We start from the raw sequence: 115,343 nt of genomic DNA, 5'->3' as shown, positions 1-115,343 counted from the left end.
TTCGATAAGACTGTCAATACTGAAGAAGTAAGAGAGGCGGTTGAGAAGGCTTTCGGTGGAGCAGCAGTCGAGGTAAAAACTTTCGGTGGGTTCGACAAAGTAAAAGTAACTTCTGCTTATAAAATCGAAAATACCGACAATGAAGTTGAAAGAGAAATCGAGTCTGATCTGACTAAAGTGGTTTCTGATGTAAAAGGTAACAAAGGTAAGATCGTAGGTCAGTCTAAAGTAGGCCCTACCATTGCCAATGACACCATCTGGTCGGCATTAAAGGCTATTTTCTATTCATTGGTGATCACCTTTATCTATATCTACATCCGTTTCAAGAGCGTTGCTTTTGGTTTCGGTTCGGTGATCTCATTGTTCCATGACGTATTGATCATCCTGGCCATCTACTCTATCTTTAACGGTATCCTGCCGTTCTCTTTAGATATCGACCAGGCTTTTGTAGGTGCGGTACTGACGTTGATGGGTTACTCAATGAATGACACGGTCGTTATCTTTGACCGTATCCGTGAGTACTTGTCAGATAAGAAAAATGCGAAAGAAAGCCTTGCAACGGTTATCAATAACGCTTTGAACAGTACATTGAGCCGTACGGCCGTAACAGGTATCACTACTTTGATCGTGTTATTCATCCTGTTGATCTTTGGTGGTGAAACCATCAGAGGGTTTATCTTCGCGATGTTTATCGGTGTCATTATCGGTACTTATTCGTCATTGTTTATTGCTGCTCCGATTGTGGTTGACTCTATGCAGAGAAGACTTCAGAAAGAAGGAGACTCAATGTTGCAGGCAGCTAATGCCACCACTGAGCCAGGTAAAAAATAAGGAATTCAGATATTCAAAAAAGCCCCGTGGTCTTCGACTGCGGGGCTTTTTTTTGATTTAGTGAGTGGCGATTTGCGTGGCTGCAACTATGATTTGTGTGTCGGCAAGTATGATTTGCCTGTTGGCAAGTATGATTTGCCTGTTGGCAACTATGATTTGTGTGTTGGCAACTATGATTTGTGTGTTGGCAAGTATGATTTGTCTGTTGGCGAGTATGATTTGTGTGTTGGCAAGTATGATTTGTCTGTTGGCAAGTATGATTTGTGTGTTGGCAAGTATGATTTGTCTGTTGGCGAGTATGATTTGTCTGTTGGCAAGTATGATTTGCCTGTTGGCAAGTATGATTTGTGTGTTGGCAAGTATGATTTGTGTGTTGGCGAGTATGATTTGTGTGTTGGCAAGTATGATTTGTCTGTTGGCAAGTATGATTTGTCTCGTTGCAAGTATGATTTGCCTCGCTGCAAGTATGATTTGTGTGGCTGCAAGTATGATTTGTGTGGCTGCAAGTATGATTTGTGTGGCTGCAAGTATGATTTGTCTCGTTGCAAGTATGATTCGTCTCGTTGCAAGTATGATTTGTCTCGTTGCAAGTATGATTTGCCTCATTGCACGGAGGAACATACCGGCACGAGTGGCATCAGATGAACTCACGAGGCAATACCCCGGGGGCAGCCGTTGGGATTGAACGGAGCGATGGAGAGAGCAGCCCTTCCGTATCTCTGCAGACGGTAAATTAAACCGCGTCAGGTAAAATTATTGGGGTCGGAACCGGCCGGGATTTATATCTGAGGCAATTGTGGAGTATCCTTACAGCCCCAGCTCATCCATTTTTTGTTTTTCATACCTGCTGTCTTCGGCGGGATAGCGTAAGGTGTTTTCGAATTTGCCGGATTGCTTTGCCAGGGCCCATACGAGGCTTTCTCCGGCTGGTATATTGGCCGGTTGTTGGTTATAGATATCATCCAGGTAAGCCTTATCTGCATCCAGTACTTCCCAGCCCGTAGATTTGAAATGTTGAACGAGCTCATCTAAAAAGAGGGAGGCTGCTAAATTGTGATGCAATAAAAGCACATGATTGATTTGCCTGCCTTTAAGCTGAACAGCCAGTGAATCATAGTAAAGGGCCCTGTCGTACAAATGTTGAATGTAATACTTTTTAAAGCCTGAAATATCTGCTTTGGGGTTTTCTTTCAGGCGTTTTACCAGCCTGCTACTAATATACCAGTCTGAAGCATCTATCGAAACATGTCCGTTTTTATAACCTTTTTCTGCCAGGAACTGCCGTATCCCATCAACCTTTTCTTTTGTATTTCCTTCTTTTAAATAAGGAAATCTGACATAGGGCAGATAGTTTGAATATGTTTTTATGAGGGCATCATTTTTCAGAATTTCAGCTTTGAAGGAGTCCAGCGTAACGTCTTTGCTGTTAAAATTGGGATGCGAAAAAGTGTGGTTGGCGATTTTGTGTCCCGCATCATTCCAGGAAGATAAAACATACTTGCCCTCTTTGCTTACTTTGTTATGTCCCATAGAAAACAGGATTGATTTTAATCCGTGCTTTTTCAGATTTTCCAGAAGAAGGGTATTCCAGGCCTCAAGGCTGTAACCGGCCTGTGCGTCTGTATTGCCATCATCAAAAGTAAAAGATATTCTGGGTTTGTCTTTTGCTTTGACGGTTGCTGCAGGATGGTCACTTCTGAATTGGAAGGCAGTAAGACCGGTTACTATGGCAAGGATAGCTATTACAGATTTCATGAAGTTTCTGAAACGGTTTATTTTGATATTTATATGCAGGAATGCGTACGAAAACCTTTTGTAAGTACTTGAAGCGTACAAAACTATATTGAATAAGCTAAAGTCATTAAAATCCTTCCTTCTCTGCCTCTTTCTTCGTTTCTTTTTTCACGCCGGGTTTGGGTACTTCCACCAGTTTGGTCGGGTCGCTTTGTTTTTTGGCGAGTTGGGTTTCTTTGATGCCCAGGTAAGTCTGAAGAAATCTCTTCCTGAATTTGACGGCTTCGTCGGCTTCCACAAGGACTACATCAGACTTTTTATCTTTTTTGGTATCGGAGTTCAGCATCTGGTTAACGGCGTCGTCAGAACTCATGATACCGAGTTCTCCGTTTTTAACCCCGAAGTAATACCATTTTTCAGGAGAGATTTCAAGAAAGACATAGACTTCATCTCCTGTAAGCGGGCTTTTGATGACTTCCACATAACCATCCACCATGGCATTGATGTCCGTTTCCCCAATGTTGGAAATCCCGATTTTACCATAACTGTAGAAGGAGTTCATGACCGGGTTCCATTTCAGATTCAGGTCTGAAAACAGGATCGAAGAATAAAACTTAGGTGAATATTTGAAAAGAGGCAGGTGTTCTTTCATGGTTTTGTTCCTGTAATCTTCGGCTCCTTTCTGTCCGACATACTGAGCCAGCTTGGACATAAAATACGGAGAGTCTGCTACAATGGCACTTTCACTGTTGCCCACTTCCAGGTTGGCTTTAACAATGTTTTCCCCGATTTTGAGTGTTACTGGCATAGGAATCGGGAAATTGAACCTCATCATGGTAGAGAAGTTGTACTTCATCGAATCAAGGGCCAGGTTGGCAATCCCTACGGTTTCCAGGTATTTGTTCTGCTCACCTCCGAGCAGGTTAAACTTGCCTTCCATGGCTATCACCCCTTCATCATCAAATAATTCATAGCGGTTGACAATGTCGGTTTCCAGCTTGATATTTTGCGGGGTAACGACAAATTTCTTATTGGGTTCATCCCTTTTCAGCACTCCGGACGCCAGGAATATATCATGATCATCCTCAAATTTCTTGGCTGAGAGGAAGGTCGGGTACATCGCGTTGGTTTGCACTGCCACTCCCATATGTAGTCCGACAAACAATGGTTTGCCACCGTCTTTCAGGGTATTGTCAATATTGATGCTGATTTCCTCTGATTTATTGCCGCTGTAGTTGACCCAGTTACCGCCCAGCATCGGGTATTTTTTCAGGTCGGGCATAATGGCTCCTTCCAGGTTCAGGTTTTTGAACGGGGCCATCATCGTGATTTCGCCGCGATACAGCATTTTAGGAGAGAGGTAAACTTTGTCTTTTTCAGTTACCCTTGCCCTGGCAATGGTCGAGAGCTTGCCTGAGGTTTTGTTTTCAAGGATGTTGCCGTCTTTTGAGATTTCTGCAAATTCGAAATTGCCCAGTTTGATATTAAAGGTATCGGCACTTACATTGACAAACTGGTAATCGGCACTTCCTGAAAACGAAAGCCTGGAATTGATTTTGACATTGGCGTTCGTCAGCACATGGTAGCCGTTCAGTGTATCGGCTATGATCTTGGCTTTGGTAAACGGCTCCAGCATACCGTCTTTTTTGACAGAAACTTTCCCGTCTCCCGGGATCACCGACGCATCTACGGAGTTGATGGAAGGCACACCGCCGATGTTAAGGCTCATGGCCACAATATCGTACATGGCTGTTGATCCGTTAAATTTCAGACCGTACTGGTTAGGATTGGTGGCGGTAAAGAGGGAGTTCTCCACGTTTCCGGCCATGCTTATTTTCTTGCCCTTGATATCCCAGGTGGCTTTGTCGATGGTGGTCTTGTAAGAAGCAAACGGGAACTCCAGTTCTGATTTGACTACCTCGTTAAAGTCGGCATTCTGAGGGGATATTTTGGCTATGGAGCCGGTGATGTTAAAGTCGATAGAGACATTTTTTCCGGTCAGCACCGGTCGTGATTCTTTCTCGCCGGATTTGATTTTGAAACCTGCGTTTTCAGCCAGGAAGCCTGTTTTGTTAAATTTGAAGCTTTCAGATGATGCTTCCGAATCAGTCCTGTCGAGATTACCGCTTCCGAATAGTCCGCCGGACCTGACGATCAAAGCACCATTCAGCACAGTAGTGCCGGCATAAAAGTTAAACCCTTTCTTAGAGCTTATTTTCATGCTGTCTGCTTTGGGAATCCAGCCGAGGTTAAATTCGGTAATGGCCACATTGGGAAAGTAAGCGGCAGCTCCGGTGGTTTCTGTGATTTTGCCGGTTTCTCCTTTGGCATACAATGAATCCGTCCAGAAATTGATCTCTGTGGCTTTTAATTTACTGGCCAGGTGCGTGATTTCTCCGGAGGTTTTAAGTCCTCTTTTGGTGAGCACCAGGGCTGAGTCCAGTTTCACGGTGGAGTTTCCTCCATATAATTTGTAAGGCACTGTGGCTTTGTGCCTGATCCCCATACTGGTATCGGGCATCAGCCTCAGGGTTTCATTGATCGGGTTAAATATACCGGCAGAATAGAATGTTCCTTTCAGTTCAAGGTCTTTGGTATTTAAACTGTCGATGTCGATGGACGGTACTTTGAAGTACACTTCATTTTCAAATTTCTGCCTTCTGCCCGGTTCGTTAAAGTGAACGAGGGCCCCTTCTTTGATTTCAAGTTTCGGAAAATGAGCCAGTTTCTTTCTGCCCGATTTGTTGTCGGGACTGTTGAGATACAAAAGACCGGTAGTGCCGTATTTGATGTTCCCGCCGATTTCTTTTTTGCCGCCTTTTTTGAATATGGCCAGCGGGATGTAACTGATGGAGTCAATTCTCTTCAGTTTGACGAGGAATTTCTCATAATCTACTTCAAAATCCCCTACAAAGCGGTAGTTTTTAACAATGATCTGCCCGTTAAAAGTGAATACCTTATTGCCGATGATCTGCATCGACTGGTCTTTCGGCTGGAACTGTATCCCGAGTGAATCACTGAGTTTAAATTCCTGTGTACCTTTAATGTCGAGTGATTTGGACGTAAGATCAATGGAAGCATTGCCCTGGTCTGTGGCATTTTTATTCAAAGAAGAAAGCACTAAGTCGTCATAGTCTGTCTGTCCCTGGGAGGACTTAAAGTAATGAAATCCTTTTCTGCTGATAGAGTAGGTGTTGAGATGGGGATTATAATCAAAGAATCCCATCTGGTGGCCGATCAGCATACCATTGCTCACAATGCTCCTTTCCTTTTTGGTGATGGCCTGCATTTCATCAATGGTGAGCGAGTTTACTTTTTTCCTGTTCACCACATTACCGGCCAGGATCAGCGGGTTGTATCCGGAAGCCGTACTCAGATACCTGAGCCTGTCAGGATTATAATAGTTGAAAGATTCAAAATTGGCAGGAATTTCACTTTTTCCCGAGACAATGTAAAAGTCCATTTTCCCGCTGGTCAGGTCCCATGACATGGCGTCACATTTGATGTCGACCTGGTGGAAAGTATCTGAGTAAAAGCTGTTTCTGTATCCGCCTTTCTCTATTTTATTGAGTTTTAATTTCTTGTTGATAAAATCGTACCGCATTCTTACCGCCGGATGGGATATCGAGTCTTTGTCGATCAGGGTTACAAAACTGACCCTGTCTGAAGTAACAAGTGTGTCACCGAATTCGAATCTGCGTCCTTCCACAGTAAAAGCGTGCGGGATGTTTTTATTGGTGGTTATCCTGGAATAATCGTCATAAACAGAGGTGGAAAACATCCGGGTACCGACGAGTGAGAATCCTCCTTTGTAATCGAAATATTCATTATAAACACTCAGAACAGCGTCATTATGGAATGACTTAAACCGTGGAAACGTAGAAACCTGGCCTTTGGGCCGCTTTTCAAGCTTGATTTCAATGACGCCTTTGACCGGAGCTTTCAGTTTATCGGGGTATTCAAAAGTGACGTCTTCAGCTACAATTCTGGGGGTGGGTGTCTTGAAACTATATTTGTCAAAGGTAGCTTTGGCTGTGGGGATGCTCACATTGGCCCAGTCAGTTACCCCTTTTTCTCCCACAAAAAGCTGTCCCGACCAATCCAAAGCACCTGAAGTCTGTTGAATGACGACAGAATCGGAAGGTGTCACAAAAATCAGGTCGACCTGTGAAAAAACAGTGACAATCCCGCTGATGGAGGGCAGGCTGACCGTGCGGACACCACCCGACTGCAGGGGTTTAACTTCCAGGCTGGCGTCGTTCCACGGATCGTATTCTTCTTCTTTCTTGTTCAGATCTTCAGACCAGCCATAATCCTCTTCTTTTTCTTCGGTAGCGGGTTTTTGCGTTTCCTGCGGTGTCTCTTTATTAAAGAAATCCTGTTTTTTATCGAGGTACCTGAACTCATATTTGGCGTTCAGGGCATATAGTTTATTGAAAGGCGAATTGTATATCAGGCGGTTGCTGAAGAAGTCGTTCAGTGCAGCCACCAGTTCAATGTTCTTTTTCGGGATATTGGCTTCGGCACTTTTCCTGAGGAAAACGGTAAACGAGGAGAGTTGTTCGTTGCTGAAGTTTTCTTTGGTGATCAGCGTGCCGTAAAGCCTGAGCAGGTTGACGAATTCAGGTCCCTTGAAACCTTTTTTTGACAACATCTGGGCCAGTGTGATAAACTCTTTCTGGGCTTCCGGGCCGACAGAACCGCTGAATCCTGACTCAAAACCTTTGATCTGTGCATTGAGGGCCGGGTTGGGCTGATTGCCCACCACTTTCATGAGGTCTTTTAAAAACTGGACAGGCTCGGACGAGAGATTAATACCCTGAGCATGTCCTGCAAAGGGTAAAAGGCCAAAAAGTAAAATAACGAGCCGGACTCTGATACTCATTCTGCTGATCTACATGATTATTGTTTTATGAAAACGACAGCCGCCCAATTATTCTTACTTAGATGAGTAAGTTTTTTTAATCCTGATTTTTCGGCAACCTCCTGAATATCAGCAATGTCATTTTCATAAAAACCACTGATGATCAAAGTGGCTTTTTCTTTCATAAAATTCACATAAAGAGGTATTTCTCTCAGGAGAATATTGCGGTTGATATTAGCCAGTACAATGTCATATACTTTGGCAGGCTCGTCTTCGATGGTGCCCAGCCTCGTGGTGATATGCTTGCAATCATTTAATCCGATGTTTTCTATCGTATTTTCTACCGACCACTCATCAATATCAAAAGCGGAGATTTCGACAGCACCCAGTTTTTCAGCCAGGATGGCCAGGATTCCTGTGCCTGTTCCTACATCCAGCACGGTTTTGTTTTGGTGGTCTATCCCCAACTGCAACTCCATGACTTGGGAGGTGGTTTCATGGTGACCCGTGCCAAACGACATTTTAGGGGTGATCACGATTTCCAGAGGGAATGCCGGGTCAGGTTCATGGAAAGTGGCTCTCACATAAATCTGGTCGGTGACCGTAATGGGCGAGAAGTTCTTCTCCCATTCTTCATTCCAGTTTTCTTTGGCAATTTTTTTAAGTGAATAGGAAAGAACGGTCTTGCCCGCGTATTCTTCCAGCAACCATTTCAGCTCCTGGTCTTTGTATTCTTCTTCAACAATATATGCTTGCAGACCGTCTTCAATATCAACGAATGAATCGAAGCCGATTTCGGCCAGTTCGGCCACAAGGATTTCGGCAAAATCCGAATCCACCTGGATAGTAAGTTCTAAATAGTTCATGGCTGCGAAGTTCGGAAATCAAATCAAATAGTTGGCGTTTTTTTTGATTTTTTAGGGATATCGTCTTCGTTCGCAGCCGATCTTATGGTTGACATCAGCAATTTCTGAACTGACAGCCCTCGCTCACGGTTTCCAGCTGCAGTGTTGGATGATGTACTTTGTTGGCGAGCAGGATGTCTTCCGCTTTATTCTGAATTTCCTGAAGCCTGGTAATGGCCGTGTCTTCTATAACAATATGCAGTGTCAATACATTGTAATTGCCGTCCAGTGTCCAGGCATGCAGATCGTGCAGGCTGCTGATGCCTTTGATCTTCATGATTTCTTCTCTGATGAATGGGATATTCAGATGTTCGGGCACAGACTGCAGGAATATTTTAAGGGTATTGACCAGGTTCGGCACTGCCCTTGAAATGATAAAACCTGCGATGAGAATAGAAAGCAAAGGGTCAATCCAGTACCATTTTGTAAAATAAATGACGATGGCACCGATCAGTACCGCTACCCAGCCCAGCACGTCTTCGAGCAGGTGCAACATAATGGCCTTGCTGTTGTGACTGTGATCATGGTCATGTGGACCGTGATGATGGTGGTGGTGATGGCCGTTTTTGATTTTGAGAAATGCCAGTCCGTTGGCCGCGATGCCAAGAATTGCAAGCCAGAGCATACCGACACTGTTTACCTCCTGAGCCTGGAACAGTTTGGAGAAAGACTCTATTAACATTACCAATGAACCGCCCAGAAGGAAAACAGAAAGAATGAGGGCTGATAGGAGAGAAAACCTTTTATATCCGTAGGAATAGGTTTCGGTTCTTTTCCTGCCGGAGATTTTTTCAAACCAGATGCCGAGACCGATAGCCAGTGTATCACCGAAATCATGTACGGCGTCTGTCAGGATAGCGGTTGAGTTGGTGAAAATCCCACCGGCGAGTTCGATGATGGTAAACCCGGCATTAAGCCAGAATGCTGTATTTAAACCTTTTTGATGTTCCATAATAGTAAGATAATGATATCACAAAGGTAAAAATCCGCGGCGTGCAATGCCATTGCAATGTTCAGGCAGAACACTTCTCACACAGGCCCCTCGCAATAAGGCTGAGTTCCTGCATTTTAAAACTGCCTGGCAATTTGATTTCCGGCGTCTTTATTCTCGGCAGGCAGAAGGTTTCCTTACAAGACGTACAATAGAAATGAAGGTGTGAGTCTGCATGGTGGTTTTCTGTGCAATGGTCCTCGCACATGGCATACTTGGTGACCGTACCGTCATTGATGCTGTGTATCAGTCCTTTTTTCTCGAAAGTTTTCAGGGTCCGGTAAAGTGTGATCCGGTCTGATCTTTCAAATTCATTTTCCAGCCCGGTGATGCTGATGGCAGATTGTTGCTTCAGCATATGGTCCAGCACCATCAGCCTCATGTTAGTAGGGCTGATTTGTTTGGTGATCAATATGTCTTCAAGACGATGCGTATTCATGAGTTTTCGGGATACCAGCTAATCACCGGTATCCTTTAAATAACGAATTTCTGCAGGTTAAAATTCAAATCCGGGTGTGGGGATCAACCGGCCAGGTAAATGGCTATGATGGCCAGTGTAGCTGGGACGGTCTGAACAAACAGGATGGTTTTTTGGGCCGTAACGGCTCCGTAAATACCAGCTACCGCCACACATCCCAGGAAAAAATAAGAAACGTTATTGCTCCAGACCGGGTCAGTGATGATGAGCGACCAGATCAGTCCGGCAGCCAGAAAACCATTGTAAAGCCCCTGGTTGGCGGCCAGTGCTTTGGTCGGTGGAAAAAGACTCGCCGGAATTGATCTGAATACTTTCGGGCCACGGGTGGTCCAGGCAAACATTTCCAACCATACAATATAGAGGTGAATCAAAGTCACAAGTCCGATCAGTATGTCAGCGATTAATTTCATGGGTGATTGGTTTTTAGTTAAGGTTCAAAAATAAACTAAAATCCTGAATTTATTCAATGGTTTTCACAATGTTGAGTAAACGTGTCAGTTGGTCTATAAAAGCCAAGGAAAATTCGCTGGTGGGGTCGAGTTCCGGATCCAGGATTGTGATGTTGATTCCGGCAGCTTTTTTATCTGATAATAGCAGCAAAAACAGCTCAGAGAGTTCTTCATAAGTCAATCCGTCGGGCTGCGGGCTATCTACGGCAGGCATGATGTTGTGGTTTAACACGTCTACATCCATATGAATCCAGAAACCGTCCAGTTTACGTGATTTCACCATATTAAGAAATTCTGCGGTTGTCTTTCCGATGCCGTTTTCCCTGAGCTGATACAGGTCGGAATAATGAATGGAGGTTTCTTTGACGGCATTTACATAATCTTCTTCATCGAGATACCGGTTACCGATGCACCAAACCTGCTCCTCTTTTACATAGGGTTTAAGTTTATCGATATTGGTCAGTTTTTGAGGCCCGTAACCTGTGATTATGGCGAGGTCCATTCCTGCCGCTCCGCCCGTTTGCGACATATCCGGCGTGACAAAGTCGGTATGCCCGTCGAGATAGAATAAGGCGTAATTTCCCATCTTCTTCAATGCGAGCATATTGCCGATGAGGACGCTGCAGTCGCCACCCAGAACGACCGTAAAAGTGTTATTACCGATCACTTTCTGTAACATGTCAGATTGTTTTCCGGCATACTCCGCTATGGCGTCGGCATTCCTGACTCCTGTGGTTTTGTCGAGATTCATGGTGTAAGGCGGTGGTTCAAGCCTGTATTCAGCAACCGGGCCAAGCAATGAATGGAATTGATGCTTTCTCAGCCATTCAGGCAATTTCCTCACACCGGGTTCGTGTCCGGGCTTCAGTTCTTTCAGCCCGAGATTTGACGGAAATTCAACGATAGCAATGCTTTTCATGCCCGGGATTCTTTGTTGTTTTCCGTTTTCTTGATCTGGTCAAGGATTTGCAGAATGAGGGCATTCTGGTTTTCGAGATGCATCAGTATGGTCTCAATCTCGGTTTCGGCTTTCCGGTTGATCTCGAAATCGGCTTCTGCCCTGAGTTCGGCGTGACCGGATTGCAGGTTTTGTCCCACCATGATGAGCGGCATCAGGAAAATCTGGATCATATTGGATATGAATAACCAAAGCACAAAGGCAGGAAACGGGTCAAATTTAAGATGGTCCGGTGCGAGGCTGTTCCACCCGAGCCACAGGGCTGTCCAGGTAAAAATGATCATAAAAAAGCCCATGCTGCCCACTTTTTCTGTGATGACGAGGGCCAGTTTATCCAGCCTGCTCAGGTTTTGTTTGTGCTCAGCATTAACATTTCTGACAGGTTGATGATCACGTTTGATCTCTTCGATGGTTTTGAGATGCTGATGTTTCATATGAGTTTGAGATTTAATCCGGGTCTTATTTTTTTTCAAGTCTGGCACTTAATTCCTGCAATATAGTCAGCTGATTGGCCTGGGATTCAAACAGGGTTTTGATCTGATCTTCCAGTAGCAAATCCATTTTCTGATGCAAACTGCGGATCTGCATTTCAGCTTTCAGATTGATCAGGTAATCGTTTTCGCTTTGCATCCTGTCTTTTTCTTCCTGCCTGTTCTGACTCATCATGATGATCGGGGCCTGCAAGGCAGCCACGCAGGAAAGGATAAGGTTCATCAGGATAAACGGGTACGGATCGAAATTGATGCCTGAAACCGAGTTGAAAATAATCCAGACAAATAAGATAACCGCAAACATGATGATAAATTTCCAGCTGCCGCCGAAACGGGCTACTTTGTCTGATATTTTTTGTCCCTGGGTCAGGGTTTCGCCCGGAGGGTTAAGGAGGTTATGTATGATCAGTTTTTCTTCTTTGATAGATTCTTCTACAATCTGATGCAGTTTTTTCAGGTGATTGTTTTCTTCACTGAGTAAGCGGGAGATATCCTTGTTTTCCATACGGCTGTTAAAATTATTTTCTGAAAGTTATTGAATTTTTCCGGCAATAAAGACAAAAACCCTGGTAGAGTTTATTCTGTCAGGGTTGTGTTTTTTACAGAGGTTGTCCGCTCCGGAAATTACCGGCATGCTCTTATCAGGCTTACTTTTTCAATGGGGTGATAAACCAGCGGTATCAGTTCTTTTTCCACATCGCTTTTGTCAAGTCCGAAGGCTTCCTGGTCGCTTTGTCCGAGTCTTTTGAGGAAGAAATAAGAGTTAAGAAGCAGACCTTCCCTTAGGGCAAACTCATTTTCCACCGACAGGAATTTCTCAATGACCACAAATTTGAAGTCCGGGTTCGGATTGTATTTCGTCGAGCCGTCAGGTCTGATGTGCAGATTAAGCTCCTTATTGATGACCAGGTCCCGGACGATCTGTTTGAAATACAATTCTGTGCGGGGCTGAATCCTGAAGCCGATATTGATGTTGATTTTGATGACTTTGTCGTCAATCAGTTCTGAAACATCATAACTGAGGGTATAGGGGTTTTCGGTCCTGTCGATATGCAAAAACCAGTAGACATCTGCTCTTTTCGGCTTTTTAGAAAATATCGACTTGATGATTTTATCTTCTATTTCATTTCTTCTGTTGGCTTTGGTCAGGTAAATCAGGTGGGTGGAAAATTTCGGTATGTTGTCATCCTTGCTTAATTCGGAAATCATGGTGGTGTATTTTCCCAAATCCACGAATTTCGTCAGGCGGTTGTTGACCTTCCGGGCATAGTACCACACATACATGACCATGAAAATAAACAGTTCGAAGAATAAAAACATCCATCTCTCCTTGATCTTGGCCACGTTGGCGATGAAAAACGAGATTTCGATCGTTGAAAACAACAGGAGAATGGCCACTACCCACACCATTTTCCATTTGAGCTTATAAACCATAAAATAGCTCAGTAATACGGTGGTCATCATCATGGTGATCGTGATGGAGAAGCCATAGGCGGCTTCCATGTGGGTGGACGATTTGAAGTAAACGATCATCATCACACATCCGATCCAAAGTAAATTGTTGACACTCGGAATATAAATCTGTCCTTTGGTTTCGGAGGGCTGTCTGACGGCTACCCTGGGCCAGAAATTCAGGTTCATGGCTTCGCTGATCAGGGTGTATGATCCGCTGATCAGGGCCTGGGAAGCAATAATGGCCGCGAAAGTAGCAATACAGATGCCGGGAATCAGAAACCAGTGAGGCATCATTTCAAAGAACGGATTCCTGTTACCTAAATCGGGATTGCCCTGGTGCATGAGCCATGCGGCCTGACCGAGGTAATTGCTGATGAGGCATATTTTGACAAACACCCAGGTTATCCTGATGTTTTTGCGGCCACAGTGCCCAAGGTCAGAATACAGGGCCTCAGCCCCGGTGGTGGCCAGGAATACTGCTCCGAGCAACCAGAAACCATGGGGATATCTGGCCAGGAGTTCGTAAGCATAATAAGGATTAAGGGCTTTTACTACAGAAGGATAATGGATGATCTGGGACAAACCGATAACAAGAAGCATCGTAAACCAGACGGCCATGGCCGGTCCGAAAAGTATTCCGACTTTTTGCGTCCCGAATCTCTGGAAGAAAAACAGGAGTGATAAAATGACGATAACTACCGGAACGGTCGGTAAATGTTCAAATCCTCTGACGATGGTAAAGCCCTCGACAGCTGAGGCCACTGAAATGGGCGGGGTGATGATGCCGTCAGCCAGCAGTGTGGTAGCTCCTAAAATGGTAGGAATGACCAGCTTTTTGCCATATCTTCTGACCAGGGCATACAGAGAGAATATTCCTCCTTCGCCCTCGTTATCGGCCTGGAGGGTCAGCCAGATGTATTTAACGGAAGTTTGAAAGACCAGGGTCCAGAAAATACATGAAACGCCTCCGAAAACGAGGATTTCGTCAATTGGCCGTGAGCCTACGACGGCTTTCAACACATAAAGGGGGCTTGTTCCGATATCTCCGTAAATAATTCCCAGTGCAACGAGCAGCGACGCCGCGGTCACTTTTGATGAAACTCCTGTTTTTGAATGACCCACTTTCTTACAAAATTAATGATGCCGCAAAATTGGCTCATTAGGTATAAGTAAAGTGTAAAAGAGAATAAGGCAGATATAAAGATTTTATAAAGATCAGTTAAAACGGTATCCTACGCCGCTTTCTGTGACGATATGCAGGGGTTGATTGGGATTGTCTTCGATTTTTTTGCGGATCTGGGCCACAAAAACCCTCAGATATTGTGTCTCTTCCTGGTAGCCCACACCCCAGATCTGCTTGAGGATATAGCGGTGGGTGAGTACTTTGCCGGCATTTTTTGAGAACAAAGCCAGCAGGTTAAACTCTGTAGAGGTCAGTTTTAATATTTCATCATTCTTTTTGACGATTCTGTTGATCAGGTCGATCTGCAGATTGTCAAAATCAAGAACACTTTCTATACTGCCGGTCTGGTTCCGCCTGATGACCGACCTGATCCGGGCCAAAAGCTCACCCGTTCTGAAGGGTTTGGTGAGATAGTCAGCCGCACCGAGGTCCAGGGCTTGTATGATGCTTTCTTCGTCGTCCTGTACAGATAAAATAATGACGGCTTTGGAATACCAGGTTTTGATTTCTTTCAGTACTTCGAGCCCGCTTTTATCAGGAAGGCCGATGTCGAGGAGGATAAGGTCCGGAGGGTGGCTGGCGGCGAGAATGATGCCTTCCCGGGCTGTTTCGGCCTGGGTGATCTTGTAATCATTGCTTTCAAGGATGATCTCGAGCAATTTCCGGATCTGGGGTTCGTCATCTATGACCAGTATTTCCTGCTTATTCATTTTTCAGATTGTTTAGATAGGATGCATCGGCTGGGATATTAATGGTAAACCTGGCACCTCCTGAAGGTATATTTTCAAGGAGGATTGTGCCGCTGTGTGCCTCAATATACCCTTTGGCAATAGAAAGCCCCAGGCCGGTTCCCCCCGTCTTTGAATCGGGTAAACGGTAGAATTTCTCAAACACTGATTCGATTTCATTTTCAGGAAACCCGCCTCCGTTATCTGAAATGATGATGATGCAATTCTGATCATCGCCTTTTACTTCGATGTTAATTTTGCTTCCGTCAGGGGTATACTGAATGGCATTGTGCAATATGTTATGAAGGACCTGCTCCAGTAATCCTCCGTCGAGTTTGTACAAAGGAAGGGTTTCGTCAGGTTCAAAAATAAACCGGTGCGTTGTGACAGGAAATCCCCCGATGATACCGAAGACGATTTCATTGACATCACTCCAGTCGAGGTGCAGGGTCATGATGCCTGACTCCAGCCTGCTCATATTCAGCAGGTTTTTGACCTGCCTGTTTAATCTGACGCTGGCAATGTCTATTTCTTCAAGCAAAGCCCCTTTGTTTTTGTCTGATAATTTATGGTTGCTGTCTTTCAAAGTGTCCACGGCCCCCAGAATTGTAGCGATGGGTGTCCTGAGTTCATGTGACAAAGAGCTCAGCAAGGTATTGTAAAGTTTGATCGTTTTTTCTTTCTCTTCTTTTTCCACCGCTTTCTTTTCCACTTTCCTGATTTTGATGGTCAATACGGCATTGACGCAGGCAATAACAAAATACATCATGAAAATCAGGATGTCTTCGGTGTCACCGATATGAAACGTAAACAGCGGAGGAATGAAAAGGAAATTCCATGCCAGGGCACTGAGTAAAGCCGCCAGCAGCACAGGGAAAATATCAAAAAGCATAGCCAGAAGCGATACTACCATCAGGAGGAGCAGGGCCACGATCTTGTAGTTGATCAGATCAATGAATAAATAGCAGCCAATAGCAGCCATCAGGACAGTGATCAGGCTGATGACGTATTGAAAGGCGGCATTGTATTTTCTGGAGATCAAAATATTCCTGTTTTATGCAAAAGTAAGATTTATTGATTGAAAATTTGATGGAGTTTCTGTTGTAATATCTTTTTGTCAGGTAACAGGGTTTTGTATTCCTTTATTGGCTATTGATCTCAATACTTTCAGATATCCGATTTTTAAACGGTTTCTTCTGCTATCAAACCACTATAAATTCCTAATTTTGGAGCAGGAACCGGAGAAGAATGCTATCAGGTGTATTCCGGAATTAATTTATCATGATATGAATCGTATTGTAGAAACATTTAACAACAAAACCGGGAAAGTACTTAATATTTATTTTACGGCTGGTTTTCCTCAACTGGAATCAACAAGGGAAATCCTTTCGGCCATTGAGGCCGGCGGAGCGGATATTGCCGAGATCGGCATGCCTTATTCTGACCCTGTGGCTGACGGTGAAACCATCCAGGCTTCCAACCAGGTGGCCTTAGATAACGGGATGTCCCTGAAAGTGCTTTTCTCGCAGCTGGAGGGCATGAGAGACAGTATCAGGATTCCGGTGATCCTGATGGGTTATCTTAATCCGGTTTATCAGTACGGTATTGAAGAGTTCTGTAAGAGATGTAAGGAAGTGGGCGTCGACGGGCTGATCATTCCTGACCTGCCGATTGATGAATATTATGAAGAATATAAGCCGGTTTTTGACCAATATGGCCTGTTAAATATCTTTTTGATTACCCCTCAAACTTCTGAGGAAAGGATCAAAAGGATCGACGAGATTTCTGAAGGGTTTATCTATATGGTTTCTTCTGCCAGTGTGACCGGGGCTACTTCCGGCATTTCTGAGGGGATGGAGACTTATTTTAACCGTGTCAATGCCTTGAATCTGAAAAACCCAAGACTGATCGGTTTTGGAATAAAAGACAATGAAAGCTTCAATAAAGCATCGGAATACGCCGCAGGAGCCATTATCGGAAGCCAGTTCATCAGGGTAATTGAATCAGCTGAGCATCTGAAAGAGGATATTGTTGAGTACCTGGAAGGCGTGAGAGGGTGAGATTTCCGGAAGAAGGAAAAAGGTAGGAAGGGAAAAGGAGAAGGCAGGGGAAAATAAAATTTTTCATCTCATACCCGTGCCTTCAGGCCGGAGAAAATGGATAGAAGATAAAATAAAAAGACCGCCGGGGCCCGGCGGTCTTTTTATTTTATTTTTTGAGCAATTTCATGTTCTCAGGATCCCAGATCACAGGTTTCCTGTTGAAATAGCTGTCATTACAAGACAATACCGGGGCGGCTGCTCTGAAGCCGAAAATAGGGTTCTCGACGGTATCCTGGCTGCCTTTCCTGATGTTATCAAAGAAATTGCCGAAGTGATTTTTATGTTCATCGTCTCCCTGAGGTGGGGTAAACTTCACTTCTTTCACAGGCTCACCTTTTCTGTCTTCAGCGGTATAAGTCGCATTATATTGTTTCTCAAATTCCTTTTGCTGGGCTTCTGAGAAAGTGAAATAACTGTCATAATTGCCATATCCCGGAGCTTTGGGGAGCTTTTTCTTGCTGAGCACCAGTCCGTTGCCCGAAAGGTCAAGCTGCCCTTCAGTACCGATGATCCTGGTGTTGTTGTTGATTGTACCTGCGTTGGCAAAATTAACCCTCAGTACCATCTGGAATTCAGCGTGTTTATCTGTTTTAGGATAATCCATTACCGCCACCATCACGTCAGGCACATCACGGCCGTCTTTCCAGTAGCTTAGTCCACCCGAGGCAAATATCCTGTTTGGTCCTTTGGAGTCGAGTACATAATGAACTCCGGTGATCAGGTGAACAAACAAGTCGCCGGCTACGCCTGTACCGTAGTTTTTGTAGTTTCTCCATCTGAAGAAACGCTTGGCGTCAAAAGGCATTTTGGCGGTGTCTTTCAAAAAGGTATCCCAGTCCACCGTTTCAGTAGAGGCATCTGTCGGAATCGAATAATTCCAGGCACCGATGGCATTGAAACGGTCGTTGTTTGATTCTATATAGTTGATTTCGCCGAGGTCGCCCGCAGCGATCATTTTTTTTGCTTCATTAAAAACGCTTCCGCTGATACGCTGGCTGCCTACCTGCATGGTTTTGCCTGATTTTTTCCAGGCTTCAATCACCGGGCGGCCTTCATTGATGCTCTGTACCATAGGTTTTTCGCAATACACGTGCTTGCCGGCATTGAGGGCATCGATGGTGATTTTATCATGCCAGTGATCAGGCGTAACGATCAAAACAGCATCTATATCTTTGCGATTGAGAATTTCACGGTAATCTCGTGTGGTGAAAATATCTTTACCGAAAGTTTCCTGAACCCTTGTCAGCCTGCCGCTGTACAAATCAGCTGCCGCTACAAATTCCACACCTTCGTTTTTAAGAGCAGAACGGGTGTCATAGTTGCCCTGGATACCCATGCCGATGGTGGCAATACGGATTTTATCATTGGGACTGACAGACATGCTTTTGATGATAGAGAACGGTTTGGCAAATCCCGGAGCGGCTGAAAGCAAAGACAAGGCCCCGACATTCCTGATAAAATCCCTTCTGGTAGGCTTCATAGTTTTATATCATATATTTTAAGGTAAGAAATTGAGATAAAACAAAAATAACAAAAAAAACACCCTCTCCAAAAGAAAGGGTGCCTATTATATTTCAGGGGGTTTTAAGGGGTATTTTATTCTTGTGGCTGGGTACCGGCATACACCAGGGCTCCACCGGCAATGGCTATATCTTTCAGCAGACTCATCATGGACATCTGTCCTCCGTCGCCTCCGGCCAGTACGCCCGGCAAGTGGATAGAAAGTACAAAAATGAGCAACATGATGGCGAGCAATGTGGCAGCCAGCCTGGATTTTTTCTGAATGATGATACTGACAGCTGCAGCAATCAGGGCTGCTCCGGTGATGTAAACCCAGATAGCTCCTCCCGGTATCGGCACCATAGCCGCCATATTATTGGCCGCCATAAAGTGCAAAATTCCGAAAATAGCCATCGGAATAGCCAGCAGAAAGCGGCCCAGCTTGGTTAAAGGTGAAATAATTGACTCCATAAAATTTAAAGGTAAGGGTTAAAAGGTTAATAAGAGCGGCGAAAAGTACAATTATTTATTGAATTAAACCAAATATTTACTTCTGTTTTTTTAGGTTAAGCACGACCACCTTTCCGGAATCACCTTTTTTATAACTGAATTAACCTTGAAAATTCATAGTTGTACTTTAAATTTTCAAGGTTAAATGGTCTGCAACCCTGAAAATTTAAAGTTATGCTCCGATTTTTCAGGATAAACCCTGACACCTGCTAAAGCACTACTTAGAAACTCACTCCCCGAAAAACCTCATTCACTCCTTCAAAAGGCTCACTCATCGGATTTGCATTGAGCAGCTTCATTCAGAGATATAGTTTTGTTTCAACAATCAGAAACAATTACCTGAAATATGAAACAGCTATTACTCATCATTTTGCTTGTTACCGCCGGATTTTCAGTGGCCCTGGGGCAGGCGAACATAAAAGGAAAAATCACAGATAGAAAAGGAGAGGTGTTGCCGGGTGCCAACATCCAGATAGAAGGTACTTATGACGGTGCCTCTGCTGATGAAAAAGGAGAATTTGCTTTTACAACCGACAGTAAAGGTGAGGTGGTCTTCAAAATCACTATGATCGGTTATAACCCATCGGTAAAGAAAGCCACACTGGGCACTGGTGATGTCCGTCTTGATTTTGTATTGGAAGAATCTATCAACGCCCTGAATGCGGTCGTGATTACGGCCGGGACTTTCGAGGCTTCGGACGAAAAGAAGATGGTGATGCTTAAGCCCATGGACATCGTGACCACAGCGGGTGGTGCAGCAGATATTGCTTCTGTGATGCAGTTTTTGCCGGGAGCCAACCGGGTGGGTGAAACAGAAGGCCTGTTTGTAAGAGGAGGCTCTGCCAATGAAACCAAAACGGTGATTGACGGGATGATCGTACAAAATCCGTTTTTCAGCAGCACACCTGACGTGCCGCAAAGAGGCAGGTTTACACCATTTATGTTTAAAGGAACGGCCTTCAGCACCGGCGGTTATTCAGCTCAGTACGGACAGGCTTTGTCGTCGGTTTTATTGCTTCAGACCCAGGACAAGATCAGTGAAGAAAGCAACCTGAACTTAAATGCCAACCTGGCCGGATTGTCTGCCTCCTATACCCACAAAGGCTGGATCAACGGCTCACTGAGCTACACCAATCTTTCGCCTTTCCTGAGTTTACTGAAGACTAACATCGACTTTGACAAAGTGCCTGAAGCCTTCGGTGCTTCGGTCACTATCAACGAAAACCCGACTAAAAACAGCAGTTTCAAACTTTATGGTACTTACACAGATAACCAGTCGGCTCTGAGACTCAATTCTTATGACGAATTTAATTCGAAGTACCTCTTTTCGATGAATAACAGGAATATCTTCACCAATGCTTCGTATCAGGTCAATTTTGATGAAGGAAAATGGATTTTTCAATCGGGAATGTCCTACAGCAAAAACAATGATCGCATAAGAATGGACCAGACCAATGCTGACAGGCACGACGAAAGAACACAGGGCAGGGCTGTATTAACGAGGCTTTTCGGTGCAGGTAAAAACAATTCCATTGTTTTCGGAAGTGAGTTTCATGCGATTCGTGTGGGTAATATTTATGGAGGATATGACGTCAGCCTGAAAGATAACTATTCAGCGGTTTTTACGGAATCTGAGTTTTATGTTTCTCCTAAACTGGCGGCCAGGGTAGGTCTGAGAGGGGAATATACCAGTGTCATAGATGAATTCAACGTAGCCCCGAGGCTTTCACTGGCGTACAAAGTCGGCAAATATGCCCAGTTTTCGCTGGCAGCGGGGAGGTTCTATCAGACGCCCGACAAAAATTACCTTTATCTGAACAGAAACCTGGATTACGAAATAGCCGATCATGTGATCCTCAATTACCAGCTTATTAAAAACGACCGGACATTCAGGGTAGAAGCCTTCAATAAGAACTATAGAAACCTGATCACTGAAAAAACAGACTTTTTTGATCCTAATCCTTACCGCTTCCCGACAGGCAAGACAGATAATTCGGGAGAGGGGTACGCCAAAGGATTCGATGTGTTTTTCAGGGATAAAAAGTCTGTAAAAAATGCAGATCTGTGGGTGACTTACTCATTCCTGGACACAGAAAGGAAATTCCAGAATTATCCTTCGCGGGTTACGCCGTCCTTTGCCAGCAAGCACAATTTCAGCGTCGTCTCTAAATATTTCCTTGAAAAGCTGAACACCAGCGTGGGACTGACCTATTCACTGACATCAGGCCGCAGGATTTATGATTATGGCAGCGATCTGAAGACCTACGAACTGACAAAACCTTACGAAAACCTGAGTTTTGCGACCAGTTATTTCAGGGCCATTAAAAATCATTTTGTAGTATTTTATCTGGCGGTTGACAATGTCCTGGGGCGTAAAAATGTATTCGGATACCGTTACTCGCCTGATGGAAAACAAAGAACAGCGGTCATACCGCCGGCTTACAGGACCTTCTTCTTCGGGGTGTCGTGGAGTATCGGTAAACTGGACCGTATACCCAAAGAAGCAACACTGAATTTTGACTAAAAAGATTATAAACTCAATTAAACAAACAGAAAAATGAAAAGTAAACTTGTATTCGTCTTCGCTTTATTATTGACAGCAGCTCAGTCTTTTGCCCAGAATCCGGCTTATCTTAAAACCATGGAGGGCCTGGTGAGTAAAATCCAGACCACACAGTTCGGTACTCCGCTGCAACCGCTGGCTAATCAGATGGAAAGAATAGCTTCGGCAGAAAAAGGAGAGTGGCTTCCGAATTACTGGGTGGCATTCTGTTATCTCAGAGACTCTTACATTGAAACTGACGCCGCAAAGAAAGACATGATCCTCGACAAGGCAGATGAGTATTTTAACAAAGCCGAAGCCCTTTCTCAGAACAATGACGAACTCGAAGTGCTGAAGGCCAATTTAGCCAACGGACGATTGGTAGTGAGCCCTCAGGATCGCTGGCAGACTTACGGAGCCAAAGTAGCCGCCGCTATCGGTAATGCCAAAAAAATCAATGCTGAAAACCCGAGAATCAGCCTGCTGGAAGGTGAGGGGATGTTTTATACTCCTGAGGCATTTGGTGGTGGAAAACCTAAAGCCAAGGTGTTTTTTGAGAAAGCATTGGAAAAATATGCTAAATTCACTCCAAAATCGTCTATTCATCCAAGCTGGGGAAAAGAAATTACAGATTGGTATATTTCCCAGTGCAACTGATCCTGACAAAAGCCTGAAAGCTAACAGAGATTTAAACCCCCTAAACTTATAAAAATGAACAATGAAAGAAATCTGGGTTTTGCAGAACTGATATCCGAAACGGATAGGTTTATAAGACAAAATTTCCTGACCACTTTTGTTCCGGGACTGATTTCGGGTTTGTGCCGTTTCGTTCAGGAAGGCGGAGCCGGACCAGTCAGTGTGAGTACACAGGCCATTCTCGGAATAGTCGTGTTTCTGTCGAGGACCATCATCGTATTGTCTGCCGCAGGCCAGGGCAATATCGTTGAAGGGTTGAATCAGATTTTTAAGATTTTTTCTTTATCAGCCGGAGAATGGAAAATGGTGGGAATGAGCCTGAAAGAGAATGTCAGATTTAATCTGCCGGCCCTGATTGTCAATGTCATTGTTTTTGTAGTGATCAGTATCGGGGTCAATGTCGGTCTGGCATTTTTGATGGAAGCCACGCCTTTCCTGACTCACCTGAAGAGCCTTCATCTGCTGGCACCCACTGCAGGGCAATGGCCTGTGATACTGTTCCTGAAAAACATTTCTGTTATACCGTTTGCATTTGTTTTTGAAATCCTCCTGGTGATGTTTTTAACAGGAGCAGTTAAATTTAAATTTTTATGAGAGACGAACCGTTTGAAACAAGGATCTTCGCGGCTGAAAATCTCAAATTTCTGAATGTCAAGACCTTCAGAGGCGATATTGAGATTGTCGGTCACGAATCGGATACGGTAGAAATATTAACCTTCGGCTCGGTAAGAAACTGGGAGAACCTCTTTTTCAAAACTGAGTTAAGGAGAAACAATGAAAATCATACTTTGTTTATGCTTGATAAATCGGGAGAATCATGGAATCTTAAGACCTATGAATCTCCCGGTTTCTGGGATACCCTGTCATTTTACAGCGTATCTTTCCTGATAAGGCTTCCCAAAAATGTGGCCACCCAGCTGACTACTACTTTCGGGAGAATATCCATTTCAGATTCCAATGCCAATCACCGTTTTTCCACGACCGTCGGCGGATTGGTGGTCAGCAGGCACTCCGGGAGACTTGACGGCAGGTCGTCGGGCGGGAACATCAGGATGTGGGATTGCAATTCCAAAGGTGAGCTTAGTACAAAAGGAGGGAATGTCAGCGTTCTGGACTCAAAAGGTGACCTGAATGTCAAAACAGCCGGAGGGAACATTACCATCAATAAGTTTGTAGGGAAGATATACAGCAATACTTACGGAGGAAATATAAAAGCCTCTGAGGTGAACGGAGATTTTAAAACCTCTACCTCAGGCGGGAATATCACCCTGACCGGTATGAAAGGCAATGTCGGGGCTTCTACCAGCGGCGGACGGGTGAGGGCTGAGGTGCTTGCCATTCATGAATATCTGTGGCTGGAAACGATGGGGGGCACAGTATCTGCACAGATTCCCCTGAACCAGGGCTTGTACCTGGACCTGAAAGCCGAGAAAATTAAAATGCCCAGGTTACAGAACTTTAATGGCGAAATCAGCAGGCGAAGAGTGATCGGGGCCCTGAACGGAAGCGGTGCCAACGTAAGTCTTAAGACGTCAGGCGGGACGATTTCTGTTGACCAGGTGATACCACGGTTTGATATTCCTGAGCCTGTAATCCCGAAAAAGGAGCCGCAAAGCTGGCGGAAGGAAGGGGTCGTATCTGAAGAAGATTTTCCGAAAACTCCCGGGAGAGCATTTGTAAGGCCTCAGGTTGAAAAAAAAAATAGTTATGAAAAGCTGAATAGTTCTAAAAGCTGGGGAAAAGAAACGCTGGGGGATATGGTTTATGCCCTGGCGTTTATCAGCCTTTTTGTGTACGGATTGAACAGTCTCATCTATTTTTCGATGCAGATGACCAGTCCGTCCACAGAAAGTTCGAGTCAGAATATCGCAGTTTTTCTTTCCAACATTACCGCAGGGTTTGCGGTTTTTCTGAGTGGCCTGATATTTATTCATTATATCGAAAGCAGAATTGGCCTTAACTGGATGAAATATGTCGTGATGACCAGTCTGAGTTACGGTTTTTTGTTTATTATTCAGACTTTTCAGTGGATCATGTACAAGGCCCTCAATGACGGTCAGCCGTTCTGGGGCGATTACTGGCGGATGGTCCGGCCTGATGAGTACACCAAATACAGCCCAGCTTCGCTGATGTACCTGTCCGTACCGGCCATTGTATCCTGTGTATACTTTTATACCTGGCAGCGTTCAAAAAAGATGAACAGGAAAATTACAGAACAGGAATATCAGCTTCTGAACCTTGAAAAACTCAAAACGAAAGCACAACTGAATGCCCTGGAGGCTAAAATCAATCCGCACTTTTTGTACAATTCACTGAACAGCATCGCCAGCCTGATCCACGAAAACCCGGATAAAGCTGAAGAAATGACCATACAGCTATCAAAATTATTCCGCTATACCACAGGACGGACAGAGCAGAATTATCATACGATCAGCGAAGAACTCGAAATCGTCAAAACCTACCTGGCTATAGAACAGACCCGGTTTGGCAACCGGCTCAAGTTTCAGATTTCAATAGATGAAGAACTCGAAAATATCATGATCCCGCGGTTTTTGCTTCAGCCGCTGGTAGAAAATGCCATTAAGCACGGCATCTCCAAAATGACAGGTGAGGGGTTGATCGAAGTGAAAGTCAGTCATAACGGTGATTTTGTAGAATTCCTGATCCATGACAATGGCCCGGGTTTTGAAGAAGGCCTCGGCGGCGGATACGGACTTAGAAGTATTAAAGATAAACTCAATTTAATTTATGGAAACCAGGCCTCTTTTGAGATTCTGAATGATGGCTATAAAGCCGTCTTTTTAAAGCTGCCTATCGTTTTACCGAATGAATAACCATGGAAAAGTTTAAAACCATACTCATTGATGATGAGCCACTGGCCATCAGCAGATTAAGAAGATTACTGGGGGAATATGAAGTGATCCAGGTCATTGACGAGGCTGTCAACGGCAGGGAAGGGCTTGAAAAGATAGAGGAGCTGAGGCCGGACCTGATTTTTCTGGACATAGAAATGCCTCTTATGTCCGGTTTTGAGATGCTTTCAAAACTCAGCTATATGCCTGTGGTGGTTTTTGCGACGGCCTTTGATCAGTATGCCATCAAAGCTTTCGAAGAAAATTCGATTGATTATCTCCTTAAACCGGTAGAGAAAGACCGGCTGAAAAAAACCATAGAGAAACTGCAGCAGCTGAAACTTAAAGACGAAAGTAAGTTTTCGCAGACTAATCTGCTGGAGCTTCTGGGTCAGCTAAACCCCAAAAAAGAACTTCATACCATCACTGTAAAGAGCGGAGATAAAATTTTATTTATACCTATTTCCGACATCAGTTATTTCCAGGCGGAGGATAAATATGTCTTCCTGAACACCGTGGATAACAAGCAATACCTGTCTAATTACACCCTGAGTAACCTGGAAGAAAAACTGCCGGAAAGCTTTGTCAGGATAAGCCGCTCTAATATTGTTAATTCTCTGAAGATAAAAGAGTTGGAGAGATATTTCAACGGGAAGTTTTTGGTGGTTTTAAACGACTTGAAAGGGACAAAGCTGGAAACAGGGACCTCGTTTCATGACAATCTGAAGCGGCTTCTTGAGTTGTGATGCGGTGACGTTTTTTTCTGAAATTTTAAATTATGTAAATATTTAATTCAAGCTTTCTTTCCAACCTTTCCAAAACCTTCTGAGTCTATTTAACTGACCGGTCAATTTTTTAAAGTTATTAACAAATCAAAAAATCGACTAAATGAGAAAATGGATGATGGGGGCAAGTTTGGCCCTGGTATTGGGTTTTACTGCGTGTAATAATGACGATGATAATCTGAATGCGGATAAGAGTGTAGAGGCAACTTTTGAGAACGATGCGGAGGGATGGTCAGGTGAACTGGCAGACTACAGTACTTCAATGGACAGCACAGTTACAGAATTTTCTTTCAAAAGAGAGGCACTTCCGGCACCGTTGGATGTGAAGAAAAAAGCCCTGAGAATTCAAAGCCATAACAGAAGCGATGATATGTTTATGTTCCTTAAAAAGAAAGTAACCGGGCTGGATCCGAACAAAACTTACAACGTTACATTTGAAATCGATCTGGGTACTCAATATCCGACCAACAGCGTTGGTATCGGTGGTTCTCCGGGAACTTCGGTATATCTTAAAGCGGGTGCATCTTCAAAAGAGCCTGTTAAAGTAGCCAAAGACGGTTTTTACGGGTTTAGTCTTGACAAAGGAAATCAGGCTACTGGTGGAAAAGACCTTATCCTGGTGGGCAACGTATCTAACGGAACGGCAGACAGCGTAGTGCATAAACTGGTTAAGCACACTACTGCTACCAAACCACTGGCCGTTAAGCCTAATGAGAAAGGTGAATTGTGGCTGTGTGTAGGAACAGATTCAGGTTTTGAAGGCTTAACGGTACTTTACTACGACAGAATCAAAGCGATCATTAAATAATCAGGTGTTTGTGAAGAAAGGATAGTGGAGTAGAAAAACACTCATGAAGGGCTCTGGCTTTTGCCGGGGCTCTTTTTTTGTGAAGGAGAAAGGATGAAGGGAGAAGGGTGTTTTTGAAGAAAAATAGAACGATACCTGGGCCTTCAGGCCGGAGGCGATAGAGAATGTCCATTTTCCATCATCATAATATCTCTCTTAATTCATCCAGCGATTTAACTTCGAGGTGTGATTCATAAGGGCTTGGATTGGAATCAGGGTTGAAGTAAACACAGGCCAGTCCGGCGTTAAGGGCCCCGTTGACATCAGCCTCAATATTGTCGCCGATCATGATAGAGTTGTCGGTGGTAGCTCCGGCGGCATTCAAAGCAAAATCAAATATCGCTTTTTCAGGTTTTCTGGCATTGGCGACCTCATTGGTCACTATCTCCCTGAAGTAATCATGAATACCCGAACTTTTCATTTTGCGGAGCTGTACTTCATGAAAACCATTGCTGATGATGTGCAGGGCATAATTGGGACTCAGATAGTCCAGGATTTCTTTTCCACCCGGAATCAGGTGTTGTTTGGACGGCAAAGCCTGCAGGAAGAATTCGTTCATTTCAAGGCTTCTGTCTTCAGACACCGTCGCTCCCAACTGAGCCAGAGCTTCTCCGAATCTTCGCCTTCTTAATTCTTCATGGGTGATGACCCGTGTGTCCAGCAGGTTCCAGAGCTGGTAATTGATGGTGAGAAACGTGCCGGTAAAAGTTTCCGCGGTTTCAATGCCCAGGTTGTCCAGGCGGAATTCGTTGAAAATTTCAACAAGACACTCTCTGGAATTCCTTTCGAAGTCCCAGAGAGTATGATCAAGATCAAAAAATATATGCTTGAATGAACTCACTTGTCAGGCAATAATCAGTCTTTCTACCGGCTGGTCGTTTACCAGGTGATTTTCGATGATTTCTTCGACATCTGCAGGCGTAACATTGCCATAAAAAACGCCTTCAGGGTAAACCACCATAGAAGGACCGAAGGCACACATATCGAGACATCCGGCTTTCTGAGCCCTGATTTCGGTCTGAAGGTTCCTGTCTTTCAGGCCTTCTTTAAAAGCATTTACCAATTCCATGCCACGGCCGCTGCCACAGCTCTTTTTGGGAGCATCTTTGTCGTTGGTACAAATAAAAACGTGTTTCTTAAATTTCATAAATTTTCTTTTGTCTGTTCCCTTTTCCGGGATTGACTGCAAAGATAAGTATTTGGCTTTGGTATGGCGGGCACATTTGTCATTTTTTTACTTCTCAGAAAATGACTATTGCCTTATAAAATCCAGTATTTTCTGAATCGTTTCTTCATGAGTGTCTGCCTCCGTGTCAGCCACCAGGGCCGGGTTCAGGGGGACTTCGAATACCGAATCAAGTCCTGTGAAATCAGTGATCTTGCCTTCTGCTACTTTTTTGTAGAGGCCTTTCGGGTCGCGTTTCCGGCAGACTTCATAACTGGCCCGGACAAAAATTTCGATGTAATCTTCCTCCCCGACAATACTCCTGGCCAGGGTTCTGAGGCTTTCGGCGGGGGTGATGAAGGCTGACAATACCCAATATCCTTCGTCAAGGAACAGCTTCGATACATGAGCAACCCTCCGGATATTTTCCTGGCGGTCTGCGGCAGAAAATCCCAGGTCGGCATTAAGTCCCGTACGCAGGATATCACCATCCAGGATTTTCACCCGGAGGCCTTCTTTTTCCAGCATTGCCTGCAGGGCATTGGCAATGGTGCTTTTGCCCGAACCCGACAACCCGGTGAGCCACAGGCATTTGTTTTTTAAAAGTGTCATGGCCGGAGGTATTATTTATATTTTTGTAATCAAAGTTTCATCATTCTGTAACAAACTCATAGTCACCGCTTAAAACCTGCAGAGTAACCACCTTCGCATCTGCTTTTACTACTTTTATACCGGGCAATAGTATTTTAGGCTGCTTGCCTTTAGCCAGCAACACTTTGCCGGTTTCTTTCAGGTTACCGTTTGCTGTATTCGGAATTTCTACTGTGGCTGAGGTATTGGCCGGAACTGATATTTTCAGCGTAAACTTATCGCCCGTCTTGGTCCAGGAAGACCTGATCTGCCCGTAGGGAGACAAATAAGAAGCCGAGGCTGATGTCAGATCACCCACCGGCATCGGTGCAATTTTAAATTTCCTGAATCCTGCTCCGCTGTCATCCGGACGGATACCCGCCAGGTAACCATAAAACCACTCACCAACAGAACCGTAGGCAAAGTGATTACGGGAATTCATACCTTCCGGTTTTTCGGTGTCCGAATTCCAGAGCTCCCACATCGTTGTGGCTCCTTTTTCTATCATATAACCCCAGCCCGGGTAGGTTTTCTGATTGACTACTTCATAGGCCAGTTCATGATTTCCAGACTCGCTGAGTACCGGCAGAAGCATGGCAGTGGAAAGAAAACCGGTGGTCAGGTGCTTCTGGTGGTTTTTTACATTTTCAGCAATATTGGCCGCCACCGCTGCTTTGTCGGCATCCTGGGTCAGGCCTAAAGAAAGCGGGATCAGGTTAGCTCCCTGTGTTTTACCTTCATATTGCGAGCCGGCTTTGTCAAAGTACAGTTCATTATACTTCAGCTTGATCTGCTGGGTCGTTTTTTCAAATTCGGCCGCGTCCTGGCTTTTCTCCAGTATTCTGGCCGTTTGGGCCATTATCTGGTTGCTGAAATACTGATAACTTCCACCGATGGGTTTGGTTGGAGAGTTTTCTACCGGAACCCAGTCGCCATAGCCGTACCATGCTTTTTCGCCTTCTCCGGACTGAAAATGGTAAATGCCGTTTTGTTTTGTATTAGGGTGATTGTTGAGGTAATTCACCCACTTTTTCATAGCCTCGTAATTCTCTTCCAATATTCTTTTGTCACCATAAAACTGATACATCCTCCAGGGCACAATCACCAGGGCATCGCCCCAGGCCGGCTTTGAAGGGCCGCCCACCACCATCTTCGGGTTAACATCATAAACATACCCAGAACTGTGCTGAGAATCCGTAATATCTTTCATCCATTTAGCAAAAAAGCCGTTCATGTCCATGATATAGCTTGCCGTAGGGGCAAAAATCTGGGCGTCTCCCATCCAGCCCAGGCGTTCGTCACGCTGAGGGCAATCTGTGGGTACGCTGTGCATGTTGGACCGTTGCCCCCAGGTGATATTTTTATAAATCTTATTCAGCAGTTCATTGGAACAGGTAAATTCCCCGGTAAAGGGTACATTATTGTGAATCACTTTAGCTACCAGTGTATTCTTATCCGGTTTGGAAGGGAGCCCCTCCACTTCGACATACCTGAAACCATGATAAGTAAATTTAGGCTCCCATTGCTCTACACCGTAGCCTTTCAGAATGAATTTGTCTGTGGGTCTGATGCTTCTCAGGTTGGCCTGATCAGCCAGCCCTTTGTCAGTCAGAAGTTCTGCAAATTTCATGGTGATTTCTTTCCCGGCCTTTCCTTCCACAGCCAGATGGGCATATCCGACGAGGTTCTGGCCGAAATCAAATACATATCGCCCTTTTCGCGGCTCGGTGATGCTGATCGCTTTTATTTCCTGGATCACTTCTATCTGTGTCGAAGGCGATGATTTCAGGGCGATATTGGCTGTACTGAATTTTTCACTTTCCTCTCTGATGTTAGCGGCGGCCTCGGTCCCGAAAAGGCTGGTGGTATTTTCGAGATCGTCCAGTACATCAGCTTTTTTCCAGAGCTTGTTGTACTCAAGCCTGGAGTCATAGGTTTCGCCATGGTAAATAGAGTTTGAAGTGATAGGAGAGGTCCTGACCTGCCACGAGGCGTCTGAGACCACCGTCTGGCGGCTGCCGTCATAAAATTCCATTTCCATCTGGAACAATAGTCTGCACGGACCTTCGCTGTAGCGGTGGTTGCCACCACCCCAGCCGAGTCCGCTGCTCCACCAGCCGCTGCCCAGGGTAGCGGTTATAAAATTCGATCCTATCGTAAGGTTTTCCGGGTCAATTTCATAGGTCTGATAATGAACCGTTTTAAGGTAATGGGTCCAGCCGGGTGTCAGAAAATCATTGCCGACTTTTTTACCGTTGAATATCAGGTGATAAGCTCCCAGCCCTGAAACATAAATCCTGGCCCTTACGGCTCTTTTGCCCAGGTTAAAGGTCTTGTCAAGTTCAACTGACTTCGGCGGTTTACCCTCTGTCCCTTTCATGCCGATCCATCTGGCCGACCAGTCGTCTTTGTTTAACAGACCCATTTCCCAATAAGAGACTTCACTGAAAGCACTCATTTTAGCCAGCTCATTCCATATTTTTACTTTCCAGAAATATCTTTTGCGGGATTCAAGCGGTTTGCCTTTATACTCGATCCAGAGCGACTGGTCTGATTTTATTTTTTTGCTGTCCCATACATTCCCGATATTTTTAGCCAGCGTTTTTTCATCATCCGACACCAGTATCTGGTAAAAGGTCTGGGTTGTTCCTCTTTTAGGAGATTTGATTTGCCATGATAACCTGGGGGATTGGGTTTCAACACCCAGCGGCCTGGCCTGATATTCGACTTTGAGGTTTTCTACCGTTTGTGAATAGGATAATTGAGCAGAAATAAAGAACAGAACAATAAAAAAGGTCTTTGCAGATTTCATAAAGTTTTAGATTCCGTAGTTAATAGAATTTTCAAAGATACAAATTTAAGCGGCCACACAAAGCTGTCGGGATGATTTGCCTGTTTGATTTTATTAAACGGCCGTAACAGACCGGGTAAAATGCCATATATCATCAGATCAACGGCATTGACTATTCTCAAAAAAATATCTGATTTACAAAACTAATTGAATCGGTTTATACGTTCTCAATTCTGACTCGACCATTGAATGGAAATTATGAAACTAATCCAGGAATATTCATTTTTATAATCAACCTGAATGGATATTTTTGCTAATTCCTGATTTTGTTTATTAAAAACTCACAGGGATTTTAAACCTTAACATGTATGAAAAGCCTGATCAAAACATTGGCCTTAGCGGCCGTTATTATCTCATGCAGCTCACCAAAAGCTGAAGAAGAGGAAGAGGAGCCCATTGAAGTGGTTGCAGACACTACCCGGATAGAGGAGTCGCCTATGAAACCCATTGAAGTAGAAGGAAAAGTAAAGGAAATAACGATGGGGAAAGACGGGTACACCGCACAAATCGTTACGGGCAAGGACGAGGTCTATTTTCTGACCATCAGTATTCCCAATATGAAGGATCCGAAGCAGTATAAAACTGTAAAACCAGGGGAAACCGTCAAGGTAAAAGGCGATGCCTGGATGCTCGAGCAAGACAACTATATTACCGTAAGAGAACTTAATTAATCATGCAGGCCTCTGAACAGATTCTTCCGGCTGTTGCCGTTGCGATATTCAATGACAAAGGAGAGGTATTACTCCAGAAACGCCGTGATGTGAATCAGTGGTGCATCATCTCAGGACACGTTGAATTCGGAGAATCTGTTCAGGAGGCTGTATTGCGTGAAATCTGGGAAGAAACCAGCGTAAGCGGAGAAATCATCAGGTTTCTGGGTGTTTATTCTTCCCCTGCATCCCAGACTTATCACTATAAAGACAGGACAGTCCAATACATCACTTCTTATTTTGAAGCCCGTTTAACTGCCCCGCTGATAGCAGGTTATCATAATGAAGAAACAGAAGAACTGAAGTTCTTTCCCCTTGATCATATTCCCGAAAACCTCGCCACCATTAACCCCTTCTGGCTCAGCGACGCCATGAGTACAGGCGGCGAAATTTTCATGCGTTAAACCCTTCAGTGATTCAATAAATGGGTCTGGGCATTTGAAAGGGCATTCTCCCAGCGGTCAATCACCGGTTGCTCAAGTGCCGTCTGACGATACTCATCCGGCGACATGATGGGCACACCATGGATGATCGGGTATTTACGCTGACACTGGCTGCAGGTGAGCATCCCTTCAAGAATGTTCTCATCCAGATCCTGGGCAATGATTTGTAAAGTGAGGTCTTGTTTATCCAGCGGACAACAAAGTTTTTTAATCGTTTTTAATCTCATTTTTTTAATGCGTTTAAATATGCTGTTACTTTTTCTCCCGGCTTATCGCTGCTCATGACTCCCGAAATCACAGCGATGCCGTCGAAAGGTATATTTTCTTTTAATGCAGCGACGTTTTCAGGCGTAAGCCCCCCCGCCACAAATACCGGAATGTCCGTGATTTCTTTGGTTCTGATCACATTTTCAGGCATGACGATCTCACAGCTACCGGCTGATGAAGAGGGAAACATAGAACAGAATGAGACATAATCCAGCTTGTTTTCGACGGCCCACATCACGGTACTCAGGTCGTTGGAGCAGGTTATGCCGCAAAAGAAAGGCTTTTTGAAGCTGGCACTGATTTCATCCATGTTTGCCGGAACCTGGTCAAAATGCACCCCATCCAGTACAGGACAATCCTGCATCAGTTTCCAGTCTTCATTGATCAGTACAGGCACTCCGAACGGTGAAGCAAGCTTGCCCACCTCTTCTATGGTCTGTTTTTTGTTTTGCCCCGCCTGCCAGTGATTCCAGATCTGGATCACAGCCACCCCGCTTTCCAGGGCCGCCAGTAACTTTGTTTTTAGGGTGATGAGCTCTGAAGAAGGGTCAATGACGAGGTAAACGCCTCCTTTTATAGCTGATTTTTTTATTTCCATCCGTTTTGATATGCTTTAAAAAAGGCTTCCCAGTAAGGGTCTTTGTGATAATAGGGTAAAGGTTTTTCCTGCCCGTTTTCGATCAGGGTGTACCCGTCTTGCTTTGCCGTAAAAGCTCCGGCTATGGTGGCCTGGATGCCGTTTTTGTTCAGGTCTTCTATGACCTCCCCGGCACCCTCTTTCCGGGCAGCAATCACCATGGAGCCCGCCCCGATGCAATATCCCGGATCAAGTCCGAATAAGCGACAGATGGCCTTCTGTGTTTCACCGACGGGCAAGAGGTCTTTGTCAACCCTTACGCCGTTCCCTGAAGAAATCGCCATCTCATATATTGCCCCCAGAACCCCGCCTTCCGTTACATCATGCATGGCAGACACCGAAGCGTGGCGGGCCGCAATCAGGCCGTCATTCAGCGAGGAGGTCTTATAAAACAAGCCGGCACCTTTTTCGGAGATTTCTTTACCGAGCTGATCCGTGACCGTTTCCGGAAAACTCATGGCCAGGATGGCCGCAGAAGAAAGGGCGGCTTCTTTGGTGAGTATGATCACATCTCCGCTCCTGGCTTTGTTGCTCAGCCGGATCTGGTCAAGCGGGGCTGTCAGGATCATAGTGCCTCCACCTGCAATGGTAGAATTCTGTCCCTCAATACCCCCGGTATGTCCTCCTGTAATGGCCACGCCGATTTCTTCACAATATTGATGTATAAAACCCCAGTAGGTCACAAAATCTTCTTCACTCAGCCATGGTGGCAGGTTAAGGACCGTCTGGGCATACATCGGGGCAAAACCCGTGGTAGCCATATCATTGGCCATTAAATGAACCGACAACCAGGCTGATTCCTGCAGACCGAGAGATGGAATGAGCGACAGCGGGTCACTGGTCATGGCCAGCCCCAGGCCGTTTTTCAGATCAACCACCGACACGTCCGTCCCGAAAGCAGGCCCGGTGAGTACTTCCGGACGCTTAAATCCGCATTGCGGGCGGATGATCCTGTCAAAATCTGTATTCTCTATTTTTCCTGAAAGTGCCATGTTTTAATCATTAAACCTGACATAAAGACCAAAGAAATCGCCATAAGGCACGCTCCATTGCTGCACCGGGAACCACTCCGGCAATCCTGTACACGACCATTCAATGCTGTATTGCCTTCCTGCCAGGGCTTCATTGATCTTTTCGATGAGCAAGGAAGGGGTATAAAAAGTGGCTGTTACGTAAAAAGGGTTTTTGCCGAATGCTTCCTGGATCCGCCTCCTGACCACCTTGGGTGAGTTGCGGTTCATCATCCCGAATCCTATGCCGTGACGACCCACCCTGGCGGCTTCCCTGATCACCTTGACCGGATCTTTGTAGTACTCAAAAGTGGTGATGAAAGCTACGGCATCAAAGGTGTTGTCTTTAAAAGGCATGTGATGAGAGTCTGCATTGACGAGGTCACCTTTAAACAAATGAACAGCCTGCCCCAGCATAAAAGGAGAAATGTCCCCACCTGTGGCTTCAATGCCGATTTCATGCCACCAGCGGGTAAAACGCCCGGTACCGCAGCCAAACTCAAGAAGTTCTTTTACCCGCTTGTCCTGGCCGACCAATTGCCCCATTACTTTTTTCTGCCATACTTCGGCTCTTTTGTAGCGGCCCTCATACCAGAGCTCGTACGTGTCGGTATGCTCGCGGTTAAAGAACCATTCCTTGCGACCCTGCCAGTTGGTAAGGTCTTTGGTCATCAGTCCGAAATTGTTTTTCTGAAGTTCCATAATTTCAAATTTTACAAATAAAAAAGCCTTGTTGCTCTGCCGGAAAACCGGGTAGAGAAAACAAGGCCTGATATTCATAAAAAATGAAGATTCTCTGGCAGTGCATTCCTTCGCCGGTATTATCCGTATCAGGTTCGCGGGTATCATCTCAGCCTTTGGACCCATTGGTCAAAAGCACCCCGTGCAATTCTGATGTAAATCTAAAGCTTTTTTTTGGAAAACAATGGCATATCTGTCTGATTCCGTAAGGTCTTAAACCGGGGAGGGCTGTGTTTCTATTTGACTGTAATATACGTATCCGGCCATGAAATATCCCCGGAATTTATTATTTAGTTCTGAATACCATGATGACATTTAACCAGGACATGCCGGATAAATTTCACTGTAAATCAATCAATTGTCACATTGTCAAGTGCTTATAATCAGGCAACTGTTCTTTTTTAGTGACTTCCGTCATTTATCCCGTCTCAATAATAAACAAGCCACGACAGAATATAAAAAAAACATAAAAGTAAAAATGAAAAAAACACCATTGCTCTTCTGCCATATCCGGAAAGGCCTGGCTTTTCCGGATATGGCCCATTCACTCAAGTCTCCACCTGTCTGCGAACATGGTTTGACATAACCTGGTCTTCATTTCCTGATCAGGGCAACCGGGCGTTTAAATGCCCTTTTGTGAGGACAGATTCCCGTAACCATTCAGCCTGCTTCACCGGTCTCCCGCAGACCGGGTAATTTTCATGTAACAACCTGTTTGCTATTGCTTCGTAAAAGGCCGGATGGCTTTGGCCTGACCCGGATTACAGAGCAGTACCAAGATCCGGGTGTGTGTGGCTGATACCGCCAGGCATTCAGGAAGGGGTATATGTGAAAATATCTTTAATCACTTTTTTATAAACGGATAATAACTGCCCCAGGGCTAAACAAAATATAATGAAAAAAGAAATTCTACTTTTATGCTCTGCCATGCTAATGGCTTTCTCCGCTCAATCCCAATGCCCGGGAGGAGACATCACCATCGATACTTTTGATGGTTCAACATGTAATCTCGTGTTTTCTAACTCAGATCCGCTAAATACTGTTAAATCTGTGGAATGTAACGGTATGCCCGCTCTTTCGGGGTCTGCTGATATATGGATGCAGAAACTCTCAGGAGTGGCCGGGGGTACCAGCGGATCAGGTGGTTACTATAATGTCGGCATATTCGATGCTACGGCAGGGGCAGGGGGTGTTTACGCCATATCTGTTACCTATGATGGGAATGACAGCAATACTGATCCGAACAGCCCGACCCTGACAGGTCCTGTTCTTGGTAATTTTACAGGCAAGGAAATACACCTTGAAAATAACCTGGATGATATGGGGGCGGGTAGTTTTTTAACTTTTACCGTAAGCGTATGGGATGCCGCAGGAAACAAATCAGAGGCAACATTGACACTTAACGGCCCCAGAGTCGAAGTAACTGAAATATCCAACCTGGGCTTGTTGACCGGGGCAGCTAACCTGGCAGATGTCAGGGCAATTCAGTTAACCATAACCACTAACCATAATGGCATGGACCTGATCCTGGACAAGCTCTCTGCCGTTTGTCCAACCGTTCTTCCTGTTGACCTCATCAGTTTTGAGGGTAAAAATATCAATGGAGTGACGGACCTGAACTGGGTGACAGCCACCGAAGCCAATGCAGATCATTTTGAAGTACAATCCAGTGACGACGCTTTAAATTTTACGGCTGCAGGAACTGTATCGGCCAAGGGAAACAGCAGCACTGCAGTAAAATACCAGTTCAGCACCAATGAGCTACTTGAAAATGTAAAATATTACAGACTCAGAATGGTAGACATCGACGGATCAGAAGAACTGAGCCGGATTATTGCTGTAGAGCCATGGCAGAATGATTTTTACCAGCTGATCGCTTACCCTACTGCGTTTGACAGTTATCTGCGGATCTCCATGAAATCTAAAAAGGATGAAACCGCAACTATTCTCATTTCGGATCAGAACGGTGGAGTGCGTCATAAAATGACCAGGGAGCTTCACGAAGGAACAAACACCTTTGATATCAACAACCTGGATCACCTGGCCCCTGGGATGTACAATGTCCTGATAATTACGGAAGCGGGTAAACAATACAGGAAGATAATCAAGCAATAAATCAAATATACTTCATAAGAATTTATATGCTGTGAAGCTCAGGCTTTGCAGCATATAAATTAAAATTCTTCGCTTTCAGGAGTCTTCTGAAACAGCAAATCCCAAATCTCCGGGGTTTCATACCAAACCGCCACCACATGGTCACTTGTGTTTTTAAAGGGGTAAAATCCGCCATAGTTTTGAATCATCAAATCAGGCAAATGATTTGAAATGCAAAAAATCAAAACATTAAAAATAAAAACAATTACGACAATGAAATCTCTAAAAATCACCTTCATCGCTCTTTTTTCCCTTGCTGCATTGGCTTCATGTGAATCATCTGACATTGCTCCTGCAAGCAACACGCCGGGCTTGGAAATGATAGGAAATCCTTCTTATAATGGAGAAGAAATGAAGCTGAAGCCTGAAATTCTGATCAATGAAGAGAAACAGGATGTGGTTCTTCCCGCTATTCAGAAGCCGGAAGCAGGCCATGGGGTGGGTATTGTCAAAGAGTTTACTTCGGATGTGGAATAAGAATCTTTCAGACAGATAGCACAAAAAAAAGGCCTCCCGAAAAGGAGGCCTTTTTGTATATCTTCAGTGATGATTAATCGTTATCACCTGCAAGCATTTCTCTTTGTTTGGCTTTGTAAATCCTGCCTGAAACCACGATGCTGATCTCATAAAGGAAGTACAGAGGAATAGCCACCAAAACCTGGCTGATCATATCCGGTGAAGGAGTAATTACCGCCGCCACAATCAGGATAACCACGATGGAGTGTTTACGGTAAGCCTTAAGGAAAGCCGGGGTTACGATACCCACTTTGGTCAATACCAGGATTGCCATCGGCAACTGGAAGGTAACACCGCAGGCCAGTGTAAGGGTAGCCAGTACGGAAATATAGGACTGAATGTCAAACTGGTTTTCGATACTCGGGTCAATCTGGAAGTTAACCAGGAAGTTGATTGCAAATGGAGCTACCACAAAGAACCCGAAAAGCACACCCAGGAAGAAAAGCATGGTGACATAGAAAACCGATCCTGTGGCTGCTTTCTTTTCCGTGATTTTAAGACCCGGTTTAATGAATCGCCAGATTTCCCAGAAAACATACGGGAAAGCAAAAAGAAGACCGATGATAGCAGAAGAAGTCAGAGCCATCATGAACTGGCCTGAAACCTCACGGCTCATCAGTGAGAAGTTAAGTTTGTCAACACAGAGACTCGGAATCCCGACGGCATTGCCGATCTCACACATTTTCCGGTAAGTCCAGAAATCAGGTCTTGACGGGGCCAGGATGATCTTGTTGAAAATATCACCCTTGAAGATCCATGCAATGATCATGAAGGTCACAATGGCTGCAACAGATCTTAATAAATGCCATCTCAACTCTTCAAGATGCTCAATAAAGGTCATCTCTTTTTCAACTGTTTCGTCCTCTTCGTCTTCGTAATCGATATAGGGGGTCTGATCCAATGGCATATTTATTAATGTTCAATATTATAATACAAATCTTTCGAAATGAGTTCTCTTTCTCCAAAGAAAAACCTCACGAGTCAGAAGCTGTGAGGTTATCTTTTTTATTTTTTATCAAATTACTGAAACAACGGGAATTCACTCATCCATTCGTTGATTTCAGATCTTACCGACCCGATGATCGCGTCATTGTCATGGTTAACCAGGACTTTATCTACCAGCTCTACAATTCTCACAAAATCACTCTCTACCATACCTCTAGTAGTCATGGCAGCCGTTCCGACACGCATACCTGAGGTAGTCATGGCTGTGGCGTCATCAAAAGGAACCATGTTTTTATTGACCGTAATATCAGCTTTGATCAAAGTGTTCTCAGCCAGTTTACCGGTCAGGCCTTTCGGACGAAGGTCGATCAGGGCCAGGTGGTTGTCTGTTCCGCCTGAAATCACTTTATATCCCCTGTTGACAAACTCCTGGGCCATTACTTTCGCGTTTTTCTGAACCTGCACGGCGTAGTTATAGAAATTGTCACTCAAAGCTTCACCGAAGGCTACCGCTTTGGCAGCGATGATATGCTCCAGCGGGCCACCTTGTGTGCCAGGGAATACTCCGGAATCAAGTAACGACGACATGGTTCTTACCTTACCTTTGGCAGTGGCAATACCGAACGGATTTTCGAAGTCATTTCTCATCATGATAACTCCGCCACGCGTTCCTCTGAGGGTTTTGTGGGTAGTTGTGGTCACAATATGACAATGATCAAAAGGATCTGCCAGCAAACCTTTGGCGATCAGACCCGCAGGGTGTGAAATATCGGCCAGCAATACCGCTCCTACTTTATCAGCAATAAATCTCAGTCTTTCGTAATCCCAGTCTCTTGAGTAAGCCGAAGCTCCGCAAATGATCAGTTTCGGGTTTTCTCTTACAGCAGTTTCTTCTACTTTATCCCAGTTGATCAGGCCGGTTTCTTTTTCCACACCATAAAAGAACGGCTGGAAATATTTACCTGAAATGTTCACCGGAGAACCGTGTGAAAGGTGTCCGCCGTGTGAAAGATCAAATCCGAGGATTTTGTCACCAGGCTGAAGACAAGCCAGGAACACCGCCATATTGGCCTGTGCACCGGAGTGCGGCTGAACATTGGCCCAGGTAAGATTAAACAGTTCTTTAAGTCTGTCGATCGCAATCTGCTCCACTTCATCCACTACTTCACAGCCACCATAATATCTTTTGCCGGGTAATCCTTCGGCATATTTATTGGTTAAAACACTTCCTGCAGCTTCCATAACCTGCGGAGAAACAAAGTTTTCCGAGGCTATCAATTCTATACCGTGTAACTGACGATTATGCTCTTTTTGAATCAGATCAAAAATTTGTGTATCTCTCACAACAGATGTTTGCAATGTAGACATTGAGTAAAATACTTATTTTGAGGTTATTAAAATGATGTGCAAAGGTAAATAATTCTTCATAAAATCAGATGAAAAATATATGATTTAAAATAATTGATACCTTCAAACCCCGGCAACTGAGAGAATTACGTAATCGGCGGGAAAAAGGATTACTTGTTTACGGCTACCGGCTTTCAACAGTCAGCATTTAGCTTTTTGACCAGGTTATAAAAATCCGTGTCTTTTCTGCTGACGGTCCGGAGGCAGATGTCTACTGAGTCGCAGAAGCCGGGCTTTATCCGACTGAATGCTAAGCAGCCCTGACCCTTACGGTAAAGGCTTCAGCAGGATTTTTCACCAGAATCTGCTCAAAATCTGTTTCTGTAAACCCTCTCTTTTTGAGCAGCGGCATCAGTTCTTTAAATATGTTGGTGTATCCTTTAAAATCACCCCCGTTGGGTTCACCAGGTTTGTACCATCCGGCATCGTGCGAAATCAGGAGTCTGTTGAGTACACCATTGGCTTTCATCAGGTCGATGGAGTCGGCATAATTTTCAAAACCTCCCCAGCCTATGCCGTCCAGGCTCACCCAGGTACCCATTCTGGCGGCTTTGGTATGTAATGCCTTGTTGTTTTCGCCCTGGGCATGTACCCACACAAAGGCCTGAGGGTGAACGCCCATGCTTTGCAGAATTTCAATTTCTTCAAAGGCTGCAGAGGCCAGGCCGGTATGCGAGCAAATCGTCAGACCTGTTTTGAGATGTGTGAGGGCCGCTGCCTGCAGAAGTTTCCGGTGCAGGCCGGACAGGGTTTTTCCGGCGTCAACACCGGTTTTGATGAACCCCGGACGCACATTTGAGGAATCAATACCTTCTTCAAATTCCCTGATCCAGCGGTCTGCCAGTTGTTCGGCAGTATATGTAAAAGCCCATTTCGGCAGGTATTTATTATTGACGGCCCCGTAGTAACCCGTGTTGGTGACGATGTTCAGACCACTTTTTTGTGCCAGGATTTTCAGTAATGCAATGTCCCGGCCCAGGAAATCAGGTGTGCATTCAAATACTGATTTTACACCCAGTTTTTTTATTTCTGCCAGGTAAGGCATGACTTTCTCTGTTACTTCATCTAAGTTCCAGTTACTGGTACCGATCTTGTCCGCTCCTATAAAATCCACCAGGAAATGCTCATGAATGAGGCTCATACCGAGCCTGGAGGGGTCAATCGGACCCTTAATGGTCATAATAGCCGGCTTTTTGGAGACAAAACCAAGTAATGCCGTTAATAAAAATGATCGTCTTGTGATACTCATGGTTTCTGATTTAAGTCAGGAGTATAAATTTACTGAAATTTGCTGAAAGGTGGATGTAAAGGCCGATGGAAAAAGGTTTCCAGGGTAGAGACGTTCAAAATCTAAAGTTTTTAAAAATGCCTGATTCCCCGGAAGGCATGCTAATCATCATGCCCCCTTCCATTTTCCGTCTTCCTTTCCTCCGCTTTTTATCCTTCCTTCCATCCTTTTTTTTAAAACTGTTGACAATGTCCTTCTGATCTGTTTTATTTGAGTTATGGATCAACAAATCAAATGGGGGATAATCGGAATAGGCAAAATCGCGGAGAAATTTGCTTATGATTTAAGTTTTGCAGCTAATTGTAAACTGGAGGCTGTCGCTTCCAATTCACTGGAGCGGGCACAGGATTTTGCTATCAGGCACAAGGCAGACCATGCCTATGGCTGTTATGAAGATCTTTTTAAGTCAGAGGTCGACGTGGTGTACATTGCCACTCCGCATACCTTACATGAGTCGTGTACCCAATTGTGCCTTGAACATGGCGTGGCAGTGCTTTGTGAAAAGCCTTTTGCCATGAATGAAAAAGAGGTGACTAACATGGTTAACCTGGCCCGTGAGAAAAAGATATTCCTGATGGAAGCCATGTGGACGAGGTTTTTACCTTCAACTTTGAAAATGATGGAGTTGCTGGCGGCCGATACCATCGGTAAGATCAAGACCATCCATGCCGACTTTGGATTTGTGGCCCCGTTTTTACCGGAAAGAAGAACCCTGAACCCGAAACTGGGTGGCGGAGCTTTCCTCGATATCGGTATTTATCCTGCTTTTCTATCGTTGCTTACTTTGGGTTATCCTTCTAAAATAGAGGCTTTGAGCATTTTCGGGCCGACGGGCGTGGATGAAACCACCTCTTTTATCTATCAGTATGACAATGAAGCCACGGCGGTTCTGAACTGTAGTTTTGGTGCAGAAACCAACACCGAGGCCTTTATTTATGGTACTGAAGGGTCTATTCACCTGCATTCCAGGTTTCATGAAAGTAAAAAACTGACCCTGAACATCACCGGCCAGGAGCCTCAGGATTTCTCGTTTGAAAGAGAGACTTTCGGGTATAATTATGAAATTGAGGAGGTCAATAAATGCCTCAGAAACGGGCAGATGGAGAGTGAACTGATGCCGCTTGCCATGAGCCTGAAGCTGATTCACCTGCTCGACAAAACCCGTGAGGCAGCCCGTATTGTGTATTGAAATGGTTACTTTTTTCAAGTTTTTTTCAGCCGGATTTTTTCAGATTCCCGGCTGAAATTCTGCTGATATAGGTTTGTAAAAATCCCCTTTTTTTCAGGCTGACCGGTAGTTTCGGGAAAGAAATCCTTTAAAATTATTCCTGCTTAAGCTTCTGATTTAAAATATTTTAGAATGTATTTCGAGAGGAATCTTATAAAAAAACTCACTTTTTTAAGATTCTCCGACCCACGTTTCATCCGGAGGGTGCGTATTCTCTTAAATAAACATTAAAAAAATACTTACATTCAAATGATGAAAAAGAAGTTTTTACTGATCGCACTTTCGTCCCTGACCTTTGGAGCTTGCACAACTGACGATGTAGAAGTGGCCTCAGGCGACTGGATCAAAAAATCGGCCCTGGATGGTGTGGCAAGGCACGCAGCTGTCGGATTTGTCATTGACAATATGGGATATCTCGGACTCGGAGCCGACGAAGACAATAAGAAGCAGAGTGATTTCTGGAAGTTTGATCCTGTGAAAAATTCATGGAGCCAGGTGGCCAATTTTCCTGGTGCAGCCAGAACAGCCGGAGTTGGTCTGAGCATTGCCGGAAAAGGATATGTGGGTACAGGACTGGATTCAGAGGAAGTTCGTCTCAACGATTTCTGGGAGTACAACCCGGCTACGAATAAATGGACCAAAAAGAAAGATTTTGAAGGTACGGCCAGAAGAAATGCCACCGCGTTTTCTATCAACAACCTGGGATATATCGGAACGGGCTTTGATGGCAGTTACCTGAAAGATTTCTTTGCTTATAACCCTTCTACCGACACCTGGTCAAAAGTAAGCAGTATCGGAGGTGAAAAAAGACTTGGAGCTGCATCATTTGTCATCAACGGCAAAGCTTACGTAGGCACCGGTAACAACAACGGTATTGATCAGATCGATTTCTGGGAGTATGATCCTGCTACGGATATCTGGACTGAAAAACTCAATTTTGAAGAAACTACGGTATCAAGATCTTACGGTGTAGGTTTCACCATCAACGGGAAAGGTTATTTTGCGACTGGCTCAAACAACAGTACTGTGTGGAGATACAATCCTGCCGATAACACGTGGGAAGAGGTTACTGCTTTTGAAGGTATCACCAGGAACTATGCAGTAGGTTGGGGTATAGGCAACTACGGTTATGTGGCCACAGGTTCTAACGGTTTGTCAAAATTTGATGATATCTGGTCGCTCACTCCGGATGTGGTTCAGGAATAAAACATGACAAGGAATACGATTTTTAAGGGTGGATTAGTCTTGTTGCTCGTTTTTGTCTCAGTGTTTGGTCTCAGATATTACAGAAAGAGCAACGGGAGTTTTTCAGTAGGGGTCAAAAGATCTGAGGCCGGAATCCTTGGTTATCAGATTTTTAAAGACAAACAGCTGATCATAGAGCAGTTCAACGTGCCGGGAGCAGCAGGGACCACCGGATTTGCAGATAAGAAGCAGGCCGAACAGGTAGCCGGATTGATGGTTGAGAAAATGTCAAAAGGAGTTTTTCCTCCGACCGTCAGCCAGGCTGAACTGGACAGCCTCCATATCATATATTAAAAAACATCAGATGAATAAATTTCTCAAATACAGCCTCAGGCTGTACCTGGGCATTGCCATGTCTTCTTTCTTCTGGGCGTGTACCAGCGGAGACATGTCCATTGATTTTGATTTGAATCAACCTGAAAACAACAGCGTGGTTTTTATTGATACCATGAAAATCCAGACGTCTGTTCTGAAGACTGATTCTATTTCGACTTCAGCCACCGGCAGCATGCTGGTGGGGGCTTTTTATGAAGGAACCTTCGGCTCTACCCGCTCCGAAAGCTATTTTCAGATCGCATTGCCTTCTCAGAACATCAACGGACTGGCTCTTAATGAAAAGGAGATTTACGATTCTGTAGCCCTGGTGCTTGATTATTCAGGTTATACAGGAGACACTACGCAGCAGCAGGTGATATCAGCCTACCAGTTGAAAAGCATCCCCTTGACTTCGAGGACTTATTACAATACCTCGTCATTGGCTTCGGAAAGCACGCCGCTCGGAAGTACCACATTCAGAGCCAGGCCTACGAAAGACTCTACGCTAAACATCAGGTTTTCGGACGATTTCGGATTGAAGCTGTTTGAAGTACTGAACGGAATCGCCACTTTCGAAATGGATGAAGTCACCCGGAGGGTTAAGGGCCTGGTGGTCAAACCTGGCGAAAGTAACGTAACTTCCCTGCTTAATTTTTCAGTAACCGGAAGCTCGGTGAGGGTGTATACCCATTCTGAAAAAACACTGACCAAGCATACTTTTGATTTTGCGGCGATAACCAATGCGGTCCAGTTTAATCACCTGACCTACAGCTCGATTTTTGAACCGGTCAATCAGTTGAAAAAGCCACTTACCCAGGTGTCAACAGACCTGTCAAACAAGCAGGGTCTGATTAAGGCCGGAGTAGGGCTTTATACCAAGTTTAATATCCCCGGCATACGCCAGCTGACAGAAATCAATAAGTTCAGGAATGTCTCAAGAGTGGAGATGCGGGTATATGCCCTGCACAAAAACGTCAAAGAGAGTCTGAATGTGCCCCAGAGTCTTTCTTTGTTAAAGTTAAACCTCAGTAACCAGATAGAAGGAGCTGTATATAATGTAGCCGGAGGGGCGGTTACCGGTGCTTATACCTATGACGCCTCAGCCCTTACTTTCACTTCTTTCTATACTTTTGACCTGACACAGTATTATAATGATATTATCACTGGAAAAGAGGCCAATAAAGGGTTTTTGCTGACCGTACCCAGCGGCTCAGACACCGGCAACACGACCAGCAGCGTCATGATCGGTGCCCAGAACCACCCGACACTCCCGATTGAGATCAAGGTCTACTACACTACGAACTAAAGGCGAAGTCTTGTTCTATAAAATCCCAAAGCCCCTGTCTTTACCAAAAGCAGGGGCTTTATTTATGTAGGAAGAAAGGATAACGGAAAAAGAAACGTCTGCCATGTCTGATCATATATAATTGATAGAGTCCAAGTTTACGGCAAAAGAGGTTTCAGACACTCGACTCTATCTATTACCCTGCTCTTTCTACCCTTGTCTTTTCTCCTTCTTCCTTTTTTCCTTTCTCCGATAAAATTATCTCACCGGCACATTCACCCCCGTATTTTCCCAGTTAAGGCTCATGTCGATTCCTTTTTCTGCCGATTTAAGCTGAATGGTAAACTGATCGATGGTTTGTCCCAGTTCTGCAGAAGGAACAACAAAACTCAGGATGTTATCCTTTTCATTGTAGTTGGTACCCCATTGTCCGGTTTCACGATTCAGGATAACTGTCCAGTTTTTCTTATTGGGGATGGTCCAGAGTGAATATTTACCTGCCTTGACTTGATTTCCGGCCAGTCTGACATTTTTGGAAAAGGTAATGACAGTGGCTTCGTTGGCCCCTGTTCTCCAGACGGTTCCGAAAGGGACCAGTTCACCGAATATTTTTCTGCCCCGCATGTAGGGCCTGCAATACTCTACAGTAACATTGAGCTCTCCCTGTGATAATTCTACTTTTTCAAACGGGCTGCTGCTTTTGGTCCATATCCGGAATACAAATAAGGCAACGGCCAGCACACCTATAACAATGACAGCGATCTTGATGGTTTTTTTCATTTTTCTATGGGTTGATATTTCATTTAAACCAAAGTTGCGGACAAATAATTCTGACGTGCTGATATTTGCCCCGGCTCCCTGAAAAGGTACTATAACAGGCTGAATCTGTCCCAATCACTTACGTATCAGAAAACAGGTTGCTTTATCCTGCTTTATAGAAACGGCCTGGCCGGCTAAATAAGATAACAAGAGCGGTCTTTGTTTGCTGAATTTATGAGTAAAACAAATGACTCACAAACCAATTTGTGGATAAACCCGTTGATAAAAGCATATAGAAAATATTCGGAAATCGTCGGCAAAATAGGCATTTTTGCATTTTGCCGGATTTAGAGTATATTTAAATTCATTACAATCACAGATTTTCGATTTTTAGCATAATGGACATCATTCATTTATTATCAGATTCAATTGCCAATCAGATTGCTGCCGGGGAGGTTGTTCAGCGGCCGGCTTCTGTGGTAAAAGAACTCATGGAAAACGCCATAGATGCCCATGCCACCTCTGTACAACTTATCGTTAAAGAAGCGGGCCGTAACCTGATACAGGTCATTGACAATGGCTCGGGGATGTCTCCGACGGACGCCCGCATGAGTTTTGAACGCCACGCTACTTCCAAGATCCGTGAGTCTGACGACCTCTTTTCTATCAAAACCATGGGATTCAGGGGCGAAGCCCTGGCCTCTATCGCGGCGGTAGCCCAGGTGGAACTGAAAACCAGGCGGGCTGATGATGAACTCGGTACTTACATCCGCATCGAGGGCTCGGATTTTAAAGAACAGGAGCATGTTCAGTGCCCAGCCGGCACCAATCTTCAGATCAAAAATCTTTTTTTCAATGTGCCTGCCCGCAGAAATTTTCTCAAAGGCAATCCCGTTGAAATGAAACATATCCTGGAGGAATTTCAACGCATCGCCCTGGCACATCCTGAAATCTCCTTTTCTCTCTTTCATAATGAGATCGAAATCTTCAATTTGCCTGAGGCCAAACTGAGCAAAAGGATTATTGATGTATTCGGGAAAAGTTATCGTGAACAGCTGGCCAACTGCCAGGAAACAACGCCTTTTGTGAGTATCCAGGGTTATGTGGGCAAGCCAGAGGCGGCCAAGAAAAGCAAGGGAGAACAGTACTTTTTTGTTAATAAACGATTTATCAAAAGTTCGTACCTGAACCATGCCGTTACGGGGGCATTCGAATCTACCATACCACAGGGCTCATTTCCTTTTTACGTCCTTTTTATAGAGATAGACCCTTCGCATATCGATATCAATATTCATCCCACCAAAACAGAGATCAAGTTTGACGACGAAAAAGCCGTCTATGCCATTCTCAGGTCAGCGGTAAGGCAGGCCATCGGGGTGTATAACCTTACTCCTTCGATTGATTTTGAGTCTGATATTAATTTCGGAAATCTGACGTCTTCCCCCATTCCTTTTTTGCAGACACCAGCTTCAAAAACGGCGTATTCGGATTTTGAAAGCAGGAAACAGCCATCTTTTCCGGCTGACAAGCCCAATAAAGAAAACTGGCAGAAGCTATTTGAAGGGGTAAAAGAAGTGCAGGAGCAAAGACATATACAGGAAGCCCCGCTGACATTCTCGAGCAAGGCCAACTCCATTCATCACGAACCGCCCTTGGTGGCCGACGAATGGCACGAAGCCAACGCCATACAGATTCATAACCGGTTCATCATCTCGCAGGTCAAAAGCGGCATCATGGTCATTCACCAGATGGGGGCTTATGAACGGATATTTTATGAGAAGTATTTAAAGGAACTGACACACAAAGGTGGCTTGTCGCAGCAATTGCTATTTCCTAAAACCGTATCTTTATCTCCTGTTGATTTTTCTGTGGCTCTTGAAATCATGGACCTGATCCAGTCCCTGGGTTTCGGTGTAGAAGAATTCGGCCAGAATACGTTCATTATCAACGGTGTGCCGGCAGATATCATCGATGAAGACGAGGCCGATGTTTTTAAGGCCATCATCGAGCAGTTCAGGATCAACGAGAACCACCAGAAGATGGACAAGAAAGAAAATATGGCCAGGTCAATGGCCAAGAGATTCTCACATAAATTCAGTAAAACCCTGAGCAAACCCGAGATCAACGGACTGATTAATCAATTGTTTGAGACCTCTATGCCGAGTTTTACCCCTGACGGAAAGCCCGTCATGACGATTCTAAGTTTATCAAGACTCAACGAACTCATTTTTAACGCCGAGGGTTTTAAACAATAAACATGACTTTTGAATGTTTTTTTACGATATTGAATTAGCTAAATAAAAAAAATATGTTTGACCAAATAACACCCGCTGTAAAAAGGCTACTGATATTAACCATAGGAATTCACTTAATCTCCCAGCTCTTTTCACAGCAGTTTGTCATAGGGAATTTTGCTTTCTTCAACCCGTTTTTACCGAACAACGACGATTGGCTTAATCCTTTTTTTAAGCCCTGGCAGCCACTGACCTACATTTTCCTGCACGGGGGATTCGGGCACCTGCTGAGTAATATGTTCGGGTTGTTCATTTTCGGGTCAGCTCTGGAAGCTTTTATGGGGTCAAAGAAATTCATGGCGTATTACCTCCTGACCGGTATCGGAGCCGCTTTGCTTAACTCAGGTCTGAATGCGTTTGAAATGAGCCGCATGCTGCCCGACTCCGAGCCGTACTGGGCGATGGTCCAAACCCCGATGGTAGGAGCTTCCGGAGCTATTTTCGGAATATTGGTGGCCTACGGGTTTCTGTTTCCAAATGTGGAACTAATGCTGTTGTTTTTTCCGTTTCCAATTAAAGCGAAATATTTTGTAACTTTATACGGATTATATGAGCTTTATGCCGGCACAGCGGGTTTACAGTCAGGAATTGCCCATTTTGCACACATTGGCGGTCTCATCACCGGATTTATATTATTAAAATTTTTCAATTTTGATAAACGATACTATCATTAATTTCGTAGATATTAGTATTATTGTATAGGAAAAGCAATTATCACAAATGGGAAGTATTTGGGATGACATAAAAAATGCCTTCAGCAAAAGCAACAACCAGAGTATTCAATTAATTCTGGTATGCTTTTTTGTGTTTTTTGGTCAGGTCATTCTCAATTTTATTTTTGGATTTACCGACAACAGGGTAGAATATTCTGCCCTTCTGCGTGAAAATATGGTGCTGAGCACCAACTTCAGGTCGTTTCTTTTGCATCCCTGGGTATTGGTGTTTTTCCCTTTCATGAATGACGGCTTTTTTTCACTGATCTTTAATTCCATAGCTTTATTCTGGTTCGGAAGTATCCTCCTTGACTTTATCGGTGGCCGTAAAATGCTGTCTATTTACCTGGCGGGAGGTATATTCTCAGGTTTGTATTACCTGGCTGTCTATAATATCGTAGGCCTTTCGAACACCACACATTCGCTTTCACCGGTTGTGTATGGTGCCCCTGCGGCCATGTATGCCGTTATGTTTGCTACTGTGGCTTTACTGCCTGATTATGAGCTGTATATCTTCCGGTTGTTTTACATCCGTGTCAAATATATCGCCCTTATATTCCTGGTGATTTCGTTTCTTAACCCGAGTCACGGGGTGTTAAACCTGGGCGGGGCTATTTTTGGTTACCTCTATATCAAATTCCTGAGATCGGGCTGGGATATTATCGGCTCCCCGGTCGGCAATTTCTTTGATTGGTTCCGCAGACTGGGCAGACCTAAAAAACAAGTGATCCACAAACGCTTCAGCAAAACCACCGTCGGTTCATCCAAAGCGTCTGATGAATATGAAAGAGATTTTTTTCCTAACCAGGATGAAATAGATGCTCTTCTGGATAAAATTAGTGTAAATGGCTATGAAAGCCTGACTAAAGAGGAAAAACAACGACTTTATATCGCCAGCCAGAAGAAAGACTAGCCGGCACTGCCTTTTTTATTTTGAAAATTACTCCTTATTTCTTTCAGATTAATAGTATTATTATTAGTAATTTTGCAAATTGTACTTACACTTTGAAAAAAATGAAAACATTCTTCCATTGGATTTGTTTTCAGGATACAATTAAAAACCTACTTCAATGCTGATTCCGGAGAGTGAGCTCTTAAAAAATATTCAGATACCGGCAGATTTAAGAAATCTTGGCACGGAATCCCTGCCGCAGGTCTGTGAAGAGTTACGACAATACATCATCGACATGGTTTCTGTAAACGGAGGGCACTTTGGAGCCAGTTTAGGCGTAATCGAACTCACCGTTGCACTTCATTATGTTTTTAATACCCCTGATGATCAGTTGGTTTGGGACGTCGGCCACCAGGCTTACGGCCATAAAATCCTGACCGGAAGAAAAGACGTTTTTTATACCAACAGAATATACGGCGGCATTTCGGGTTTTCCGAAAAGAAAAGAAAGTGAATACGATACTTTCGGAGTAGGTCACTCTTCCACCTCCATTTCTGCCGCTTTAGGCATGGCCATGGGTTCATTGCACAATGGTGAAAAACACCGCCAGCATATCGCTGTTATCGGCGACGGTGCCCTCACAGCCGGCCTTGCTTTTGAAGGGATGAACCACGCAGGATCACTTAAAGACGCTAACCTGCTGATCATCCTGAATGACAACTGCATGGCGATTGACCCTAACGTCGGAGCCCTGAAAGAATACCTGACCGACATCACCACTTCGCCCACTTATAATAAAGTAAAAGACGATGTCTGGAAGCTGCTAGGCAAAATGAGCCATTTCGGTAAAAGTGCCAGGGAGATCGTTTCCAAGATAGAAAATGCGATGAAAGGGGCTTTGCTAAGTCAAAGCAATTTCTTTGAAGCTCTGAACCTGAGATATTTCGGGCCCATCGACGGACACGATATTGATCACCTGGTACATGTGCTGAAAGACCTCAAAGACATTCCGGGACCGAAAATCCTTCATTGCCTCACCAAAAAAGGCAAAGGATACGCTCCCGCTGAAAAAGACCAGACCAAATGGCATTCACCGGGGCTTTTTGATAAAGTGACGGGTGAAATCCAGAAAAAAATAATAAACGAGCCCGTAGCTCCTAAATTCCAGGATGTATTCGGAAACACGATCGTGGAACTCGCAGAAAAGAATGATAAAATTGTAGGGATTACCCCGGCTATGCCTTCAGGGTCTTCGCTCAATATCATGATGAAAGCCATGCCGGACAGGGCTTTTGATGTGGGTATTGCCGAACAGCATGCGGTTACCTTCTCTGCCGGAATGGCAACGAGGGGGCTGACGGTTTTCTGTAATATCTATTCCACTTTTATGCAAAGGGCTTATGATCAGGTGATTCATGACGTTTGTCTGCAGCATCTTCCTGTGGTGTTCTGTCTTGACAGGGCCGGTTTTGCCGGAGCCGACGGACCTACACACCACGGAGCCTATGACATTGCTTTCATGAGGTGTATTCCGAACATGATCGTGTCGTCTCCGATGAACGAGGAGGAGCTTCGTAATCTGATGTTCCTGGCCCAGTCTGACAAAGTGCAGCAGGGAAAACAGGCCATCACCATCCGTTATCCCAGAGGAGCGGGGGTTATGCCGGATTGGAGGAAGCCATTTACAGAAATTGAAATCGGCAAAGGCCGCCAGGTGGCTGACGGAGACGATGTTGCCATCCTGACTTTCGGACCTATCGGCAATGAAGCCACAGAAGCCATCGGGAAGTTGAAAACAGAGGGCGTATCTGCTGCTCATTATGACATGCGTTTTGCCAAGCCGCTGGATGAAGCCCTTTTACACGAAGTCTTTGCTAAATTTGACAAGATCATTACCGTCGAAGACGGCTGTCTGATGGGAGGAATAGGTTCGGCCATTATGGAATTCATGATGGACCATGGCTATCATGCCCAGGTAAAGAGGTTAGGTATTCCTGATACCATCGTTGAGCACGGGGAACAGCACGAGCTTTATGCAGAGTGTGGTTTTGATGCCAACGGAATTGCCGCGGCTGTCCGCCAGATCCTTGCCGCGAAGGTTTTGATTTAGATAAAGAGTACGGTAAACTATAGATATCCCTGTCTTATCCATGAGGCAGGGATTTTGTTTTGGTCAGGATGACTTACAAAAACTGATCGAAAAAACTTAATTTTGTGTTATTATCCAAAGGAGTAAATAATGATTATAGACCAGTTAGAATCCATTAAGGAGAGATTTGAAGAAGTAACCCAGCAGATCACGATGCCTGAGGTTGTTTCTGATATGAATAAATTCAAGAAAATCAGCAAGGAATATAAGGACCTGGAAAAAATCGTCAACGAATATAAAAAATACACCACGCTTTTAGCCAATATCCAGGAAGCCAAAGACCTCATCGCTTATGAAAAGGACGAGGAAATGAGAGAAATGGCTAAAATAGAACTGGAAGAGCTGCTTCCTAAGCGTGATGCGGCCGAGGATTTGCTGAAAGACATGCTGATTCCGAAAGACCCGAACGACAGCAAGGATGTGATCCTGGAAGTCCGTGCCGGAACTGGAGGCGACGAGGCCTCTATTTTTGCAGGTGATCTGTTCAGGATGTATCAGCGTTTCAGTGTTTTGCAGGGATGGCAGTTCCAGGTGATGGACTATACCGAAGCCCCTTCCGGCGGATACAAGGAGATCGTAGTGAGTGTAAAAGGAGAGGATGTGTACGGTAAACTTAAATTCGAATCGGGCGTACACCGTGTGCAACGTGTACCGGCCACAGAATCCCAGGGAAGGATTCATACTTCGGCCGCTACGGTGGCTGTATTGCCCGAAGCAGATGAAGTGGACGTGGTGATCAACATGAACGATGTCCGTAAAGATACTTTTTGTTCGTCAGGTGCAGGTGGGCAGTCGGTTAACACCACTTATTCTGCCGTCAGGGTAACGCACATTCCGACCGGAATTGTGGTGCAATGCCAGGATGAACGCTCCCAGATCAAGAACTTTGACAAAGCCATGACGGTTTTGCGTTCAAGAATCTATGAAATGGAGCTGGCCAAAAGAAACGACGCCATTGCAGGTGAGCGGAAATCGATGGTAGGTTCCGGAGACAGATCAGATAAAATCAGGACTTATAATTATCCCCAGGGCAGGGTAACTGACCACAGGATCGGTTATACGGTTTATAACCTTCCGACGGTGATGGAAGGGCAGATCGGTGACTTTATCGAGAAACTGAGAATAGCTGAAAATGCCGATAGAATCAAGGAAGGGGTGGCATAAGAGCCCCTTTGTTCATCTATTATTCAGACCCGGATCTTGTGGGATCGGGGTTTTTGTTTTCACATTATACCCATCAGAACATGTCAGCATCAAAATCCTTATTGTGCCTTGCCACCAACAACGCCCATAAAGTAGAAGAACTACAGCAAATGTTAGGTGACCGCTTCGAAGTCAAAACGATGAATGAAGCAGGTTGTTACGACGATATAGAAGAAACAGGCACCACTTTCGAAGAGAACTCAAAACTGAAGGCCGTGTACATCTTTGATAAATTCGGATTCGATACCATCGCCGACGACTCAGGCCTGGAGGTGGAGGCCCTGAATAACGAGCCTGGTGTATATTCCGCCAGATATGCGGGAGAGCACGGAAATCACCGGAAGAACATAGAAAAACTGCTCGCCAACCTGCAGGGAAAGGAGAACCGCAGGGCAAGATTCAGAACAGTCATTACTTTTATGTCCGGTGGTCAGACCCATACTTTTGAGGGTGTGGTAAACGGCAGGATCACAGAGGAGCAAAGGGGCACAGGCGGATTCGGATATGACCCGGTGTTTATTCCTGAAGGATACGGGGAGACTTTCGCCGAGATGCCGGCCGAAACCAAGAATAAAATCAGTCACCGTGGCCTGGCGGTTCAGCAGCTGCTTGCCTTCATAAAAAAATAAGCGACGCCTGGAAGCCTCGCTTATCGTATTTTTTATCCTAGGTTTGTTAAGTATATTCCGCCTTAGAAAGGCTATTTTAACAATACAAAATTGGGGTAAAAAATATTCATAAACTATTTCAACATTGTCCAATATTTGTGCTACATTAACATCATGTTTCGGCTTTAACAAAAAGTAGCGGTAATAAGGCATGAGAATTGAATACGAGAAAATTGCCCCTGATACCGGAAGCTCATTCAAAATGATTCACTGGAAATCAAAGGATGACCGCTTTTTCTGGCATCAGCATCCCGAGTTTGAGATCATTTATGTTCGCAAGGGGAGTGGTAAGTTGCACATTGGTAATCATTTAGGGAAATACGAGGAAGGAGAGGTGATGTTTATCGGCCCTAATCTTCCTCATACGGGATTGGGTTATGGGGTGATTGGCGAACATGAAGAAATCATTATCCAGCTGAAAGAAGACTTTTTAGGCCCCGGTTTTCTGGAAGCCCCGGAGATGGCGGACGTAAAAAAACTCTTTGAAAGGTCTTCTCACGGCATTTCATTCAAAGGCAATACCCGGAAAACGGTGGCTGAGAAAATGGATAAAATGATCCAGCTTTCCAATTTTGAGCGGCTTGTCGAACTGCTTTCCATCTTCAAGATATTGTCGGCTACCTCTGAATACAGCATTCTGAATTCCGGGGATAATAAGTTTGATTACCGGCACCAGGACGAAGAACGCATCAACAGGATTTATACTTTTGTGGAGAATAACTTCCAGAACCCGATCGACATCCAGAAAGTGGCTGAAGTGGCCAACCTGACGGTGCCGTCTTTCTGCAGGTATTTCAAGAAGATGACCCACATGACGTTCACTGATTTTATCAATGAATTCAGGGTGAACAACGCCTGTAAATTATTAATGGAAGACAAAACCATTTCGGATGTCTGTTTCGAAAGCGGCTTCAATAACATATCCCACTTCAACAAAACCTTCAAGACTTTCAAGGGACAAAGTCCGCGGGAGTTCAGAAAAGAGCTGATATAAAACAAAAAAGGATGCCACGCGGCATCCTTAATTTCTTCATAACCAGTGTAGAAAATTCAAACCCAACCCTTTAACTATCTGAAAGTTTTATCAGAACAGGACTAAAAATCAATGATTACTGTCTTGCCTCCGGTCGTGACGGGCTTTGGCTGAAGAGCCGGCCATCAGAGGGTATTCGTTGAAAATAGAACTGACGATATTTTTGAAATAATTTTTTTTAGAGGAATTCTCGTTGAAAATCCCGGTGGCATAACCTCTCCAGACCAGCTCACTGGTTTCTGCTTCAATGAGTGAGATCATCAGCGTGCCCTTATTCAGAAAATAATTGACAGGGGCATATTTGGAATCCTTGTCGTCTTTTTTGGACAGCCACAGCATCATGCCGGGTTGATTATAGCCCTTGTAAGCCAGCGGATCATAATAGATGGTGAAATTGACCAGCAGGCTGGCCTTTTGTGGCTGATAGGCATATCCACGGGCTTTCATCTGTGTTCTGATGGCTTCCTGTACATCGCTGCACAGGTAATTGGAGTCATTTTCGCAATCCAGGAAGGCATAGCTGGCATAATCCTGAAAACCTGATGAAAAACGATAATCATGGTCAACCAGAACTTTCTGCCTTGTACATCCACCAAAGAACATCACCGCCGCGGTCAAAGCAGGTATCCATAATAATTTTACTTTTTTCATCCTCTGATCTTATTTTACATTTCCACAATACGCCGTGGTTTTTCCCCGGCGGCAAACAAAGGATACTGGTCAAATATCGACCTCACCACGCTCCTGTAATAATTGATCGGTTTATTTACCTTTTTATTGAACACGCCGGAAGCGTAGCCACGCCAGATCAAACGGCTGCTTTCCGCGTCAAGCAGTGACACCAGAATCATTCCGCCGCCAAAATTGAAGTTTTGTGCTTTATAAACATCTTCATTTTCATAATGATTAACCCAGCGGTCAAGCGATGGCTGGAAATAACCTTTATAGCCCACTCTTTCCTTGATGATGCTGTAACTTACCAGCAAACCCGGTTTTTCTTCGGTCATTTTATATCCTCTTGCTTTCATCTGCCTTCTGATAGCGTCCTGGATCTCGGAACAGATAAAAGAGGTGTCAATTTCGCAATTCAGAAAATTGTAGGATTTGTAAGTGGTGAAGTCAGTATCGTAACTGTAATCGTTATCAACCATAAGTCTGAGGGTATTGCATCCGGTAATACCCAGCATGGCAAGAGCGGCGAAAATAAAGAGTTTTTTCATTATGACTATAGTTTTAAGTTAGATATCGGCTTACATACGCAAATAATTGTGATACAGATGCTTATATCACCGAAAATAATCACCAAAAACTAAGAAAGCAAGAATTTGAGGTTAAATTTTATTAAGCGGGAGCGAAATCCTGAAAGTTTCCTATACGGGAAAATCGGGGCCGGATCTGTGATTAAGATATCTTGTTGAAAAGGAGTGAGCGGGAATTTTTAAACTGTCAGCTCTCATGGGTCCGGCAAGCTCCGGGGCCATGAGCTTTTCAGACCAGGCTGTGGAGCCTGTACCTCTTCTGCCTGTCTTGACAAAGGCTGACAGGGTTATGGTTTTGATGACCGGGTAAAACGCAGTTCACATTTCCGTTGCGGTGAAACCTTTTCAGGGCTGATGATTTTAATTTTTTTATATCACGATCGCATTTTTTTTGAGGTATAAAAAAATGTCAGTGAGGCAAAAACACTGATAACCGGTATTAAATAAAGTGCCATCCTTAACGATTCATTGCCGTAGCCGGCCTTCAGCTGATCACTCAGCATGCCGACCGCCAAAGGGCCAAAGCCCAATCCAATGAGATTAAGCACGAAAAACAGGATAGCCGATGTAAGTGCCCGCATATTGGCAGGTACCATGGCATGTGCTACTGAGACGGCCGGACCAAGATACATACTATGAAGAAAGGTAGCGACTCCAAGACAAAGGAGGACAACAAATAGACTTTCAGAAGTCAGTATGCCCACCACAAAAATGGCCGAAACGATAATTGCTATTGCCGGAATGATCAGGTACCATCTTTTATCAGTTTTTCCAAAATAATCGGTAAGATATCCTCCCAGGAAGGTTCCCAATCCTCCGCCGATCCCAAATATCAGGCCCAGGTAGATCCCTATTTCGGAGGTTTGCATGCCATGTAACCGTATTAAAAAAGAGGGGGTCCAATTAAGCAGGCCATAAATACAAAACACGTGAAGCCCGCACGCCAGGGCCAGAAAAGTAAAGGTTTTGGTTGCGTACAGGTATCGTAACACGGTTTTCAGGGTTGGCTGGTCCAAAGTCCCGGATTGGTTTACATCTGTAGCTCCTTTCCGGGGCTCTTTTATGGCCAGGTAACAAAAGACAGAGAACAGCACTCCGGGAATTCCGAGGGTAAAAAATGCGACCCGCCATCCGAGATGCTGATTGAGAAAGCCTCCCATAAGAAAACCTACCAGCATACCGAGATAAATTCCTGTTGAATAAACAGAAAGGGCTGTAGAACGCTTTTCAGGGGGGAAATAATCCGATATCATGGCATGCGCCGCCGGGCTTCCGCCTGCTTCTCCGATACCCACTCCTATGCGAGCCAGTAATAACTGGACGTAATTCTTCGATAACCCGGAAAAGGCCGTCATCAGGCTCCATAAACCCAGTGAGACCGCAACAATATTTTTCCTGTTTCCCTTGTCGGCGAGGCTTGCTATCGGAATGCCCAGTGTTACATAGAAAATGGCGAATGTAAACCCTGAAAGCAGGCCCAGCTGAGTGTCACTCAGCTTTAACTCAGCTTTGATAGATTCCTGAAGTATGACTAAAAGCTGTCGATCGACAAAATTGAAAACATATACAATCGTAAGCATCACCAGCACATAGTTGCGATAGCCAACACCGGCAACTGCCGTATTTTCGTTTTTACTCAGATCATTTGACATAGCTTAGGGGTTAAAATATTAAACTGACGTTTTATCAATAAGTACCTGTTATTCAATATCGTTTACTATAAAATGAAAAGACGATTAAAAAAAATTCAGGACATGACATCCTTGTTCCGTTTTCCTTTCTCCTTGTTCCTTTCTCCCAAATCAACACTTCTTCATTACGTAAACAATATTGTTTTTTATTAATCATTCAGGGCCTGATATACCAGCGGCTTAAAAGCTTTGTCGGTATCCGTTACATGCGGCCCCCATACCTGGCGGTAAAGCAATACAATCATTTCTTCTTTAGGGTCGACCCAATACGTGGTTGAAAATACACCACCCCAGGAATACGTTCCGGCCTGACTCGGGCCCAGGCGGCTTCCATTTTCCGTAATAATGGAAAACCCGAAACCAAACTTGTTTTCACCGACACTTAGGTCGCCGATCTGATTCATGGTCATCATTCTTACGCTGTTACGTGATAAGAGCCTGACACCATTGTATTGCCCTCCGTTAAGGAGCATTTGCAGGAAAACCGCATAGTCTGTAATAGTAGAAGACAAACCGCCTCCACCTGAAAAATAATCAGTGTGTTCCAGGGGGAAATTCAGATTCAGAGTTCCTCCAAAGACAGAAGCTTGTTGATGAAGTCCTGTCGAGTCTTCCTGGAAAAAATTAACCAGCTTTGAAGATTTTTCCTTTGGCACATTAAAATAGGTATCATTCATTTTTAAAGGTTTAAATATCTTTTTCGAAAAATATTCTTCCAATGTCATTCCTGACCATATTTCTATCAAATACCCTAACAGATCGGTATTAAGCCCGTATTTCCATTTTTGTCCCGGCTGAAAAAACAAAGGCAAACCTGCCAGTTTAGTCATGGCCTCTGAAAGCTTTTGATTTTTTGTGCCTACCCCTCCCGTTAATGCCGATTTGGCGTAAATAGCGTTTTCTTCCGGTGTTCCTATGGCCGGGTAACCTAACCCGGAAGTATGATTCAGCAAATCCCTGATCGTAATCGGGCGATAGGCCGGCACTGTAGTAAACGTACTGTCTTTAGCATTGAAATCTTTTAAAACAGCCACTATCTTATACGCCGGAATATACTTAAATACCGGGTCTTCGAGCGAAAACTTACCTTCTTCCCAGAGCATCATTGCCGCCACAGTAGTAATGGCTTTGGTTTGAGAAGCAATTCTGAAGATTCCATTTTTATCCAGGGGCTGCCTGGTATTCAGATCATTATATCCGTATGATTTATGAAATACCACTTTACCTTTCCGTACGATCATAGCGACAGAGCCGTTGATCCATTGTTTCTTAACCCAGTCAGCCATAGCGGTATCTAAGCGGGAGAGTCTCTGACTTGAAAAACCGGCGTTTTCGGGCTGGGCTGCCACCAGTACTTTCGGTTGGGTTTGAGATGTTCCTTCCAAAACAATTGACAAGCATAAGATAATTAAAATCAGCATTTTTCTTTCGAAAGGCTTCAAGGTAAACGGCATACTTTTCATGTTTTTTAAATATTTAATTTTATACATTATCTTCTTCCAGGTATCGGCTTCTCAGGGCAGATTTCATTGTTTTCCCGACGGAGGTTTTGGGCATGGATTCAATAAAATGATATTCTTCCGGGATCCAGAATTTAGCCACTTTATCTTTAAGAAATTCTCTCAATTCCACCGCCGAGACCTTATGACCCTCTTTCAGGACCAGGTATGCACAAGGCCTTTCGATCCATTTGGTATCCGGGATGCCGATTACAGCAGCATCTGATACCGAAGGGTGGCTCATCAGGGTATTTTCAAGGGTTATCGAACTTATCCATTCTCCGCCTGATTTGATAATGTCTTTGGTGCGGTCTTTTAACTCAATAAAACCATTGGGATGAATAACGGCAATATCCCCGGTTTTAAACCACCCGTCGTCCGTAAAACTCTCCGAAGGCTCGTCAGCCAGGTAATAACCCGAGGCCACGCAAGGTCCCCGGACTTCCAATTCGCCGGGCGATTGCCCGTCCCAGGGTATCCATCCATGTTCTGTTTTACCCCGTACTTTCAGAAATGGCACCGGCTGTCCCTGTTTACCGGCGTACTCAAGCTGAAGGTCTTTATTTTTAGCTTTTATTTCAGTAGTAACAGGAGCGGTGCTTCCCAGGGGCGAAAGTTCAGTCATACCCCAGGAATGAAGTACTGAAACGGCATGTTTCTCCTGAAAATCCTTTATCAGGTATTTTGGAGCAGCAGAGCCCCCCACGATAATTTGTCTCAGCACCAATTTATATCTCTCCTGATGCTCATTCAGGTAATGCAGCATGGTTACAAATACCGTAGGAACTCCCCCCGTTATGGTAACTTTATGTTCAGCGATCAGCTCCAGCAAATCCGGTGCATCTGAATAAGGTCCGGGTAATACCAGCGAAGCCCCCGAAAAAGCACAGCTGAAGGGAAAGCCCCAGGCAGCAGCATGAAACATAGGAACTACAGGCAATACCACATCATTTTCAGTAATGCCGATTCCTGAACAGCTTAATAAAAGCGTCATGGCATTTAATACTACCGAGCGATGGGAATAAAGAACCCCCTTGGGTTTGCCTGTCGTACCTGAAGTATAACAAAGCATTGCCGCAGTGTTTTCATCACCATTGAAAGGCTGAAATATTTCTGAGTCAGCCCATTCCAGAACCTCTTCATAAATAAGGTAATCTTCACAAACCGGTTCGTCAGATTGCCGTATGACTATTATTTTTTCAGGAGAAATATCCGCCCTGAATTTCTCAAAAACGGGTAAAAGCACCTGGTCGACTATCAGTATTTTATCGGAAGCCTGGTTGATAACGAATGCCAGGTCTTCAGCACTGAGGCGGATATTGAGCGTATGTATGACAGCACCTGTTGCGGGAATGGCAAAATAGGCTTCCAGATGCTGGTAATGGTTCCAGCAAAATGTAGCCACCCTGTCGCCTTCTTTTACTCCAAGTTTTTGAAGGGCACTGGATAATTTCTTTGATCTCTCTGCCAAGGCTTTATAATTATACCGGTGAATACTTTTATCAGGCAGCCGGCTGATGATTTCTTTATGGCCCGTGAGGCTTTCAGCCCTTTCCAGAATGGAAGGGATAAGCAGCTGGCAATCCATCATTAATCCTTTCATCGCTATAAGATCAAATTACTTCAAATAGACCTGCGGCTCCCATTCCACCGCCCACACACATGGTACACACTACATACTTAACCCCCCGCCTTTTCCCTTCCAGCAGGGCGTGGCCGACCATCCGGGCACCGGACATACCATAAGGGTGACCAATAGAGATGGCTCCTCCGTTAACATTTAACAGCTCATCGGGAATGCCCAGCCTGTCCCGGCAATAAATGACCTGTACGGCAAATGCTTCGTTTAATTCCCAGAGACCAATATCATCCAGCTTAAGTCCATGTTGTTTCAAAAGTTTAGGCACTGCGAAAACCGGTCCTATACCCATCTCATCCGGTTCACAGCCGGCCACAGCCATGCCTCTGTAGATACCCAATGGATTCAGTCCCGATTTTTCAGCTTTCTTTGCTTCCATCAGCACCGAAGCCGATGCCCCGTCTGATAACTGACTTGCGTTTCCGGCGGTTATAGTTCCTCCTTCATTGACCAGCCTGAGGCCAAGCAGGCCTTCCATTGTCGTAGTGGGTCTGTTTCCTTCATCTTTGCTCAGAACAATTTCCTCAAATCGCTCTTCTTTCGTATTTTTATCAATAACCTGTTTGGTTGTACTTACAGAAATCACTTCATCATTAAATTTCCCGTTTATCTGGGCAGCAGCCGTTCGCATCTGGCTTTGATAGGCATATTCGTCCTGTTTTTCGCGACTGATTTTATAACGCTTAGCGACAATCTCGGCCGTTTCCAGCATAGGCATATAGATGGCCGGCCGGAGTTGTATCAGTTGCTTGTCAATCATCTGATAGGTGTTCATGTGACTATTCTGAACCAGGCTGATGGATTCTACTCCGCCACCTATGGCCACTTCCATTCCATCGCAAACAATTTGTTTCGCCGCTGTAGCTATGGCCATCATGCCCGAGGCACACTGCCTGTCTATGCTCATGCCACTGACTGATACAGGCAGTCCTGCAGCCAAAGCCCCCAGTCTGCCTATGTTAGGAGATGTAGTTCCCTGCGGCATGGCACAGCCGATAATCACATCATCGATTTCCTGAGGGTCAATTTCAGCTCGTGCAACGGCTTCTTTGATAGTCAAGCCCACCAAAGTGGGTGCCGTGGTGGCATTAAACGCACCCGAATAGGCTTTTCCAATAGGTGTACGTGCCGTGGAAACAATAAGTGCTTCTCTCATAGTAATACTTTTAGCATTAAATTATCGTGTAAATCCGCCATCGACATTCAGGCATACGCCATTTACATATCTTGCCTCGTCTGAGGCCAGAAAAAGATAAGCATAGGCCACATCCTCAGTATTGCCCCAAAAACCAAGCGGCACTTGTGTTATCATTTGATTACGCACCACTTCCGGCATGAGATCGGTCATGTCGGTTGAAATAAAACCCGGGGCGATACAATTCGAGGTGATGCCGTATTTGCCCAATTCCAGGGCCCATACTTTGGTCATGCCAATGATGGCCGACTTGGTGGCCACGTAATTGGTCTGTCCATAATTGCCGCGTATTCCAACCACCGAAGAAGCAGAGACTATCCGGCCATAGTTTTGGTTTTTCATGACGGCAGCTACAGCTTTTGTACAATGAAACACACCGCTTAAATTGACAGATATGACATCGTCCCATTCCTGGCTGCTCATTTTCAGAAGGGTCCTGTCTTTGGTTATACCCGCATTGTTGATCAGAATATCTATCCGGCCAAAATGTTCACAGGCCTCATTAACTGCCGAAATTACCGCTGCTTCATCGGATACGGACAATTGTTGAAAAATGGCCTGAACCCCGCCGGATTTTAAGTCATCCACCACGTCCCGGCCTTTCGGCGATACATCCCACAGGATAATTCTGGCTCCTTCTTTGGCAAAAAGCCTGGCAGTGGCCAGACCGATTCCATTTGCACCGCCTGTAATCAGGGCAACTTTTCCATCAAGTCTCATGATAATCTATAATTTATTCTGAGAAAGATACAAATCTAGAATACAATTATGAAGCAAAAATTATCAAATGATAAGAAAGGAAATTAATGGCTGATTTTTTTCCGGATCCGGCTTAATGACACAGGGGTGATTCCGAGGTAGGTGGCGAGATATTGAAGAGGAATCCTTTGCAATAGCTCCGGACGGCGGTTTATCAGATCAATATAGCGTTGTTCAGCCGTTTTACAAATGAAACCTTCAATTCTCTTGGTAGTTTCTATGTACACTTTTTCAAGTAACTGTCTGAAAAAGTTACCCCAAACCGGGTAGGTGTTATAAATGTGCTGAAGATCATGATAGCTTATCTGAAGCAGGCGGCAGTCTTCCAGTGTATGTACATTTTCTAAGGTGGGAGTCTGGGTTAGGAAACTTACATAAGCAGATAACAACTCGTTTTCCTGTGCAAAATGGCGGGTAATCTCCACGCCGTTTTGCAGATAATAATTACGGATCAATCCGGAGCAGATAAAATAGATGTGCTGGCTTGTCTGCCCTTCCCGGAACAGATACTCGTTTTTACCTAAATTGATTTCTTTAAAATAAGAAGCGATATCTTCCCAATGTTCATCACTCAGAGATATATAAGTAAGAGCTAAATTTTTAAGATGCTCCAGACTCGCTGATCTTCCAATCATTTTTTTTGCTGAATTAGACAATGGGTACAGATAAAAACGATTCTCAAACTTACATAAAAAGGGGCATTTATAATTGTGTTGACTAAAAAAGAAGATCACTACCACAAATACGGGTCGTTACCGTATCACAACAGTACAGGCATTAACTGAATCCTCAGATGGTTCTGAAACAAAAAAAGGGGTTTTTCAAAAAGCCACAACGACTTTCGGAAAAACCCTCTCTCCGGTTTCTTAAGCCTTTATTGCTTTACTTCGTCTTTGACAAACTTGATCGAAACCGAATTGGTACAAAACCTCTTACCGGTGGTTTCAAGCGGACCGTCATCAAAAACGTGTCCCAGGTGGCCGTGGCATTTGGCACACATGACCTCCGTCCTGGTCATTCCGAATGTTTTGTCTGTCTGGTAGATTACCGAGCCCTTGATCGCCTGATCAAAAGACGGCCATCCGCAATCCGATTTAAATTTTGTTTTGGAATCAAACAATACATTACCACAGGCAGCACACACATAATGCCCTTTTTCGAAGTGATTCCAGTACTCGCCCGTAAAGGCCCTCTCAGTCCCCTTATTTCTCAATACATCGTATTGTTGAGGGGTGAGTTGCTTTTGCCATTCTTCTTCTGTTTTGTTGACCATTGCTTTATTTTTAACTGATTTGCTTTTTTCCTGTGCCTGACAAGAGAATATCCCAAGCAGAGCGATGATCATGAGTAATTTGTTCATCTTATTTTACTTTAAATGATTAATTCAACCTCCAGGCGGTTATGACTTTAAAACGTCAGAATGTCCTTCCTGGTTTAAAATTACATACGATAGTTGTGAATTAAAAGTTTAGAGGGGGAGAAATGATAGAGTGACAGAATGCCTGCCCGACCTGGGCTTCGCCCCGGGCGGGATAGAATGATAGAATGAGTGAGTGATGGTGAGTGAGTGATGGAATGCTGGGAAGGGATGATCTTGTTGTAAGGGGAGACATTTTTCCTGGATTCATTTGCTTGTGTAAGAAATTTATAATTACTTTGAATTACAAAGTACTTTTAATTTGCAAAATCAATGAATATTTCTTCAGAAATTGGGCGGGTTTACCGTCAGTTAAAAGAAAACAGGTGGATGCTGTATTTTACTGTTTTTTGCAGGATTGCACTGGCGGCAGGCTTTTTACCCTCGGGTTTTGTAAAAATCATGGGTGAGCGGTTCACTTCGTTGTCAGTTAATCACCCCATGGGCAACTACCTGGAGGCCTTGCATCATACCGGCTACTACTATACATTTATCGGGGTTTTGCAGATGACCGCGGCTGTCTTGTTGCTGATTCCGCGGACGGCCCTTCTGGGAGCAGTGCTCTATTTTCCGGTCATTTTGAATATCTGTATCCTGTCTTTTGCCGTAAGGTTTGACGGCTCTCTGCTGACCGCCCCGATGATGGTCCTGGCTAACCTGTACCTGCTTTGCTGGGATTACGACAGGCTCAGATTCATTTTACCTTTTAAAGCCGGAAGCGACACGACAACAAAGAAAGTGCTGAGCAATAAATTCCCAACTGTCTTTTTCGGAAGCGTGTTCCTGACGATGGTGGTTTTGGGTGTCACAGTATATAATGTATATGAGCTGCGTCCCCGGAATACCCCCGGAGAGTGTGACTCGCAATGTAAGGACAGCCGTAATCCGGAGGCGTGCCGGCAATTCTGTGACTGCATCCACCAGCAGGGTCAGCCTTTCAACAAATGCCTTGATGCTTACAATAGCAGTATTGAAAAGGGTACCGTCCGGTTAAAATAATCTGAAACTATTTAACGGCAAGCTTGTCTATCACATCACGAACGGCTTCAGAGAAGTAGGCACCGTTATAGGGGCCAAACCAGCTCATCGTGATGGTCTCGTAGGCATTCATGTCAAAACGGTTATCAGCAGTGATGTATCCTGCATAGCCGCCATTGAAACTGGTGATGATAAGGTTTAAGCCTTTTTTAGAGGCATATTCGTCCAAGGGTTTCATTAATTCGCCCGAAAAGTCGCAGGGCAGGCCTACCATCACGACAGATCCCATTTTAAGGACGTTGACGTGAGTAGGCGAGTCTCCGAAAATCCATCTGAATACCCATGGCCTCAATGCCCAGGTCTGGTTGAGTCTCGGGGAAGGTTTTCGCAGAGGTAATTCTATTTCAAAAGCCTTTAACCCCGGATTTATAAGCGTGGCCTCTTTTTCGTTTTCAGAAAGAATTTCCGTTTTAATGTTTTGCCCCTCACGCGACACTTCTTCAAAATCATTTGTCCCTTTTTCTATAGGCCCCATACTGGCCACTGCCCCTGACATGTACATGGCAAAATCATACCCGTCTTTTTCGAGGGCATCCACCAACACCCCCGGGTAATCTCTTGAGAGCTGGATGGTTTTGGAATTTAAAACTGTGGCATGTGCAGCATAAGTACATAAAATGGCTTTTTTGCCTGGCGTCCTTATTTCTAAACTCCGGATAAAGGGCTCTACCGGATCACCTTCCACCAGCCTGTTCCTGATGTCTGCCGTGTCGATGTCTTTGTGGAAACGCAGCTCTGCATTCTGAGGGTTTTCGGCGGCTTTTTTGATGGACAGAAGGATTTTCCGGGCCAGGAAGTTTTCGATTTCCGGGTCATATTTACCCGCAAACAGCCTTCCTACCAAAGTATTGTACCAGGCTCCGATAGAATTATGAGAGTGAATGGCTCCGTAATAGACATGGATGTCTTTATCCAGTTCTTTTTCGACCAGGACCTTTACTGTAGGAGGAAGTATGAGCAGGTCAGCTGAAACAACCGCCACTTTCTGCGTGCCTTTTTTAAAGAAGAAGGTCCGTACATAAATCGAATCGTGGACACTGTCGTACGATTTCCCTTTCCGGGCTCCGTATCCGGCCAGTGGTACGGGGTTTTCGGGTGTGATATTTTCTTTGGCCCAGCCTGCTTTTAAACTGTCTGTACCGGAATCCGGAGAAATGACCAGTTCATTCATCTGCTTTTTCCATTCGCCGTAGTATGGCATATCTTTATAAGGTGTCCTGTCGATGGTGGTTACCAGACAAGCCACAATGACGAGCAGTACCAGGACAATGGATAAAAGGATGATACCAGCTTTCTTTAAGGTTTTCATAGTACAGAATATCTTCTGATGAATGTATTAAAATCAAAATTAAACAAATATGACTGTCAGATTTTCAAATACCATATGATTGCCCTCAGAGGTAATAATTACTTAACACTCCGGAATCTGTGGCAACGTCGCTTCCCTGAAGATGAAAAAAATCAGTAAGCATCATGCTAAACGTTTCCCCGGATCTTGTTCCGTTTTCCTTTCTCCGTCCTTCTTTTCTCCGGCGTTATCCAATATAATAAGCCAAAGCCTTCTCCATCTCTTTCTTTCCTACCGTCACGTCGAATTTACATGAACCTATTTTGTCAAGAACGGAGAACCGTACTTCCCTGCCGCGATTCTTTTTGTCCTGTTGGGTAAGGGCTATGATGGCAGGAATCTGTTCTGTTTTCAGTTTGACTTTACCGTACAGTGAGAAAATGTACTCTTCTATCTGAATCAAGGCCCTTTCGTCGATCCAGTTCCTGTTAAAGGAAATGAATGCCTCACAGATCATTCCGGCGGCAATGGCCTCTCCGTGAAACAGGCGGTCTTTGCCTTTGTCGAGAAAATAGGTTTCAATGGCATGACCAAGTGTGTGCCCGAAGTTCAGGATTTTTCTCAGGCCTTTCTCTGTAGGGTCTTCTTCCACCACTTTCTTTTTGATTGCTACAGAGTGGGCAATCAGCTCCTCCAGGTTCTGCTCTTCCAGCTCGTTAAAGCGGATCTCGTTCCATTGGTCTGCATCGCGGATGAGGCAATGTTTGATTACTTCAGCAAAGCCTGATCTCAGCTCCCTGTAGGGTAATGTTTTCAGAAATACCGGATCAATCAATACCGCCTCGGGCAAGGTAAATACCCCGATGTGGTTTTTGAACCCGTGAAAATCAATGCCCAGTTTTCCGCCTACGCTGGCATCTACCTGTGAAAGCAGGGTAGTGGGAATCTGTATAAAATCAATGCCTCTTTTGTAGGTGGCAGCACAAAAGCCACCCATATCTCCGGCCACACCGCCACCGAGGTTGATCATCAGGGCGTGTCTGTCGAGTTCAAGACGTGTCATTTCCAGCCAGATCTGTTCGCAGGTGGCCAGGTTTTTATTTTCTTCCCCGCTTTTGACCACAATCAGGCTATGCCTGGGTAAAAAAGGCTTGAGCAGGGGATAACAAAGTCTTTTGGTATTATTGTCTGCGAGAACTACAATTTTTGAGTATGATTTTCCTGCTAAAAAGGCAGAAAGAGAGTCTTGTACGGGAGATATGAAAACTGACATTCTTGTATTTTTTTTGAGGCTCAAATTTAAGGCTATTATTCTGCAAAGACTAAACGTTCATGTTTTTTATCACCCGGTAAAATTGCTTTTTGACAATGCAACCGTTTACATCGGCCGCTTTCGGGGTCTGAACAGGTCAATTTTGTATTTAAAATTGCATTATTTCAGGTAGAAATTGAAAAATACTATGTCTAACTTTGAGGAAAGTTAAAAGTCAATGAGAGTACGGAGTATCATATTTTTATCCACCTTCCTGATATTGGGCACTATCAGCTGGAAAGTTTTTTTTAATGAAGAAGAGGTGGATTACAGCACGGAGGTCAAGCCCATTCTGAATAAACACTGCATTTCCTGCCATGGGGGCGTCAAAAAACAAGGCGGTTTCAGCTTGCTGTTCCACAACGAAGCCCTGGCCAAAACCAAGTCGGGAAAGCCTGCCATTGTACCTTTTCATCCCGAACAAAGTGACTTTATTGCCCGTCTGACCCATCAGGACGCAGAAGAAAGAATGCCTTATAAAAAAGAGCCCTTGAGTGACAAGGAAATAGAAGTGCTGACGAAATGGGTAAAGCAGGGGGCCAAATGGGGGGAACATTGGGCCTATGTAGCCCTTGAGAATGAAAAAGTGCCGGGTAAAAGTGTTTTTTCAAGCCTGTTCGGATTCGGAGCAGAGAAGGAAAACGATATTGATTATTTCGTAAAGGATAAACTGAAGGAAGCCGGCTTGTCTATGTCTGATGAGGCGGATAGGGAAATCCTGATCCGCAGGGTGTACCTGGACCTGATCGGACTGCCACCGACCCCTGCCCAGAGGCGTCTGCATATGGAAGATGATTCGGATGAATGGTACGAAAAAATGGTGGACGGATTGCTGAAAAATCCGGCTTTCGGGGAGCGGTGGGCTTCTATGTGGCTTGACCTGGCCCGCTACGCCGACAGTCGGGGATATCAGAAAGACAATGCAAGAAACATCTGGCAGTACCGCGACTGGGTGATCAGGGCTTATAACGACAACATGCCGTTTGACCAGTTTACCACCGAACAACTGGCGGGAGACTTGCTGCCTGATCCGGACAAAAATAAGTATGTGGCCACCGGGTTTCACCGCAACACGATGAACAACGATGAAACCGGGACCGTGGATGAAGAATTCCGGGTGGCATCGGTCATCGACAGGGTCAATACGACCTGGGACGTCTGGCAGGGAACTACCTTCAGCTGTGTGCAATGTCATAGCCATCCTTATGACCCGTTTAAGCACGAAGATTATTACAAATCTATGGCGTTTTTTAATAATCAGAGGGATGAGGACACACAGGACGAAGCCCCTTTCTACCGGGAATTTGAAAAAGAAGATGAAGTGAGACTGGTGAGTTTTATCAAAAGCCTGCCACCTGATTCAAAATATAAAAAAGACCTCTCGTTTTTCCTGAGAACACTGGAGCCGCGTCATCATGCCCACTATGCTGATCAGTATGTCAACGGGGCCTTGCTGGGTGACCGGAACATAGGATTAAGGAATAACGGAAGCTGCCGTCTACCTGCCATGGAGCTTACCGGTAAGTCTGACCTGCTGATGAACTTAAGAAACCCGAATCCGGGTGGGAAGCTGGAAATCAGGAAAGGGAGCCTGACCGGAGAGGTAATCGCCAGCGTCAGCCTGGATACCATGTCGCAGAATAAACTGTACACTATCCCGATTAAAGAAACTACCGGGAAACACGATCTTTATCTGCTGGCCCGCAATGCCAGGCTTAAGCCTAACCAGGATGTTTTTACGGCCAACTGGTTTGTTTTCCTGGATAAGCTGCCCTTCAGAGAAGATCCGGTGATGATGAAAGAATTCTTCAGCCTGATTTCAGCCAAGACAAAGAACACACCGATCATGCTGGAAAATCACCGGGATTATCAGAGGAATACCCACGTTTTTGAACGGGGCAACTGGCTGGTGCATGGCAAGAAAGTGGAGCCCGGCATGCCAGCCTCATTGAACGCTTATACCAAAGACTATCCTAAAAACCGCCTGGGTCTGGCCAGATGGCTGGTAGATAAAAACAACCCGCTGACCTCCAGGGTGATCGTGAATCGTTACTGGGAACAGCTTTTCGGGCGGGGAATTGTGGAAACCCTTGAGGATTTCGGCTCACAGGGATCCAAACCGGTACATCAGCATCTGCTGGATTACCTTTCGGTCAAATACCGCGAAGAAATGGGATGGAAGCCTAAAGATATGCTTAAATATATCGTGATGTCTGCCACCTACCGCCAGTCATCCGTGATTTCAGATGAAGCAAAGAAGAAGGACCCGCTCAATTATTATTATTCTCATGCTCCCCAGGTGCGTTTGAGTTCAGAAATGATCCGTGACCAGGCTTTGGTGGTAAGTAATCTTCTTAATCCTGAAATGTACGGAAAGCCTGTGTTGCCCTATCAGCCGGAAGGCGTCTGGCAGGCGGTAAACAGCAGCCTGAATTATAAGCAAAGTGAGGGTAAAGAGAATTACAGGAGGGCCATTTACACTTTTGTACGCCGTACAGGTCCTTATCCGCAGCAGCTCACGTTTGATGCCCCGAGCCGCGAGGTTTGTACACAGCGGAGGATCAGGACCAATACGCCGCTGCAGGCTTTGCAGCTCCTGAACGACCCGGTATTTATGGAGGCCTCCAAAGCCATGGGAGCCTGGATGCTCAAGTCCGGTAAGAAAACAGACGACAGAATCAGGCTGGGCTATCAGAAAATTTTCCTGAAAGATATTAAAAAAGAAGACCTGGCGGCTCTGACCGCATTGTATAACAAAGCAGGAAGCCGGACACAAAAAGATAAGGAATTATTCGGGATGACCATCGTGGCCAACACCATGATGAACCTGGATGAATTTGTAACAAAGAAGTAAAATGAGCATTATTAAAGAAGCCCTGGAAAAAGATTTGCACATGCTGAGAAGAAGGCATTTTCTCAAGCAATGTGCCTCAGGTATGGGAGCCATGGCCCTGGGGTCTATGATGGGAGGTTGTAATACCCCATCATCAGGTAATGATATTGCCAGCCAGATCATGGAAAAGCTGCCGCATTTTGCTCCCAAAGCCAAGAGGGTCATTTATCTTCATATGGCCGGGTCTCCTTCCCAGCTGGAGCTCTTTGATTATAAACCTGAGCTGGAGAAATGGCATGGTAAGGATTGTCCGGAAGAATTTCTGAAAGGCAAAACCTTTGCTTTTATCAGGGGTACTCCTAAAATGCTTGGTCCCCAGGGTAAATTTGCCCAGCATGGCCAATCCGGAGCCTGGGTGTCTGACTATCTGCCTCATTTTCAGCATGTGGTGGACGAAGTGTGTTTTATGAAAGCCATGCACACCGACCAGTTTAACCATGCTCCGGCTCAGCTGTTTATGCAGACCGGCAGTGCCAGGCTCGGCCGGCCGGGTATGGGTTCATGGGCGGTGTACGGACTGGGTTCAGAGAACGAAAACCTGCCGGGCTTTATCGTACTGACGTCAAGCGGTCGTTATCCGGAAGCCGGGAAGAGCATCTGGGGAAGTGGTTTCCTTCCTTCAATTTACCAGGGTGTCCACTGCCGTTCTGACGGAGAACCTGTTTTGTATGTCAAAAACCCGGACGGGATTGACCGTGACCTCAGAAAGGAGGCTATCAATACGATCAACGAGATCAATCACAGGAATTACGAGGAGTTCCAGGATCCTGAAACATTGGCGAGGATAGCCCAGTATGAGCTGGCGTTCAAGATGCAGACGGAGATACCGAACACCATGGATATTTCGAAAGAGCCTGATTATATACACAATATGTATGGAACGACCATCGGGCAATCGTCCTTTGCGAACAACTGTCTGCTGGCCAGGAAGCTTGTGGAAAGTGGTGTGCGTTTTGTACAATTGTACGACTGGGGTTGGGATACGCACGGCTCAAGTGCCTCAGAAGCCCTGGAAATAGGACTCTGGAAAAAATGCCAGGAAACCGATCAGGCCATGTCGGCATTGTTGCTGGATCTGAAACAGAGAGGGTTATTGGATGAGACCCTCGTGGTGTGGAGCGGTGAGTTCGGCCGCACACCGATGCAGGAAAACCGCGACAACAAGCCAGCACCTTTCATGGGACGCGACCACCATGTGGAGGCTTACACCATCTGGATGGCCGGAGCAGGGGTTAAAAAAGGCTTTACTTATGGAGAAACAGATGATATCGGCTATTTCGGAGTCAAAGGGAAAACCCATGTACACGATCTGCAGGCCACCATTCTGCACCTGATGGGCCTTGACCACGAAAAACTGACCTACGATTTCCAGGGCCGGCCGTTCAGGCTGACCGATGTGGCCGGTAAGGTGGTGACGGATATTCTGGCGTAAAAGGATTTTGATGATAAATTAATTGCTCGGGTAGATAGGCACGGCGATGCGTATCTACTTGTCTTATAAACACCCCGTCGATACTGATGCCTGTTTCGTCTATTTTTCAGGCCTGAATGAGCATTTGTCATAGAAATGGCATAAATTTACCCCCAGCTGGCGGTTTTGTATACATTCATAAGGCCACCTGTCAAATATTCAATCAAAAAAATAATAAAAATGGCTCTTAAAAGCATTACAAAGAACAAGTTATTGTTACTGGTATTCTTTAGTGTTGTCGTACTGTCATGTATGAAACTCAAGAATACTTTTACCCCGGTAGTAATCACCGAAGATCCACAGGCTTCCGCTGCCAAGGCGAAAGAGATCCGGGATAAAACACCTATTAAAATTGCGGACGGACTTCAGATCAACCTCTGGGCTTCTGATACCCTGGCTCCGGATCCGGTTTCTATGTCGATAGATGACCTGGGTCGTATCTATCTGACCAGAACCAACAGGCAGAAAAACTCTGAATTTGATATCCGCGGTCACCGTAACTGGATGACTCCGTCTATCGCACTTCAGTCGGTGGAAGACAGGAGGAAATTCCTGAGAGAGACATTCGCCCCTGAAAAAAGTGCAGAAAACGAATGGCTAAAAGACCTTAACGAAGACGGAAGCCATGACTGGAAAGACCTTGCCGTAGAAAAAGATGAAATCTGGAGACTTGAAGACAAAAATGGTGACGGCAGAGCAGATGTGTCGACCATGATCTTCAGTGATTTTAACCAGGAAGTAACGGACGTGGCAGGAGGTATCCTGGTCAGGGAAAACGATATTTTCCTGAACATTGCCCCTGATATGTGGCGTTTGCAGGATACCAACGGTGACGGTTTTCCTGATAAAAAGACCTCAATCAGCACAGGCTGGGCGGTTCACATCGGTTTCAGCGGACACGGGATGTCGGGTGCCACAGAAGGACCGGACGGGCGTATTTACTGGCAGATCGGTGACATCGGAGCCAACATCACCACTAAAGAAGGGGTGAATCATAACTATGCCAACGAAGGTATCCTTGTAAGATCAAATCCTGACGGAAGCGATTTTGAAGTATTTGCTTCAGGGATCCGGAATACCCACGAATTCGTATTTGACGAGTATGGCAACATCATCAGTTCAGATAACGACGGTGACCATCCCGGCGAAAGCGAGCGTCTGGTGCACATCGTAGAAGGATATGACTCAGGCTGGAGATCTAACTGGCAATACGGAAAATATACTGATCCTAAAAATAACAAGTATAAAGTGTGGATGGACGAGAAGTTGTATCAGCCTCGCTGGGAAGGCCAGGCGGCTTACATCATTCCCCCGATCATGAATTATCACAACGGCCCTACGGGAATGGTTTACAACCCCGGAACCGCATTGGGCAAAGACTGGCTGAAGAAATTCTTCCTGGTTGAATTCGTAGGTAGCCCTTCAAGATCGCACATCTGGTCATTCGGACTTAAGTCAAAGGGTGCCTCTTTTGCCCTGGACGGAGAAAAAGACCTGGTAAGCGGTATCCTGCCTACAGGTATCAAGTTTGGTCCGGACGGAGCTTTGTACGCTGCCGACTGGGTGAACGGCTGGGGAACCAAAAACTACGGAAGGGTCTGGAAAATAGATGTGGCTGAAGGTAAAAATGACCTTGAGGCCGTCAGAAAAGAAACCAACCGTCTGATGAAGCTGAAATATCCTTTGCAGACTGAGGTGATGCTGAGTACGCTTCTGAAATATGAAGACATGCGTATCAGGCAGAAAGCCCAGCTTGAACTGGCCAAAAGAGGTAAAAAAGGTTTTGAGACTCTGAAAGAAAATATCGCCCAGAGGGAAAACCAGCTGGCCCGTATCCACGGGGTGTGGGGCGTGGCTCAGTTGTCGAGAGCGGACAAGTCTTATGCTCCTGTGCTGATAGATTTATTGAAAGATGCTGATGCGGAAATCGTCGCTCAGGCTGCCAAGGCTTTGGGTGATGCTAAAATTGCGACTGCCGGCGAGCAACTGATTCCATTATTGAAAAGCCAGAATTTCAGGGTGAAATTCTATGCTGCCGAGGCTCTGGGACGTATCAAACAGCAAAATGCGGTGCAGCCGTTGCTGGATATGATCGAGAAAAACAATGATGAAGACGTGTATATCAGACATGCCGGGGTGATTGCCCTGTACAAAATCGGCCAGGTAGAGCCTGTGGTAGCTTTGGCTTCAAGCCCGAGCAAGGCTTTGAGAACAGCGGCGGTGCTGGTGCTGAGAAGATTAAAGAATGAGCAGATCGCTAAGTTCCTGCAGGATAAAGACGAATATATTGTTACAGAAGCGGCGAGAGCGATCAACGATGATCATTCTATTCCGGCTGCTCTGCCTGCCCTGGCGGAAGTATTGAGCGAAAAAAGATTCAAATCAGAGCCTCTTCTGAGAAGAGCCATTAACGCAGCTCTGCGTGTAGGTGGTGAGAAAGAGCTGGATCTGACGATTGCTTTTGCCAAGAGATCAGACATTTCGGATGACCTGAGAGCAGAAGCTCTGGCGACTATCGGAACATGGGCTGAGCCTTCGGTACTTGACCGTGTGGACGGCAGATACAGGGGTGTGGTGGTGCGTGACCTGGCTATGGTGAAAAACAAAATGGCTCCAAACATCAGCAACTTCCTGAATGATAAAAATTCAGCTACCCTGATTGCATTCGCTCAGATGCTGGGAAGTCTGAAAATAGACAATCACAATGAAGCCCTGGCCCAGATATTTAAAGACAGCAAAGATGAGAAGGTAAGGTCAGCGGTGCTCACTGCCTTGTCAGATCTGAAATACAGTGGCATTGAACCGATCATCAAAGCGGGAATGGAAGATAAAGATGCAGACGTAAGAACCACGGCCCTGGGACTTCTGGGTCAGCTGGATATCAGTGCCAGTGCCCTTCCGGCCATTGTCAAACCGATCTTTGAGAAAGGAACGATCAGGGAACAACAGAAAATGATCAGCGTGCTGGGTCAGATGCCGATTCAGAAAACAGAACCTGTGCTATCAGGTCTGATTGACCAGCTGAAAGACCAGAAACTGGCGAAAGAGCTTTCTCTTGACCTCTCAGAGGCCATTGAGGTGAGTAAATCAGAAAGGCTGGCAGAAAAAATGAAAACTGTCAATCCTGTTACCAACATCCTTGACGAATACAAAGGAGCTTTGTTTGGTGGTAACGGTTTTGAAGGCCGCAGGTATTTCAATACCAATTCTACAGGTCAGTGCGTGCGTTGTCACTCGATCAACAATGTCGGCGGGGCTGTCGGGCCGTCGCTGACCAAGATCGGTGCTACATTGAGCAGAGAGACCATTCTTCAGGCTCTTATTGAGCCAAGTGCGAGGTTGTCTCCTGGTTTTGGTGTGGTTACCGTAACGTTGAAAGACGGACAGGAAATCACCGGAACACTGGCTTCAGAAAGTGAAAGCGAACTGATCATCAATACCTCAGATGCCGAGCCGATGAAGATAGCGGTAAGCCGTATCGCCAAACGCGAAAACATGCCGTCAAGCATGCCGCCGATGGGATCGATCATGTCAAAAAGAGAGATCAGGGATATGGTGGAGTTCCTGTCGAATCTGAAGTAATTTTAGAGGAAAAAGGAGTAAAGAGAACGAAAAAAGGAGTAAGCCTGCCCGCCCGGCCTGACTGTGATGTCGGACGTAGAAAGGGAGTTATAGCGATCTGATCGCTTTTTAATAGTCAGCTGGTATGAACGTATGTTTGTATCAGCTGACTATTTGATTTTAAGGACTTGCTTGGAAATGCCCTTCTGCAAACGACTATACCACAAACAGAAAAATTACTAATCAGGAATCTCCATTCGTCACTGAGGCATTCTATCATTGAACGTTGAAAAATCACTAAATCAGAAATCACCACTTCCCACTGAGGCATTCCATCATTCAATCATTGAAGTATTTAATAGAGCAATCCTCCCATTCCGTAGACGAGTTCCGGAACTCAAATTGGTATAATATCAATAAAAAGATATAATTTTAGGGTATAATTCTATCTCTGTCTAAACTGCTTTTTGTATTATGTTTTGAAGAGGGAAAACCTAGTTCATTATTCAATTTAACTAACCTGAAATTTCAGAAAAAATGGATCGTAGAGAAGCAATTCAAAGGGTAACCTTAATGCTCGGAGGTGTTATGTCCGCACCTTTGCTGGCAGGGGCCATGGGTCAGGCTATTTATGGCGGGGAAAGTATCAGACCCACTGTAGACCAGGCCTCCCTGATCGCCGAAGTGGCAGACATCATCATTCCGACTACCGACACTCCGGGGGCCAAAGCGGCCGGTGTCGAACAATTTATCATCAGGGTCATGAGAGACTGCTATGAAAAACCTGATCAGGAAAAATTCTTCGGCGGGCTGGCCAAGCTTGACGCCGACAGTAAAGCCAAATTCAAAAAAGGTTTTGCGGATCTGTCTCTTCAGCAAAAGAACATCATGATCCAGGATGCTACGGTCTATAACAAAGACTTTTTTGTCAGGATGCGTGAACTGACCATTACGGGCTACTTTATTTCTGAGATCGGAGCTACACAAGCCCTGGCTTATCTTCCTATTCCGGGAAGGTTTGACGGATGTATACCTCTTGAAAAAGACCAGAAAACCTGGGCCCTTTAAAATTCCGGAAATAAAATGAATCACCCGTTGATGTGCTGCATCAACCTATCAAATCAGACCAATGAATTTAAACATAGATGCAATTAAAGACCAGACTTATGATGCCATCGTGATTGGCTCGGGGGTTACCGGAGGCTGGGCTGCAAAAGAACTGACCGAAAAAGGGCTGAAAGTCCTGATGCTTGAGAAAGGCAAAAACCTGGAACACGTGACAGGCTACGAAAACGCCATGAAAGATCCGTGGGAAACCCAGTACAACGGCCGTCTGACGGTGGCTTTGAAAGAATCTCACCCGAAACTTTCGAGGGATTATCCGTTCAATGAGTTGAGCCAGAATTACTGGATGAACGACAGCGACTCGCTTTACAAAGAAGAGAAGCGTTTTGACTGGTTCAGACCGGATATCGTGGGGGGAAAATCTATTATGTGGGGCCGCCAATCTTACAGGTTGAGTGACATCGACTTTGAAGCCAACGCCAAAGAAGGGATTGCTGTAGACTGGCCTATCCGCTACAAAGACCTCGCTCCGTGGTATTCCTATGTTGAAAAGCACGCGGGTATCTCCGGTGAAAAACTGGGACTGCCCCAGTTGCCTGATTCGGAGTTTCTGCCTCCGTTTGAGATGTATTGTGTCGAAAAGGAAGTAAGAACACGTATCGAAAAGAATTTTCCGGGCAGAACCATGACGATCGGCCGTGTGGCCAACTTGTCTGAAGCTCAGAAAGCCCAGCTGGGAGTAGGTAGAGCTGCCTGCCAGAGACGTAATAAATGTGCTCTGGGTTGTCCGTATGGTGCCTATTTCAGTACACAATCGTGTACTTTGCCTCCTGCCATGAAAACCGGCAGACTTACACTGAGACCTGATTCGGTAGTGAAAGAGGTCATGTATGACGAAAACAAAAAGAAAGCCACCGGGGTAAGGATTGTCGATGCCAAGACGATGGAAACCAAGGAATATTATGCTAAAATCATATTCGTTTGTGCGAGTGCCCTGGGTTCAACTGCCGTTTTGCTGAACTCTACCTCCAACCGTTTTCCGAATGGTCTGGGTAATGACTCTGAACAACTGGGTCACAATCTGATGGATCACCATTTCAGGATCGGTGCCAGCGGCGACTGGGAAGGCGATCTGGACAAATACTACTACGGAAGAAGACCGACGGGTATCTACGTGCCGCGTTACCGTAACCTCAACGGCGAAAAGAGAGACTACCTGAGAGGGTTCGGATACCAGGGCGGAGGAAGCCGCGGAGGCTGGAACAGAAGCGTAAACGAACTGAGTTTCGGGGCTGATCTGAAAAACGAACTGGTGAGACCGGGCGAATGGAGAATGAACCTGGGTGGATTCGGTGAGACATTGCCTTACTACGAAAACAAAATGTACCTGCATAAAACCGAAAAAGACAAGTGGGGCAACCCGCTGGTGGTTTTTGATGCCGAACTGAAAGAAAACGAGCACAAAATGCGTAAGGATATGATGAACGACGCCATTGAGATGCTAGAAAAAGCCGGTCTGAAAAACGTAACGGGAAGCGACAGGAAATCATACCTGGGTATGGCCATTCACGAAATGGGAACTGCCAGGATGGGCCGCGATCCGAAAACATCGGTATTGAACGGCAACAACCAGATGCACGATGTCAAAAACGTCTTCGTAACCGACGGAGCCTGTATGACCTCTGCTTCATGTGTCAACCCGTCACTGACCTACATGGCACTGACCGCCAGAGCTGCAGATTTCGCCGTGAAGGAGTTGAAGAAGAAGAATATTTAGAGGAGAAAGGAGTACGGAAAAAGGAGGAAGAGAAACACTTTCTCCTTTTTTTATTACGGGTGAATGACCAGACAAATATTTCTCCTTTTTCCGGAAAGTGCAGGATTACTACACCCTGGTGCAATCATTCCATCCAACAAAAAACCTGCGAAAAATACATTCCGCAGGCCGTTTTATTTATGTTCAGGGTTAAATAGACGTTATTTGAGCGTTTCTCCGAAGAGCTTCAGCGTTCTTCCCCAGGCCAGGTCGGCCACTTCTTTGTTGTAACGTGCTGCCGAGGTATCATTGTTAAAAGCATGCTGAGCACCTTCATAAACATACAGTTCATAAGAAACACCCGCCGCTTTTAATGCAGCTTCATAGGCCGGGATGCCTTCGTTGACACGTTCGTCCAGTCCGCCATAATGTAACAGGACTTTCGCTTTGATATTTTTCACACTTGCCGCTTCAGGCTGGCGGCCATAATAAGCCACAGCAGCTTTAAGAGAAAGCGGGGCACTTACGGCCATGTTGTTGACCATCGCACCACCCCAGCAGAAACCTACACAACCTACTTTACCGTTGCTGTCTTTTCTTTTGGAAAGATAGTCTGCACCGGCCACAAAATTGGCGATGGTTTTAGGCATATCCAGTTTGCCGAATCCGGCCCTGTTTTCGTCGTCATTGGCAGTGGTGCCTCCGAGCGGAGACAGGGCATCCGGGGCCAGGGCAATGTAGCCGGCTTTGGCTACCCTTCTGGCTACATCTTTAATATGGGCATTTAATCCTCTATTTTCATGGACAATGATGACTGCTCCCAAAGTGCCTGTGCTGCTTTTGGGTTTAGCCAGATAGCCTTTCATTTGTCCTTCTGAAATCGGGTAGGTGATATCTTCGATAATCAGATCGGCGTCGTCTTCAGAAATCTGACCGACATAGGCCGCACTGGCTTCAAGCATGGGAAGAACCGACATCGCTGCGGCCAGACTACCGGTAAGTTTGGCCAGGCGACTCATGAATACTTCTCTTTTCAGAGGCTTATGCGTGTATTCATCATAAAGGTTGATAAGTTTTTGATCCATAGTTTCAAACGTAAGGCTGTTGTTTATTTATAAAATTAATCAATCGGCTGAACATTTTAAGGCTATCCTTACTTTATCTGAATTACTGGTTAATTTCTTTATCTCTGAACTGTATCTCCTGTACCTGCATTTGTATCTGGTTCTTTTCCGCTTTAGGGTTTTTGTAGACAAAGTACACATCATGGATACCTGTTTCGGCCACATTGATATTGAGTGTCTGAGACATTCTTCTTCTCATGGCCGCCATATCCGGTTGGGCCGGAGCGGGTGCAGGGGCTGCTCCCGGTGCAGCGGGTTTGGCTGGCGGCGGCGGGGTAAATGCCACATCTTTTAAAGCCACAAATGGTGTTTTACCTACCAGTTTACCTTCCGGAGAGTCCAGTCTTATTTCTATTTCACCACCGGCAGCTCCTACACGGGAAGTTACCTGTACCAGCATTTCAATAGATTTGATATCGGTGAAATCGATCTTTTTGAAACCTAAATGGGCGTTCTGACCTACGGCAAACAACGACCTGGACGGTGTAATCACCTGGTTCATACCTTTTTTATAATCGGCATTTTCAGGATTGACCACCGGGCTTCTCAGGATCCTGATCTCTTCGGAGGTCAGGGATTTCATCGTTTTGGATCCTTTGTCACGGTAAGCGGCTCTCAGGAAGATAACACCCTCGCTTTTCAGCTGCTCCGGCAGTTTAGGTTCATAAGTGCCTTTGACAGGCATGGTTTTGAAGGCACTCTCATCTCCGATGTTGAGGATATACTCCACCATAGAAGTGGCTTCTGCTTTTGACAATTGCGGGTGGGCACTCATCGCATGTTCGCCCCACACGCCCATACCGCCTTTGATCACTTTCTGAGACAGGCGGTCAAGGGCCCTTTTATCTCCTTTATATTTGGCGGCCACATCTATGTAACTCGGGCCAACCGATTTCTCTTTCATCTGGTGACATGACTTACAGTCGCTCTGGTCAATAAGTTGCAGACCAGTGGAAGCAAACGCCAGGGCATCTGTTCCCCTGTGGCTTTGTGACACTTCGATTTTGTCAAATCCGGCCGGTAAATAATCTATGCTTACGGCTACTTCTTCCGGTTTGATTTTACCGCTTTTCAGGTCTCCGTCTTCTTTGTCCGACACATTGACGGTGTAATTAAGCGGTTTGCCAGGGAAATAGAACGATTTATTGCCGTTGTCAAGATTGAAACTCACCTGGGGCGACTCGTTTCCGGCTTTGATTTCCACAGACTGGAAGCTTTCTTCCCCTTTGATGTCTTTTACGGTCAGTTCTACAGTGTAGATTCCCGGCTTAACAAAGACATTGCTGACGTTTTTGCCGGTCAGTTTTTTGGCTACACCTTTTTCGTCTGTGATTTCCCATTTGTAGGTCAGTACATCACCATCAGGATCAGCACTTCCTTCGCCTGATAACTTCACGGTAAGCGGCAATGCCCCTGAGTTTTTATCTGCAGTCAGTTTTACGACCGGTTTTCTGTTGCCTGCGTTGTACTGAACTTTCACCAATCTGGCGTTGTCGTTGCCTTTGAACCAGGCCGAACCGTATTCGAGTACATATAAATCTCCGTCCGGACCAAAGTCCATGTCGATGGCACTGCCGAAGCTTTCGTTGGGCAGAAAACGCTCCATGGATTTATAGTCACCTTTTTCGTCCATCGTAACAGACATGATCCAGCCTCTCATAAATTCGACCATCAGCCATTTGCCTTCATAATAAGACGGGAATAGTCTTTCGGCTGCCGGGTAGTCTGCTGCCCTGAAAACCGGGCCGCCCGTGGCACTTCTGCCTGAGCTTCCTACCAGCGGAAACTCTTCTGAGATACCATAAGGATACCATACAAAGGCTTTCTGAGCTGGAGGCAATTCTTTCAGACCTGTGTTGTTGGGAGAATCATTGATAGGTTTTTCCGGGTTAAATCTCGCCTCAGATTTTAGTTTTGAAGTGGCAAAATCCCAGTCGGCGTAAGCTTTGTTGTCACCGATAAAATAAGGCCAGCCGAAGTTGCCCGGACCTTTGGCCTGGTTGAACTCGTCATAACCCCTCGGGCCTTTTTCTGAGTCGACAGAGGCATCAGGGCCCACTTCACCCCAGTATAAATATCCTGTTTTTGAATCGATGGTAGGTCTCCACGGGTTTCTGTGTCCCATGGTATAGATTTCCGGTTTGGTCTGCGGGGTGCCCTTCGGGAATAAGTTGCCTGAAGGTATACTGTAAGTGCCGTCAGGCAAAGGTTTGATTCTGAGTATTTTACCTCTCAGGTCGTTGGTGTTGGAAGCACCACGCTGGTCATCCCATACTTCCTGACCCGGTCTTTCGTCAATAGGTGCATAGCCGTCCGAATTACTGTTGGAGGTATTGTTTCCGACCGTCAGGTACAGGTTGCCGCTTTTGTCAAAAACCATCCCACCGCCTGTATGGCAGCATTCTTCCCTTTGCGTAGGCACTTCAAGCAGGATTTTCTTGGAAGATTCCACGAGTTCTTCCCCTTTCAGTTCCCAGCGGGCCAGGATGTGTTTCGGAGTGGCCGGGTCCGCATAATACATGTAAATCCAGTGGTTTTGCTCAAACTGAGGGTCATGGATAATGCCCATCAATCCTTCTTCTGCTTCTCTGACCTTGCCTTCACGGTTGGTGTACTTGGTGTTGACGGGAATAGTAGCGATGGTTTTGATCGCCCCGGATTCAGGATCATAAAGCTTCAGATTGCCTTTACGCTCAACAAACAAGACCCGTTTGTCTTTCAGGATCGTCATCTCCATAGGCTCGTCCAGCCCTTCGGTGATGATTACTTTGTTGAAACGGCTCTCGTCCGGAGCCTGGGCGAAGGCAGATACTGAAATAAAAAGTAAAAAACAGAGGGTTTTAGGAAGTTTATTTATCTTCATACAGATGTTCATCTATTAAGTTGAAAATCAAAGTTAAAGCAACGAATATAGTACTTTTTTCCTTTTCGACCATATGGGTTAAATCATAGATAAAATATGTAAAAAACAAGATTTATGGTGGGAAGGAGAAAGGAAAAAGGACAACGGAGAAGGCATGTGGAAATAAAAAATGAGCAGTAAGGGTGATCGAGGGCGTATCAGGGTATATAATTATTAACTAAATTGCAATGTGATGACAAGTATACCCGAAGAAACACTGCTCAATCAACTCAGAGAGGGGAAAAACGCCTCTTTTGAGGCACTTTATACCTCCTGTTTTCCTTCTGTTTCGACACACATCACCCGTCACGGCGGAAACCGGGCAGATGCGGAAGATGTTTTCCAGGAAGCCATTATGGTGTTGCTTCAGAAAATCCGCAAGCCGGAATTTAAACTGACCAGCTCGCTTAAGACCTATTTGTTTGCAATCAACAGGAATATCTGGCTCAAACGAGTGAGAGATAATAAGGTGATCAGTGTGGAAGATATCAGCATTTACCAGCAGGAGTCATGCACTTTTGAAACGGAGCCTGAACCGGCAAAAGAAGAAAAGCTCAGCCGGTGGCTGACTAAAATCACAAAAAACTGCCAGCGTATTTTAAAAGCCCTCTTCTTCTATCATGAACCCATGGAAAGCCTGATGCTGAAGATGGGCTGGAAAAACAAACATTCTGCTGCCAATCAGCAATATAAATGCATGCAGCAACTCAGAAAAGAAAAACAACTTGAAACAAAAGGGTGATCATTTTGTAAGCGGGGTATTAATAACCAAACTTAAAAAATGAATACAATGACTAAAAGAACAAAAATCATCCTCTGTGCCGTGTCGGTTTCCCTGTTGTGTGTTTGTATCTATCACTTTTTCGGTTGAAAATCATGAAAAATCCGGTCAATGTCTGGGGAATCAAAGAATATGAAGGCGATGGTGTAAGCTGTCCCATTATCCCCGCTGATATGCCATGGTACAAAAAAGTGCTTCTGACTTTTTTCCGTTTTGGTATTTGCCCCATGTGTGTCACGATGAGCCTGGTCTATGCTGCGGGGAGGTTTTTCAGGAGACTTTTTGCCTGATATTTCTTTTGCAGATTCCGGAACTAAGTAGATTCGCACGGCCGTGCGAATCTACTACATCAAAAAAGTAAACAGTAGTGCTTAGTTCCGGATCTCAATTTGTGGCTGACAGGCAGGGAATACCGGAATTCACAAATTGCCAAAATCACAAACGACTCCCACTTCATCCCAACATCCGGCACTTTCATCACACGCTTTTTTTTCATCTGTCTCCGTCAGATACTTTTGAACCATCAAACCGGCAACAAAGCAGGTGAAAACTTAAACAATTAAAAACAATGAGATTCCTTACGCTACAATTAGACGACAATACTAAAATTGACATTAATAATACCTTCTGGGGAAAAGAAACCATCTTTTACAATGAAGAGAAAGTGTCTGAAAAAACTTCCCTTCTTGGTGCCACTCATGAATTTCAGAAAGAGGAAAACGGGCATCCGGTAAGTTACCGGATCAAAGTCGGACTTGACCTGATGAGGGGCGTGGTGTATGACATATTCAGAAATGAAAAACAGGTCTTTACCAATCACGGAAATACGGCTAAACCTGTAAAGTCAATCATACTTATCCTGATCGGTTTCCTTGGCGGAATTCTCGGTTACCTGGTGACCACTTCGTGGCTTGGCCACTTGTCGGATACAGGCAAACTCATCAAAGGCACCCTGATCATTTGTGGAATAACAGCAGGTTTCCTTATTCTTGTTTCATCCGGTCGAAAAAAATAAGCAGAACATTTACCCGGACCATATGAAAACCACATTTAACCTGAAAAGGGCCGCGGGGATTGCTTTGGGATATATGCTGATGTCGATTATCCTGGCCGAATTTTACCCCCTTTTCAAATCCCTGGTAATGGAAGGGAAAACATGGGGCTGGGCAGATTACATCCATCAGTTTGAGATCATTAACTGGGTGAAAATATTGTTCAGGTCTGCATTTGTCGGATTGGTCGTGATATTGATCAGTGTAAAAACGAGCCCTGAATCCAATTGAAAGTCCGTAAAAAAGATAAGAATCCTGTTTCCCCTTACGAAAAAAGACAGAAATTATGAGAAAGCTACTAAATTTACAACGTTTAAGACCTGGTCAGGACCTGCAAATGGGTTTTGAAGGCTTAAAACAAACAGGAATGAATAAAGTGAGCATCAGTAATACATTTCAGATAAACCAGGTAATCCCGTTTGTGAAGAAGCACTGGGTGAGTATTGTGGCGGTTATTACGCTGATTTGTCTCATTCATACAGTCTGGTATTATACGGTTTATTATCCTCTTGATGAACTCGCGGCTGACTATGCCAAAGGTTCTGTCAAAACCAGGTCAAAAGGTGAAATATACCTTTGGGGCTATAATACCGGTTTCTGGATTATACGGTTTTTCAGGACAAAAAGCCTTATTTTTAGTCTGCTGGGTGTTTCAGTACTTTTTTCGGAGTTTAATTATCAGTATCTCTTCAAGGTGTTATTTGTGGAAGAAGGCCGCAAAGGCAAGTTTTTCTATGCCCTGGTGCTGGTGTTTTTTTATATTTTTATCCTTTTGGCCATGAGGGGCTTGCTGGGAGAAAAAATGCAGCCGTTCGGTCTGAATTTCTTCCTGACCAATTTCTGGATGATGTTCGCCTTTGTTTACGCTGTCGCACGTTACACGTCAGAGTCGCATAGAAGACTTAAAGAACTGGTTTATCAGAAAACCAAAGCAGAACTCGTAGCTCTGAAGGCCCAGATCAACCCGCACTTTCTGTTCAATGTGCTGAACAATCTTTACGGCTCTGCCATCGTGGAAGACAGTCCTAAAACCGCGGCTGGAATCGAACAGCTTTCCAGGATCATGCGGCATGTGGTGGAAGAAACTAAAACCGAGCGTTCGCCGATAGAAAAGGAACTGACGTTTCTCGAAGATTACATTCAGCTTCAGAAAATGAGGATACCAGAACGCCCGAACATTTCAATCACGACTGATATTTACTGGGACGAAATCCCTGCGAAGATCGCCCCGCTGCTGGTCATTCCTTATGTAGAAAATGCCTTCAAATATGGTATCAGCATCAACCAGGAATCATTTATTCATATCGACCTGAAAGTAGAAAGCAATAAACTGAGTTTTATATGCCGAAACAGCATCATCCGCCATGTGGATAAACTGGAGGCAGGGACATCCACCGGTCTTGAAAACACCAAACGCCGACTTGAATTGTATTATCCCGGCAGGCACCAGCTTTCTGTTGAAGCCAGTGAGGGCGTATTTGAAGTAAAATTACAGGTCAGATTAACATGAATTAAGCGATGATCAAAGCAATAGCAATAGATGATGAACCGATGGCCCTTGAAGTCATCAAGGCCCACTCAGCCAAAGTAGGTTTCCTGGACCTGAAGGAAACATTTGTGAGTGCCATTGAGGCTCTTGACTATCTGAAGAAAAACCCGGTTGACCTGGTTTTCCTGGATATCAACATGCCGGACATTTCAGGACTGGATTTCTCCCAGCTTTTACCCAAAGACGCAGGCGTTATTTTTACGACAGCTTATTCTCAGTATGCCGTTGACGCTTTTAATTTAAGTGCGATTGACTATCTTGTCAAGCCTTTCGACTTCTCCAGGTTTATGAAAGCCTGCCAGAAAGCTTCGGAAGTCATTAATAAAGAAGAAACAGAGATGCCGTATATTTTCCTGAAAGACGGCTATGACCTGGTCAGGATTGCCGTGGCAGATTTGTTGTATGTGCAGTCAGAAGGCAACTATCTGACTTTCAGGGAAAAAGATAAAAAGACCGTGACCCGAATGACGATGACCGAAGCGGTAGAAACATTGCCGGCCAAAAGCTTCATGCGTGTGCACAAGTCTTACATCATCAACCTGGCCCATATCCAGAAAATCGAAAGGCACCAGGTCAGCCTTTCCGAAAAAGAAGTGGTGCCGGTGGCATCCAATTATCACACCGACCTGATGGAAGCTTTAAAACAAATATGGACCGTCAAATGAAAAAACTACTTTTTGTTTTCTTTATCCTGTTTGTGGCCGGAACTGAATGCCTGGCCCAGGGCTACGCTGATAAGGTGAGGCAGGACAGGCAGGAATATTTTGAGAAACTGAAAGATAAAGTTGACTTCGGACCCGGCGACCAGGTTTCGAAGTACCTTAAATATTATGATCCCGATACCAGCTTCATCATCAAAGCCCGGTTTGAAATCAAAGGAAAGGCAAAAAAAACAGAGATGATTACCTCTTCCGGCGACCGGAAATCTTTTGTTGTTTTCGGAGAACTTCATTTTACCGTAAATGCTAAAAAATGCGTTTTGCAGGTCTACCGTTCAGCTGTCCTGACACCGCTTACCAGGAATCTGCTCTTTGTTCCTTTTAAAGACCTCACCAGTGGGAACGACACGTATGGAGCAGGCAGGTATCTTGATTTTAAAATGGAAGAAATAAAAGGAGATGCACTGCTCATCGATTTTAACAAGGCCTACAATCCTTTGTGTGCCTATGAAACAGGTTTCAGCTGCCCCGTTCCCCCGAGAGAGAATCATTTAAAGGTCAGAATTGAAGCGGGGGAGAAAAATTTCAAGGAATAATTCAGGATCAGATTCTTTTACTCCGGAAATATTTAAAAAGGTTTATGAAGTATTAATTCTCAACGGGTTCAATAATTCCTTAAATTTGCACAAAAACCGAAAAATTAATATGAAGTTTTATTTAAGGAGTACTTTTTTTCTTTTGATCCTGTCCGTTTTTATTATATCCTGCAACAAGACCGCTGAAAAACCTGACGTAGAAGATATCAAGGTATCCGTCAATATCGAACGGTTTGACCGCCAGTTGATGGCCGTCAAAAGTAAAGAAGAGCTTCAAGCCCTCCTGAAGAAAAATCAGACCTACATACATTCGCTTTACAGGACTTTCCCGGAAGACACCGCGTTTGTCTCTCACTTATATTATCTCATTACGCACCCTGAAACCCGGGCATTGTATGACCAGACCCAGGTGCATTTCGGCGAATTGTCAGACATCAAAAAAGAGTTTGAATCGGCTTTCAGATACATCAAATCCTATTACCCTGATTTTAAAGAGCCTAAAATCGTGACTACTTTTACGGGTCTCGAAAATGATATTTTTGTATCGGACACCCTGGTCATCATCGCGTTGGAGGCGTTTGTAGGGCCAACGGCCAAGTACAGGCCACAGCAACCGGATTATTTACTCGAAAGATACCAGAAACCTTACCTGGTGCCTACCATCATTCGCTTTTTGTCTAACGGCTTCATTAAAATGAATGACTCCGACCGCTCGTTACTGGCGGATATGGTGTTTTTTGGCAAAGCCTTTGAGTTTACCAAAGCGGCTATGCCCGAAACGCCAGACTATCTCATCATCGGATATACCGAAGCCAAAATGAAGGAAGTCTGGGATGCCCAGGACCTAGTGTGGGCTCATTTTGTGGACAAGAAACTGCTCTTTGAACAGAATTTCAGGATCAAAAAGAAATACGTGGACGAGAGGCCGAATGTACCGGAAGTAGGTCCTGACTGCCCAGGCAGAATCGGGCAGTGGCTTGGGTGGCGAATCGTGAGCCGCTACAGAACTGAAAACCCTTCGGTTACGTTACAAGAATTGATGAAAGACAATGACGCACAAAAGATTTTTAAAGATTCAAAATACAGGGGACAGATAGAAGAATAAATAATGGCTGAAGGCAGAAAAGGATTTTGGGACGAAGTAGCCCCGAAAGACAAAAGAAAAATAAGTAGAGAAGGACTTAAAAAGGCATTGCAATTGCTCGCTTTTATAAAACCTTACAAATGGACTTTCGCAATCGGAATGGTTTTCCTGACACTTTCCAGTGCTTCCACCCTCGCTTTCCCGATGCTGATCGGGGAGATGACCCGGGTGATTGAAGGGAAATCAAAATATACACTCAATAACGTGACGATGTTTTTTGCAGGCATTTTATTGCTGCAGGGGCTCTTCTCTTATTTCAGGGTGTATTTCTTTTCGCAGGTAAGTGAGTGGACCGCCGCTGATATCCGGAAGATGGTTTACAGTAAATTCATTACCTTACCCATTCATTTTTTTGAACAACGCAGGGTAGGGGAGCTGACCAGCAGGATCTCTTCAGATGTATCTTCCCTCCAGGTGGTTTTATCTACCACACTGGCCGAATTTTTCAGACAGATCGTGACGCTGATCGTCGGTATTTCCATCATCATAGTTTTATCATGGAAACTCACCCTGTTTATGCTGGCAACTTTTCCTGTGCTGGTTATTGCTGCGATCGTTTTCGGCAGATATATCCGGGTGTTGGCCAAAAGAACCCAGGATAAGCTGGCTGAGTCCAACGTCATTGTGGAAGAAACCCTTCAGTCGGTGCATATCGTGAAGTCGTTTACCAACGAAAAACTGGAGATCAACAGATATAAAAAAGTAATGGGAGAAATCGTTGAGACCGCTTTGAAAGCCGCGGCTTTGCGTGGAGGTTTCATCACATTCTTTATTGTAGGCATGTTCGGGGGTATTGTCGGGGTGGTCTGGTATGGCGGGGGACTGGTTGAGGCCGGAGAAATGCAGCTGGCTGATTTGCTGACCTTTCTTTTTTATACCACTTTTATCGGTGGGTCACTGAGCGGCCTGGGTGATTTATACGCCCAGTTGCAGAGAACCGTCGGTTCTTCAGAAAGATTACTCGAGATCATAGAAGAAAAATCAGAGGTAAATGTAGATAATATACCGCGTGATCATAAGATAAACGGAGAAGTGAGTTTTGAAAACGTATCGTTTAATTATCCATCCAGACCGGATATTGAAGTCTTAAAAGATATTTCTTTCCACGTCAGTGCGGGTGAGAAAGTCGCTTTGGTGGGCCAGAGCGGTGCCGGTAAATCGACGATCGTGCAATTGCTGATGAAATTCTACCCTTTAACTTCGGGTACCATCAGTGTTGACGGCGAATCGATCGCTGACCAGGACGTGACGGACCTGAGAAAAAACATAGCGATTGTTCCCCAGGAAGTCATGCTTTTTGGCGGTACGATCATGGAGAACATCCTGTACGGTAACCCTTCGGCCAGTCTTGAAGAAGTCTACAATGCCGCCAGAAGGGCCAATGCCTTACAGTTTATTGAAAAATTCCCGGAGAAATTTGATACGGTAGTGGGTGAGCGTGGCGTTAAGTTATCAGGAGGACAAAGACAACGCGTCGCCATCGCCAGGGCTATTCTGAAAGATCCGGCTATATTATTGCTGGATGAGGCCACCAGTGCCCTGGATTCGGAATCTGAAAAACTGGTTCAGGGTGCCCTGAACGAGCTGATGAAAGACAGGACCACGATCATTATTGCCCACCGTCTGGCCACGATCCGTAATGTGGACAGGATTTATGTGATCAAAGAAGGAGAGATTGCAGAAACAGGAAGTCATGAGGAGCTGATTTTGAAAAATGACGGAATTTATGCAAATTTGGTAAAATTACAATTCGAAAACGCCAGTCTGGTGTTGGAATAATATGATGATGACAGATTCGAAAAATACACTCAAAACCTACGCTCTCAGGCATACTGATTGCCGTGAAAGCATTTTAGAGGCTTTTTTGAACAAATCCGCTGCTTTGTCGCATGGCGACCTTGAGAGTTTGCTGCAGGATGGTTTTGACCGCGTAACCATCTACAGGACACTCAAAACTTTTGTAGAAAAAGGAATTCTCCATAAAATACCGGATGACGAAGGTGGCGTGAAATATGCCCTTTGTAAAGAAGAATGCAGTTCTCACGAACACCACCATGACCACATCCATTTTAAATGCTCCACCTGCGGTGATACCACCTGCCTGGAAAGCGTACACATACCGGCCATCCGCTTACCTGAAGGATACGTAAGGGAAGATGTCAACATGCTGGTACAGGGGATTTGCCCCAACTGTATCCCAAAATGAACCAATAGAATGACCATCAAAGAAGCTATATTTTTAAAAAGTGCCTCGGATCATAAAAACTCTCCCAAGCCCGATAAACCTGAATTTGCATTCATAGGCAGATCGAACGTGGGAAAGTCTTCTCTGATCAACATGATTACGGGACAAAAGAAACTGGCAAAAACCTCGGCCACACCAGGAAAAACCCAGCTGATCAATCATTTCTTCATCGACAATAAATGGTATCTGGTCGATTTACCCGGCTATGGTTTTGCGAAAGTACCCCTCAAGGAAAAAGAAAAATGGCAGGGAATGATCTGGGATTACCTCAAAAACCGTGAAAATCTGCTCTATGTTTTTGTGCTGATTGATATCCGGCTGCCACCCCAGAAAATTGATCTTGAGTTTGTCAATAAAATAGGAGAGGAGGGAATACCGCTTAAACTGGTGTTTACCAAGTCGGATAAAGTCAAAAAAGGAGAGGGACAAAGAAATATCGATGCCTTCAGAAGTGCGATGACAGAGAATTGGGAAATCATTCCTGAGTATTTTGTCACTTCCTCAGAAAAGTCCAATGGCAAACATGAACTGTTGTCTCTCATTGATGAGATATTAACTATTGGAATATCATAATTTCACTTTATATTTGTAGACATTTTTTAAACCAATACAGAATAAGCTGAATAATAATGGCAACTGAATATCTAGGGATTGATGTAGGAGGGACCAATGTCAAAATGGGAATAGTAAACGCGGAATCCGGTAATATTACAAATTTTTATAGTCATGACACTGGCAGTTGGCGGTCCTCAGGGCACTTCATAGAAAGATTAGGCGATGCAATAGCCGTTCAGTTAAAAGAAAATCCTGAAGTTCAGAAAGTCGGTATCGGAGTTCCCGGACTGATTACCCGTGACAGGCTTTACCTGGTAGAAATCACCGCTATCCCGGAAATTGACGGAATGGCCATCATACCACAACTAAGAGAACGTTTCCCCAATCATGAATTCTTCCTTGAAAACGATGCCAACGCAGCAGCATTGGGAGAGTACTATTTCGGAGAAGGCGAAATTCCTGAAGATTATATTTTTGTGACCCTGGGTACAGGCGTGGGTGGTGCTGCCATTATCGACAAGCAGGTTTTCAAAGGCGGCGGAGGAAATGCCATGGAACCTGGTCATATGCCGTCCAGAAACCACAAAGTACTGGAGCGTAACATCGGTAAAAACGAATTGCTTGACCTGGCCAACAGCATGCGTCAGGAATATAAAAACGTGACCAAATTGCCTGCAGACGGCTCTATCTCAACCACTGGCTTGGTAGCAGCGGCCTCGGAAGGTGATGACCTGGCCCTTAAGATCTTTGATGAAGTAGGTACTATGCTTGGTGACGGGCTTGTATCAATGATCAGGATACTGGACATCACAACCATCCTGATCGGTGGCGGATTGTCGGCTTCATTTGATTACATCATGCCGGCGGTAACCCGTCAGCTTGAGTTCTGGCTGACTCCTTATTATCTTAAAACACTTGATATCAAAAGAGCAACACTGGCTAACGATGCGGGCTTGTTAGGAGCTGCAAGTTTGTGTTTCTGATTAGATAAAATATAAATGAAAAAGCCCGGAGCAATCCGGGCTTTTTCATTTATTTCTCCTGAAATACCCTCACATAATCCACTTCCATCGTTCCCGGGAATATACTTTCATCTATGCCTTTCTGTCCTCCCCAGTTGCCTCCCGTAGCGATGTTGAGTATCAGGTGGAAGTTCTGGTCGAACGGCCACTCTGCCGAACCCTTTCCTGAGTTTTTGAAAGTCAGATAGGTAGCACCGTCAAAGATAAAGTCGATGCGGTCGGCATACCATTCAATGGCATAAACATGGAAAGTAGTGTAAGGCTCAGGCAGTCTGATGTTTTTGCCCACCTGTGTATGAATGGAGTGGTTAAAGCTTTTGGTATGTACCGTTCCGTACAGCGAATCGGGGTTGTAGCCCACGTGCTCCATGATGTCGATTTCGCCGCTGGCAGGCCAGCCTCCGTATTTCCAGTCGGTCGGCAGCATCCAGATGGCCGGCCACAGGCCACGTCCTTTAGGTAGTTTAGCCCGCACTTCCACTCTGCCGTATTTCCAGTCGCCCTTGTTTTTGGTCACCATCCTGGCTGAAGTATATTCTTTACCTTCCCGGCTTTGTTTCCTGTTGATGATTTTTAATGAGCTGCCGGTTACTATGGCGTTGTTGGTATCGGCTTTGGTATAAAACTGCAGTTCGTTGTTTCCCCAGCCATTTCCGCCCATATCATAATCCCACTTGGTGGCGTCAGGCAGGCCTTTGTAGTTAAACTCGTCACTCCAGACCAGCTTCCATTTGTTGTTGGTGATATAACGGGGCGTTCTGATGATGGCTTTTTCCGGTTCATCGGTCGTCAGATAATCCACATTTCTGACCAGCAGGTAATCCATCACCAATGTATCGTTCACCGTCCAGGCATTGACTTCAATACCAGCCTTGTGGGCGTTCTGAATCCAGTTTTCATCCTTCTGATATACACTGAAATGATAATCCGCACCCAGCATATTGTCGGCTTTCAGCTGTGCCGGGGCTATGTTGCCGTTGAGGTACATGGCTTTGGCTGTGCTTTCCAGTTCCAGGAGCCTCTTCAGGATATCATAGTCAAAACTGATATAGACCACCCAGGCCTGGGCCTGCAGGGTTCTCACTTCTTTCATGACACGCTCAGCCAGTCTCTGGCCTCTTTCTTTGCTGATCACCGATGGTTTCAGTTCTGCTACCAGCTGGGTTTTCTGTTGCAGCATCCCGGCTTTGATGTAGCTTTCAAAAGTAGGGATAGGCTCCCCGTTTTTCAGAGAATGCTTTAACAGGTCTTTATAATTTGTTTTTTCGATGGTCAGACCTTCAAACGTGGCATCGTGGTTAATCACCAGCACGCTGTCAAGGGTCATATGGATGTCAAATTCGCTGCCTCCGCAACCCAGTTCAACGGCTTTTTGTAGCGAAGCGATAGAATTCTGAGGTACTTTGGTGTTTTTCCAGGCTCCGCGGTGGGCCACTACCCGGTTTTGTATAAATTCATCTTTGAGGATAATAAATGAACTGACAGAAACTGTTTTCTTGCCTTCAATAGCTTCGATGCTGATCGCTGCCCTGGTGGCTTTGGCATAAAAAGCCTTGCCTTTAGGGCTCAGGTACAACTGGTTGTTTTTAATCTGGAACAAGGAAGCATGCTCGCCTTTCAGTTTAAAAACGGGCTTACCGCTGTAGATCAGCTTCGCCACCGGCAGCGTGGTGCTCGCTTCTTTAAATGAATACTTATCCAGGTATAGACCCTGGTCGCCGGGCCCGGCAGCTTGTAAGAAAAGACACTGACAAAGCAATGCCATGGAAAGAAAGAAAAATTTCATGTAATGAATAATTTTAAGGTTTTCAGACGGACTGAATATTGAACCCTAAAATTAAATAAATAAGCTGTTATGGGAAAGTTAATTTTAATGGGGTGCGGCATATAAGTTATCGCGGACCAAGCCTCCCTATTCACACACCTTAGACACCTGACGGTGCAGCCGCGATATCTGAGCGTGTGGTTGCCATAGCTGTGCCCCTGACCCATATGTTGGGGCCCGGGTTTGCATGGTCGGAATTGGAGAAAGAGTCCATATCTGGAGCCATTATGCGACCCCTCCGGGGTCGTGAAATTTGGAGAAGATATGCTTTTCTACAGATATTCGACCCCCTGGGGTCGTTCTCTGTCATGATAAATGAATATGTCTGTTTTGCATACGACGAACAACCTTGAAGGGGTTGCATGTTTATAGAAAACAATGTCCCCGACACGGCAACTACCCTAAATGGGTCCTCCAGACCGGGTCGCATCTTTCGGCGAAATTGCAGGTTATCGGACATGGTTTCGTAAAGGGGAAATTGGGACAACGAACAGGTATTCGATTCCCGTATGCGACCCCCTCAGGGTCGGATTTCTTCGTGATCATGTGTATGCTATAAACATGTGAATCCTTCGGATTCATTCCCCCTCATATTAAATCTGAATATCTGTTTTGCATATGACGAACAATCCTGAGTATGTTTATAGAAAAGGCATCCGGATATAACCACGACCCAAACAGGGTCCTCCAGACCGGGTCACCTCATTCTGCGAATTCCTTTTTCGATCTACCGTTTTCCATCCTCCAATACCTCCAGAAAATGTTTGTTGGTCATGATTCCCAGGATATTTCCGAAAGGGTCAACGACGGATGCGGTTACGAAATTTCCTTTCCCCCCACTGTGGTCGGTAATGGGCTGGTAGAGTGTGGCCCCTGATGATATCAGATGATCAAGTGTGCCTTGCAGGTCGTCGACATGCCAGTAAGCGATAGAACCCGCCGGGCCTTTGGCAGTACCTTCCGGAGCAAACCGGGCGTCAATAATACCCAGTTCATGCTGGTAATCGCCGATTCTGAACTCAGAATACCCCGAAACATTGAAATATGGCTCAACACCTAAAAATTCACTATACCATTTTTTTGCTGCTTCGTGGTCAGTAGCGTAGAAACTGATGGTGGCTAGTCCGCGTAATACATGTGAGTTTTTCATTTTGATTTCATTTATTGTTTAATCAAAAGTAAAACGGCCCGGTGACAACCCTATGTCAGTGGAAAATATTAAGTTCTGAAAATACTGAATACCTTTCTTTGCACCTTTTCATCACGATTTAAAGTTAACAGGTGGGTCTTAATTTCAGCGTTCTTTTAACTGCTGGATCGAGGTGAGTATATATTCTGACAGTATAACATAAGGGTTATCATTGACCTGGTTATAATTTCCGCCTGTCGTGACAACCACGAGGTTTAAAGACTTGCAGAAAAATATCGATTGTCCGCCGTTGCCTTTTGCTTCTGTGATTTCAATGGTATGTCCGTTTATAGCATCTGTATACTGCCAGAACTGATATCCATAGCCCCCGTCCTTAATTTTGTATTTTTCGAGGTTGGTCCTTTTGATGTGACTAATGAATGATTCATTTGTCCAGGAACTGTCTAAAATCTGTTTATCATTCCATTTTCCGTTATTCATGTAAAGAAGTCCGAATTTTAGTAAATCTCTCGAGGTGGTTCTTAATCCTGATGCTGCTGCCGGAATTTTCTTTAAAGTCAGGTTGACCCATTGATATCTTTTGATGCCAAGCGGCTTAAAAAGAAATTTTTCGGCAAATTCATCAATTCTCATCCCGCTGGTTTTATAAATGATTTCGGCCAGAAGTTGGGTGTTTCCACCGCTGTAATTCCATTGAGTTCCGGGCTTAGCCGCCAATGGTTTCTTTAATATATATCTGATGGGGTTAAAACGCAGATGCATTTGTGTTTCACTGTTGAAAAAACTTCCGTAGCTGCCTATTTCGTCCCATTCAAGACCAGATGTCATTGTTAATAGCTGCCGTACCGTGATAGTCCCGGCCGGGCTGTCCTTTATTTCAGGAAAGTATTTATAAATAGGTTCATCTATGCTTCCGATCATTTTGTTTTTCAGAGCGATGCCTATACAGGCCGAAACGATACTCTTGGAAATACTCCGGACATCGTGTAACTGATTAACGGTGTGGTGGATGTACCCCAATCTTTTTCCGTGGTTCTGATCCTTGCCCGCAAAATAATTTTCGTAGATAAGTTGTCCGTCTTTTAAAATAAGCAAACTGTGAACATTCCGAAGACTGTCATTTAATATCAGTTTTGTTAACCGGATGATTTGTGTGGAATCTATCCCTGATTTATTTAGGTTGGCAACTCTAATGCCATCATTGTATTGCAATGGTTGACGGTAATAGTAGTCAGAGGAACGTTTGTGCATGTGGCCGCATCCCAGAAGTACAGGTAAGGCCATGAATATGATGATGATATTTCTCATTTTATTTTTTTTACAAAAATGAGTAATATATGCAAGGCTGTCAATGAACCTGGGTTAAGTAATGCGTTTCCTGATCCGGCTTAGGGCCTGAGGGCTTATTCCTATATATGAAGCAATGTATTTGAGTGGTATTTCTTTTAACAGGTTGGGCCTTTCTGTGAATATCCTGAGATAGCGTTCTTCTGCACTGTCAAGTAAAAATGATAACTCCCGTTTTGCCTTTTTCAGGTAAATTTCTTCGCTGGCAATTCTGCCGATGATATTGCTGACGGGTAATTCTGAATACAGTTTCTGAAGTGTATCATAAGAAAAACGCCATATAACAGTAGGGGTCAGCGTTTCAGCCGCATATTGGCAGGGAGTTTGGGTCAGAAATGAATCATAGGCACAAACCAGGTCATTCTCAAAAATAAAAGCAAAAGTCAGTTCTGATTCATCATTAGGGACAAAAAACCTGACTGAACCTTTTTCTATAAATGAAATGTATTTTTCAGTCTCTCCTTTTTTCAGAATTATCTTCTTTGAGGGGAATTCCTGCCTCACAAGTCCGGAGGTAAAAAATGTCCACTCATTTTCGGTCAACTTTATTTTCTGTTCCAAAAAATCCCTGAATGTGTTCATAACCAATTATCCGGTTTTGGTTGATTTGATTCAAAGTTAATGAAAATTGTAAGGTTTACATTGACCTGAAAGTTTACTTGTGTCTGGAGGTTGGGAAAGAAATATGAAATTATGATTAATGTGTCCGGTAACTCTGTGTTGATTCATTTCTCTCTGCGATGTCACATTTCATATACCCAAAAAAACAACCCGGAGAACAAACCCCGGGTTGTGCATTAATTATTTTGAGGACCTACTCCTTCACAAACCTCTTACTGATCCTTCCGCCCGAGGTGGTTTCGATCAGGAGGAGATAAACGCCTTTAGGCAGTTCGCTGATTTCTATTTTGTTTTTGGGTGTAATATTGCTGATCATGATCCTGCCATATGAATCGGCAATTTTCATGCTTTTGATCTGGCTTAGGTTACCGGCCAGGTTAATCGATTCAGAAGCCGGGTTAGCTCCCAGGGTCAGCGGGTTTTTCTCCTCTGTAAACCTGACGGATTTGATCGGGCTGTAGCTGAAGGTGCCGTCAATGTCTATTTGTTTTAACCTGTAATAGTTAACGCCTGTTTCAGGGGCTTCATCTGTAAAGGTATAGTCAATCTGACGGGTGCTGTTGGTGCTTTCACTGGATACGAAGCCGATGGCTTTCCAGTTTTTGGCATCGGTACTTTGTTGTACTTCAAAACCCCTGTTGTCGGTTTCTACGGAAGTTGACCAGTGAAGTTGCGATGATCCATTATTTTTAAGGGCTGTAAATGAGACCAGGTTTACCGGCAATACCGTACAGTTACAGTTGGTTTCCACATCGTAAACATAAAATTCGCCGGAATAGACATTGCCGCCGAGAACCGCCAGTCCGATAGTCACAGTGCTTGCTGCTGCCGTTAACACAAATCCGTCAGCATCTGAGGGGCCGGTGTCTCCTACGTAGTCTCCTGAAAGAGGCGGCACGGTGCCTGTGGGGTCAAAATTCTGGCCGCCATTTGTACTTATTTGTATAAATGCCCCTGCCGATGGTATTGAGGTTCCTACTTTGAACCTGACAGAACATCCTGCCGCGACGGTTGTTCCCAGATCAAAAGTAATGGAGGCATGCGAACTGCCTGGGATAGCCACAAAAGTAGCGGTGGCATAGGTGGAATTGTTGTTGTCGGCAGCCTGCGAAACATTGCTCCAGACAGGTGGCGTACCAATCTTTGAATCCACTTCAGCGGTTGCTGTCGCTGACGGAATACAGAAGGTAGTAGATTGTGCATTGGCGAGCACGCTGCTTAGCAGCAAAGGAATAGAGAGTAGAAACTGTTTCATACTTTTTGTTTTTAGTGTAAAAATTCTTGAAGAGGCAGGGTCATAATTCCGAACCTTATTATGTAAACGGAAGGCTTGAAGTTCAGACCCATATCTTTGAGACGTACACTGTCCAAAAAGGTCACTAAATTGGAGGAAAAAAGAGTGGGGCCTGGCGGGGGCAGGCCCGGTGATAGTCGTCTGCTAAGGAAAGAAAAGCAGCATTTGTGAAATTGTCAGATACTGCCGGTTTTTACACAGGAGACATTTTTTACCTTCACTTTTCTCCCTGCTTTTCTGAGCAGGCCCGTGGTTTTATTCCTTTTAAAAACCACCACATTATGGGTAAGCACGTTGGTGACGATCAGGAAATTTCCTGACTCTGTGATGGCAAATGTCCTCGGGTGTTTTCCGTGCGTTGACTGGTACCCGATGTGCTCTAAAGTGCCGTTTTCAACAATTTTAAAGATGGCAATGTTGTTTTCCTTTCCCCTGTTGGTGGCATACAGAAACTTTCCATCCGGCGAAATGTGCACATCGGAGCTTTCAAAGCCGCTTTGCAGGCTGGCAGGATGTGTAGCGATCCTTTGTATGGCTGTCAGATGGTTTTCCTTATAAGCGTAGGCAGAAAGGGTGCCTGACATCTCTTCGATACAATAGGCGAAATTACCGTCCGGACTGAAGGTAAAGTGCCTGGGGCCGCTTCCCGGTTCCGTTTTTACAAAATCAGCCTTATCTGTCGTTACAGGGTATGCAGAAGAGCCGTTAAAAGGGTACATCCTGATTTTGTCTGCCCCTAAATCAGGAAAAAAGACCTGTTCGCCTTTGGGTGAAAAGACTGCTGCATGGATATGCCCTTTTTCCTGCCTGAGGGGATTTACACTGCCTTCGGTAAATGTTTCGTGCTGTACCACAGTATCAATTTTCCCGTTTGCCAGGATCGGGTAAACCGAAAAGCTTGCCTCTGTGTAATTTCCGTTAATCAGCCATTTGTTGTCCTTGTCTGTGCTTAGGTAGACCGGGTTTTCGCCTCCGCTTCTCTGGCTGTTAAGAAAAGTCAGGGTGTGTTTTGCGGGGTCAAATGCAAACGCACTTACACTTCCTGCATTGGGCGTTTTGGTGTCGGTACAGGCATATACAAATCTTGAATCGGGCGAAACAGTTAAATAGGAGGGATTCCGGATCTTAGCGGAAGTGACTTTGGTGAGTTTCCCGCTGACAGCGTCTAATCGATAGACATAGATGCCTTCTGCCTCCTTGTCGTGGTTATAAGATCCCAGGAAAACATATTCCTGCTGGGCAAAAACTTTAGAGCCCATGAGTAGTAAGGCCAGTATATATCTATTCACGAATGCCGGAGATGTTTTAGGATGAATACATTTAAATTCAAATATATATGGAAATAAACAGACTCTTTTGTTTTTCATTGGATATACTGCTAAGCCCTCAAAGAAAAATTCTCAGCAAACAGCGTTCACTGAGAATCACTTTTTTTTTATCCATCTTAAATTTAAACAACTCCGGCATGTCAGAAGAAATTCCGGTATTCTATTTGACGCAGGATTTTTAAATAGTCACAATGACATCCGGTTCTTTACCACAAAAAGCTTAAAAAAACTTATAGCACAGATGAGAGAATCCACAGCTCCCGGTTGAACATTTAAATCAGAAACCCATAGCCTGCCGGTTTTTTTAACCGGAACACATCTACAGAAGAGATGTGACAGGCTGTGTTTCTATCCGGTCTCTTTTAGCAAGGTATACACGACCCTACGTGTCTGCAGAAAACACGGCCTCTGACTCCGTTTGATCGGTCCGTTTATGCCAGCCCGGAAGCATCTCCCGGGTAATAACTGTAACATCTCTTACGTGAAAAATTTGTACTTTTTTATGATTTATTCAATGTGTTTATTTTCAGTGTTTTAAGGGGCCTCATTTAACAGCCTCTCTTTTTACCCGTAACGCCTATGTGTGACCAGCGGCCTGCAATACCGTCTAAATATCTTTACAGAGGTCCTTTAAGAGGTCTGTAGATAATAAACTAAAAAGTAAAAGTTAAAAAAATGAAAAAATTGTACGTACTTATCTTTGGGACTGCATGTTGGTTCCAAACCCAGGCCCAGTGCCCCACACTTACCCCTTTGCTGAGCAGTGTTTCCTGTCATGATAACGGCACGGTGGCGAATGCCGGTGATGACTACATTACTTTTCTGCTGGACGGCGATGTCTCTAAAGGAGATCTGAATCACAACTACAGCGTATCTGCCACACAAGGGGGCAGCCCGATTACCATAACCCTCAGTGATGGCTCTTCGGCTTCCGGATTGTATTTCGGCTATGAGAGCCCTTTCAGAACCCCGACAGGCACCGCCGGTCACGGTAGTGTCACATTGACTATCACCAGCAGCGGAGGTTGTACGGGTACCGTTACACTTTCTGATCCTGGCACCTGTTCTTCAGCTGCCGCACCCTGTTCGCCAGGCAGCGTGAGCTATACCTACAGGTCGCCGTTTCTGCATACCAATCTTAGAAATGTTCCGCTGTTTATTCCGAAGTTTGATACCAATGGTGGTACAAGGACCTTGACGAGTGTCGGTCTGGGAACTTCTTACACTCTGGCTACAGCGTTTGTTGCTGAAAACTCAAGTAACACCGGCAGCCAGTTTGCCGAGGAAATTCTGAACGGAGAGGCTACCGTTAAGTTAGGCGGAACAACGCTTCAGACTTATAATGATCCGGTTCTGAATTCCGGATTGATATCCATCGGGCACAGCGTCCTTGTTCCGGCAGGTACTAACGGCTCCACCTGGCCCGGCGATACACCCGAGGGTGGAGGAACATTATTTACAATGACTACTTCAGAATCATTAGGATTGGCAGATTATATGCAGAATATATTTGCTGACCCTACCTTGAGCTCAGCCTGGGTTACCAACGTGACGGGTCTGGCATCTACTGATGATGATATGATACACTATCTTGGCCAAGGGTCAAATTCAAGTAGTTCTTCTTATACTTCCGCATCCGACCTAGCTATGTTTAGCGGATCAGGGGATGTCGGTCTGACTGCTGATGTGATCGCAGATAATAGTTTTACAGCTTTCGGGGGCAATGTAAAATTCAAGATCGCCACAAAAGGATACGCCACCGCCACGGTCACTTACAACTACAGTTGTGCGGTACTTCCTGTAAAACTGGTCAGTTTTGAAGGGAAAGTAGACGGAGATAAAGTAAATCTGACCTGGAAAACGGCCGAAGAAACGGACTTCAGCCACTTTGAAGTAAAGAAAAGCCTTAATGCCAAAGACTTTGAAGCCATTGGCAAAGTAAGCGGAGGAAGCAGCAACGGACAATACAGCTTCACGGATGCTGAAGTGGCCGAAGGAGATAACTATTACCAGCTGGAAATGGTTGACCTTGACGGATCATCGGCCGTTTCTAAGATGATCTCTGTATATTATGAAAAAGATGGCAGCTACCTGGTGGTTGAAAATCCATCGACCGGTGGAGTGATCAACCTGACGACCAATATGGACGAACCGGTGTTCGAACTGAGAACCGTGCTGGGCGTAAGGGCAGGTATTCAAACCCTGAAAACAGATACCAACCAGTATGAGTTACATGTACCCAATATGACGATGGGTCAATACTATCTGACGGTAAGAGACAAGAACAATAAAGTAGTGGTAAAAAGGCTGTTGATGCAGTAAAAAGCACTGAGATTAAGATCATACTTTAAATGAGTCCAAGCCGCCCTGTTAATATGAATGGGGGCGTCTGATAAAGACGCCCTCTTTTTTTGTCTGAGCCTTACCGGCTGTTTAAATGTAACCGATAAAAAGCCCTATCTTATTGATACAAATGATGTGACTGTTTTTACGATTTCCCGTCTAAATAAAAGTGACAGAAAATAGATTTTGTTCATGTTTACAAAAGCCGTATGAGGATCTCTATCCGGCTTTCTTTAATCCTGGAATTACATTAACCTTCGTTGAAAGGGTTTATTAGTTGTGTAGATTTAGCCGCTACTAAAGCCGGATGGGTTTTCGTCCGGCTTTTTTTATCTGACAATGCGGCCTATAAAGTCTTGTATGAATGGATGTTTCTTCAGGGGTTGGTGTGACCATTTTTCTCTGACATAGTCTAAATACTGAGTAGTGATAAAATTAAGTTGTATGAATTTAAAGAGTTTACTAAAGCCGGAGGGTTTTCATCCGGCTTTCTTCAGCAATTGGATATAGTTTTTTTGTATAAATTTTAATTATTCAAGCCAGAAGATGGTATTTTAAAAGTAGACAGTGAATTTGAACCAATATAAAGCCGAAACTTTGATTTGTGTTGCAAGTTTGAGTTTAGCGGGAAATATGACCAAATCCGGGTAGACATTTCACCCGGATTTCTTTATCACCGATTTCCCAGGTTTTCCAGCCCTGTATTGGCTGGCTTTTCAGTATAGTAAAGCAATAATTTAGTAGCAGGTGTGACTATTTTTCGTTAACGCAGTCTAAATGATGAGTAGTGATAAAATTTAAGTTGTTATGACTTTAAACACGTTACTAAAGCCGGGCGACGATGTTTATCCGGCTTTTTTTAATTTATAAGGATGTTGCAGCGGTTTTTGGAGGTTTTCCTTATCAGCTCTGAGTTCCTGTTTAATGGATTATATATCTCAGGCTGGTTTTAAATTTCTCCTATTTTGTTCCATTTCTGGACTCCGCTATCCTTTCAAAAAGGAAAGAAGTTTTTCAGTGAGTTTGCGAAGTATAAGTTTAATCACATCCGTCCAGATTTTTAACCGGAAGCAATTTTTCAGTTGGTTTATTTTTGCTTGTTTTGCTAAACGTATCAGATACTGATCGTTGGTATGCTTTATGTACCGGAAGATATCTTCACTATATTCCCGTCGGGCTATATGAATCAGATTCAGTATCGGAATATTAGCGGCATAATATATGTTAATGGATTTTTCATGTTGGTCAATTTTATCTAATACCGGCCCTATTTGTTGCTCCTCGTGCTGACGGTATAGTCCCAGGTTTTCATGATGAAAGTGCATGGTTTTTTTTGACAGGTACTCAATCCCCAATTGGTAGTCATGGATAACCTTTGGGTAGCCCTCACGAAAAATAAGCGGTTCTCTTGGTTTTTTTATGCAGAGTGCAGCCCCGGTAACCATATTGCCAAAGAACAAAGTATGAGAAAAATAGTCTTTATCGGGGTACTTCTGTTGTTGGAAAAAACCGAAGCCCATGGTATCCCAGATGGAGTATTCTGTCAATTCATTATCTTCCTTACATATCTGCAGGTTATGAGATACAGCTTCAATATGGGGAAACCTGTTAAAAACGCGGATTACCGTTTCGGTTTTATGAGGGAACCAGACATCGTCCTGATCGCATAAAAAAATGATTTCCCGGGAGCAAAGGTTTATTGCCTTCTCAAAGTTTTTTACAATTCCGAGTTGCTTTTTATTCTTGTAAATCCTGAAAACCTGCGGATATCTGGTTCTGTACGATTCGAGAATATTCCAGGTCTGGTCAGTAGAGGCATCATCACATATAACTATTTCATCGGCTACCAGGTTTTGGTTCAGGATACTTTCCAATTGTTCTTTTATATGTTTTTCTCCATTATGTGTGCATAACGCCACAGATATCGACCTGCATTGAGAAAAAAAATCTTGCTGTTCATGCTTAAACAGCTGATCCATGGTTTTCATAGCTTGATTCATAGACCCTTTCTCTGAAATGGCGGCAAATGCTTTTTCTCCCATGACTAAGCGTTCGTCAGATGTGGCCCGGAATATCCTCAACAATGAAACGGCAAGTGCTTCGTGATTTTTATTTTCGACGATATAACCGGTTTGTTCATTGGTTATATAGTCTTGTGCTGCCCCCATATTAAAAGATGCCACGGGTACCCCGCAAGCCATGGCTTCTATCAGCATGGCCGGACCGGAATCTTCCAGTGAGCTGTTTACATAGGCGTCGGCTGCCTGATACATCAATGCCAGGAGGCGGTCATCTTTGATATATGGAATAAATGTTTTTTTGAACCTGATTTCTTTGTGCGATTCTTCGTCTATTATACGGGTTAACGACAAAACCTCTACCTTTTCCCGCTCCGACTGTGATAATTTCTCCCAGAAAGCATGGAGGCTTTTTACGAAATAGATGTACCCTTTGCGGGGGTCAAGGGTGTTTTCTGCTCCTGCCAGAATATAGAATTTGTCGTCTGAAAGCCCAAATACTTCCTTGGCAATTTTCCTTTTTCCCGGGTTGAAAATCCCGGTTTCAATGATTCCGGGAATATTGAAAATGGGTTGCTGATTTTTATAAATCAATGAATCCTGTGCCTGAGTTGCCGTCCATTTTGTTCCTGCCAGAATCTTGAAGTTTCCTTTCTGTGCATTTTCTTTTTTTATAGAGAAATTTCTCGAAACCAACTCTTTGTATTCTGGATCCAATACTGCAGGGCAGTCAACGCTGTTACATCCCTTTATGTACCCTGTACAGTCCCATGCAAAATGACACCCCCCTGTAAAGTGATTCATGTCAACAGCCATGTTATAAACGGTGGCTAATGTCGCTTCTGAAAGTTTTAGAATATCAGTCGAGGTAAGAAAATCGAAAGTGATGCCTACAAAGATAATCTCGGGTATAAATGAAAGGTGCTTAAGTATAACGGTAGTATCCTGGTAAGAGTTTTCTTCATTTATTGTATTGAAAAGGTATTTGGGGTCTCTGTTAAGTCTTGTTTTTGAACCGTTTTTATTTATCAGGAAACCAAGCTCCGAAGCATACCCGTTCCGGGCCGGCAGTTGAGTTACTATGGGATTGTACTCACTTTTGTTTCGCACCAAAACGGCAACCCGGTGTTCCTGATTATGCAGTGCTTCGGCAATTTTTATAAGGGCGGTGTTGGCACCGGTTTGGTCTCCTGAAGTTATGAATAATATTTTTCTTGTATTGTTATGCATTAGGGCACCTTTATGAGACAGTCACTTATTGTTTTCTAAACAGTTCGATGTCCCGGGAGTCAACTCCTTCTCTGGCTTTAGTACCCGAAACACTGTAGACAGAATAGGGCTCCACATCTTTGGTAATAACACATCCCATACCGATGATACTGCCTTTGCCAATTCGGACTCCTTCTTTTATAACGGTTTTCATTCCGATAAAAACATGATCTTCGACAATTACCCTCCCTCCCAGCATGGCACAGGTTAGAAATGAAAAGTCACCTATTTCTGAGTGATGGGCTATTTCCGAGTTCATTATCGTCACGCCGTTTCCTATTTTGACAAGTGGATGAAACTGAGCTACGTGATCGATGAAGCAATTTTCTCCATAAGAAGGTTCAAAATAATTCTTTACTACAGTAGGACAATAGCTGGCCAGCGTGTATCCTTTCCCTTTAGCTGCTATGCAGAAATGTTCCATTACGGAACACAATTTTATGGGGCCGATCGCGATATACATGTCTGCTTCCTCAGGACTTATGTATTTTTCTATCTCTTCAAATGGAAAAACGGGCAATCCCAGAAGATGGGTTTCTCTGAGATAAGCTTGTTCAACAGTAAATGCAACTACTTCATAGTCAGAGTCTTTGCTGAAATAGATATAGGCTAACTCCGATTGTGCTCCTGTGCCGCAGATGATAAGCTTTTTCATTTTGTAATTCGATTTGCGTTTAAGCGGTTTAATTGTTCCTGAATTCTATATTGAAAACTTAAAATATACATTATCGTATTAATTCAGATTTATTCAGGCTTTATGACTGGTATCAGATCTTCCTTTTTTATTGACTTCATAATGTCGCCGGAATTTCTAAAAGATTTAATTTATAATATTAAGCTTATACCACTTTCTTCAAATGACATAAGTCATTTTTAAAACCCGCAAAAATTCGATCATTTACGCTCTTTCTCTCCTCTTCATTAAGCCAGCTCCATTTGTTGAAATATTTCAAGTATGAAATAAAATAATGCGTCAACTTTTTTAAGCTTGTTTTTTTTTGTGAACTGCGGGAATGAAAGATATTTACAAACGGGAAAAGTATCGTTTTGTGTCTTTTGAAAACCCTTCTGGAAAGATCCCAGTCTTCAAAATAAAGAAAAAAGCGGGGATCATAGTACCCGGTTTCTCCGAGAATTTCGGTCCTGATGACCGTACAGCATCCGGAAATATTCGGAGTTTCAAAGATTTTCTCCTTCGGGGCATGGCGTAGCTCATAGTTGTCGATGACGGATACTAATTTACTGTGGCGTAAGTTTAATTTTCGGAGCAAAACCAGAGCAGGGTTTGGTAATAGCTTGGGTAAATGCTGTTTTGTCCCGTCTGTGTTTAAAATGGTTGGCATGAGCATACCAACATCTTTATGTTTGTCCATAAAATTCAGTATCGGTACAGAAATATCCTCGTAAAAATAGATATCAGGGTTTATTACAAATACATATTTGATACCATGTGCTTTTGCAGCTGCCAGAGTCATATTGTGAGCTTTCCCGAATCCCTCGTTTTTTTTATTTTGAACATACTTAATGCAAGGGATATCATCAAAAAGAGGCTCGTAATTGATTTTTCGAGAATTGTTGATTACCCATAGCTTGTATGGAGTAGAAATTATCTTTAGGGATTGTACTAACCTTCTAAGATCATCGGGCGGACTATCGTATATTACTAACGAAAGGTAGATCATTTTATAATTATCTTACTGTGAATCGTTTTATTAAATGGAGTTTTTTATGTGCTAATTCTTGAGACCTTACGTATGTTGATCTCAGAAAGTTTTACAAAAAAAAGAAGTTTTTTTTATTTGACCAATGTACTCTTTAGAAAAACACAATTTTGTGAAGAAGGTTTGACATGAGCAGATATCTTAAGTGAATTTTTTTCCGGAGACTGGCATGGCTTTTACCAAGAATTACCGGGTCGTGATTATTAAGGTTAGTAAAGTTGGACTTATGTCTTCTGTATAAGATTAAAGGGTCGTCTATTATCAATGGCTTTCCGAAAACACATGATATAGCCCAGAGCCATCGGTCGTGCATATACATATTTGAAGGGAAAGGCAATGCCTTCTCAAGAAGGGGGCGTGTGAATGCCATACAACATCCTGAGGTTGGTGATCTTAAAATTTTTAAGATTGCGGGGTCGTTATTCATCACAGACGCCGGTCTTTTGAAAAAGTTAAATAACGGTTTCAAACTTTCATCCGTTACCACCGCATTTGAGACTACCATATCAAATTCTTTTAGAAAGGGTAACATTACTTCTACTTTGTTTTCCAGCCAGACATCATCCTGATCGGAGAGAAAAATGTAATCACCCTTGGCCACTTCAAGGGCAAACTCAAAATTCTTAACAAGATTATTATAAGTGCTTCTGTAAATCTTTATTCTCGAATCGTGGTAAGCGTACAAAATAGATAAAGTTCTGTCATCGGAATTGTCGTCTGAAATAATTAATTCGTCATTGTAAGCAAGTTGTGGAAGGATAGAGTCTATTTGCTCTTTTATAAACAGTTCACCATTTTTAGTGGCAAGACAGACGGATATTTTCATTTGTTGAGATTTTAATACCAGAAAATTGAGTGTAATTCTGATGTTCCGGTTGCAAGATAATATTAATCTTCAAAAATTAAACTTGTGCTTTTTACCGAAAATTTCATTTTATAAATTCCTTCTTTAAAATCCGGAATGGTGTTTTGCTTAAGTATTTTCTTTTCTTTTGATTGTACCTGGCCGGGAATTATGCCTGCCCGAAAGAATTTACCAAGGGGGATGATGATGTGTCGATGAGACCGTCGCAGGGGGCATTTAATTTCAAAATTTATTGCAGAGAAAGATATTTATTTATGACGTAAATGTTAACTTACCCACTTTTCGACAGGGAGATCAGCAAGGGAGGACTGTTCCGGTCTCTGCTTTCTTAAGAGTTAGTTTTGATGTTATTGTGCTTAAAATCAACGGGTTGTATTTTTTTTAGGCCCTTGTAATCGTAGATGTTTTATGGAAATAAGGGACTTCTTTTTTTATATGGGTAAGTTAAAAGCTCCTCATAGCTCAGACCCGTTGAGCGGGTATATTCAGTTTATAACGAATTACGTGGGCGATGAGTACCTTGTGAATTTTTGCTTTGACGCCATGCTTAATCAAGTAGATTTTAAACAAGCCGAGCATTCAAAGTGGTCAGCGGTTTGCCCGGACTTTAGCTTTATTCAATTTAAAAACTACAGGAATGAAGATGTCAGGATTCCTTTAAATGAAGGAATGAAACATTTAGTTCAGCAGGCACAGAAAAACAGTAATTCAGATTACATCTTTGAAAACCAATCCAGATTGGTTACGAAGATCGGGGCCATAATTTTGCTGTCTACAGGCTCAGAAGCCTATAGCTTAAAAACCTTTAGTGATTTTTATAAGACGGTAAAAGAAACAGAAGATAAAAAGAATATCCCTTTGTTAAATGAAACACGTTTATGCTTTGAACCATGGGAAGAAAACCCCGTTGGTCTTCATGGCGAGTGGTCTCCTTGTAGTCAATTGCCTGCCATGTGGAATTTTAAAGAAATAGACACTTTATCGAAGGGAATCTCCCATTTGCGAGAATCGTTATTACAAGGCAATTTAAATTGCGTTTGCAGTAGATGTAAATTAAAGCCGGTCACTGCTGTTGAGCATCTTCAGCAGGAAGTTGAAACCCGGAAGCTTCATCAAACAGATCATATTGCCGGGCTTGTCTCTCTTTCTCAAGCATATAAAGAAACTCCTTTACCGCCGCCTGATTTACGATTTCGTATTTCAGGTACTTCAGACGATAGGATTTTTGTACTTAACGGCATACAGGGATCTTCTCAGATGATGTCTTATGTACAAAAATATGATCACTCAAAAGAACCTGGTTTGCTTGACTGGGGATGTGGGTGTGGGCGATATTCCAATCATATTATAAAAAAGTGGCCGCGGGTTTTGTATACGGGGTCCGATATTGATACTGAAGCCATTGCCTGGTGCAATAACAATATTAGAGGAGGTAAATTTGTCGTAAATAGTCCCTATGTCCCCACTTCGTTCGCTAATGAACAATTCTCCTCTGTCATTGCATCTTCTGTAATGACACACCTCGATAAACAAAACCAGCTGTTATGGCTTAAAGAGATTGCCAGGATACTGAAACCAGGGGGTATTTTTGTGGTGTCTGTACTCGGTTTTACGGCAGCGGCTCAAATCAGCGGTCTTAAAGAGAAGATGAAAATAAAAGGAATAGTGGATGGTTATCTCGATCCTGCATTGGATGGTATTGCTCCGCAGGGCTATTACAGAGATGTTTTTCAGACTGAAAAATATACGCGAAAGTATTGGTCTCAATTCTTTGAAATAAAAGAGTATGTACATGCCGGGCTGATGGGGTATCAGGATTTGGTAGTGTTAGAAAAAAAAGAGTTGGGGACTTTAAATCTCCGGAAAAAGAACTGGTTTAAAAGAGTGTTTGGGGAAGAGTAAGAACGCACGGGATGACCACTCTTAAGACTCTTATATCCATACCAGAGTCTTAAAAGCGTATTTTTCAGAAAGAGCCCCGACTTGTTAGCCTTTACTCTCTTACTTTCAGCCGGATTAATGTTATATTTCAGTAACCCCAAAAATACAATGATACGACGAAGGATAAACCGGGTTATTATATCCGGCTTTTTTTTGTGACCATCCGGCAGCGTCTGCGTCTAAATAATACCACTATGGAATTTAATAATTAGTAACAATACACTTTGAAAAAAGTTACCATCACTAAGGCCGGATGGCAATATTCCATCCGGCTTTCTTAATAAATACCGGCGGCCTGGAGAGTTGTGAGAGTTTGAATAGACGAGTAAGCGATTTATAGTTGTAAGTAAGTAAGATTGAACCTTTACTAAAGCCGGACAATTATTTTATCCGGCTTTCTTAACCTGTCACTATAGGTTGACAGCCTTCGTCATCGGCTTTGTGAAATTTTATTATTTTTTTATTATTGATTATCAATGAGTTGTAATTTATTGTGTTTAAGATAGTTAGGTAAGACGTGTTTTTGAACTGTCCTTGTATATGTTAACTGCTTGCAGAGGTGGTAGTTGCGGATGATTGTGACCTTGATATTTTTATTTCGTCTCAATAACAAATTGATAAAGATCAATTTATAACATTCGTAATCCAAAAAGCAAAGAATGAACCAAACACATCTACTTTTCTTTGGAAAATCATCCAAAGGGTTTAGCCCTTGTTATGATTCCTCACACCTGCAACCACAGGACTCTGCTCTACCAACCGGGAGAAAATCATTCTCCTTTATCAGTTTTACTTTAAGTTTTTTATTATTATTTGCGATGGGGGCCAATGCCCAGCAGATACAATCCGGTACCGGAGCCCCTACGGCTTCATTTGAAGTAGCCAACGGCTCAAGACAATTTACTGTCACCGTCCTGGGAGGAACGACCTCTTCAGGCTCGCTGGTCGTTACGCTTCCCACCGGGTATGTCTATGAATCAGGCTCGGCCACCGGAGCAGGAGGACTTACCGTCACCCAGACCTCTGTCTCAGGAAATACGGCTACTTTAAATCTCAGCGGTATTCCGGCCACAGGCACCAACGCTACGTTTACCTATAAAGCCCGTGCAAGTTGCGAGGCCATAGGCGAAGCCGGAAACCAGGCTTCTTATGTGCTGACACCTTCAGGCGGGTCTGCCCAGCCTGAAATTCTCAGTAACGCGTTTAACCTGCTGAATGCCAAAATAAACATCCTCAACCTGGTTAACGCACCCAACACCGCCGGTTCTGTAGGTGACACCTATACCCGTACCTACCAGATCAGGAATGACGGCTTCGGTAGTATTGATACGGTTTACGTGACAGACCTCAGTGGCAATGGCGTGGCCCATCTGAGCCACTCGGTTTCAACGACCAACAACGGAGCCACTGTCACCGTTGACCTCATTTCCAGCACGCCTTCGGGCAGCAACACCACCTATTTGTATCGCTTTATTGTCAGCAGCACCGCCCAGGACAATCACTTGGGGCAAAGTGAATATTTTACATTTACACAGAATCTGCAGATCAACAGCTGCACAGACCTGAATACAGGTCTTAACGCCTGGTATGGCAATGGACCGAACCCACAGGTTTGTGCAGGACAGAATGACACCCAGACAACCGCTTTAGCGATAGACAATTCCAAAACGCCCAACCTGACCGTGGCTTTTGTCTCTGCAGATGACCTAAGTTGTGCCCCTGCCTCCGGCTGGATCACTGCCAGCGTTACTAATACAGGTACCAGTCCTGCGATGGCTACAAACCTGAGGTTTGGATTGGGCACTTATAATGCCATAATGAACCCTGGTATACAGAATAACTATGGCAATTTTGCTTCGGCCTGGATTGATGAAGCTGATGGCGTGCAGATCAGCTCTGATGGTGGGACCACCTGGTCTGCTTTACCGTATACTACTTCCACTACTATTGGGAATGCGGTCAACACTGATGCTAACGGCAAGCCTTTGGACGTGATTGTCACGTCTTTAACCATAGCTCCTGGTCAGACTATACAGATACGCTTTAAAAAACACATTGATTGTAACAGCAGCTGCTCACTGAATGAAATAAATTTCATGAAAGAAAGCTTACTGTCAGGATCCTATAAAAACAGTTGCGGAGAAGGCAACTATACTTTAAACTTCAAGGATTTAAGAACATATTCTTATTTGCGTGGTAAACATGTTCCTGAAATGGGAGTGGATGCCGTCGGAGGGTCTCCTTATTGGGTGCAGTACAAATTAAATCAATGGAACATTACCCAAAATATATGGGACAATAAACTGGCAGGTCCGGGGGCGTATACCGAAATGCTCGTCAATTTACCCGCATGCCTCACTGCAGACCTCAGTACTTTAACGCTGACTGATATCAGCGGATCAGGTTCGGTTACACCCGATATGGTATTTGCCGACGCTGCTGGTATACACATCCGTTTTAATCTGGCAGCAGGTGGCGGCCTGGACCTGCAGAATAAAATTCTCAGGTTCAAGACCATGGTGGATTGTGCTGTAGCTTGTCCTTCGCCGCAGATCACCTCGAAAATTATTTTTAAGCAATCAGCCACCTGTCCATGCACTCAGGTGCTGGGCTGTTCCACCTGGGAGCCGTTATTGCATTGCCCGGCTTGTACATTGCCTTTAGCCATTGTCAATAAGGAAAGCAGCGGTAAGCGTATCACCCTGGGTCTGCCTGATGACAATAATAATGGCAGTGTGGATGCTCTGGGCTCCAACTATCCGGCCAATCTGAAAACCTCTTATTTTACCGTAGGAGATCAGCTTGAAATCACTGCAACCGGCGAGGTGGCCGGAGTAGGTTCTTTTGATTATGCTTACCTCGAAACGACTGCCCCGGCTCAGCCAGCCCTTACGTTGTTGGGAACCACTGCCAAATCGGTCATTACCGATGCCAGTACTTCCACCACCTACACCCTGACCGGTCTGCCGGTAAGTGGTACTTACCCGAATTTCAAGACTGATATCAGCAAGGCAGCCCTGGTAGCAGCTGGCGTGCCTGCCACTTTCACTTACGAACCAGGGGATAAAATAGCGGTAACTTTGACTTTTGATTATCCTACCACCGGTAACATCATATTCAATCCTGACGGAAGTGGTCATTTGACTTTCAATGAAGAAAAGACTGTCATTTTTAAAAATCTTTTATACGGCGGCCTGGCAGCTAACCCCGCTCCGGCTGACCAGCTGGCTTGTGATGCTTTTTCAGCAACCATGCAGCATGTAGGTAACAACTGGTTTTATGGAAACGGATCCCGTGCCCTGAGCTATAACGGCTGTCTTCCAGACGATACAGGTAACGGCACTTATTTTGCCTCAGACATTAATAACTATGATTCAGGAAGGCAACAAAACGCGGTATTCCCTTATGAAATTAACCGTTTTATCCAGCCCAAAGAATTTGTATTTACGCTCCCGGCAGGTCTGGAGGCTATTAATACCCGCATTACCATTTATGGGCAGGGCGGGGCACCTTTTGTTGTGAATAAGGCCACCCCGGATTATATTACCGGTCAGGATTACCACTATGACCTCCAGGCCATCATCAATACTTTAAAAGGCAGCTCACCTTCGTTTTTTGATGAAGGTATGGCCATCGTTTCGCATCCGATCTTAAGGGCCACTTGTCAGGCCTCCGCTTCAGGAAACCTGAGTAATAAAATAATCTATACTTACGGAACAGATCCGACCGTCTATACAGCAACCAATAACTGGCCGTACACAGTCACCTCCCAGGGCAACCTGACTGCTGCAGCTACCTCACCGGTGAAGACCGTGACAGGCAATACCGTCAGCTGGGAAATACAGGTGACCAATACCGGCAATGTTGCTGAAATGGCCAATGTATGGCTGGGCAGAAATGCTGCGGGTGGAGGATCGGTAACCATCACCTCGGTACAACAGTTACCTGGTAGCGGGGCGGCTTCGGGCACTGCCGTATCTGCCAGCGGTGACATCTATCAGCTCGGTTCCATCCCGGCGTCAACCAGCCAGTATTACCTGGTCACAGGTACCTTCAATAATTGTAACCAGGACAACCTTCAGCTGGCCTACGGCTGGAACTGCTCAGGCTATCCTACCTCGGTGGCCGCAGCTGTTTGTTCTGATGATGTTGACCTGACCGTCATCCCAACCCCGGCGAACCTTCAGGTGAGTCTGCTCAGCCAGCCTGTCCCCACTTATCCCGACGGGACTGTGGATTTGTGCCAGGAACTCGAATACATCGCCGAAGTCAAAAACCCTGCCCAGGGTACAGCCTTCGACCTGAAGTTTACTGTCCAGAAACCTGCAGGGGTGGCTTATATTGCTAACAGCTATCAGCTCTCCCCGACCATATTGCCTGCCGCCGCCTCACTGGCCAATGTGAACAACGATGCCCTGGTCACTGAAACAGCCACCAGCATCACCTTCACCATCCCGGCCTCTGTGGCTGCCAACCTGCCTTATAACCAGGGTTACACCATCCGTTATAAAGTCAGGACCGTAGCCTGTGACTTCGTCAGCGGTACCAAAATGAACCTGCAGGCCCTGGGTAACAATGGCTGCGGGTCGGCCATCAACGGTACCCGCCAGCAAACCCAGACCGTCCGCATCAAAGGGGAGAATGCCAACCCGAACGGGTACACCATCAGCTCAGCAGTCCCTGCTGTCGATGCCTGTAAC

Annotated in this window: 94 protein-coding genes and 1 riboswitch (1 of these 95 running past the window's edge); of the genes, 45 read left to right on the top strand and 49 right to left on the bottom strand. The window is 44.6% G+C overall.

Going from position 1 to position 115,343, the window contains the following annotated elements:
• On the top strand, nt 1-831 hold the 3' portion of the coding sequence (gene secDF, locus GVN16_RS13640; protein WP_166564460.1) for a protein translocase subunit SecDF. It extends 2,124 nt beyond the left edge of the window; only the last 831 of its 2,955 coding nucleotides appear in the window; its start codon lies beyond the left edge, outside the window; it ends in the stop codon at nt 829-831.
• A gap of 60 nt (nt 832-891) precedes the next feature.
• Entirely contained in the window at nt 892-1,476 is a 585-nt protein-coding gene (locus GVN16_RS13635; protein WP_166564459.1) for a hypothetical protein, read from the top strand.
• A 162-nt stretch (nt 1,477-1,638) separates the two neighbouring features.
• Here the strand turns inward: GVN16_RS13635 and GVN16_RS13630 are convergent, their stop codons facing one another.
• The 12 genes from GVN16_RS13630 to GVN16_RS13575 all read right to left on the bottom strand — a co-directional run bounded on the left by GVN16_RS13630 (nt 1,639) and on the right by GVN16_RS13575 (nt 16,109).
• A complete protein-coding gene (locus tag GVN16_RS13630; RefSeq protein ID WP_166564458.1) occupies nt 1,639-2,586 on the bottom strand; it encodes a polysaccharide deacetylase family protein in 948 nt (315 codons plus the stop codon).
• 106 nt (nt 2,587-2,692) lie between these two features.
• Complete coding sequence (locus GVN16_RS13625) at nt 2,693-7,450, bottom strand: hypothetical protein (RefSeq protein WP_166564457.1); 4,758 nt, start codon at nt 7,448-7,450, stop codon at nt 2,693-2,695.
• A gap of 17 nt (nt 7,451-7,467) precedes the next feature.
• Nucleotides 7,468-8,295 carry a 50S ribosomal protein L11 methyltransferase gene (gene prmA / locus GVN16_RS13620; RefSeq protein ID WP_166564456.1) on the bottom strand — a complete coding sequence of 276 codons (828 nt, stop codon included), beginning with the start codon at nt 8,293-8,295 and terminating at the stop codon, nt 7,468-7,470.
• 94 nt (nt 8,296-8,389) lie between these two features.
• The gene (locus GVN16_RS13615) at nt 8,390-9,286 is read right to left on the bottom strand and encodes a cation diffusion facilitator family transporter (RefSeq protein WP_166564455.1); all 897 of its coding nucleotides are present in this window, start codon (nt 9,284-9,286) and stop codon (nt 8,390-8,392) included.
• Between the two features lie 61 nt (nt 9,287-9,347).
• A complete protein-coding gene (locus GVN16_RS13610; RefSeq protein WP_166564454.1) occupies nt 9,348-9,764 on the bottom strand; it encodes a Fur family transcriptional regulator in 417 nt (138 codons plus the stop codon).
• A gap of 83 nt (nt 9,765-9,847) precedes the next feature.
• Complete coding sequence (locus tag GVN16_RS13605) at nt 9,848-10,213, bottom strand: DUF1304 domain-containing protein (protein ID WP_166564453.1); 366 nt, start codon at nt 10,211-10,213, stop codon at nt 9,848-9,850.
• Between the two features lie 49 nt (nt 10,214-10,262).
• A complete protein-coding gene (locus GVN16_RS13600; RefSeq protein ID WP_166564452.1) occupies nt 10,263-11,171 on the bottom strand; it encodes an arginase family protein in 909 nt (302 codons plus the stop codon).
• On the bottom strand, nt 11,168-11,644 hold the full coding sequence (locus GVN16_RS13595; protein ID WP_166564451.1) for a DUF1003 domain-containing protein: 477 nt from the start codon (nt 11,642-11,644) through the stop codon (nt 11,168-11,170). The genes GVN16_RS13600 and GVN16_RS13595 overlap by 4 nt, the downstream gene beginning before the upstream one ends.
• A gap of 25 nt (nt 11,645-11,669) precedes the next feature.
• Nucleotides 11,670-12,206, bottom strand: coding sequence for a DUF1003 domain-containing protein (locus GVN16_RS13590; RefSeq protein WP_166564450.1), 537 nt, complete (start codon nt 12,204-12,206; stop codon nt 11,670-11,672).
• 119 nt (nt 12,207-12,325) lie between these two features.
• Nucleotides 12,326-14,278, bottom strand: coding sequence for a KUP/HAK/KT family potassium transporter (locus tag GVN16_RS13585; protein WP_166564449.1), 1,953 nt, complete (start codon nt 14,276-14,278; stop codon nt 12,326-12,328).
• A gap of 93 nt (nt 14,279-14,371) precedes the next feature.
• Entirely contained in the window at nt 14,372-15,049 is a 678-nt protein-coding gene (locus tag GVN16_RS13580; protein WP_166564448.1) for a response regulator, read from the bottom strand.
• On the bottom strand, nt 15,042-16,109 hold the full coding sequence (locus GVN16_RS13575) for an ATP-binding protein (protein ID WP_229244176.1): 1,068 nt from the start codon (nt 16,107-16,109) through the stop codon (nt 15,042-15,044). Before GVN16_RS13575 ends, GVN16_RS13580 begins: the two co-directional genes overlap by 8 nt.
• A gap of 244 nt (nt 16,110-16,353) precedes the next feature.
• Here GVN16_RS13575 and trpA point away from each other — a divergent pair, with 244 nt between their 5' ends.
• A complete protein-coding gene (gene trpA, locus GVN16_RS13570) occupies nt 16,354-17,127 on the top strand; it encodes a tryptophan synthase subunit alpha (protein WP_166564447.1) in 774 nt (257 codons plus the stop codon).
• 148 nt (nt 17,128-17,275) lie between these two features.
• Here the strand turns inward: trpA and GVN16_RS13565 are convergent, their stop codons facing one another.
• Both GVN16_RS13565 and GVN16_RS13560 read right to left on the bottom strand, forming a co-directional pair.
• Entirely contained in the window at nt 17,276-18,649 is a 1,374-nt protein-coding gene (locus tag GVN16_RS13565) for a Gfo/Idh/MocA family protein (RefSeq protein ID WP_166564446.1), read from the bottom strand.
• A gap of 116 nt (nt 18,650-18,765) precedes the next feature.
• Nucleotides 18,766-19,140 carry a DoxX family protein gene (locus tag GVN16_RS13560; RefSeq protein WP_166564445.1) on the bottom strand — a complete coding sequence of 125 codons (375 nt, stop codon included), beginning with the start codon at nt 19,138-19,140 and terminating at the stop codon, nt 18,766-18,768.
• Nucleotides 19,141-19,525: 385 nt separating this feature from the next.
• Between GVN16_RS13560 and GVN16_RS13555 the strand changes: the two genes are divergently transcribed.
• The 6 genes from GVN16_RS13555 to GVN16_RS13530 all read left to right on the top strand — a co-directional run bounded on the left by GVN16_RS13555 (nt 19,526) and on the right by GVN16_RS13530 (nt 26,862).
• The gene (locus tag GVN16_RS13555; RefSeq protein WP_166564444.1) at nt 19,526-21,703 is read left to right on the top strand and encodes a TonB-dependent receptor; all 2,178 of its coding nucleotides are present in this window, start codon (nt 19,526-19,528) and stop codon (nt 21,701-21,703) included.
• A gap of 33 nt (nt 21,704-21,736) precedes the next feature.
• Nucleotides 21,737-22,378 (top strand): hypothetical protein, encoded by a 642-nt coding sequence (locus GVN16_RS13550; protein ID WP_166564443.1) that lies wholly within the window; start codon nt 21,737-21,739, stop codon nt 22,376-22,378.
• Nucleotides 22,379-22,432: 54 nt separating this feature from the next.
• A complete protein-coding gene (locus GVN16_RS13545; RefSeq protein ID WP_166564442.1) occupies nt 22,433-23,011 on the top strand; it encodes a hypothetical protein in 579 nt (192 codons plus the stop codon).
• Nucleotides 23,008-25,251, top strand: coding sequence for a histidine kinase (locus tag GVN16_RS13540; RefSeq protein WP_166564441.1), 2,244 nt, complete (start codon nt 23,008-23,010; stop codon nt 25,249-25,251). Before GVN16_RS13545 ends, GVN16_RS13540 begins: the two co-directional genes overlap by 4 nt.
• Before the next feature lie 2 nt (nt 25,252-25,253).
• Entirely contained in the window at nt 25,254-26,015 is a 762-nt protein-coding gene (locus GVN16_RS13535) for a LytTR family DNA-binding domain-containing protein (protein ID WP_166564440.1), read from the top strand.
• 142 nt (nt 26,016-26,157) lie between these two features.
• Nucleotides 26,158-26,862, top strand: a complete 705-nt coding sequence (locus GVN16_RS13530) for a hypothetical protein (protein ID WP_166564439.1) — start codon at nt 26,158-26,160, stop codon at nt 26,860-26,862.
• 181 nt (nt 26,863-27,043) lie between these two features.
• Here the strand turns inward: GVN16_RS13530 and GVN16_RS13525 are convergent, their stop codons facing one another.
• The 4 genes from GVN16_RS13525 to GVN16_RS13510 form a co-directional block, all read right to left on the bottom strand.
• Nucleotides 27,044-27,742 carry a YjjG family noncanonical pyrimidine nucleotidase gene (locus tag GVN16_RS13525; protein WP_166564438.1) on the bottom strand — a complete coding sequence of 233 codons (699 nt, stop codon included), beginning with the start codon at nt 27,740-27,742 and terminating at the stop codon, nt 27,044-27,046.
• 3 nt (nt 27,743-27,745) lie between these two features.
• Entirely contained in the window at nt 27,746-28,048 is a 303-nt protein-coding gene (locus tag GVN16_RS13520; RefSeq protein ID WP_166564437.1) for a ferredoxin, read from the bottom strand.
• Between the two features lie 105 nt (nt 28,049-28,153).
• Nucleotides 28,154-28,678, bottom strand: coding sequence for an adenylyl-sulfate kinase (gene cysC / locus GVN16_RS13515; RefSeq protein ID WP_166564436.1), 525 nt, complete (start codon nt 28,676-28,678; stop codon nt 28,154-28,156).
• Nucleotides 28,679-28,718: 40 nt separating this feature from the next.
• The gene (locus GVN16_RS13510) at nt 28,719-31,508 is read right to left on the bottom strand and encodes a family 78 glycoside hydrolase catalytic domain (protein ID WP_166564435.1); all 2,790 of its coding nucleotides are present in this window, start codon (nt 31,506-31,508) and stop codon (nt 28,719-28,721) included.
• A 347-nt stretch (nt 31,509-31,855) separates the two neighbouring features.
• On the opposite strand from GVN16_RS13510, the gene GVN16_RS13505 reads away from it, so the two are divergent.
• Complete coding sequence (locus GVN16_RS13505; RefSeq protein ID WP_166564434.1) at nt 31,856-32,218, top strand: hypothetical protein; 363 nt, start codon at nt 31,856-31,858, stop codon at nt 32,216-32,218.
• 2 nt (nt 32,219-32,220) lie between these two features.
• On the top strand, nt 32,221-32,661 hold the full coding sequence (locus tag GVN16_RS13500) for an NUDIX domain-containing protein (protein ID WP_166564433.1): 441 nt from the start codon (nt 32,221-32,223) through the stop codon (nt 32,659-32,661).
• Between the two features lie 5 nt (nt 32,662-32,666).
• Here the strand turns inward: GVN16_RS13500 and GVN16_RS13495 are convergent, their stop codons facing one another.
• Genes GVN16_RS13495 through GVN16_RS13480 form a run of 4 tightly spaced genes read right to left on the bottom strand, consistent with a single transcriptional unit; the run spans nt 32,667 to nt 35,316 of the window.
• Nucleotides 32,667-32,927 carry a Trm112 family protein gene (locus GVN16_RS13495; RefSeq protein WP_166564432.1) on the bottom strand — a complete coding sequence of 87 codons (261 nt, stop codon included), beginning with the start codon at nt 32,925-32,927 and terminating at the stop codon, nt 32,667-32,669.
• Nucleotides 32,924-33,565 carry a thiamine phosphate synthase gene (locus tag GVN16_RS13490; RefSeq protein WP_166564431.1) on the bottom strand — a complete coding sequence of 214 codons (642 nt, stop codon included), beginning with the start codon at nt 33,563-33,565 and terminating at the stop codon, nt 32,924-32,926. The genes GVN16_RS13495 and GVN16_RS13490 overlap by 4 nt, the downstream gene beginning before the upstream one ends.
• A complete protein-coding gene (locus tag GVN16_RS13485) occupies nt 33,556-34,596 on the bottom strand; it encodes an AIR synthase family protein (RefSeq protein ID WP_166564430.1) in 1,041 nt (346 codons plus the stop codon). The genes GVN16_RS13490 and GVN16_RS13485 overlap by 10 nt, the downstream gene beginning before the upstream one ends.
• 3 nt (nt 34,597-34,599) lie before the next feature.
• Nucleotides 34,600-35,316, bottom strand: a complete 717-nt coding sequence (locus GVN16_RS13480) for a class I SAM-dependent methyltransferase (protein WP_166564429.1) — start codon at nt 35,314-35,316, stop codon at nt 34,600-34,602.
• Between the two features lie 88 nt (nt 35,317-35,404).
• Nucleotides 35,405-35,508, bottom strand: a riboswitch (TPP riboswitch).
• Between the two features lie 741 nt (nt 35,509-36,249).
• Between GVN16_RS13480 and GVN16_RS13475 the strand changes: the two genes are divergently transcribed.
• Nucleotides 36,250-37,470 carry a T9SS type A sorting domain-containing protein gene (locus GVN16_RS13475; protein WP_166564428.1) on the top strand — a complete coding sequence of 407 codons (1,221 nt, stop codon included), beginning with the start codon at nt 36,250-36,252 and terminating at the stop codon, nt 37,468-37,470.
• Nucleotides 37,471-37,722: 252 nt separating this feature from the next.
• Nucleotides 37,723-37,986, top strand: coding sequence for a hypothetical protein (locus GVN16_RS13470; RefSeq protein WP_166564427.1), 264 nt, complete (start codon nt 37,723-37,725; stop codon nt 37,984-37,986).
• Nucleotides 37,987-38,059: 73 nt separating this feature from the next.
• Here the strand turns inward: GVN16_RS13470 and tatC are convergent, their stop codons facing one another.
• The 3 genes from tatC to GVN16_RS13455 form a co-directional block, all read right to left on the bottom strand.
• Nucleotides 38,060-38,932: a twin-arginine translocase subunit TatC gene (tatC, locus tag GVN16_RS13465; protein WP_166564426.1), complete on the bottom strand. Its 873-nt coding sequence runs from the start codon at nt 38,930-38,932 to the stop codon at nt 38,060-38,062.
• Between the two features lie 113 nt (nt 38,933-39,045).
• Nucleotides 39,046-40,338 (bottom strand): serine hydroxymethyltransferase, encoded by a 1,293-nt coding sequence (glyA, locus tag GVN16_RS13460; protein WP_166564425.1) that lies wholly within the window; start codon nt 40,336-40,338, stop codon nt 39,046-39,048.
• A gap of 289 nt (nt 40,339-40,627) precedes the next feature.
• The gene (locus tag GVN16_RS13455) at nt 40,628-41,557 is read right to left on the bottom strand and encodes a phosphotriesterase (RefSeq protein WP_229244174.1); all 930 of its coding nucleotides are present in this window, start codon (nt 41,555-41,557) and stop codon (nt 40,628-40,630) included.
• 325 nt (nt 41,558-41,882) lie between these two features.
• Between GVN16_RS13455 and GVN16_RS13450 the strand changes: the two genes are divergently transcribed.
• The 4 genes from GVN16_RS13450 (at nt 41,883) to GVN16_RS13435 (ending at nt 45,759) form a co-directional block, all read left to right on the top strand.
• Nucleotides 41,883-42,854, top strand: coding sequence for a Gfo/Idh/MocA family protein (locus GVN16_RS13450; RefSeq protein ID WP_166564423.1), 972 nt, complete (start codon nt 41,883-41,885; stop codon nt 42,852-42,854).
• Between the two features lie 288 nt (nt 42,855-43,142).
• On the top strand, nt 43,143-44,099 hold the full coding sequence (locus GVN16_RS13445) for a kelch repeat-containing protein (protein ID WP_229244172.1): 957 nt from the start codon (nt 43,143-43,145) through the stop codon (nt 44,097-44,099).
• Nucleotides 44,100-44,102: 3 nt separating this feature from the next.
• Nucleotides 44,103-44,432: a DUF4907 domain-containing protein gene (locus GVN16_RS13440; RefSeq protein ID WP_166564422.1), complete on the top strand. Its 330-nt coding sequence runs from the start codon at nt 44,103-44,105 to the stop codon at nt 44,430-44,432.
• 10 nt (nt 44,433-44,442) lie between these two features.
• On the top strand, nt 44,443-45,759 hold the full coding sequence (locus GVN16_RS13435) for a DUF4270 family protein (RefSeq protein WP_166564421.1): 1,317 nt from the start codon (nt 44,443-44,445) through the stop codon (nt 45,757-45,759).
• Nucleotides 45,760-45,996: 237 nt separating this feature from the next.
• Here the strand turns inward: GVN16_RS13435 and GVN16_RS13430 are convergent, their stop codons facing one another.
• Entirely contained in the window at nt 45,997-46,518 is a 522-nt protein-coding gene (locus GVN16_RS13430; RefSeq protein ID WP_166564420.1) for a DUF2911 domain-containing protein, read from the bottom strand.
• Between the two features lie 377 nt (nt 46,519-46,895).
• On the opposite strand from GVN16_RS13430, the gene mutL reads away from it, so the two are divergent.
• The 7 genes from mutL to GVN16_RS13395 all read left to right on the top strand — a co-directional run bounded on the left by mutL (nt 46,896) and on the right by GVN16_RS13395 (nt 55,410).
• Entirely contained in the window at nt 46,896-48,752 is a 1,857-nt protein-coding gene (mutL, locus tag GVN16_RS13425; protein WP_205748859.1) for a DNA mismatch repair endonuclease MutL, read from the top strand.
• A 53-nt stretch (nt 48,753-48,805) separates the two neighbouring features.
• Complete coding sequence (locus GVN16_RS13420) at nt 48,806-49,465, top strand: rhomboid family intramembrane serine protease (protein ID WP_166564419.1); 660 nt, start codon at nt 48,806-48,808, stop codon at nt 49,463-49,465.
• A 46-nt stretch (nt 49,466-49,511) separates the two neighbouring features.
• The gene (locus GVN16_RS13415) at nt 49,512-50,417 is read left to right on the top strand and encodes a rhomboid family intramembrane serine protease (RefSeq protein WP_166564418.1); all 906 of its coding nucleotides are present in this window, start codon (nt 49,512-49,514) and stop codon (nt 50,415-50,417) included.
• Nucleotides 50,418-50,574: 157 nt separating this feature from the next.
• Nucleotides 50,575-52,506 (top strand): 1-deoxy-D-xylulose-5-phosphate synthase, encoded by a 1,932-nt coding sequence (gene dxs, locus GVN16_RS13410; RefSeq protein WP_166564417.1) that lies wholly within the window; start codon nt 50,575-50,577, stop codon nt 52,504-52,506.
• 132 nt (nt 52,507-52,638) lie between these two features.
• Nucleotides 52,639-53,709 carry a peptide chain release factor 1 gene (gene prfA / locus GVN16_RS13405; RefSeq protein WP_166564697.1) on the top strand — a complete coding sequence of 357 codons (1,071 nt, stop codon included), beginning with the start codon at nt 52,639-52,641 and terminating at the stop codon, nt 53,707-53,709.
• Between the two features lie 80 nt (nt 53,710-53,789).
• Nucleotides 53,790-54,377: an RdgB/HAM1 family non-canonical purine NTP pyrophosphatase gene (rdgB, locus tag GVN16_RS13400; protein ID WP_166564416.1), complete on the top strand. Its 588-nt coding sequence runs from the start codon at nt 53,790-53,792 to the stop codon at nt 54,375-54,377.
• A gap of 190 nt (nt 54,378-54,567) precedes the next feature.
• Entirely contained in the window at nt 54,568-55,410 is an 843-nt protein-coding gene (locus tag GVN16_RS13395) for an AraC family transcriptional regulator (RefSeq protein ID WP_166564415.1), read from the top strand.
• A 108-nt stretch (nt 55,411-55,518) separates the two neighbouring features.
• Here the strand turns inward: GVN16_RS13395 and GVN16_RS13390 are convergent, their stop codons facing one another.
• The 9 genes from GVN16_RS13390 to msrB form a co-directional block, all read right to left on the bottom strand.
• A complete protein-coding gene (locus GVN16_RS13390) occupies nt 55,519-56,100 on the bottom strand; it encodes a DUF4136 domain-containing protein (protein WP_166564414.1) in 582 nt (193 codons plus the stop codon).
• A gap of 14 nt (nt 56,101-56,114) precedes the next feature.
• The gene (locus tag GVN16_RS13385; RefSeq protein ID WP_205748857.1) at nt 56,115-56,669 is read right to left on the bottom strand and encodes a DUF4136 domain-containing protein; all 555 of its coding nucleotides are present in this window, start codon (nt 56,667-56,669) and stop codon (nt 56,115-56,117) included.
• A 413-nt stretch (nt 56,670-57,082) separates the two neighbouring features.
• A complete protein-coding gene (locus GVN16_RS13380) occupies nt 57,083-58,360 on the bottom strand; it encodes an MFS transporter (RefSeq protein WP_166564413.1) in 1,278 nt (425 codons plus the stop codon).
• A gap of 188 nt (nt 58,361-58,548) precedes the next feature.
• Nucleotides 58,549-59,853 carry a serine hydrolase gene (locus GVN16_RS13375; RefSeq protein WP_229244170.1) on the bottom strand — a complete coding sequence of 435 codons (1,305 nt, stop codon included), beginning with the start codon at nt 59,851-59,853 and terminating at the stop codon, nt 58,549-58,551.
• A gap of 28 nt (nt 59,854-59,881) precedes the next feature.
• The gene (locus GVN16_RS13370) at nt 59,882-61,501 is read right to left on the bottom strand and encodes a long-chain fatty acid--CoA ligase (RefSeq protein ID WP_166564412.1); all 1,620 of its coding nucleotides are present in this window, start codon (nt 61,499-61,501) and stop codon (nt 59,882-59,884) included.
• 10 nt (nt 61,502-61,511) lie between these two features.
• Nucleotides 61,512-62,693, bottom strand: a complete 1,182-nt coding sequence (locus GVN16_RS13365) for an acetyl-CoA C-acyltransferase (RefSeq protein WP_166564411.1) — start codon at nt 62,691-62,693, stop codon at nt 61,512-61,514.
• Between the two features lie 21 nt (nt 62,694-62,714).
• Nucleotides 62,715-63,452, bottom strand: a complete 738-nt coding sequence (gene fabG / locus GVN16_RS13360) for a 3-oxoacyl-ACP reductase FabG (protein WP_166564410.1) — start codon at nt 63,450-63,452, stop codon at nt 62,715-62,717.
• 83 nt (nt 63,453-63,535) lie between these two features.
• Nucleotides 63,536-64,126: a Crp/Fnr family transcriptional regulator gene (locus GVN16_RS13355; protein ID WP_166564409.1), complete on the bottom strand. Its 591-nt coding sequence runs from the start codon at nt 64,124-64,126 to the stop codon at nt 63,536-63,538.
• A gap of 239 nt (nt 64,127-64,365) precedes the next feature.
• Nucleotides 64,366-64,851 carry a peptide-methionine (R)-S-oxide reductase MsrB gene (gene msrB / locus GVN16_RS13350; RefSeq protein ID WP_166564408.1) on the bottom strand — a complete coding sequence of 162 codons (486 nt, stop codon included), beginning with the start codon at nt 64,849-64,851 and terminating at the stop codon, nt 64,366-64,368.
• Nucleotides 64,852-65,181: 330 nt separating this feature from the next.
• Here msrB and GVN16_RS13345 point away from each other — a divergent pair, with 330 nt between their 5' ends.
• Nucleotides 65,182-65,907, top strand: coding sequence for a DoxX family protein (locus GVN16_RS13345; protein ID WP_166564407.1), 726 nt, complete (start codon nt 65,182-65,184; stop codon nt 65,905-65,907).
• Nucleotides 65,908-65,914: 7 nt separating this feature from the next.
• On the opposite strand, the gene GVN16_RS13340 is transcribed toward GVN16_RS13345, so the two are convergent.
• Both GVN16_RS13340 and aroB read right to left on the bottom strand, forming a co-directional pair.
• The gene (locus tag GVN16_RS13340; protein WP_166564406.1) at nt 65,915-67,255 is read right to left on the bottom strand and encodes a neutral/alkaline non-lysosomal ceramidase N-terminal domain-containing protein; all 1,341 of its coding nucleotides are present in this window, start codon (nt 67,253-67,255) and stop codon (nt 65,915-65,917) included.
• A 226-nt stretch (nt 67,256-67,481) separates the two neighbouring features.
• On the bottom strand, nt 67,482-68,507 hold the full coding sequence (gene aroB / locus GVN16_RS13335) for a 3-dehydroquinate synthase (RefSeq protein ID WP_166564405.1): 1,026 nt from the start codon (nt 68,505-68,507) through the stop codon (nt 67,482-67,484).
• 217 nt (nt 68,508-68,724) lie between these two features.
• On the opposite strand from aroB, the gene GVN16_RS13330 reads away from it, so the two are divergent.
• The 5 genes from GVN16_RS13330 to GVN16_RS13310 all read left to right on the top strand — a co-directional run bounded on the left by GVN16_RS13330 (nt 68,725) and on the right by GVN16_RS13310 (nt 79,313).
• Nucleotides 68,725-71,400 (top strand): DUF1553 domain-containing protein, encoded by a 2,676-nt coding sequence (locus GVN16_RS13330; protein ID WP_166564404.1) that lies wholly within the window; start codon nt 68,725-68,727, stop codon nt 71,398-71,400.
• Between the two features lies 1 nt (nt 71,401).
• Nucleotides 71,402-72,871: a DUF1501 domain-containing protein gene (locus GVN16_RS13325; RefSeq protein WP_166564403.1), complete on the top strand. Its 1,470-nt coding sequence runs from the start codon at nt 71,402-71,404 to the stop codon at nt 72,869-72,871.
• Between the two features lie 219 nt (nt 72,872-73,090).
• Nucleotides 73,091-76,492 carry a HEAT repeat domain-containing protein gene (locus tag GVN16_RS13320; protein WP_166564402.1) on the top strand — a complete coding sequence of 1,134 codons (3,402 nt, stop codon included), beginning with the start codon at nt 73,091-73,093 and terminating at the stop codon, nt 76,490-76,492.
• 516 nt (nt 76,493-77,008) lie between these two features.
• The gene (locus GVN16_RS13315; protein WP_166564401.1) at nt 77,009-77,539 is read left to right on the top strand and encodes a gluconate 2-dehydrogenase subunit 3 family protein; all 531 of its coding nucleotides are present in this window, start codon (nt 77,009-77,011) and stop codon (nt 77,537-77,539) included.
• Nucleotides 77,540-77,600: 61 nt separating this feature from the next.
• Nucleotides 77,601-79,313, top strand: a complete 1,713-nt coding sequence (locus GVN16_RS13310; RefSeq protein WP_166564400.1) for a GMC oxidoreductase — start codon at nt 77,601-77,603, stop codon at nt 79,311-79,313.
• 200 nt (nt 79,314-79,513) lie between these two features.
• Here the strand turns inward: GVN16_RS13310 and GVN16_RS13305 are convergent, their stop codons facing one another.
• Nucleotides 79,514-80,377 carry a dienelactone hydrolase family protein gene (locus GVN16_RS13305; protein ID WP_166564399.1) on the bottom strand — a complete coding sequence of 288 codons (864 nt, stop codon included), beginning with the start codon at nt 80,375-80,377 and terminating at the stop codon, nt 79,514-79,516.
• 82 nt (nt 80,378-80,459) lie between these two features.
• Nucleotides 80,460-83,279 carry a PQQ-dependent sugar dehydrogenase gene (locus GVN16_RS13300; RefSeq protein ID WP_229244168.1) on the bottom strand — a complete coding sequence of 940 codons (2,820 nt, stop codon included), beginning with the start codon at nt 83,277-83,279 and terminating at the stop codon, nt 80,460-80,462.
• A gap of 232 nt (nt 83,280-83,511) precedes the next feature.
• Between GVN16_RS13300 and GVN16_RS13295 the strand changes: the two genes are divergently transcribed.
• From GVN16_RS13295 to GVN16_RS13240, 12 genes are all read left to right on the top strand, one after another.
• Nucleotides 83,512-84,060, top strand: coding sequence for an RNA polymerase sigma factor (locus GVN16_RS13295; RefSeq protein ID WP_166564397.1), 549 nt, complete (start codon nt 83,512-83,514; stop codon nt 84,058-84,060).
• A gap of 134 nt (nt 84,061-84,194) precedes the next feature.
• Nucleotides 84,195-84,389 carry a hypothetical protein gene (locus GVN16_RS13290; protein ID WP_166564396.1) on the top strand — a complete coding sequence of 65 codons (195 nt, stop codon included), beginning with the start codon at nt 84,195-84,197 and terminating at the stop codon, nt 84,387-84,389.
• A gap of 278 nt (nt 84,390-84,667) precedes the next feature.
• A complete protein-coding gene (locus tag GVN16_RS13285; protein WP_166564395.1) occupies nt 84,668-85,114 on the top strand; it encodes a hypothetical protein in 447 nt (148 codons plus the stop codon).
• Between the two features lie 22 nt (nt 85,115-85,136).
• Nucleotides 85,137-85,382, top strand: coding sequence for a hypothetical protein (locus tag GVN16_RS13280; RefSeq protein ID WP_166564394.1), 246 nt, complete (start codon nt 85,137-85,139; stop codon nt 85,380-85,382).
• Nucleotides 85,383-85,437: 55 nt separating this feature from the next.
• Nucleotides 85,438-86,661 carry a sensor histidine kinase gene (locus tag GVN16_RS13275; protein WP_166564393.1) on the top strand — a complete coding sequence of 408 codons (1,224 nt, stop codon included), beginning with the start codon at nt 85,438-85,440 and terminating at the stop codon, nt 86,659-86,661.
• An 8-nt stretch (nt 86,662-86,669) separates the two neighbouring features.
• On the top strand, nt 86,670-87,365 hold the full coding sequence (locus tag GVN16_RS13270; protein ID WP_166564392.1) for a LytTR family DNA-binding domain-containing protein: 696 nt from the start codon (nt 86,670-86,672) through the stop codon (nt 87,363-87,365).
• Nucleotides 87,362-87,955, top strand: coding sequence for a DUF1684 domain-containing protein (locus GVN16_RS13265; protein WP_166564391.1), 594 nt, complete (start codon nt 87,362-87,364; stop codon nt 87,953-87,955). Before GVN16_RS13270 ends, GVN16_RS13265 begins: the two co-directional genes overlap by 4 nt.
• 109 nt (nt 87,956-88,064) lie before the next feature.
• Nucleotides 88,065-89,060: a gliding motility protein gene (locus GVN16_RS13260; protein ID WP_166564390.1), complete on the top strand. Its 996-nt coding sequence runs from the start codon at nt 88,065-88,067 to the stop codon at nt 89,058-89,060.
• Nucleotides 89,061-89,063: 3 nt separating this feature from the next.
• Nucleotides 89,064-90,878: an ABC transporter ATP-binding protein gene (locus GVN16_RS13255; protein WP_166564389.1), complete on the top strand. Its 1,815-nt coding sequence runs from the start codon at nt 89,064-89,066 to the stop codon at nt 90,876-90,878.
• A 7-nt stretch (nt 90,879-90,885) separates the two neighbouring features.
• The gene (locus GVN16_RS13250; protein ID WP_166564694.1) at nt 90,886-91,305 is read left to right on the top strand and encodes a Fur family transcriptional regulator; all 420 of its coding nucleotides are present in this window, start codon (nt 90,886-90,888) and stop codon (nt 91,303-91,305) included.
• Nucleotides 91,306-91,314: 9 nt separating this feature from the next.
• Entirely contained in the window at nt 91,315-91,917 is a 603-nt protein-coding gene (gene yihA, locus GVN16_RS13245) for a ribosome biogenesis GTP-binding protein YihA/YsxC (protein WP_166564388.1), read from the top strand.
• Between the two features lie 56 nt (nt 91,918-91,973).
• Nucleotides 91,974-92,882, top strand: coding sequence for an ROK family protein (locus GVN16_RS13240; RefSeq protein ID WP_205748856.1), 909 nt, complete (start codon nt 91,974-91,976; stop codon nt 92,880-92,882).
• Nucleotides 92,883-92,931: 49 nt separating this feature from the next.
• Here the strand turns inward: GVN16_RS13240 and GVN16_RS13235 are convergent, their stop codons facing one another.
• The 6 genes from GVN16_RS13235 to GVN16_RS13210 all read right to left on the bottom strand — a co-directional run bounded on the left by GVN16_RS13235 (nt 92,932) and on the right by GVN16_RS13210 (nt 100,447).
• Nucleotides 92,932-94,707, bottom strand: coding sequence for a glycerophosphodiester phosphodiesterase family protein (locus GVN16_RS13235; protein ID WP_229244166.1), 1,776 nt, complete (start codon nt 94,705-94,707; stop codon nt 92,932-92,934).
• 766 nt (nt 94,708-95,473) lie between these two features.
• Nucleotides 95,474-95,896 carry a VOC family protein gene (locus GVN16_RS13230; protein ID WP_166564387.1) on the bottom strand — a complete coding sequence of 141 codons (423 nt, stop codon included), beginning with the start codon at nt 95,894-95,896 and terminating at the stop codon, nt 95,474-95,476.
• 144 nt (nt 95,897-96,040) lie between these two features.
• Nucleotides 96,041-97,204, bottom strand: a complete 1,164-nt coding sequence (locus GVN16_RS13225) for a serine hydrolase (RefSeq protein ID WP_166564386.1) — start codon at nt 97,202-97,204, stop codon at nt 96,041-96,043.
• Between the two features lie 54 nt (nt 97,205-97,258).
• A complete protein-coding gene (locus GVN16_RS13220) occupies nt 97,259-97,825 on the bottom strand; it encodes a Crp/Fnr family transcriptional regulator (protein WP_166564385.1) in 567 nt (188 codons plus the stop codon).
• A 232-nt stretch (nt 97,826-98,057) separates the two neighbouring features.
• Nucleotides 98,058-99,119, bottom strand: coding sequence for a T9SS type A sorting domain-containing protein (locus GVN16_RS13215; protein WP_166564384.1), 1,062 nt, complete (start codon nt 99,117-99,119; stop codon nt 98,058-98,060).
• Nucleotides 99,120-99,334: 215 nt separating this feature from the next.
• Nucleotides 99,335-100,447, bottom strand: a complete 1,113-nt coding sequence (locus GVN16_RS13210; RefSeq protein ID WP_205748855.1) for a lactonase family protein — start codon at nt 100,445-100,447, stop codon at nt 99,335-99,337.
• Nucleotides 100,448-101,161: 714 nt separating this feature from the next.
• Here GVN16_RS13210 and GVN16_RS13205 point away from each other — a divergent pair.
• Nucleotides 101,162-102,808, top strand: coding sequence for a hypothetical protein (locus GVN16_RS13205; protein WP_166564383.1), 1,647 nt, complete (start codon nt 101,162-101,164; stop codon nt 102,806-102,808).
• Nucleotides 102,809-103,815: 1,007 nt separating this feature from the next.
• On the opposite strand, the gene GVN16_RS13200 is transcribed toward GVN16_RS13205, so the two are convergent.
• The 4 genes from GVN16_RS13200 to GVN16_RS13185 all read right to left on the bottom strand — a co-directional run bounded on the left by GVN16_RS13200 (nt 103,816) and on the right by GVN16_RS13185 (nt 108,663).
• A complete protein-coding gene (locus tag GVN16_RS13200) occupies nt 103,816-106,077 on the bottom strand; it encodes a glycosyltransferase (RefSeq protein ID WP_166564382.1) in 2,262 nt (753 codons plus the stop codon).
• A 25-nt stretch (nt 106,078-106,102) separates the two neighbouring features.
• Nucleotides 106,103-106,771, bottom strand: coding sequence for a DapH/DapD/GlmU-related protein (locus GVN16_RS13195; protein WP_166564381.1), 669 nt, complete (start codon nt 106,769-106,771; stop codon nt 106,103-106,105).
• A gap of 184 nt (nt 106,772-106,955) precedes the next feature.
• Nucleotides 106,956-107,798 carry a glycosyltransferase gene (locus GVN16_RS13190; RefSeq protein WP_166564380.1) on the bottom strand — a complete coding sequence of 281 codons (843 nt, stop codon included), beginning with the start codon at nt 107,796-107,798 and terminating at the stop codon, nt 106,956-106,958.
• A 133-nt stretch (nt 107,799-107,931) separates the two neighbouring features.
• On the bottom strand, nt 107,932-108,663 hold the full coding sequence (locus tag GVN16_RS13185; protein ID WP_166564379.1) for a glycosyltransferase: 732 nt from the start codon (nt 108,661-108,663) through the stop codon (nt 107,932-107,934).
• Between the two features lie 447 nt (nt 108,664-109,110).
• Here GVN16_RS13185 and GVN16_RS13180 point away from each other — a divergent pair, with 447 nt between their 5' ends.
• Both GVN16_RS13180 and GVN16_RS13175 read left to right on the top strand, forming a co-directional pair.
• Nucleotides 109,111-110,604 (top strand): class I SAM-dependent methyltransferase, encoded by a 1,494-nt coding sequence (locus GVN16_RS13180; RefSeq protein WP_166564378.1) that lies wholly within the window; start codon nt 109,111-109,113, stop codon nt 110,602-110,604.
• A 698-nt stretch (nt 110,605-111,302) separates the two neighbouring features.
• The coding region (locus GVN16_RS13175) for a hypothetical protein (RefSeq protein WP_166564377.1) at nt 111,303-115,343 on the top strand (4,041 nt) is incomplete at its 3' end.

Origin of the sequence: Emticicia sp. CRIBPO (genome assembly GCF_009905725.1) — a bacterium.
GTDB lineage: Bacteria > Bacteroidota > Bacteroidia > Cytophagales > Spirosomataceae > Leadbetterella.
This window is presented reverse-complemented; position numbering and strand designations above follow the sequence as displayed.

Coding starts and splice junctions, on each gene's coding strand:
- GVN16_RS13630 (WP_166564458.1), bottom strand. CDS start 2,586: ATGAAATCTGTAATAGCTATCCTTGCCATAGTAACCGGTCTTACTGCC.
- GVN16_RS13625 (WP_166564457.1), bottom strand. CDS start 7,450: ATGAGTATCAGAGTCCGGCTCGTTATTTTACTTTTTGGCCTTTTACCC.
- prmA (WP_166564456.1), bottom strand. CDS start 8,295: ATGAACTATTTAGAACTTACTATCCAGGTGGATTCGGATTTTGCCGAA.
- GVN16_RS13615 (WP_166564455.1), bottom strand. CDS start 9,286: ATGGAACATCAAAAAGGTTTAAATACAGCATTCTGGCTTAATGCCGGG.
- GVN16_RS13610 (WP_166564454.1), bottom strand. CDS start 9,764: ATGAATACGCATCGTCTTGAAGACATATTGATCACCAAACAAATCAGC.
- GVN16_RS13605 (WP_166564453.1), bottom strand. CDS start 10,213: ATGAAATTAATCGCTGACATACTGATCGGACTTGTGACTTTGATTCAC.
- GVN16_RS13600 (WP_166564452.1), bottom strand. CDS start 11,171: ATGAAAAGCATTGCTATCGTTGAATTTCCGTCAAATCTCGGGCTGAAA.
- GVN16_RS13595 (WP_166564451.1), bottom strand. CDS start 11,644: ATGAAACATCAGCATCTCAAAACCATCGAAGAGATCAAACGTGATCAT.
- GVN16_RS13590 (WP_166564450.1), bottom strand. CDS start 12,206: ATGGAAAACAAGGATATCTCCCGCTTACTCAGTGAAGAAAACAATCAC.
- GVN16_RS13580 (WP_166564448.1), bottom strand. CDS start 15,049: ATGAATAAGCAGGAAATACTGGTCATAGATGACGAACCCCAGATCCGG.
- trpA (WP_166564447.1), top strand. CDS start 16,354: ATGAATCGTATTGTAGAAACATTTAACAACAAAACCGGGAAAGTACTT.
- GVN16_RS13565 (WP_166564446.1), bottom strand. CDS start 18,649: ATGAAGCCTACCAGAAGGGATTTTATCAGGAATGTCGGGGCCTTGTCT.
- GVN16_RS13560 (WP_166564445.1), bottom strand. CDS start 19,140: ATGGAGTCAATTATTTCACCTTTAACCAAGCTGGGCCGCTTTCTGCTG.
- GVN16_RS13555 (WP_166564444.1), top strand. CDS start 19,526: ATGAAACAGCTATTACTCATCATTTTGCTTGTTACCGCCGGATTTTCA.
- GVN16_RS13550 (WP_166564443.1), top strand. CDS start 21,737: ATGAAAAGTAAACTTGTATTCGTCTTCGCTTTATTATTGACAGCAGCT.
- GVN16_RS13545 (WP_166564442.1), top strand. CDS start 22,433: ATGAACAATGAAAGAAATCTGGGTTTTGCAGAACTGATATCCGAAACG.
- GVN16_RS13540 (WP_166564441.1), top strand. CDS start 23,008: ATGAGAGACGAACCGTTTGAAACAAGGATCTTCGCGGCTGAAAATCTC.
- GVN16_RS13535 (WP_166564440.1), top strand. CDS start 25,254: ATGGAAAAGTTTAAAACCATACTCATTGATGATGAGCCACTGGCCATC.
- GVN16_RS13530 (WP_166564439.1), top strand. CDS start 26,158: ATGAGAAAATGGATGATGGGGGCAAGTTTGGCCCTGGTATTGGGTTTT.
- GVN16_RS13520 (WP_166564437.1), bottom strand. CDS start 28,048: ATGAAATTTAAGAAACACGTTTTTATTTGTACCAACGACAAAGATGCT.
- cysC (WP_166564436.1), bottom strand. CDS start 28,678: ATGACACTTTTAAAAAACAAATGCCTGTGGCTCACCGGGTTGTCGGGT.
- GVN16_RS13510 (WP_166564435.1), bottom strand. CDS start 31,508: ATGAAATCTGCAAAGACCTTTTTTATTGTTCTGTTCTTTATTTCTGCT.
- GVN16_RS13505 (WP_166564434.1), top strand. CDS start 31,856: ATGAAAAGCCTGATCAAAACATTGGCCTTAGCGGCCGTTATTATCTCA.
- GVN16_RS13500 (WP_166564433.1), top strand. CDS start 32,221: ATGCAGGCCTCTGAACAGATTCTTCCGGCTGTTGCCGTTGCGATATTC.
- GVN16_RS13495 (WP_166564432.1), bottom strand. CDS start 32,927: ATGAGATTAAAAACGATTAAAAAACTTTGTTGTCCGCTGGATAAACAA.
- GVN16_RS13490 (WP_166564431.1), bottom strand. CDS start 33,565: ATGGAAATAAAAAAATCAGCTATAAAAGGAGGCGTTTACCTCGTCATT.
- GVN16_RS13485 (WP_166564430.1), bottom strand. CDS start 34,596: ATGGCACTTTCAGGAAAAATAGAGAATACAGATTTTGACAGGATCATC.
- GVN16_RS13480 (WP_166564429.1), bottom strand. CDS start 35,316: ATGGAACTTCAGAAAAACAATTTCGGACTGATGACCAAAGACCTTACC.
- GVN16_RS13475 (WP_166564428.1), top strand. CDS start 36,250: ATGAAAAAAGAAATTCTACTTTTATGCTCTGCCATGCTAATGGCTTTC.
- GVN16_RS13470 (WP_166564427.1), top strand. CDS start 37,723: ATGAAATCTCTAAAAATCACCTTCATCGCTCTTTTTTCCCTTGCTGCA.
- tatC (WP_166564426.1), bottom strand. CDS start 38,932: ATGCCATTGGATCAGACCCCCTATATCGATTACGAAGACGAAGAGGAC.
- glyA (WP_166564425.1), bottom strand. CDS start 40,338: ATGTCTACATTGCAAACATCTGTTGTGAGAGATACACAAATTTTTGAT.
- GVN16_RS13455 (WP_229244174.1), bottom strand. CDS start 41,557: ATGACCATTAAGGGTCCGATTGACCCCTCCAGGCTCGGTATGAGCCTC.
- GVN16_RS13450 (WP_166564423.1), top strand. CDS start 41,883: ATGGATCAACAAATCAAATGGGGGATAATCGGAATAGGCAAAATCGCG.
- GVN16_RS13445 (WP_229244172.1), top strand. CDS start 43,143: ATGATGAAAAAGAAGTTTTTACTGATCGCACTTTCGTCCCTGACCTTT.
- GVN16_RS13440 (WP_166564422.1), top strand. CDS start 44,103: ATGACAAGGAATACGATTTTTAAGGGTGGATTAGTCTTGTTGCTCGTT.
- GVN16_RS13435 (WP_166564421.1), top strand. CDS start 44,443: ATGAATAAATTTCTCAAATACAGCCTCAGGCTGTACCTGGGCATTGCC.
- GVN16_RS13430 (WP_166564420.1), bottom strand. CDS start 46,518: ATGAAAAAAACCATCAAGATCGCTGTCATTGTTATAGGTGTGCTGGCC.
- mutL (WP_205748859.1), top strand. CDS start 46,896: ATGGACATCATTCATTTATTATCAGATTCAATTGCCAATCAGATTGCT.
- GVN16_RS13420 (WP_166564419.1), top strand. CDS start 48,806: ATGTTTGACCAAATAACACCCGCTGTAAAAAGGCTACTGATATTAACC.
- GVN16_RS13415 (WP_166564418.1), top strand. CDS start 49,512: ATGGGAAGTATTTGGGATGACATAAAAAATGCCTTCAGCAAAAGCAAC.
- dxs (WP_166564417.1), top strand. CDS start 50,575: ATGCTGATTCCGGAGAGTGAGCTCTTAAAAAATATTCAGATACCGGCA.
- rdgB (WP_166564416.1), top strand. CDS start 53,790: ATGTCAGCATCAAAATCCTTATTGTGCCTTGCCACCAACAACGCCCAT.
- GVN16_RS13395 (WP_166564415.1), top strand. CDS start 54,568: ATGAGAATTGAATACGAGAAAATTGCCCCTGATACCGGAAGCTCATTC.
- GVN16_RS13390 (WP_166564414.1), bottom strand. CDS start 56,100: ATGAAAAAAGTAAAATTATTATGGATACCTGCTTTGACCGCGGCGGTG.
- GVN16_RS13385 (WP_205748857.1), bottom strand. CDS start 56,669: ATGAAAAAACTCTTTATTTTCGCCGCTCTTGCCATGCTGGGTATTACC.
- GVN16_RS13380 (WP_166564413.1), bottom strand. CDS start 58,360: ATGTCAAATGATCTGAGTAAAAACGAAAATACGGCAGTTGCCGGTGTT.
- GVN16_RS13375 (WP_229244170.1), bottom strand. CDS start 59,853: ATGCCGTTTACCTTGAAGCCTTTCGAAAGAAAAATGCTGATTTTAATT.
- GVN16_RS13370 (WP_166564412.1), bottom strand. CDS start 61,501: ATGAAAGGATTAATGATGGATTGCCAGCTGCTTATCCCTTCCATTCTG.
- GVN16_RS13365 (WP_166564411.1), bottom strand. CDS start 62,693: ATGAGAGAAGCACTTATTGTTTCCACGGCACGTACACCTATTGGAAAA.
- fabG (WP_166564410.1), bottom strand. CDS start 63,452: ATGAGACTTGATGGAAAAGTTGCCCTGATTACAGGCGGTGCAAATGGA.
- GVN16_RS13355 (WP_166564409.1), bottom strand. CDS start 64,126: ATGATTGGAAGATCAGCGAGTCTGGAGCATCTTAAAAATTTAGCTCTT.
- msrB (WP_166564408.1), bottom strand. CDS start 64,851: ATGAACAAATTACTCATGATCATCGCTCTGCTTGGGATATTCTCTTGT.
- GVN16_RS13345 (WP_166564407.1), top strand. CDS start 65,182: ATGAATATTTCTTCAGAAATTGGGCGGGTTTACCGTCAGTTAAAAGAA.
- GVN16_RS13340 (WP_166564406.1), bottom strand. CDS start 67,255: ATGAAAACCTTAAAGAAAGCTGGTATCATCCTTTTATCCATTGTCCTG.
- aroB (WP_166564405.1), bottom strand. CDS start 68,507: ATGTCAGTTTTCATATCTCCCGTACAAGACTCTCTTTCTGCCTTTTTA.
- GVN16_RS13330 (WP_166564404.1), top strand. CDS start 68,725: ATGAGAGTACGGAGTATCATATTTTTATCCACCTTCCTGATATTGGGC.
- GVN16_RS13325 (WP_166564403.1), top strand. CDS start 71,402: ATGAGCATTATTAAAGAAGCCCTGGAAAAAGATTTGCACATGCTGAGA.
- GVN16_RS13320 (WP_166564402.1), top strand. CDS start 73,091: ATGGCTCTTAAAAGCATTACAAAGAACAAGTTATTGTTACTGGTATTC.
- GVN16_RS13315 (WP_166564401.1), top strand. CDS start 77,009: ATGGATCGTAGAGAAGCAATTCAAAGGGTAACCTTAATGCTCGGAGGT.
- GVN16_RS13310 (WP_166564400.1), top strand. CDS start 77,601: ATGAATTTAAACATAGATGCAATTAAAGACCAGACTTATGATGCCATC.
- GVN16_RS13305 (WP_166564399.1), bottom strand. CDS start 80,377: ATGGATCAAAAACTTATCAACCTTTATGATGAATACACGCATAAGCCT.
- GVN16_RS13300 (WP_229244168.1), bottom strand. CDS start 83,279: ATGAAGATAAATAAACTTCCTAAAACCCTCTGTTTTTTACTTTTTATT.
- GVN16_RS13295 (WP_166564397.1), top strand. CDS start 83,512: ATGACAAGTATACCCGAAGAAACACTGCTCAATCAACTCAGAGAGGGG.
- GVN16_RS13290 (WP_166564396.1), top strand. CDS start 84,195: ATGAAAAATCCGGTCAATGTCTGGGGAATCAAAGAATATGAAGGCGAT.
- GVN16_RS13285 (WP_166564395.1), top strand. CDS start 84,668: ATGAGATTCCTTACGCTACAATTAGACGACAATACTAAAATTGACATT.
- GVN16_RS13280 (WP_166564394.1), top strand. CDS start 85,137: ATGAAAACCACATTTAACCTGAAAAGGGCCGCGGGGATTGCTTTGGGA.
- GVN16_RS13275 (WP_166564393.1), top strand. CDS start 85,438: ATGAGAAAGCTACTAAATTTACAACGTTTAAGACCTGGTCAGGACCTG.
- GVN16_RS13270 (WP_166564392.1), top strand. CDS start 86,670: ATGATCAAAGCAATAGCAATAGATGATGAACCGATGGCCCTTGAAGTC.
- GVN16_RS13265 (WP_166564391.1), top strand. CDS start 87,362: ATGAAAAAACTACTTTTTGTTTTCTTTATCCTGTTTGTGGCCGGAACT.
- GVN16_RS13260 (WP_166564390.1), top strand. CDS start 88,065: ATGAAGTTTTATTTAAGGAGTACTTTTTTTCTTTTGATCCTGTCCGTT.
- GVN16_RS13255 (WP_166564389.1), top strand. CDS start 89,064: ATGGCTGAAGGCAGAAAAGGATTTTGGGACGAAGTAGCCCCGAAAGAC.
- GVN16_RS13250 (WP_166564694.1), top strand. CDS start 90,886: ATGACAGATTCGAAAAATACACTCAAAACCTACGCTCTCAGGCATACT.
- yihA (WP_166564388.1), top strand. CDS start 91,315: ATGACCATCAAAGAAGCTATATTTTTAAAAAGTGCCTCGGATCATAAA.
- GVN16_RS13240 (WP_205748856.1), top strand. CDS start 91,974: ATGGCAACTGAATATCTAGGGATTGATGTAGGAGGGACCAATGTCAAA.
- GVN16_RS13235 (WP_229244166.1), bottom strand. CDS start 94,707: ATGAAATTTTTCTTTCTTTCCATGGCATTGCTTTGTCAGTGTCTTTTC.
- GVN16_RS13230 (WP_166564387.1), bottom strand. CDS start 95,896: ATGAAAAACTCACATGTATTACGCGGACTAGCCACCATCAGTTTCTAC.
- GVN16_RS13225 (WP_166564386.1), bottom strand. CDS start 97,204: ATGAGAAATATCATCATCATATTCATGGCCTTACCTGTACTTCTGGGA.
- GVN16_RS13220 (WP_166564385.1), bottom strand. CDS start 97,825: ATGAACACATTCAGGGATTTTTTGGAACAGAAAATAAAGTTGACCGAA.
- GVN16_RS13215 (WP_166564384.1), bottom strand. CDS start 99,119: ATGAAACAGTTTCTACTCTCTATTCCTTTGCTGCTAAGCAGCGTGCTC.
- GVN16_RS13205 (WP_166564383.1), top strand. CDS start 101,162: ATGAAAAAATTGTACGTACTTATCTTTGGGACTGCATGTTGGTTCCAA.
- GVN16_RS13200 (WP_166564382.1), bottom strand. CDS start 106,077: ATGCATAACAATACAAGAAAAATATTATTCATAACTTCAGGAGACCAA.
- GVN16_RS13195 (WP_166564381.1), bottom strand. CDS start 106,771: ATGAAAAAGCTTATCATCTGCGGCACAGGAGCACAATCGGAGTTAGCC.
- GVN16_RS13190 (WP_166564380.1), bottom strand. CDS start 107,798: ATGATCTACCTTTCGTTAGTAATATACGATAGTCCGCCCGATGATCTT.
- GVN16_RS13185 (WP_166564379.1), bottom strand. CDS start 108,663: ATGAAAATATCCGTCTGTCTTGCCACTAAAAATGGTGAACTGTTTATA.
- GVN16_RS13180 (WP_166564378.1), top strand. CDS start 109,111: ATGGAAATAAGGGACTTCTTTTTTTATATGGGTAAGTTAAAAGCTCCT.